Annotated in this window: 103 protein-coding genes and 1 pseudogene (2 of these 104 cut by a window edge); 68 read left to right on the top strand and 36 right to left on the bottom strand. The window is 65.0% G+C overall.

What is annotated here, in order from left to right; all coding sequences use genetic code 11:
• Positions 1-1,063: the 3' portion of a Fic family protein gene (locus tag GN330_RS02115; RefSeq protein ID WP_156710956.1), read on the top strand. It extends 119 nt beyond the left edge of the window; 1,063 of the gene's 1,182 nt are visible here — the last part of the coding sequence; its start codon lies beyond the left edge, outside the window; its stop codon occupies positions 1,061-1,063.
• 930 nt (positions 1,064-1,993) lie between these two features.
• On the opposite strand, the pseudogene GN330_RS23635 reads toward GN330_RS02115, so the two are convergent.
• From GN330_RS23635 to GN330_RS02075, 7 genes and pseudogenes are all read right to left on the bottom strand, one after another.
• A pseudogene (locus GN330_RS23635) lies at positions 1,994-2,343 on the bottom strand (transposase); the annotation flags it as partial.
• Between the two features lie 246 nt (positions 2,344-2,589).
• Complete coding sequence (locus GN330_RS02100; RefSeq protein ID WP_156710951.1) at positions 2,590-4,200, bottom strand: FGGY-family carbohydrate kinase; 1,611 nt, start codon at positions 4,198-4,200, stop codon at positions 2,590-2,592.
• 292 nt (positions 4,201-4,492) lie between these two features.
• On the bottom strand, positions 4,493-5,221 hold the full coding sequence (locus GN330_RS02095) for an SDR family oxidoreductase (protein WP_156710949.1): 729 nt from the start codon (positions 5,219-5,221) through the stop codon (positions 4,493-4,495).
• A 27-nt stretch (positions 5,222-5,248) separates the two neighbouring features.
• Complete coding sequence (locus GN330_RS02090; RefSeq protein ID WP_156710947.1) at positions 5,249-6,514, bottom strand: sugar ABC transporter permease; 1,266 nt, start codon at positions 6,512-6,514, stop codon at positions 5,249-5,251.
• A complete protein-coding gene (locus GN330_RS02085) occupies positions 6,511-7,329 on the bottom strand; it encodes an ATP-binding cassette domain-containing protein (RefSeq protein ID WP_156711898.1) in 819 nt (272 codons plus the stop codon). Before GN330_RS02085 ends, GN330_RS02090 begins: the two co-directional genes overlap by 4 nt.
• Before the next feature lie 76 nt (positions 7,330-7,405).
• Positions 7,406-8,461, bottom strand: a complete 1,056-nt coding sequence (locus tag GN330_RS02080; RefSeq protein WP_156710945.1) for an ABC transporter substrate-binding protein — start codon at positions 8,459-8,461, stop codon at positions 7,406-7,408.
• 314 nt (positions 8,462-8,775) lie between these two features.
• Entirely contained in the window at positions 8,776-9,873 is a 1,098-nt protein-coding gene (locus tag GN330_RS02075) for a LacI family DNA-binding transcriptional regulator (protein ID WP_156710943.1), read from the bottom strand.
• A 574-nt stretch (positions 9,874-10,447) separates the two neighbouring features.
• Here GN330_RS02075 and GN330_RS02070 point away from each other — a divergent pair.
• From GN330_RS02070 to GN330_RS01995, 16 genes are all read left to right on the top strand, one after another.
• Positions 10,448-11,641, top strand: a complete 1,194-nt coding sequence (locus GN330_RS02070) for an MFS transporter (protein ID WP_197434999.1) — start codon at positions 10,448-10,450, stop codon at positions 11,639-11,641.
• Positions 11,638-12,801: a thiolase family protein gene (locus tag GN330_RS02065; protein WP_156710938.1), complete on the top strand. Its 1,164-nt coding sequence runs from the start codon at positions 11,638-11,640 to the stop codon at positions 12,799-12,801. Before GN330_RS02070 ends, GN330_RS02065 begins: the two co-directional genes overlap by 4 nt.
• Entirely contained in the window at positions 12,798-13,181 is a 384-nt protein-coding gene (locus GN330_RS02060; protein WP_156710937.1) for a Zn-ribbon domain-containing OB-fold protein, read from the top strand. The genes GN330_RS02065 and GN330_RS02060 overlap by 4 nt, the downstream gene beginning before the upstream one ends.
• Positions 13,174-14,823, top strand: a complete 1,650-nt coding sequence (locus GN330_RS02055; protein ID WP_156710935.1) for an acetate--CoA ligase — start codon at positions 13,174-13,176, stop codon at positions 14,821-14,823. The genes GN330_RS02060 and GN330_RS02055 overlap by 8 nt, the downstream gene beginning before the upstream one ends.
• 57 nt (positions 14,824-14,880) lie before the next feature.
• Entirely contained in the window at positions 14,881-15,717 is an 837-nt protein-coding gene (locus GN330_RS02050) for a sugar phosphate isomerase/epimerase family protein (protein WP_156710932.1), read from the top strand.
• Positions 15,714-16,262, top strand: coding sequence for a DAK2 domain-containing protein (locus tag GN330_RS02045; RefSeq protein WP_156710930.1), 549 nt, complete (start codon positions 15,714-15,716; stop codon positions 16,260-16,262). Before GN330_RS02050 ends, GN330_RS02045 begins: the two co-directional genes overlap by 4 nt.
• On the top strand, positions 16,259-17,278 hold the full coding sequence (locus tag GN330_RS02040) for a dihydroxyacetone kinase subunit DhaK (protein WP_156710928.1): 1,020 nt from the start codon (positions 16,259-16,261) through the stop codon (positions 17,276-17,278). The genes GN330_RS02045 and GN330_RS02040 overlap by 4 nt, the downstream gene beginning before the upstream one ends.
• The gene (locus GN330_RS02035) at positions 17,275-18,195 is read left to right on the top strand and encodes a tagatose 1,6-diphosphate aldolase (RefSeq protein ID WP_156710927.1); all 921 of its coding nucleotides are present in this window, start codon (positions 17,275-17,277) and stop codon (positions 18,193-18,195) included. The genes GN330_RS02040 and GN330_RS02035 overlap by 4 nt, the downstream gene beginning before the upstream one ends.
• Positions 18,192-19,670 carry an aldehyde dehydrogenase family protein gene (locus GN330_RS02030; RefSeq protein WP_156710925.1) on the top strand — a complete coding sequence of 493 codons (1,479 nt, stop codon included), beginning with the start codon at positions 18,192-18,194 and terminating at the stop codon, positions 19,668-19,670. Before GN330_RS02035 ends, GN330_RS02030 begins: the two co-directional genes overlap by 4 nt.
• 44 nt (positions 19,671-19,714) lie before the next feature.
• Positions 19,715-20,452: a GntR family transcriptional regulator gene (locus tag GN330_RS02025; RefSeq protein ID WP_197434998.1), complete on the top strand. Its 738-nt coding sequence runs from the start codon at positions 19,715-19,717 to the stop codon at positions 20,450-20,452.
• Positions 20,453-20,568: 116 nt separating this feature from the next.
• On the top strand, positions 20,569-21,987 hold the full coding sequence (locus tag GN330_RS02020) for an L-fucose/L-arabinose isomerase family protein (RefSeq protein ID WP_156710921.1): 1,419 nt from the start codon (positions 20,569-20,571) through the stop codon (positions 21,985-21,987).
• 128 nt (positions 21,988-22,115) lie between these two features.
• Complete coding sequence (locus GN330_RS02015; RefSeq protein ID WP_343040348.1) at positions 22,116-23,156, top strand: ABC transporter ATP-binding protein; 1,041 nt, start codon at positions 22,116-22,118, stop codon at positions 23,154-23,156.
• A 42-nt stretch (positions 23,157-23,198) separates the two neighbouring features.
• Positions 23,199-24,545, top strand: a complete 1,347-nt coding sequence (locus GN330_RS02010) for an ABC transporter substrate-binding protein (RefSeq protein WP_156710918.1) — start codon at positions 23,199-23,201, stop codon at positions 24,543-24,545.
• 55 nt (positions 24,546-24,600) lie between these two features.
• A complete protein-coding gene (locus GN330_RS02005; protein ID WP_197434997.1) occupies positions 24,601-25,503 on the top strand; it encodes an ABC transporter permease subunit in 903 nt (300 codons plus the stop codon).
• A gap of 1 nt (position 25,504) precedes the next feature.
• Complete coding sequence (locus GN330_RS02000; RefSeq protein ID WP_197434996.1) at positions 25,505-26,365, top strand: ABC transporter permease; 861 nt, start codon at positions 25,505-25,507, stop codon at positions 26,363-26,365.
• A 13-nt stretch (positions 26,366-26,378) separates the two neighbouring features.
• Positions 26,379-27,494: a nucleoside hydrolase gene (locus GN330_RS01995; protein WP_156710916.1), complete on the top strand. Its 1,116-nt coding sequence runs from the start codon at positions 26,379-26,381 to the stop codon at positions 27,492-27,494.
• Positions 27,495-27,813: 319 nt separating this feature from the next.
• On the opposite strand, the gene GN330_RS01990 is transcribed toward GN330_RS01995, so the two are convergent.
• On the bottom strand, positions 27,814-28,821 hold the full coding sequence (locus GN330_RS01990) for a LacI family DNA-binding transcriptional regulator (protein WP_156710914.1): 1,008 nt from the start codon (positions 28,819-28,821) through the stop codon (positions 27,814-27,816).
• A 292-nt stretch (positions 28,822-29,113) separates the two neighbouring features.
• On the opposite strand from GN330_RS01990, the gene GN330_RS01985 reads away from it, so the two are divergent.
• The 10 genes from GN330_RS01985 (at position 29,114) to GN330_RS01940 (ending at position 40,462) form a co-directional block, all read left to right on the top strand.
• Positions 29,114-30,232 (top strand): sugar ABC transporter substrate-binding protein, encoded by a 1,119-nt coding sequence (locus GN330_RS01985; protein WP_197434995.1) that lies wholly within the window; start codon positions 29,114-29,116, stop codon positions 30,230-30,232.
• A gap of 115 nt (positions 30,233-30,347) precedes the next feature.
• Positions 30,348-31,826 (top strand): sugar ABC transporter ATP-binding protein, encoded by a 1,479-nt coding sequence (locus GN330_RS01980; RefSeq protein ID WP_197434994.1) that lies wholly within the window; start codon positions 30,348-30,350, stop codon positions 31,824-31,826.
• Entirely contained in the window at positions 31,819-32,799 is a 981-nt protein-coding gene (locus GN330_RS01975; RefSeq protein WP_197434993.1) for an ABC transporter permease, read from the top strand. The genes GN330_RS01980 and GN330_RS01975 overlap by 8 nt, the downstream gene beginning before the upstream one ends.
• Positions 32,796-33,800: an ABC transporter permease gene (locus GN330_RS01970; RefSeq protein ID WP_197434992.1), complete on the top strand. Its 1,005-nt coding sequence runs from the start codon at positions 32,796-32,798 to the stop codon at positions 33,798-33,800. Before GN330_RS01975 ends, GN330_RS01970 begins: the two co-directional genes overlap by 4 nt.
• Before the next feature lie 5 nt (positions 33,801-33,805).
• Entirely contained in the window at positions 33,806-34,591 is a 786-nt protein-coding gene (locus GN330_RS01965) for an SDR family NAD(P)-dependent oxidoreductase (RefSeq protein WP_156710903.1), read from the top strand.
• A complete protein-coding gene (locus GN330_RS01960) occupies positions 34,588-35,361 on the top strand; it encodes an SDR family NAD(P)-dependent oxidoreductase (protein WP_156710901.1) in 774 nt (257 codons plus the stop codon). The genes GN330_RS01965 and GN330_RS01960 overlap by 4 nt, the downstream gene beginning before the upstream one ends.
• Before the next feature lie 68 nt (positions 35,362-35,429).
• Positions 35,430-37,391: an alpha-ketoacid dehydrogenase subunit alpha/beta gene (locus GN330_RS23920; RefSeq protein WP_343040166.1), complete on the top strand. Its 1,962-nt coding sequence runs from the start codon at positions 35,430-35,432 to the stop codon at positions 37,389-37,391.
• The gene (locus GN330_RS01950; RefSeq protein WP_343040165.1) at positions 37,312-38,373 is read left to right on the top strand and encodes an alpha/beta hydrolase; all 1,062 of its coding nucleotides are present in this window, start codon (positions 37,312-37,314) and stop codon (positions 38,371-38,373) included. The genes GN330_RS23920 and GN330_RS01950 overlap by 80 nt, the downstream gene beginning before the upstream one ends.
• 86 nt (positions 38,374-38,459) lie before the next feature.
• On the top strand, positions 38,460-39,242 hold the full coding sequence (locus GN330_RS01945; RefSeq protein WP_156710897.1) for an SDR family NAD(P)-dependent oxidoreductase: 783 nt from the start codon (positions 38,460-38,462) through the stop codon (positions 39,240-39,242).
• Between the two features lie 11 nt (positions 39,243-39,253).
• Entirely contained in the window at positions 39,254-40,462 is a 1,209-nt protein-coding gene (locus GN330_RS01940) for an acyl-CoA dehydrogenase family protein (protein ID WP_156710895.1), read from the top strand.
• Positions 40,463-40,655: 193 nt separating this feature from the next.
• On the opposite strand, the gene GN330_RS01935 is transcribed toward GN330_RS01940, so the two are convergent.
• From GN330_RS01935 to GN330_RS01910, 6 genes are all read right to left on the bottom strand, one after another.
• Positions 40,656-41,972 carry a TRAP transporter large permease gene (locus GN330_RS01935; RefSeq protein WP_156710893.1) on the bottom strand — a complete coding sequence of 439 codons (1,317 nt, stop codon included), beginning with the start codon at positions 41,970-41,972 and terminating at the stop codon, positions 40,656-40,658.
• Positions 41,969-42,541 (bottom strand): TRAP transporter small permease subunit, encoded by a 573-nt coding sequence (locus GN330_RS01930; RefSeq protein ID WP_156710892.1) that lies wholly within the window; start codon positions 42,539-42,541, stop codon positions 41,969-41,971. Before GN330_RS01930 ends, GN330_RS01935 begins: the two co-directional genes overlap by 4 nt.
• 6 nt (positions 42,542-42,547) lie before the next feature.
• Positions 42,548-43,624 (bottom strand): C4-dicarboxylate TRAP transporter substrate-binding protein, encoded by a 1,077-nt coding sequence (locus GN330_RS01925; protein ID WP_156710890.1) that lies wholly within the window; start codon positions 43,622-43,624, stop codon positions 42,548-42,550.
• Positions 43,625-43,814: 190 nt separating this feature from the next.
• Positions 43,815-44,402, bottom strand: coding sequence for a carboxymuconolactone decarboxylase family protein (locus GN330_RS01920; RefSeq protein WP_156710888.1), 588 nt, complete (start codon positions 44,400-44,402; stop codon positions 43,815-43,817).
• Between the two features lie 29 nt (positions 44,403-44,431).
• Positions 44,432-44,923, bottom strand: a complete 492-nt coding sequence (locus GN330_RS01915; RefSeq protein WP_197434991.1) for an OsmC family protein — start codon at positions 44,921-44,923, stop codon at positions 44,432-44,434.
• Between the two features lie 26 nt (positions 44,924-44,949).
• On the bottom strand, positions 44,950-46,113 hold the full coding sequence (locus GN330_RS01910; RefSeq protein ID WP_156710885.1) for an acyl-CoA dehydrogenase family protein: 1,164 nt from the start codon (positions 46,111-46,113) through the stop codon (positions 44,950-44,952).
• A gap of 193 nt (positions 46,114-46,306) precedes the next feature.
• Here GN330_RS01910 and GN330_RS01905 point away from each other — a divergent pair, with 193 nt between their 5' ends.
• The 8 genes from GN330_RS01905 (at position 46,307) to GN330_RS01870 (ending at position 54,764) form a co-directional block, all read left to right on the top strand.
• Entirely contained in the window at positions 46,307-47,995 is a 1,689-nt protein-coding gene (locus GN330_RS01905) for an AMP-binding protein (protein WP_156710884.1), read from the top strand.
• On the top strand, positions 47,961-49,265 hold the full coding sequence (locus tag GN330_RS01900) for a TetR/AcrR family transcriptional regulator (protein WP_197434990.1): 1,305 nt from the start codon (positions 47,961-47,963) through the stop codon (positions 49,263-49,265). Before GN330_RS01905 ends, GN330_RS01900 begins: the two co-directional genes overlap by 35 nt.
• Before the next feature lie 126 nt (positions 49,266-49,391).
• A complete protein-coding gene (locus GN330_RS01895) occupies positions 49,392-50,306 on the top strand; it encodes an alpha/beta hydrolase (protein WP_197434989.1) in 915 nt (304 codons plus the stop codon).
• Positions 50,307-50,369: 63 nt separating this feature from the next.
• Entirely contained in the window at positions 50,370-51,350 is a 981-nt protein-coding gene (locus GN330_RS01890; RefSeq protein ID WP_156710881.1) for a thiamine pyrophosphate-dependent dehydrogenase E1 component subunit alpha, read from the top strand.
• Positions 51,347-52,327 (top strand): alpha-ketoacid dehydrogenase subunit beta, encoded by a 981-nt coding sequence (locus GN330_RS01885; RefSeq protein WP_156710880.1) that lies wholly within the window; start codon positions 51,347-51,349, stop codon positions 52,325-52,327. Before GN330_RS01890 ends, GN330_RS01885 begins: the two co-directional genes overlap by 4 nt.
• The gene (locus GN330_RS01880) at positions 52,324-52,563 is read left to right on the top strand and encodes a lipoyl domain-containing protein (protein WP_156710879.1); all 240 of its coding nucleotides are present in this window, start codon (positions 52,324-52,326) and stop codon (positions 52,561-52,563) included. Before GN330_RS01885 ends, GN330_RS01880 begins: the two co-directional genes overlap by 4 nt.
• 43 nt (positions 52,564-52,606) lie before the next feature.
• The gene (locus tag GN330_RS01875; RefSeq protein ID WP_156710878.1) at positions 52,607-53,404 is read left to right on the top strand and encodes an enoyl-CoA hydratase/isomerase family protein; all 798 of its coding nucleotides are present in this window, start codon (positions 52,607-52,609) and stop codon (positions 53,402-53,404) included.
• A gap of 313 nt (positions 53,405-53,717) precedes the next feature.
• Positions 53,718-54,764, top strand: a complete 1,047-nt coding sequence (locus GN330_RS01870; RefSeq protein ID WP_156710877.1) for a permease — start codon at positions 53,718-53,720, stop codon at positions 54,762-54,764.
• 152 nt (positions 54,765-54,916) lie between these two features.
• Here the strand turns inward: GN330_RS01870 and GN330_RS01865 are convergent, their stop codons facing one another.
• The 5 genes from GN330_RS01865 to GN330_RS01845 all read right to left on the bottom strand — a co-directional run bounded on the left by GN330_RS01865 (position 54,917) and on the right by GN330_RS01845 (position 59,977).
• Positions 54,917-55,459, bottom strand: coding sequence for a hypothetical protein (locus GN330_RS01865; protein WP_156710876.1), 543 nt, complete (start codon positions 55,457-55,459; stop codon positions 54,917-54,919).
• A gap of 59 nt (positions 55,460-55,518) precedes the next feature.
• The gene (locus GN330_RS01860) at positions 55,519-56,316 is read right to left on the bottom strand and encodes an SH3 domain-containing protein (RefSeq protein WP_156710875.1); all 798 of its coding nucleotides are present in this window, start codon (positions 56,314-56,316) and stop codon (positions 55,519-55,521) included.
• 207 nt (positions 56,317-56,523) lie between these two features.
• Complete coding sequence (locus tag GN330_RS01855) at positions 56,524-57,504, bottom strand: helix-turn-helix transcriptional regulator (protein WP_156710874.1); 981 nt, start codon at positions 57,502-57,504, stop codon at positions 56,524-56,526.
• A gap of 177 nt (positions 57,505-57,681) precedes the next feature.
• Positions 57,682-59,202 (bottom strand): UxaA family hydrolase, encoded by a 1,521-nt coding sequence (locus GN330_RS01850; RefSeq protein ID WP_156710873.1) that lies wholly within the window; start codon positions 59,200-59,202, stop codon positions 57,682-57,684.
• A 136-nt stretch (positions 59,203-59,338) separates the two neighbouring features.
• Positions 59,339-59,977, bottom strand: coding sequence for a GntR family transcriptional regulator (locus GN330_RS01845; protein ID WP_197434988.1), 639 nt, complete (start codon positions 59,975-59,977; stop codon positions 59,339-59,341).
• Between the two features lie 129 nt (positions 59,978-60,106).
• On the opposite strand from GN330_RS01845, the gene GN330_RS01840 reads away from it, so the two are divergent.
• From GN330_RS01840 to GN330_RS01815, 6 genes are all read left to right on the top strand, one after another.
• Positions 60,107-61,015, top strand: coding sequence for a dihydrodipicolinate synthase family protein (locus tag GN330_RS01840; protein ID WP_156710871.1), 909 nt, complete (start codon positions 60,107-60,109; stop codon positions 61,013-61,015).
• A 327-nt stretch (positions 61,016-61,342) separates the two neighbouring features.
• Positions 61,343-62,314, top strand: coding sequence for a substrate-binding domain-containing protein (locus tag GN330_RS01835; protein WP_156710870.1), 972 nt, complete (start codon positions 61,343-61,345; stop codon positions 62,312-62,314).
• 33 nt (positions 62,315-62,347) lie between these two features.
• Entirely contained in the window at positions 62,348-63,907 is a 1,560-nt protein-coding gene (locus tag GN330_RS01830) for a sugar ABC transporter ATP-binding protein (RefSeq protein ID WP_156710869.1), read from the top strand.
• Complete coding sequence (locus GN330_RS01825) at positions 63,904-64,893, top strand: ABC transporter permease (protein ID WP_156710868.1); 990 nt, start codon at positions 63,904-63,906, stop codon at positions 64,891-64,893. Before GN330_RS01830 ends, GN330_RS01825 begins: the two co-directional genes overlap by 4 nt.
• A gap of 73 nt (positions 64,894-64,966) precedes the next feature.
• Positions 64,967-67,015 (top strand): hydantoinase/oxoprolinase family protein, encoded by a 2,049-nt coding sequence (locus tag GN330_RS01820; RefSeq protein WP_156710867.1) that lies wholly within the window; start codon positions 64,967-64,969, stop codon positions 67,013-67,015.
• Positions 67,016-67,017: 2 nt separating this feature from the next.
• Entirely contained in the window at positions 67,018-68,943 is a 1,926-nt protein-coding gene (locus tag GN330_RS01815) for a hydantoinase B/oxoprolinase family protein (protein ID WP_156710866.1), read from the top strand.
• Positions 68,944-68,953: 10 nt separating this feature from the next.
• Here the strand turns inward: GN330_RS01815 and GN330_RS01810 are convergent, their stop codons facing one another.
• The 3 genes from GN330_RS01810 to dsbD are packed head-to-tail and all read right to left on the bottom strand — an operon-like array spanning position 68,954 to position 72,200.
• A complete protein-coding gene (locus GN330_RS01810) occupies positions 68,954-69,562 on the bottom strand; it encodes a DsbA family protein (protein ID WP_156710865.1) in 609 nt (202 codons plus the stop codon).
• A 30-nt stretch (positions 69,563-69,592) separates the two neighbouring features.
• Entirely contained in the window at positions 69,593-70,393 is an 801-nt protein-coding gene (locus GN330_RS01805) for a TlpA disulfide reductase family protein (RefSeq protein ID WP_156710864.1), read from the bottom strand.
• Position 70,394: 1 nt separating this feature from the next.
• Positions 70,395-72,200, bottom strand: a complete 1,806-nt coding sequence (dsbD, locus tag GN330_RS01800; RefSeq protein WP_156710863.1) for a protein-disulfide reductase DsbD — start codon at positions 72,198-72,200, stop codon at positions 70,395-70,397.
• A gap of 209 nt (positions 72,201-72,409) precedes the next feature.
• On the opposite strand from dsbD, the gene GN330_RS01795 reads away from it, so the two are divergent.
• From GN330_RS01795 to GN330_RS01765, 7 genes are all read left to right on the top strand, one after another.
• A complete protein-coding gene (locus tag GN330_RS01795; RefSeq protein WP_246188530.1) occupies positions 72,410-73,096 on the top strand; it encodes a L,D-transpeptidase in 687 nt (228 codons plus the stop codon).
• 54 nt (positions 73,097-73,150) lie between these two features.
• Positions 73,151-73,816 carry a response regulator gene (locus tag GN330_RS01790; RefSeq protein WP_156710861.1) on the top strand — a complete coding sequence of 222 codons (666 nt, stop codon included), beginning with the start codon at positions 73,151-73,153 and terminating at the stop codon, positions 73,814-73,816.
• Positions 73,813-75,180, top strand: coding sequence for an ATP-binding protein (locus GN330_RS01785; protein WP_156710860.1), 1,368 nt, complete (start codon positions 73,813-73,815; stop codon positions 75,178-75,180). The genes GN330_RS01790 and GN330_RS01785 overlap by 4 nt, the downstream gene beginning before the upstream one ends.
• Complete coding sequence (locus GN330_RS01780) at positions 75,180-75,788, top strand: DsbA family protein (RefSeq protein WP_156710859.1); 609 nt, start codon at positions 75,180-75,182, stop codon at positions 75,786-75,788. The genes GN330_RS01785 and GN330_RS01780 overlap by 1 nt, the downstream gene beginning before the upstream one ends.
• Positions 75,789-75,961: 173 nt before the next feature.
• Positions 75,962-76,969 (top strand): TRAP transporter substrate-binding protein, encoded by a 1,008-nt coding sequence (locus GN330_RS01775; RefSeq protein ID WP_156710858.1) that lies wholly within the window; start codon positions 75,962-75,964, stop codon positions 76,967-76,969.
• A 63-nt stretch (positions 76,970-77,032) separates the two neighbouring features.
• Positions 77,033-77,557 carry a TRAP transporter small permease gene (locus GN330_RS01770; protein WP_156710857.1) on the top strand — a complete coding sequence of 175 codons (525 nt, stop codon included), beginning with the start codon at positions 77,033-77,035 and terminating at the stop codon, positions 77,555-77,557.
• Entirely contained in the window at positions 77,554-78,825 is a 1,272-nt protein-coding gene (locus GN330_RS01765) for a TRAP transporter large permease (RefSeq protein WP_156710856.1), read from the top strand. The genes GN330_RS01770 and GN330_RS01765 overlap by 4 nt, the downstream gene beginning before the upstream one ends.
• 121 nt (positions 78,826-78,946) lie before the next feature.
• On the opposite strand, the gene GN330_RS01760 is transcribed toward GN330_RS01765, so the two are convergent.
• From GN330_RS01760 to GN330_RS01725, 8 genes are read right to left on the bottom strand one after another with little or no spacing between them, the layout of a single operon-like run.
• Complete coding sequence (locus GN330_RS01760; protein WP_156710855.1) at positions 78,947-79,699, bottom strand: fumarylacetoacetate hydrolase family protein; 753 nt, start codon at positions 79,697-79,699, stop codon at positions 78,947-78,949.
• A gap of 24 nt (positions 79,700-79,723) precedes the next feature.
• Positions 79,724-80,539: a sugar phosphate isomerase/epimerase family protein gene (locus tag GN330_RS01755; protein WP_156710854.1), complete on the bottom strand. Its 816-nt coding sequence runs from the start codon at positions 80,537-80,539 to the stop codon at positions 79,724-79,726.
• Positions 80,536-81,747 (bottom strand): UxaA family hydrolase, encoded by a 1,212-nt coding sequence (locus tag GN330_RS01750; protein ID WP_197434987.1) that lies wholly within the window; start codon positions 81,745-81,747, stop codon positions 80,536-80,538. The genes GN330_RS01755 and GN330_RS01750 overlap by 4 nt, the downstream gene beginning before the upstream one ends.
• Position 81,748: 1 nt before the next feature.
• Entirely contained in the window at positions 81,749-82,063 is a 315-nt protein-coding gene (locus tag GN330_RS01745; protein WP_197434986.1) for a UxaA family hydrolase, read from the bottom strand.
• A 33-nt stretch (positions 82,064-82,096) separates the two neighbouring features.
• Positions 82,097-83,368: a TRAP transporter large permease gene (locus GN330_RS01740; protein WP_156710851.1), complete on the bottom strand. Its 1,272-nt coding sequence runs from the start codon at positions 83,366-83,368 to the stop codon at positions 82,097-82,099.
• Entirely contained in the window at positions 83,365-83,874 is a 510-nt protein-coding gene (locus GN330_RS01735) for a TRAP transporter small permease (RefSeq protein ID WP_156710850.1), read from the bottom strand. Before GN330_RS01735 ends, GN330_RS01740 begins: the two co-directional genes overlap by 4 nt.
• A gap of 54 nt (positions 83,875-83,928) precedes the next feature.
• Positions 83,929-84,921: a TRAP transporter substrate-binding protein gene (locus tag GN330_RS01730; RefSeq protein WP_156710849.1), complete on the bottom strand. Its 993-nt coding sequence runs from the start codon at positions 84,919-84,921 to the stop codon at positions 83,929-83,931.
• A gap of 18 nt (positions 84,922-84,939) precedes the next feature.
• Positions 84,940-86,112 (bottom strand): ArgE/DapE family deacylase, encoded by a 1,173-nt coding sequence (locus GN330_RS01725; protein ID WP_197434985.1) that lies wholly within the window; start codon positions 86,110-86,112, stop codon positions 84,940-84,942.
• Positions 86,113-86,276: 164 nt separating this feature from the next.
• Here GN330_RS01725 and GN330_RS01720 point away from each other — a divergent pair, with 164 nt between their 5' ends.
• The 7 genes from GN330_RS01720 to GN330_RS01690 all read left to right on the top strand — a co-directional run bounded on the left by GN330_RS01720 (position 86,277) and on the right by GN330_RS01690 (position 93,441).
• Positions 86,277-87,881, top strand: coding sequence for a PucR family transcriptional regulator (locus GN330_RS01720; RefSeq protein WP_197434984.1), 1,605 nt, complete (start codon positions 86,277-86,279; stop codon positions 87,879-87,881).
• Between the two features lie 283 nt (positions 87,882-88,164).
• Complete coding sequence (locus GN330_RS01715) at positions 88,165-88,653, top strand: 2'-5' RNA ligase family protein (RefSeq protein WP_197434983.1); 489 nt, start codon at positions 88,165-88,167, stop codon at positions 88,651-88,653.
• Between the two features lie 296 nt (positions 88,654-88,949).
• Positions 88,950-89,777 (top strand): cytochrome c oxidase subunit II, encoded by an 828-nt coding sequence (gene coxB, locus GN330_RS01710; RefSeq protein WP_156710845.1) that lies wholly within the window; start codon positions 88,950-88,952, stop codon positions 89,775-89,777.
• 76 nt (positions 89,778-89,853) lie between these two features.
• Entirely contained in the window at positions 89,854-91,632 is a 1,779-nt protein-coding gene (locus GN330_RS01705; protein ID WP_156710844.1) for a cbb3-type cytochrome c oxidase subunit I, read from the top strand.
• A complete protein-coding gene (locus GN330_RS01700) occupies positions 91,629-92,333 on the top strand; it encodes a cytochrome c oxidase subunit 3 (protein ID WP_156710843.1) in 705 nt (234 codons plus the stop codon). The genes GN330_RS01705 and GN330_RS01700 overlap by 4 nt, the downstream gene beginning before the upstream one ends.
• 10 nt (positions 92,334-92,343) lie before the next feature.
• Complete coding sequence (locus GN330_RS01695; RefSeq protein ID WP_156710842.1) at positions 92,344-93,054, top strand: heme-copper oxidase subunit III family protein; 711 nt, start codon at positions 92,344-92,346, stop codon at positions 93,052-93,054.
• 9 nt (positions 93,055-93,063) lie between these two features.
• Positions 93,064-93,441 (top strand): cytochrome C oxidase subunit IV family protein, encoded by a 378-nt coding sequence (locus GN330_RS01690; RefSeq protein WP_156710841.1) that lies wholly within the window; start codon positions 93,064-93,066, stop codon positions 93,439-93,441.
• A gap of 178 nt (positions 93,442-93,619) precedes the next feature.
• Here GN330_RS01690 and GN330_RS01685 read toward each other — a convergent pair whose 3' ends face one another.
• Positions 93,620-94,450 carry a DUF2189 domain-containing protein gene (locus GN330_RS01685; RefSeq protein ID WP_156710840.1) on the bottom strand — a complete coding sequence of 277 codons (831 nt, stop codon included), beginning with the start codon at positions 94,448-94,450 and terminating at the stop codon, positions 93,620-93,622.
• A gap of 483 nt (positions 94,451-94,933) precedes the next feature.
• Between GN330_RS01685 and GN330_RS01680 the strand changes: the two genes are divergently transcribed.
• Entirely contained in the window at positions 94,934-95,281 is a 348-nt protein-coding gene (locus GN330_RS01680) for a c-type cytochrome (protein ID WP_197435070.1), read from the top strand.
• Positions 95,282-95,362: 81 nt separating this feature from the next.
• Here the strand turns inward: GN330_RS01680 and GN330_RS01675 are convergent, their stop codons facing one another.
• Together GN330_RS01675 and GN330_RS01670 are read right to left on the bottom strand one after the other, a co-directional pair.
• Positions 95,363-96,298, bottom strand: a complete 936-nt coding sequence (locus GN330_RS01675) for a heme o synthase (protein WP_156710838.1) — start codon at positions 96,296-96,298, stop codon at positions 95,363-95,365.
• A gap of 92 nt (positions 96,299-96,390) precedes the next feature.
• On the bottom strand, positions 96,391-97,044 hold the full coding sequence (locus tag GN330_RS01670; RefSeq protein WP_156710837.1) for a phosphoribosyltransferase: 654 nt from the start codon (positions 97,042-97,044) through the stop codon (positions 96,391-96,393).
• 408 nt (positions 97,045-97,452) lie between these two features.
• Here GN330_RS01670 and GN330_RS01665 point away from each other — a divergent pair, with 408 nt between their 5' ends.
• The 3 genes from GN330_RS01665 (at position 97,453) to xylB (ending at position 101,033) form a co-directional block, all read left to right on the top strand.
• A complete protein-coding gene (locus GN330_RS01665) occupies positions 97,453-98,076 on the top strand; it encodes a LysE family translocator (protein ID WP_343040157.1) in 624 nt (207 codons plus the stop codon).
• A 10-nt stretch (positions 98,077-98,086) separates the two neighbouring features.
• Positions 98,087-99,418 carry a tetratricopeptide repeat protein gene (locus GN330_RS01660; RefSeq protein WP_156710836.1) on the top strand — a complete coding sequence of 444 codons (1,332 nt, stop codon included), beginning with the start codon at positions 98,087-98,089 and terminating at the stop codon, positions 99,416-99,418.
• A gap of 163 nt (positions 99,419-99,581) precedes the next feature.
• Positions 99,582-101,033: a xylulokinase gene (xylB, locus tag GN330_RS01655; protein WP_156710834.1), complete on the top strand. Its 1,452-nt coding sequence runs from the start codon at positions 99,582-99,584 to the stop codon at positions 101,031-101,033.
• Between the two features lie 23 nt (positions 101,034-101,056).
• Here the strand turns inward: xylB and GN330_RS01650 are convergent, their stop codons facing one another.
• On the bottom strand, positions 101,057-101,419 hold the full coding sequence (locus tag GN330_RS01650) for a nuclear transport factor 2 family protein (RefSeq protein WP_156710832.1): 363 nt from the start codon (positions 101,417-101,419) through the stop codon (positions 101,057-101,059).
• Positions 101,420-101,559: 140 nt separating this feature from the next.
• Here GN330_RS01650 and xylA point away from each other — a divergent pair, with 140 nt between their 5' ends.
• Positions 101,560-102,873: a xylose isomerase gene (gene xylA / locus GN330_RS01645; protein ID WP_156710830.1), complete on the top strand. Its 1,314-nt coding sequence runs from the start codon at positions 101,560-101,562 to the stop codon at positions 102,871-102,873.
• Positions 102,874-102,897: 24 nt separating this feature from the next.
• On the opposite strand, the gene GN330_RS01640 is transcribed toward xylA, so the two are convergent.
• Positions 102,898-104,004, bottom strand: a complete 1,107-nt coding sequence (locus GN330_RS01640) for a DNA alkylation repair protein (protein ID WP_156710828.1) — start codon at positions 104,002-104,004, stop codon at positions 102,898-102,900.
• Positions 104,005-104,164: 160 nt separating this feature from the next.
• Here GN330_RS01640 and uxuA point away from each other — a divergent pair, with 160 nt between their 5' ends.
• From uxuA to GN330_RS01600, 8 genes are all read left to right on the top strand, one after another.
• Positions 104,165-105,376, top strand: a complete 1,212-nt coding sequence (uxuA, locus tag GN330_RS01635; protein WP_343040155.1) for a mannonate dehydratase — start codon at positions 104,165-104,167, stop codon at positions 105,374-105,376.
• Complete coding sequence (locus GN330_RS01630) at positions 105,373-106,854, top strand: mannitol dehydrogenase family protein (protein WP_156710827.1); 1,482 nt, start codon at positions 105,373-105,375, stop codon at positions 106,852-106,854. Before uxuA ends, GN330_RS01630 begins: the two co-directional genes overlap by 4 nt.
• A complete protein-coding gene (locus GN330_RS01625; RefSeq protein WP_156710825.1) occupies positions 106,842-107,534 on the top strand; it encodes an FCD domain-containing protein in 693 nt (230 codons plus the stop codon). Before GN330_RS01630 ends, GN330_RS01625 begins: the two co-directional genes overlap by 13 nt.
• Before the next feature lie 121 nt (positions 107,535-107,655).
• Entirely contained in the window at positions 107,656-108,927 is a 1,272-nt protein-coding gene (locus tag GN330_RS01620) for an ABC transporter substrate-binding protein (RefSeq protein ID WP_156710823.1), read from the top strand.
• A gap of 127 nt (positions 108,928-109,054) precedes the next feature.
• Positions 109,055-110,047 carry a carbohydrate ABC transporter permease gene (locus GN330_RS01615; RefSeq protein WP_425487148.1) on the top strand — a complete coding sequence of 331 codons (993 nt, stop codon included), beginning with the start codon at positions 109,055-109,057 and terminating at the stop codon, positions 110,045-110,047.
• A gap of 3 nt (positions 110,048-110,050) precedes the next feature.
• Entirely contained in the window at positions 110,051-111,097 is a 1,047-nt protein-coding gene (locus tag GN330_RS01610) for a carbohydrate ABC transporter permease (protein ID WP_156710822.1), read from the top strand.
• A gap of 29 nt (positions 111,098-111,126) precedes the next feature.
• Entirely contained in the window at positions 111,127-112,230 is a 1,104-nt protein-coding gene (locus tag GN330_RS01605) for an ABC transporter ATP-binding protein (RefSeq protein ID WP_156710821.1), read from the top strand.
• A gap of 133 nt (positions 112,231-112,363) precedes the next feature.
• Positions 112,364-114,709: a glycoside hydrolase family 31 protein gene (locus tag GN330_RS01600; protein ID WP_156710820.1), complete on the top strand. Its 2,346-nt coding sequence runs from the start codon at positions 112,364-112,366 to the stop codon at positions 114,707-114,709.
• A 22-nt stretch (positions 114,710-114,731) separates the two neighbouring features.
• Here GN330_RS01600 and GN330_RS01595 read toward each other — a convergent pair whose 3' ends face one another.
• Positions 114,732-114,814, bottom strand: partial view of an IclR family transcriptional regulator domain-containing protein gene (locus GN330_RS01595; RefSeq protein ID WP_156710819.1) — the final stretch only. Its footprint extends 691 nt past the window's final position; 83 of the gene's 774 nt are visible here — the last part of the coding sequence; the start codon falls outside the window, past its right edge — the gene reads right to left on this strand; it ends in the stop codon at positions 114,732-114,734.

Here is a 114,814-nt window from a genome sequence, read left to right as displayed (position 1 = left end):
GGCTCTTCTGGATCGACTGAGCCTCGCCGAGCGCGCGCTCGGGCGACTGGATGGCATTACCATGCTGCTGCCGCGCCAGGAACTCTTCCTCTATATGTATGTGCGCAAGGAGGCGGTGCTTTCGTCCCAGATCGAGGGGACGCAATCCACACTGACCGATCTTCTGCGCTTCGAGAATCAGGCTCAGACCGGGGAGCCGATCGACGACATCCGCGAAGTGTCGAACTATGTGGATGCGATGATGTATGGGCTGGAGCGGCTAGAAGAGCTGCCGCTGTCCTTGCGCCTGATCCGCGAGATGCATGCTCGGCTGCTGCAAAGCGGACGCGGTGACACCAAAAGCCCGGGCGAGTTCCGCCGTTCGCAGAACTGGATCGGCGGTTCGCGCCCCGGCAATGCGCTCTATGTGCCGCCGCCCGTCACCGAACTCGATGCCTGCCTCGATGCGCTTGAGCGTTTCATTCACGAAGACGGATCGCAATTGCCGGCACTGATCAAGGCCGGACTGCTGCATGTCCAGTTCGAGACCATCCACCCGTTCCTCGATGGCAATGGCCGCATCGGTCGCCTTTTGGTGACACTGTATCTTTGCGTCAACGGGGTGCTCCGCAAGCCGCTGCTCTATCTCAGCCTCTATTTGAAGGCGCATCGTGCCGACTACTATCGTCTGCTCCAGGAGGTGCGGGAGCATGGCAACTGGGAGGCCTGGCTCGATTTCTTCTTGGCGGGTGTAGCCGAAACGGCGAATCAGGCTTTCGAGGCGGCCACCCGGATTGTTGACCTCTTCAAGGAGGATCGCGAGCGGATCACGAACGAAAGCGACCGCGCGGGCTCGGCGCTGCGCATCCACGATCTTTTCCAGCAGAACCCGGTCCTGACCTCCAACCAGCTTGTCGAGCAGACGGGCCTGTCGGCGCCGACAGTCAATGCGGCCTTGGTCGATCTGGAGAAGATGGGCCTCGTCGGGGAGATTACCGGGCGTAAGCGGGGGAGGGTGTTCAGCTACCAGCGCTATCTTGCGATCCTCAGTGAGGGGACCGATCCTTTGCCTGCCGGCAGCTGAAATTTTCCGTTCGCTGCTCAACCTCAGTCGACAACTATTGCGTCGGCAGATGAATCACGGCGACAAGCGCCAACTCAACGTGGGGTCGCTGGGTCTGTTTCCTACGCTGCTGTGCGAAATATCTCCTCAAGGAGTGCTGTGTCCATCTGGAGCATCATGGGGAGAAGAGGAGAGGGCGGTCGCAAGTAATGATGATTGCAGGCGCCCGCAACCAAATTTAACCCGCTATTCCAATGGGTTGGCGGCTTTTTGATTCTTAGGCCCCTTTCATGAAGTCCTCTGTGGGATCATATCGGAATCACGTCCAAATGACGTGCCCGCCGTTTCGACCGGACGTTCGGCGTAAGCAGAAAGGCTCAAGTTGGCCTATGAATGGGGTACATTCAGGACGCGGGTCATTGCCATGCCAGACTTTGATCGCAGCAAACCGACGGACGTTGCCAGCAATCTCCGACGGTTTGGTGCTTTTCGCGGACCTCTGAACCAGTTCTGCGCCGTCCGGATGGCGATAGGAGGAGATCGCCAAAGAGGAGCGCGCTGATCGGGAACTGTGGGCTTGCCGGGGAGGCAGATGCCAACCCGGAGTTCTGCAAAATGCCCCGATGTTGGATCGACACGAAAACCTGATGGTGGTACGTCCGAAAAACCTAAGAGCCGTCCGGCGCTAAAACCTACCGGCCGCGCGACGCAATGACCGAACGGCGGCACAGGGCTGAAGGCGGCTCTCTCCGGGAAACGGGCTGAATCGCTGGAAGCGCTCAAAGCGCTGCAGGATGCCGGCGCGGTTGCGATCCGTTCGACGGCCGGTCGCAATTCGACCTGCCGGCCCGCGAACGCTCTGCCTATACCGGACGCATCCGACCGATGTGGCAAGCGATGCGCGCAGATAGCGCGGATAACTTTCCGCCCGCGCTCGGCTAAGCGAGATCGATTTTTTCGACCGTGACTTGTCCAGGACCTCGCGCAGGATCTCGGGTTCGAGCGTCTTGCGGCCGAGCAGGCGTTCGAGCTTTCGCAGGCGATGCTCGAACTGGCGAACGACTTTGTTGCCGGTGACATCGTCATCTTCGAACACCGCGACACTGCCTCCCTGCGAGCATGAGCCGGCGCCAACGATACAACAGGTCCAGCACAGCGCCATTGCGGCGCGCGACGTCCGAGATGCTGGCCTGATCGTCCACCGTCTTCGACTATCCGCAGCTTCTTCGCAGCGCTCCAGCGGCGGCGGCCACTATCGGCAATGATTTTTCGATCCCAGACATAGGCACGTGCCCGGGGATATCCCTAAGCCTCGATGGTCATGCCCGAGTGTCCGGTGAAACGGGAACAGTTCAATACATCGCTTCGGAACCCCCCGCCTTGCGGCATGCCTCGCCGATCGCAGTGCCGTCTTCAGCCTGCTTCAGCACGGACGCCATCTGCGGCTGTAAAAAACTTCGACGCTTACAACGGATTTTCCATCTCCCGGCCGCGGGATCAGAAACGGAAAATCCCAGACGAAAACGGTCCGAAATGGCGGGAGCGCGTCAGCGTAATTTGCGCCCGGTTGCCTGGAGCAATTGAAACGCCTCGTAACGACGCGCGTGAAAATCGGCCAGGCGGCCTCGCGCCGGCGCATAGACATCGCCCATGAGCGACATCGACGACATCGCGGCGGGGATGTCGGGCCATCGCCCGGCCGCCACTGCGCCGATCATCGCGGAGCCGAGCAGGACAGGTTCTTCCGTCCCCGGCGCGGCGACGTTCAAGCCGGTCGTATCGGCCAGCAATTGGCGAACCAGGGGGTTTTGTCCCGCGCCGCCGCTGACGACGATCGTGTCGATCGAGATGCCCTTTTCGCTTTGGGCTTGGCTGATCTGGCGCGCACCGTAACCAAGACCACAAACGCCCGCGACATAGAGCCGGATCAAACCGTCGAGCGACCGATCCATGTCGAGGCCGGCAATGAGCGCCCGCGCGTCGGGATCGGCAAACGGGGCGCGATTGCCGAGAAATTCGGGCACAACGTGAAGGCCGTCCGCCAGCAGCGCAACGTTCGACGCATCGCCGGCTTTTTCGAGTGCCCGGCGTGCCAGCCAGGCGGCCAGTCCCTGGTCCGCCTGCCTGGCGTGGCCGTTTGCTTCGGCGGCGGCCGGATGGAAGGTGAGCAGATGCTCGATGGCCGCGCCGGCGGCGGATTGCCCCGCCTCGTTGAGCCACAGACCGGGCACCATGGCGGAAAAATACGGTCCCCAGACCCCGGGCACGAAAACCGGTTCGACCGTTGACGTCATGGTGCAGGCCGATGTGCCAAAGACATAAGCCATGCGCGTTGTCACCGACCCATCGCCGGCCTCGCTTTTCGCACCGACGGTCCCGATGCCTCCCGCGTGCGCGTCGATCAGGCCGGCTGCAACCGGCGTTCCATGCGCAAGGCCAAGATCGGCCGCCGCCGCGGCGGTCAATCCGGCCCCCAACGCGGTGCCGGGGTCGACGATCTCGGTCCCGATCCGGCTGAAGCCCTCGTCGCACAGTTCGCCGAGGCCGATGGCCTGAAAGTAGCTGTCGTCCCAACGGCGTTCATGGCCAAGATAGGTCCATTTGCAAGTCGTCGTACAGGTCGAACGAGCAAGGCTGCCGCTCGCGCGCCAGGTCAGAAAGTCGGTCAGATCGAAAAAATGCCGGGCGGCGGCAAAGGTCTGAGGCCTGTTTTCCTTGAGCCACAGCAATTTAGGCGTTTCCATTTCCGGCGAAATTCGGTTTCCAACGTAACGCAGGACGTCATGCCCGATCGCGTTGATCCGCTCGGCCTGCGCGGTGGCGCGGTGATCCATCCAGACGATGATGTTGCGTTCGGGACGGTTCGGATCGCCGACCGCGATCGGTGTATCGTCCGCACCGATGACGACGAGCGAACAGGTTGCAGCAAAACCGATCCCGACGACAGCCGCCTTATCAATTCCCGCCGCGGCGACCGCCGAACGAACCGACAAGGAGACACCGCGCCAGATATCGTCCGACGATTGCTCGAAGAAATTGGCGCCGTCGTTGAAGAGAGCGATGTCGTGTCTGGCCGCGGCGAGGAGATTTCCGCGCAGGTCGAACACACCGGCGCGGGCGCTGCCGGTGCCAACGTCGATTCCGATGACGTATTCCATTCTAGAACCGTTCCTCTTTAAGTGGGGTCGTTTGGCCGCCGGGATTTCGTGCGCGACGCCGTGAGGCGCGTGAAAGGCCAAGGTCGGGCGATCGTGGTTTGACGGGCGATATCGAAACCATAAGGCGTTTTCCGGCTTGGACGGCTTTTCGCCCCGGCCCTTCGCGCAAGCCCGATAAACCAGACCTCACCGTCGAAGCCCTTGCCCGATATTGATATCGCGCTACGCGACTTCTCCTTGCCGGAGCGAAAATCCATTCCATCAAACCGGCTCCATTCAAAGAGGAACGGTTCTAGAGGTCCACACTGAGCGGCAGAATGACAAGATCGCGGACCGTTACCGTGCGTGGCCGGCTCAGCATGAACAAAACAGCTTCCGCGACTTCTTTCGGCTGCATCAGGCTGCCATTGGCGAGTGCCTCGTCCATTTTTGCCTTGGGCCAGTCGTCAAGCAGGGCCGTCACGACCGGTCCGGGGGCGATGGCCCCGATGCGGATATTGTGCTTGGCCACCTGACGCCTCACAGTATGAACGAAAGCCTGGACCGCGTGTTTCGAGGCGGTGTAGATCGGCTCCCACACCACCGGAACGAACCCGGCGATTGAACTGGTAACGATGACGTCGCCGCGCTTTTGCTGTACCATATGGGGCAGCACGGCATGGATGGAACGAAACACCGCGTTGATGTTGAGGTTCAGCATGCGATCCCAGGCATCGGGATCGCCGGTGATGACATCGCCGCCGATATACGACCCTGCGTTGGCATGGAAAATATCGAGCCCGCCAGCCCTCTTCACGATCTCGGGCAGCATCTGCGCGACGCTTGCCGGGTCGGTCAGGTCGACCACAAGCGGGATTGCCCGTGGCCCGAGTTCCAATGCCAGTTGGGTCAGTCTTTCCTCGGCACGGTCGATAAGCACGACCGTGGCGCCGGCCGCCAACAGTGTTTTGGCGCATTCGAGGCCGATACCGGATGCAGCTCCGGTGATCGCGGCAACCTTGCCATTTAGTTCATCGGTCATGTCAGACATCCTCTGGCTTATCGGGTGTCAGGCACGGCCGTGTGAGACACGGCTCTGGCGCGCAAGACTGTCGACGATGACAGCAATCGCCAGGACGCCGCCGGTGATCATGTAACGAAGGGAAGACGAGAGGTTAAGCAGCGTCAGCCCGTTGGCGATCGACTGGATCACGATAATGCCGAGAAGCGCCGACCAGGCGGAGCCGCGGCCACCGAACAGGCTGGTGCCGCCGATGACGGCGGCGGCGATGGCGTTGAGATTGACGTCACCGGTGCCGGCCTGCTGGCTTGCCGAAGCGAGCCGCGCCGACGACAACACGCCGCCGAGCGTCGCGAAGATCGAGCATAGAACGAACGCACTGAGGTAGATGCGCCTGACATTTATGCCGGCGCGACGCGCGGCCTCGGCATTGCCGCCAACCGCGGTCATCGACCGCCCCCATTTTGTCCGGGTGAGGGCGTAGTTCATTACAACGACGAGAAGGACAAACAGGCCGAACATCCACGGCACGCCGCGCCCTTGATTGAGATAGGCGACGATCGCTTCGAGAACGACAGTCGCCACGACAACCTTGAACACCAGTGCGCCGATCGAACCCGCCGAAAGGTTGACGGAGCGGCGTTGCGCCCTGGTGCGCAGACCCTTCGACAGGATCGCAAGACCGGGAAGCAACGGCAGCGTGTAGGAAACCCAGGCGGGCATAATCAAAAGCTGACCGAAATCGACGAAGCCCGACCCGTAGGGGAGGTTTATCGAGCCGGTGGAGCCAAGCAGGTAGAGTTGCAGGCCAAGCAGCGCGAGCAGACCGGCCAGCGTTGAGACGAAGCTGGGCATGCCGAGCCGTGTGCGCAAAAGTGCGTAGACCGAACCGATCACCGCGCCGAGCGTCAACGCACCGGTGATGGCCAGGATCAGCGGCACTCCCTGGTTGACCCACAGCACGCCGATGAGCGCCGATCCGACTCCGCTCATGGAGCCGACGGAAAGATCGATCTCGCCCAGCATCAAAACACAAACGATGCCGAGCGCGATGACGCCGACCGTCGAGCAGTCGAAAAGCAGGTTGACCAAATTGTTCGGTGACAGGAACACCGGGTTCAGGCCGGCAAACACGGTCCAGATGATCACCAGCCCCACAATAACCGGTAGGGATCCCAGGTCGCCGGCACGGACGCGGTCGAAAAATGCGCTGATCGCGCCTCCAACGCTGTTGGCATGAGCGACACGGCTGTCGCCTCGGTCGAGAAGCGTCGCCGGCGCGGCGGCGGCCTCGGTATTTGGTTCTCTGGTCATGTGCTGTTTTTCCCGGACGCCATATGCTCTGCAATCCGACCCGTGCGGCGCGACACGGCATTGTCGCTCGCGCCGGTGATCGCACCGACCAGCTCCTCGTTCGACGCATCAGGGCTGAAGACGCCGTTGTTGCGCCCGAGCCGTAGCACGACGATGCGGTCGGCCACCGCGCGCACGTCTTCCATGTTGTGCGAGATCATGATCACCCCGAGGCCCTTTTCCCGCACACGTTCGACCAGGTTGAGAACTTCCGCGGTTTGCGCCACGCCGAGCGCGGCCGTGGGCTCGTCGAGCATGATGATCTTCGGATCGAGAAGCAGCGAACGCGCAATAGCCACCGTCTGGCGCTGGCCGCCGGACAGCGACGCGACGACGTCGCGCACGCTAGGGATTCGCGCCGCCAACTCGTTCAGCAATGTCCAGGCCCGCACCTCCATCGCCACCTCGTCCAAATGCCAAGGATTGCGCTCCTGGCCGAGGAAGATGTTGGCAACGACATCGAGATTCTCGCATAGCGCAAGGTCCTGAAAAACGGTCGCGATACCGAGATCGAGCGCGTCGCTGGGTCCGTTCATCGTCACCGGTCGTCCCTGGAAGAAAATGCTGCCGGAGGTTGGCTGGTGCACACCCGCGAGCGCCTTTACCAGGGTCGACTTGCCCGCGCCGTTGTCGCCAACGAGAGCCACGACTTCCCCAGCGTGGATCTCCAGGTCGATGTCGGTCAGCGCCGATACCGCGCCAAAATTCTTGGAGACCTTGTGCAGGCTGAGGATGGGATCGGCTCGGCTTGCGGGCTCGGGAGAGATGGATGTCATGTCCGACTGCCTCCTCGCAGCAGGGTGCGCACACGCAGGCCGCCCGGCCATTCCGGTCCGGGCGGCCTGCTTGCGACTATTTGATACCGAGTTCGGCGCATCCTTCGGCGTAGCGGCCGGTGCAGAGTTCCGCCGCCGTGTTGATACCCTTGTCGATGATTTCGGCCTTGAGGTTCGCTCTGGTCACGACGGCCGGCACGAAGAGTTCGGACGGCGTATCGTATAGGGTCGTCTTGCCCTCGGGCGTTTCGCCGTTCAGCATCTTGACGGCGACATTGGCAGCCGCGGCGGCAACGATCTCGGACGGTTTCGAGATGGTGTTGTATTGGTCGCCGGCAATGATCAATTGCAGGGCCGCGATCGTTGCGTCATTGCCCGTGACCGGCGGAACGGGGTCTACGCCGGCGGCCTTGAAGGCGGCGATGGCGCCGCCGCCGGTGCCGTCATTGGCGGCGACCACCCCGATGATCTCGGCGCCAAAGCGCGTGATTTGACCACTGGTCCACTCCTGCGCTTTCGGCGGCGCCCAGTCCGGTGTGTCGAACTCGGCCAGCGTCTTGTATCCGCTGGCGGAGACGCCGGCATGGATGCCGTCCTTGATGAGGCCTGCCGCCGCATCCGTCGGCGAGCCGTTGATCTGCAGGATGCCGCCGGTGTCTGTCGGCAGCCCCTTCTCCTTCAGATGGTTCATCAGCGATTCCGCGATCGCCTGGCCGATACCCTCATTGTCGAAGGAGACGTAATAGTCGGCCTTCTTATCGGGGATCGGGCGGTCATAGGCGATCACCTTGATGCCCTGGCTCTGTGCAAGGCTCACCAGCGACGCCGCGGCGCTGGAATCGACGGGATCCAGCACAATCACCTTTGCGCCTTGGGTAATCACCGAATTGAACTGCTGCTGCTGACGCGCGACGTCGGCGTCGGCATTCTGATAGATAAGCGTGCATTGCGGGCAGAGCTTTTCCATCTCGGCCTTGAAACCAGGGAAATCATGCTGCTCATAACGCGTCGAAGCCTGGTCCGGCATCAGAAACGCGACCGTACCGGATGGCTGCGCCAAGGCGGCGGCGCTGGATGTCAATATCGCTGCGAGTGCGACGGCCCCGGCCTGCTTGAGTTTGTGTGCGGTCATTGCAATTCCTCCTTTTCAGATATCGGTGATTGGCGATTGCCCGGCCGCGGCCGCGTCCGGGAAAATGTCTGCTCCCTGAAACGTCCCAAAAAGCCTCGGACGTCCGCCACCGAGCCGCCAAGTCGGCCCGCCCAGTCGACCGGGTGCTTGGCTCCGTTGGTCGATTTGCGTGTGCGTTGTGCTTCGGGGCGCGTTCACCCGCGAGGCTCTGAAACCGTTCGCGCGTGTCCGTCTTGACTCATTGCTGCTCCTCCGGTCCTCCCTGTCAGCCAGTGTCCCGTGCGTTCCCGGATTTCCTCCAACCGGTTCCCGGGTCAGTGGATCTTCTTGACGTCCTCGCCGCGCCCCGGCGCGGCCTCTCCGGGCGGGCCGTCTTTGCCGAATTCGGCCGGTTCGCTCGGTGACAACTCCTTCACGGACGCGCGGATGACGAGGCTGGCGTTCAGCACCGTTGGCTCGGCGCGCCGCCTGGCGCCTTCTTCCATCCGCAGCGTCAGACGGTTCCACGCCATTGAGGCGATGTCATCCACGGGCTGGCGTACCGCCGTCAGCCCGGTGTTGCGGGCCGACATCCAGGCATAATCGTCGAATGCGATGACTGACGTTTTGCTTGGTATTTCGATCCGATGTTGCGCAAGCGCTGACAGAACACTCAGCGTCGTCACGTTGGTCAGGGCAATAACGGCGCCCGGCAGCGGGTTTCTCTCCAGCCAGTCCGAGAAAATCTTCGCTCCGGCCGCGACATTCGATCCCAGCTCCAACGCCCTTGGTCGGCGACCGACATAGGAGGCGACGACCTTCGATGCGCCTTCGACGCGTTCCGCGAGGGGCGGAAAACTGCTGTGCGAGACCGCCAGAACGATGTCTCGATGCCCTCGTTCCAGTAGGTGCCGCGCCGCGATTTCTCCCGCGTCGATATTGTCGATCGTCACGGTGTCGGCGATCGCGTTTCCAGTCGACACACGATCGACCAGAACCATCGGCAACCGGTCCTTGACGTCGAGCAGTTCAGCCGGAAGTACGTGCGAGCAGGGGACGATGACCAGTCCGGCCGGGCGCCACGAAAGCAAAGCCTTGAGGCGCGACGATTCGACCGACCGATTATCGTGGGAACTAGCGACGATTACATCGTAATCCTGTTCGAAGGCGAGTGTCTCCAGGCGTGACACGATCGTCGCAAAGAAGGTGTCGATGAGATCGGGCACCAGAACCGCGATGATCCTGTTGCGCCCCGAGCGCAGTTGGGAAGCGGCGCGGTCTATCTGGTATCCGAGCGCCTCCGCCGCCTTCCGCACATTTTCACGCAAATCGTCATTGACCGGCTTGCGGCCGCTGAAAACGTTCGAAACCGTTGCGGTCGAAACGCCAGCAAGTGCCGCAACGTCACGAATCGAAGGCTTTCGTCGACTCATTCCCCGGCGCCTTCCTCGTCTGTTAAACGATTAACTGTAAAACGTTTAACAGAATCTCGATGTGATGTGCAAGGGGTATTTCAATAGTTTGATGATCGACTGTCCCGGCTCTTGGCGATCATCGCAGGCGTGGTCGCATTGGCTGGCGGCTTTCGCGCGGGACTGCTTCTTCCGCAAGCCGCGTGCGGCGGTTGGCTCGCATATCCATGGACGGGGATTTTCGGCGTTTCGACAGTCCGGATTCGTAAGGACATCGGCCTGACCGCGACGGGCTACGACGAGCCGGAAATCCGCCGCTGCGCGATCATGTCAAATTGCCCCTTCGGCGCCGGCGCCGGCGGCGGACGGCGAAAGGCTGCTCGCCAACCATCGTGGCGAAGCGGTGAAATGGATCGTGCCGCCTCGTCCATCCTATACCCCTGCCTCAAGCTGTGGGTCTGCTGTCGTTCGCGCAAATCGGGGCGCGGAGTGTCCGCCCATTCGGGCTTTTTCCTACTATTCGGAGCACAGGGGTTGCTTCCCATCTAATTTGTAGTAACAAATTAATATGGATAGCAGCGCGACGGGAGGATTGATGGTGCGGGGTTGGGGCGAGCTGTCGCGAAGCGAGCGCGCCTATGTCCTGCGCCATGCCGTGGCGCAGCTTCTTTTGTGGTCGGCCTTTTTCTACCTGTTCGCGGCGCTGTTGCCTCAGATCGGGGCTGCCTTCGGCGAAACCCCGATCGTCATGTCGGCGGCGCTGACCGGCGGGCTCTTGGCATGGGCGCTGGCCGCCCCGTTCTGCGGGCGGCTGATCGACCGGGGCCATGGCCGGGCGCTGCTTGCCGGCGGGGCGCTTTGCGGCGCGGCGGCGCTGGTGCTGATCGCGGTGGCGCCAAGCTATCCGGTCTTCGTGGCGGGCATGCTCGTGCTCGGCCCGGCCATGGCCGCAACCCTCTACGATCCCTGTTTCGCGCTGGTCGTGCGCCGGTTTCCGAACCGCGCGCGCGCGCCGATCGCCGCCGTGACGCTGGTAGCGGGGCTGGCCTCGCTGGTGACCTTTCCGCTGGTCGCGGTGCTGGGCGAGACGCTGGACTGGCGCGGCATCGTGCTTGTCTTCGCGACCGGAGCCGTCCTTGCCGCCCTGGCGTTGCCGGGCGAGGTTGAGGGCGGCGTCGCGCGTGAACGCACGGCCGGCCCGCCGCTCGCCGCCGGCCTGCGCGCGCGCACCATTCTGATCGGGGCGAGCTTCGCGGCGCTGATCCTGTCGCACAGCATGCTCCTGTTTCATCTGCCCGGCGCGCTCGCCAGCCGGCCCGCCTTCGGCGCGTCTGCCCATCTGATCCTGGCGCTGATCGGCCCGGCGCAGATAGCCGGCCGGCTCGCGCTCGGCGCGATGCCGGGCGTGTCGAGCGCGCTTTTGTGCCGGGTCGTGTTCGTCTTCATGCTGGTGCCGCCGCTGCTTCTGCTGGCGGCGCCGCAATTTCCGGCGCTCGCGCTTGTCGCGGTGTTGCTACAAGGGGCGGGGTTCGGCATCCATACCGTGTTGCGCCCGGAGACGGCCGAACTCCATCTCGGCAGCCGCGCCATCGGCGGGGCGCTGGGGGTGATCGCGATGATCGGCCTGCTGATGATGGCGCTCGGCCCGGCGCTCGGCGCGCTGGCGCAGGCCCGCTTCGGCTTTTCCGGGCTGTTGTGGCTGGCGCTTGCCGTCAACGCGGTCGGCCTTGGTCTGCTGTTCAGGCTCGACCCGCCCGGCGCCGTGTTCACTATGGCGAGGCGATCATGAGCGGCGTGGTGGTCGCGGGCGGCGCGATGACGCCGTTCAACCGGCGCAAGGACGGCAGCGGGATGCGCGACTGGGCGCGTGCGGCCTTCTTCGACGCCGTGGCGGATGCGCGGCTTGAAGCGGGCGATATCGATGCGCTGGTGGTGGCTTCGGAAAGCGATTTCTTCACCCTGCAGCTCAATCCGGCCGCGCTGATCGCCGACGAGCTCGGACTTTTCGGCATCGCCGCGCAACGCGTCGAGGGCGGCGGCGCGTCGGGCCATCTGGCGGTTCACGCCGGCGCGGCCATGGTGATGGCGGGGCGCGCGCGTCGTGTCGCCGTGGTGGGCCTGGAGCCGTCGGCCTCGCATTTGCCGGGGGCCGCGGTCGGGGCGCTTTACGGCCTGTCCTTCGACGCCTGGACCGACGGTATGACCGGTATCGATTCGACCAGCCTCTATGCGCTGTCGGTGCAGGCCTTCATGGAGGAGACCGGCGCCGGACAGGATGATTTCGCTGCGATCGCAGTGCGCAATCGACAGAACGCGCGCGCCAATCCCAACGCCCATCTGCCGCTCGACATCGCGGCCGCCGACGTCGCCGCCTCGCCGGTGATCGCCCAGCCCTATCGCCGGCTCGACTGCTCGCCGCTCAGCGACGGCGCGGCCTGCGTGATCCTGGCCGGGGCGGCGGGGCTGCCGGATGGCGGGGCTGGACGGGCGCGGATTGCCGGCATGGGGGTCGCCAACGACCGGGTGCGGCTCGGCGAGCGGGCCCGGCCCGGGCGTTTCGAGGCCAAGGGCGTGGCGATGCGGCGCGCGCTCGCCGAAGCCGGCGCAACGGCGGCCGAGATCGGGCTTGCCGAGATCTATGACAGCTATTCCGGCGCGCAGCTTCAGGCGCTCGACGGTCTTGGACTGGCCGGGGACGTCGTCGGGGCCGAGCGCGAGGGCGTGTTTGCAGCCGACGGAGCGCTGCCGGTCAATCTGTCGGGCGGCCTGCTCGGCCAGGGCGCGCCGGTCGGCGCGACCGGCGTGGCGCAGGTGCTGGCCTGCGCGCTGCAGCTCGAGGGCCGTTATTTCGGGCGCCGTGTGGCAACGCCGCCGCGCTATGCGCTTGCCGACACGCATGGCGGCGTGGCGACGCTGAACGCGGTCAGCATTCTGGAGGCCGCGCGATGAAATATCGGCTGACCCTCGACTACACGGTGCCGGAAGGGACGCTGGCGCCCTATTTCGACGCGCTGCGGCAGGGGCAAGCGCTTGCCGCGCAGTGCACCTCCTGCGCAGCGACCAGCTTTCCGCCGCGGCCGATCTGCGGCGCGTGCGGCGGGCGCGAGATGAACTGGCGGGACTTGACGGGCCGGGCGGGCGTCGTGCGGCGCACCGACACTGAAAACGGCGCCTTCGCGCTGGTCCGTTTCGACGGGGCCGACGGGCTGGCGACGGTGGCGCTCGCCAACCCCGCCGAACGGCAAGCCGCCGGACGGCTGGCGGTGCCGCCCGACGCGCGGCCCGGTCTTTGGCTTCAACTGGAAAACGAGGACGACGATCATGCTTGACCAGTGGAGCGCCGAGGCGCTGGCCGGGATTGGCCTGAAGCGTCAGGCCGACGGGCTGGCGATCGACATTCCGGCCGACGCCAATATTTTTGCCATGACGGTCGGGCGCCATCTCGGCCCCGGCGCGCGTTCGCGCACGGCGATGGTGTTCGAACAGGCCGACGGCGAGACCGTCTCCTACAGTTTCGGCGACATCGACCGCGCGGCGACGGCGCTTGCTGCGTATCTGCGTACGCTCGGTTACGGGCGCGGCGACCTGATCGGCATCCATACCGGCATGCGGCCCGAGACCGCGATCGCGCATATGGCGGTCTGCAAGCTCGGCGGCACGGCGGTGACCCTGTCGCAGCTCTACGGTCCGGACGCGCTGGCGCATGCGCTCAACCATTGCGCGGCGCGCTGCCTGTTGACCACCGAGGCGGCCTGGGCGCCGTTGCGACAGGCGGCGGCGGAGCTGTTTCCGCATCTCAACGACGTGCTGGTCAGCGGCGCGGCCGGCGGCGAGCCGGATCTCGCCGCCATCCTGGCGGCGCCGGCGCCCGCGGATTTCGAACCCGCCTATACCGGCGCCGACGATCCGGCGCTGTTGATGTACACGTCCGGGTCGACCGGCATGCCGAAGGGCATTCTCCACGGCCACCGGGTGCTTGCCTCCTATCGGCCGTCGATCAATCTGTTCTTCGACCTGTCGCTGGACGACGAGGACGCCGTCTTCTGGTCGCCCTCGGACTGGGCCTGGGTCGGGGGGCTGCTCGACATGCTGTTTCCGGCCTGGCTCGCCGGCCGGCCGGTGGTCACGTCGGAGGCGCGGTTTTCGGCCGACTGGGCCTACCGGTTCATGGCGCGTCACAAGGTGACCCACACCTTCCTGGCGCCGACGGCGATCAAGCGCCTGGCGCAGACGGCCAAGCCGCGCGCCGAATACGATCTGGCGCTGCGGGTGATCTGCACCGGCGGCGAGGCGCTGGCGGCCGACACGCTCAACTGGGCCGAGACCCGGCTCGGCGTGGTCTGCAACGAGTTTTACGGCATGACCGAGGTCAATCATCTGATCGGCAATTGCGCGGCGCTTTACCCGCGCAAACCCGGCTCGATGGGCGTCGCCTATCCCGGCCATGTCGTGCGTCTCGTCGACGCGGAGGGTGGGGAGGTGCCCGATGGCGAGTCCGGCGAGATCGTCACGCCCGCAACCGCGCCGACCCGCTATCTCGGTTATCTGAACAACCCGGACAAGGAAGCCGAACTGCGGCTCGGCCCGTGGATGCGCACGCACGACCTCGCGGTGCGCGATGCGGACGGCTATTTCTGGTACAAGGGCCGCTCCGACGATTTGATCAAGTCGTCGGGTTTCCGCATCGGCCCGGCCGAGATCGAGGAATGCCTGCTTGCCCATCCGGCGGTCGCCGAGGCGGCGGTGATCGGCAAACCGGACGCCGAGCGCGGCGCGATCGTCAAGGCCTTCGTCAGGCTGGCGGCCGGTTATGCCGGCGATGCCGCACTCGGCGAGCATCTGCGCGCGCATGTGCGCCAACGCCTGGCGCCCTACAAGGCGCCGCGCGAGATCGTCTATGTGGACGCTTTCGAGATGACCTCGTCGGGCAAGATCAATCGCAAGGCGTTGCGCGCGGCCGAAGGCGGTTGACGTAACAAATTTGTTCATACTAATCTGTTCGTACATTTAGCCTCGGGGCACGTCGCAATGAAATTCGGAATCCACGCCGGACTTTGGATGCGGAGCTGGTCGGACGACCTGGCGCCGATCTTGGAGGCCGCGGCCGATATCGGCTTCGACGGCGTCGAGCTCTCGCTTCTGGGCATCGGGCTCGATCGGGCCGCGGATCTGCGGCGTCAGGCGCAGGCGCTCGGCCTCGAACTGACCTGCTCCACCGGTCTGGGCGCCGATGCCGATCCGACCTCCGACGATCCGGCCGTGCGCGCGCGGGCCGAGGCGGTTCTGGCCGAGGCGATCGCCACCACCCAGGCGCTCGGCGCGGCAAGCCTGGCCGGCGTGGTGGCGGCGCCGTGGGGCGTCTTCGAGCCGGCCCGCAAGGCCGACCGCGCCGCGCGCGCGGCCGAAACGCTCGGCCGTCTCGACGGCCGGCTGCGCGACAGCGGGGTGCGGCTCGGCATCGAGGCGATCAACCGCTTCGAGACCGACCTGACCAACACCGCCGCCGAGGCCGTCGCAATCGCCGAAGCGACCGGTTCGGCCCAGATCGGCGTGCTGCTCGACACGTTTCATATGAATATCGAGGAAAAGGATCCGGCCGCCGCGATCCAGGCGACCGGTGACCGGCTTTCTCACTTCCATGTCTCCGACAATGATCGCGGGGTGCCCGGATCGGGCCGCTACGATTTCGCCGCCAGCGCGGCGGCGCTGCGCGCCATCGGCTACCGGGGCTGGGTGACGGCGGAGATGTTCGTGGTGCCGGGCCACTCGACCAGCGCCGATCTCAACATCTGGCGGGCGATCGAGGCCGACCCGACAAAGGCCGCGCGCAACGCGCTTTCCTTCATGAAGCGGGTATTTTCATGAGCGCCGAGGCCTATTTCACCGCACTCGCCGCCCGTTTCGACGGGCTGGTCGAGCCGCTCAATACGCTCGACGCGGCGCTTGGCGACGGCGATCACGGCACGACGATGCGGCGCGGCCTGGTCAAGGCGGCTGCCGCCGGGTCCGGCTTGCGGGCCAAGGCGTTCATGCGCGCGTCCGGGGGCGCGTCCGGCACGCTGTTCGGGCTGATCCTGCACGAGATCGAACTGCATCTCGACACGGGCGCGCCGCTCGCCGACGGGCTGGCGCGGGCCGAGGCGCGCATTTGCGATCTCGGTCAGGTCACCGAGGGCGACAAGAGCATGGTCGACGCGCTGGCGCCGGCGGTGCGCGCGCTTGCCGATCGCGGTTCGCTGGCGCAGGCGGTGACTGCTGCGGCGGCCGGGCGCGAGGCCACGCGCGACCTCGCCGCGCGGCGCGGGCGGGCGCAATATGTCGAGGGCGGCGGCGTCGGCCATGTCGACCCCGGCGCGACCTCCGTCGTCCATCTGCTCGAGACGCTGGCCGAAACCGGAGAGGCGTCGTGAAAAAGCTCTTCAACAGCGCCGAGCGCATGGTCGACGACATGATCGACGGCTATGTCGCGGCCTATCCGCAGGTCCGGCGCGGCGCGCAGGATGCGCGGGTCGTGGTCCGGGCGCGGCAGGTCAAGGACCCCGCCCGCAAGGTGGTGCTGTTGATCGGCAACGGGTCGGGGCACGAGCCGATCGCGATGGGCTTCGTCGGCGCGGGACTGCTCGACGCCAACGTGGTCGGCGACGTCTTTGCGGCGCCCTCGGCCGACCTGATCCTCGACGGCATTCGCGAAGTCGCCGGGCCGGCCGGGGTCCTGCTTTTGATCTCGCAGCATTCGGGCGACATGATCAACGGCCGCGCGGCGGTGATGCTGGCTGAGGAAGAAGGGCTAAAGGTCCGCGCGCTGCCGATGTATGACGACATCTCTTCGGCGCCGCGCGACCGGCTGCACGACCGGCGCGGCGCGCCGGGCACGATGTTCGTCTACAAGATTCTGGGCGCGGCGGCCGAACAGGGCATGGACCTCGACGCGCTGGTCGCGCTCGGCGAAGCCGTTCGCGCGCGCACCACGACCCTGGCCGCGGCGGCCAGTCCGGGCATTTCGCCTTTAACCGGCAAGCCGATGTTTTGCCTGCCCGACGACGAGATCTATCTCGGCATGGGCGTGCACGGCGAGCCCGGCATCGGCCGGGTCAAGGTCGGGCCGGCGGGCGATCTCGTCGAGCGCATGGTCGCCGCGCTGCTTGCCGACCGGCCGATCGCCAGGGGCGCAAAGGCGGCGGTGATCGTCAACGGCATGGGCGGCACCACCTTGATGGAGCTTTTGACCGTCTACCGCGAGACCCGCGCCGCGCTCACCCGGCGCGGCATCGACGCGGTCGCGCCGATGATCGGCTCCTACGTCACCACCCAGGAAATGGCCGGGTTTTCGATCTCGCTGCTGGAGCCCGACAAGCGCATGCTCGACTTGTGGTGCGCGCCTTCCGACAGCCCCTTCTTTCCACGTATCGAGGACCACACCGCATGACCGCAAACGGATCTTTCCTGAAAAAGCCGATCTGCGGCGTGGCGGTCGACCAGGGCAGCGGGCTGGAGAAGGCGCTGCGCGAGGCGCGCGGGCCGGCGGCTGCGCCGGACGATCTGTTCCGCTTCAAGCGGCTCGTGGTCGAGGCGCTCAGCGGCCAGGCGACGACCTTGCTGGTCGACGCCGCCCATGGGCGCGAGTTGCTGCCGCATTTCGCGCCGGGCTGCGAGAAAATGCTGGCCTTCGAGGCCGACGTCTACCGGATCTCCAACGAGGACCGGATCACCGTGCTGCCGGACAATCTGAGCGTTTCCGACTATCCCGGTCTCGGCGTGCGGGTGTTGAAGTTCTTTCTCTATTTCGGGCCGCGCGACCCGGCCGAAATCAACGAGAGGAAATTCGCCCTCGTCGCCGATATCGGCCGGCAATGCAGCGCGGCCGGGGTGACGTTCCTGTTCGAGCCGATCGTCTATGACCGGGCGGTGCCGGATGGCGCATCGTTCGATTTTGCCGCCCTAAAACCTCAACTTGTGACCGAGGCGACACGTATTTTTGCCGATTCTCGCTTCGAAATCGACGTTTTGAAGGTCGAAGTGCCGGTAAATTTGAATTTTGTCGAGGGTTTCGGTGAGCCGGCGATGAGCCGGGAGGACGCCGAGGCCGCCTTTCGCCGCGCCGCAGACGCCGCCGGCGACATTCCGATCGTCTATCTGAGCGCCGGCGTCACGTTCGAGCAGTTCGAGGGCGCGCTCGGCCTGGCGCGGACGGCGGGCGTCGACATGGCCGGCTTCATGTGCGGGCGCGCGATCTGGAGCGACGCGATTGCCGTCTACGGCGCCGAGGGGCCGGAAGCGGCCGAAGCGTGGATGCGCGGACCGGGCCGCGAGCGGCTCGCGCGGCTGACCGCCGTCGTGTCATGAACGCAAGCCGTTCCCTGCTGCCACAGGTCGAGGCATTCCTGGCGACGCCGCAGGGGGCGCGGATCGGCGATACCCGTGTCGCGGGCGCGTCGCGGCTCGCAGTGGTCGACCCGTCGACGGAAGCGGTGATCGCGGAGGTTGCCGCCGGCGGTGCGGCCGAGATCGACGCCGCGGTCGAGGCCGCGCGCGCGGCGATGGCCGGGCCCTGGGGTCATATGACGCCGCATGATCGCGGTCAACTTCTGTGGCGGCTCGCCGAGGCGATCGAAGCGCGCAGGGACGTTTTCGGCCAGCTCGACGCACTCGACAACGGCAAGCCGTTTGCGGTGGCGCGCGACGTTGACGCGGTCTATTCGGCCCGGCATTTTCGCTATTTTGCCGGCTGGCCGTCGAAGATCGAGGGCGCGACGGTTCCGGTCTCGGTGCCGGATCGTTTCAACTATACGCGTGTCGAGCCGGTTGGCGTTTGCGGGCTGATTACGCCGTGGAACTATCCGCTGCTGATGGCGGCGTGGAAGCTGGCGCCGGCGCTCGCCGCCGGCAATGCGGTCGTCCTGAAACCGGCTGAGCAGACGCCGCTCAGCGTGCTCTACCTCGCCGACCTGGCGCTGGAAATCGGCTTCCCGCCGGGCGTGCTCAATGTCGTGCCCGGCCTCGGCCACGAGGCCGGCGCGGCGCTTGCCGCCCATCACGGCGTCGACAAGGTCGGCTTCACCGGCTCGACGGAAACCGGCCGGCGGATCGTCGAGGCCTCGGCCGGAAACCTGAAGAAGGTCTCGCTGGAACTCGGCGGCAAGGCGGCGAATATCCTGTTTGCCGATGCGGAGCTGGAACGCGCGATTCCCGGCGCCTTCTGGGCGCTGTTCGGCAATAACGGCCAGTCATGCACCGCCGGCGCCCGGCTTTATGTCCATCGCGACATTCACGACAGGGTCGTGGACGGCCTGACGAAGCTGGCGAATGCGCTGTCGGTCGGGCCCGGCATGGCGGAGCCGAGCCACGATCTTGGGCCGGTCATCTCGCGCAAGCAGATGGACACGGTGCTCTCTTATGTCGGGGACGGTATCGCGGCCGGGGCTGCGTGCGCGGCTGGCGGGACGCGGCTCGATCGCGCCGGCTATTTCGTCGCGCCGACCATTCTGACCGGGGTCGCCGACGACATGCGCGTGGCGCGCGAGGAAATCTTCGGCCCGGTGCTGTGCGTGCTGCCTTTTACCGACGAAGACGAGGTGCTGGCGCGCGCCAACGACACGATTTACGGGCTCGCCTCGGGGCTGTGGACGCGCGATCTCGGGCGCGCCAACCGGATGGCGGCAGGGCTGAAAGCCGGCACGATCTGGACCAATTGCTGGGGCGATACCGATCCAGCCTCGCCGTTTGGCGGCATGGGACAGAGCGGCTACGGCCGCGAGATGGGACGCGAGGCGATCGCGCTCTACAGCCAGACAAAGAGCGTTTGGCAATCCACACTATGATCAATAGAGTCGGACAAATTGATCTTATTGCGGGTGGTGACGCCATGAACGACAAGCCGGGTCCGAAATACAAACGCGTCTACGACACGCTGCGCAAGCGCTTGCAGGACGGCTATTATTCCGTCGGCACGCGCCTGCCGACCGAGGACGCGCTCGCCACCACGTTCGATGTCAGCCGGGTCACCGTGCGCCGCTCGCTCGACATGCTGGTGAGCGAAGGCTATCTGGTCGCGCGTCAGGGCAGCGGTTATCTGGTCGACACCTTGTCGCCGCCGTCGAGCACATGCCTGACCTCGTTCACGGATTCGGTGCTGAAAGAGGGGCGTGAACCCGGCGCCCGGCTGATCGACATCACCTTTTTCGACGGCGACGCGCCCGAGGCGATCGGCGACATGCTGGGCAAATCGGTGGTGTGCATCCGCAGGCTGCGCACGGTCGACGGCGAACCGAAGATGCTGGTCAATACCTGGCTACCTACCGCGAGGGTTACGGGCCTTTCAAAAGAGGACTTTCCCGAAACCGGGCAGGACCAGTCGATCCTGCGGGTCCTGTCCGGCCGGTTCGGCCTGGAGTGGAGCCGCGCCTGCGAGACGATCCGCTCCTGCGTCGCGTCCGACGAAATCGGCGCGTTCCTGCAGGTGCCGGTGCAGACGCCGCTCCTGGTCCAGGCCTGCACCGCCTTCGACGACGAACAAGGGACGGTGTTTTTCGAAGAGGTTTTTCGCAACACGCCGATCACCTTCAATCTCGGCGGCAGCCGGCGCCAGGAACAGCTCAGCTAACGCGGTTTTGATTTCATGGTTTCGGCGATGCCGCACACTCTGTTCGTCTTATCGCGATCCGGCCCGAAAGATCGGCGCGCGGTCTTGAGGCCGCCCCACAGGGAAGCTCGTTTGCAATGGCGATAACCATTGGTCTGATCCGGGCATCGCTGCCCAGCTATTTTCCGGACCGGCACGGCGTCTTCAGCGATGCGGTCGCCATGCTGGAGCCGTTTGTCGACGCGCTTGGCGCCCGCCTGGTCGTCGCGCCGGAAATCCCGATGGACGGCCGCGCCGCCCAGAAGGCGGTCGACCACTGCCTGGCGGAAGGGGCCGAGTTTCTGCTCCTGCTGCATGGCGGCTTTACGATGGGCGACGTCGCGCGCCAGATCGCCGTCGCGGGCGTGCCGATGGGCGTGTGGGCAACGCCGGAGCCGGGCCATGAAGGCGACATCCAGCTCAACAATTTCGTGTCGCTCAACATGAGCATGTCGATCGCGCGCGGGGTGCGCGACCTCGCCCGCGCTCCGGTGCAATGGTATTTCGGCGCGCCCGGCGATCCGGCCCTCCAGTCCCGGCTCGGCCAGACGATCAGGGCGCTGTCGGCACGCGCGGCGCTGCGGACGGCGCGCATCGGCGTCGTCGGCGGACTGGCGCCGACCTTCTACAATATGGACGTGTCCAGCAACGCTCTGAAAGCAGGGCTCGGGGTGGATGTCGACCATATCGACATCCACCGGATGACGGCCGGCATGGCCGCGGCCAACGACGACACCGTCGCCGAGGAAGTCGCGCGGATGGCGGCAGCGGCCGACATTCGCGGCGTGTCGGGCAAACAGATGGCGCTCACCGCGCGCGCCGCGCTGGCGCTGCGGGCGATCGCCCGCGACGGAGACTACGATGCGCTGGCAGTGTCGGACTGGCCGGCGCTGCAGGAGGAGCCGGGCATGCATCCGGGCGCGGCCTTCAGCTGGCTGGAGGAGGTCGACAATCTGCCGGTCGCGTCCGAGGGCGACGTGCTCGGCGCGGTGACCCAGCTCGCGGTTTCCGCCGTGACGGGGCGAGTCGGCTGCCTGCTCGACATGACCTCGCCCGATCTCGACGCCGACCGCATCCTGATGTGGCATGGCGGCGGCGGGCCGCTCTACATGGCCAAACAACGTCCGGCCTGGATCAACCATCCGATGATCGGGCGCGGCACCGAGGCGGGCCCGTGTTTCGGCGCGATCGCTGACTACCAGTTCACCGAGGGTCCGGCGACGATCCTGCGTGTCGCCCGTGACGGCCAGGCTCTGTTTGCGCTCGAGGCCGCCGTGCACGGCGCGCCGGAGAGCGGCTTTACCGGCTGCCGGGGATGGGTGGGCAGTTTCGCCGTGCCCGCGTCTGACAACCGGCTCACCGCGCGCGACGTGGTCACAACGGTCATGGAACACGGGCTCGAACATCATTTCGTGCTCGTTCCGGGACGTTGGGCGCGGGCGTTTGAGGAATTCGCCGCCTGGAGCGCGCTCGAGCGGCTCGGGCCGATCCGCGCGCATGACGGTTTGCCGGACTGAAAACGGGTGCTCAGCGGCCGCGGGAAATGCCCGGACCCGGTTGACACGGTCGCTTGATTAGAATTAATTTGTATTAACAAATTGGTTGGATACGATAGGCCAAGGGAGGAGACCGGCGCTTGACGAAGGTGCAGCTCAGCGGTGTGCGCAAGCTCTTTGGCACGTTTACCGCCATCGAGAATATCGATCTGACGATCGAGTCCGGTGAGCTGGTCGCCCTGCTGGGTCCCTCGGGCTGCGGCAAGACCACCACTTTGCGCATGGTCGCGGGGCTGGAGGCGCCGACCAGCGGCGAGATCATGTTCGACGATAAGGACGTGTCGCATCTGCCGGTTCAGGACCGCAATGTCGGCATGGTGTTTCAGCGCTATGCGCTGTTTCCGCACATGACGGTGGAAAAGAACGTCGCCTTCGGGCTGAGCGTGCGCAAGGTGCCCAAGGCCGAAATCGAGGAACGGCTCGCCGAGATCCTCGACGTCGTCCAGCTCAGCGGATTTCGACACCGGTTTCCCGCGCAGCTTTCCGGCGGCCAGATGCAGCGGGTGGCGATCGCGCGCACGCTGATCACCAAGCCGTCCGTTCTGATGATGGACGAGCCGCTGGCCAATCTCGACACCAAGCTCAGGGGCGAGATGCGGCGCTTCATCCGCAATCTCCAGCAGCGTTTCGGCATCACCACGATTTTCGTCACCCACGATCAGGTCGAGGCGATGGAACTGGCCGACCGGGTGGCGGTGATCTTCGACGGGCATCTGGCCCAGTACGACACGCCCGATACGCTTTACCGGCAGCCGCACTCGACCGACGTCGCCGATTTCATGGGAGCGGGCAATCTGTTTGCCGCCCGGCTTGCCGCGCCCGACCGTGCCGAAACCGCCTTCGGCACACTCAGGGTTGCGCCGCGCGAGGATTTGCGGACCGGCGAGGAGATCGACGTGGTGTTGCGCGAGGAGGCGATCGACATGCTCGACCGGCCCGACGCGGCGACCCACCAGGCGCTTTCCGGCGAGATCGTGGCGCGCGATTTTTTTGGCGCCAACGTCAACTACACGGTGGTGTGCGGCGACGCGCGCCTATCCGTCAGCGAGCAATCGCGCCGGCTTCTCGATGTCGGCAGCACCGTGTGGCTCGACATTCCGCCGGACCGAATCTGGCTGATGTCCAGGTGAACGATCCAAACCGCGATTTGACTGCACCAACGGGAGGAAACAATGCGATCGACCTCAAAATATCTCGCCGCCGCGCTCGTGATGTACGGCACCGCGGCCTTCGCCGATGAACAGGCCGAGCAGTTCCGCGACGCGTTCCTGGACGGATCGGCCGGCTGGGAGGACGTTCGGGCGCGGGCCAAGGACGAAGGAACCGTCAATCTCTATTATTGGGGCGGCAACGATGTCCTCAATGTGTGGATGGACCGCGTGGTCGCGCCGGCGATGGAGGCGGAAGGCGTCAAGCTCAATCCGGTGCGCATCACCGGCACCAAGGACGCCATCGACCTTGTTCTGGCGGAGAAGAACTCCGGCAAAGGCGTCGGCGACGGCAGCGTCGATGCGATCTGGCTGAACGGCGAGAATTTCGCCACCCTGAAACGCCAGGACGCGCTGTTCGGCAGCTTCGCGCAGTTGCTGCCGAATGCAGCAAACATCGAATGGGATCAGTCCGACAGCCGCTCCCTGCTCAATTTCCGGGATTTCGGCGTCGAGACCGAGGGCAAGGAAATGCCCTGGTCGGGCGAGCAATATGTCTGCGCGGTCAACGCCGCCCGGGTCGAGGCCGGTGACGTGCCGTCGACCTTCGAGGAACTGCGCGCCTATCTGGAGAAGAATCCGGGCAAGTTCACCTATATCAAGCCGCCGCATTATCTCGGCAACACGTTCGTCCAGGCCGCGATCTACGCGCATAATCCGGACGGCAACGGCGCGGAAGCCTTCCAGTCCTCGCTCGACGAGATCGGAGCGGCGGAACTCGCGCGCCTGATCACGCCGGGACTGGAATACCTCAAGGGGCTGGAGCCGCTGCTTCTGGACGCCAATGGCGGCAAGCCGCGCTATCCGGAAGACAATGCGGCGCTGGACGGGCTGTTCCTAAACGGCGAGGTGAATTTCAACTGCAAGTTCGGCCTCTACGCCGTGGCGACCGGCCTTGCGACCGGCACCTATCCGGAAAAAGCCCAGGAATTCATCTTTCCCAAGGGCAACATGATCAAGAACAAGAACTATCTGGCGATTCCGGCGAACGCGCCGAACCCGGCCGCCGCGCTCGTGCTCGTCGACTATATGACGTCGGTCGACGCGCAGGTGTCCAAGCTGAAGAATGTCGGCATGCCGGCCGGCATCGATCCCTGGAAATTGTCGGATGAAGATGCCGCCGCGCTCGCCGAGGCCTCACCCGGCCATACCGGCGTCAACCAGGCCGAACTCGACGCCAACACCGCCCCCGACACCAACGCCACGCTGGTCGATGTGATCGAGGCGACCTGGCTGGACTATATCGAGCGCGGCAGCGACGCGCCGATCGCCGATATCGTCGCGCGCGCGGCGGAAAACCTGAACAAGTAGCAACGTCGCCGCCGCCGCATCGCGCGGCGGCGGCTGTCCGCGCCCGGAGGTCACGGTGACACAGGCACGCCACGACATGAACCGCAGGCGGGAGCGGCTGCGCGTCATCCTGCAACTGACGCCGATCCTGGCGGTGTTGTTCGTGCTGTTCGGCGGGGCGCTGGTGCTGGCGGTTTTGCAGTCGCTCGGTTTCGCGCCATGGTTCGGCGTCAATACTTTTCCCGATTTTTCCTATTTCGGCGCGCTGTGGTCGTCGGCCTCGTTCTGGTGGTCGCTGGGGCTGACGCTCTACTACGCCACCGTGTCGACGGTGATCGCGCTGGTGCTGGCGGTGCTTCTGGCGCTGGCGCTGATCAAGGCGTTTCCCGGCAAGACCTTTTACAAATATCTCTACAAGCTGCCGCTGATGATTCCCTACACGGTCGGCATCGCGCTTGCCGTTTTGATGCTCAGCAATGGCGGCATGTTGTCGAGGCTCGCCGCCTTTGCCGGGCTGATCGACGATCCGGGGCAGTTTCCGCAAATCCTGAAGACCCATTATGGCTGGGGTATCATCGCCGTCTACGTATGGAAGCAGGTGCCCTTCATCACGCTCGCCGTTTATGCGGTGCTGTTGGGGATCGGGCGCGAGACGGAGGAAGCGGCCGCGATCCTGGGGGCCGACCGCAAGACGATCTTCTTCCGCGTGACCCTGCCGCAGATCCTGCCCGGCATCGTGTCCTCGACGCTGATCTGCTTCGCCTTCAATGTCGGCGCCTTCGAAGCGCCGTTCATCCTCGGCGGCGGCTTTCCCGACACACTGCCGGTGGTCGCGTGGCGCTATTTCAACGATGCCGACTACACGCTGCAGCTGCAGGGCATGGCGACGGTGGTGTCGATCGGCCTCGTCTCCGGGGTCATCCTTTTCGCCTATCTGGCCGCCTATCGGCGCTACGAGATGAATATGGGGCGGAACTGAGATGGCCTTCAAAAACGTGCAGAGCCTGTCGGAGCGCCTGTCGCCGTTTCAGAAATTCTATCTGATCGTGATCGCCGGCTTCATTCTGGGACCGTTCATTCCGCTGCTGATCCAGAGTTTCGCGTTCCGCTGGGCCTGGCCGGACCTGCTGCCGTCGACCTGGTGGCTGGAGCAGCGCGACAAGTCGATGCTGCCGCTCGCCTGGGACTATGTGTTCTCGCCCTATTCGCGGGTCTGGGAGGCGACGGTCAATACCGTTTTCATCGGCAGCGTCGTCACGGTGATCTGCCTGGCGATCTGCCTGCCCGCGGCCAGGGTTCTGGCGCGGGAGCGCTTTCGCGGCAAGAGCGCGTTCGAGTTCTTCCTGTCTTTGCCGCTGATCGTGCCGGAGGCCGCCATCGGCATCGCGCTGTTGATGATCTTCATCCGGCTCGGCCTGGCCGGCAGCTATGTCGGCATCATCATCGCCCATCTGATCCCAACCATTCCCTACATGGTGCGCATGCTGACGGCGGTCTATCAGGGCCTGGGCCGGGATTTCGAGGAACAGGCGATGATCCTGGGCGCCAACCGCCGGCAGATCCTGTGGCGCGTGACGCTGCCGATGCTGCTGCCGGGCGTGGTGGCCGGCGCGTTGTTCACCTTCCTGGTGTCGACCAACATCTTCCTTCTGACCTTCTTCCTCGGCCAGGGCCAGATCGTCACGCTGCCGACGCTGCTGTTTTCCAAGATCTCCGGCGGCACGCTCGATGCCTCGGCCGCCGGCATCACGCTGATCGTCACCCTGCCGGGGATCATCCTGCTCATCCTGTCGGAACGCTTCATCAAGGAAGAGGCGTTCGGCAAGGGTTTCGGAAATTGAGGACACGACCATCATGACGACACCGGCTTCGATCCTGGAGCGCTTCCCCATCCTGCCTGCCGAGTTGGTGAGTGAACGTCTGGGACGGCCCGCTGTCCTGCCGCGGGTGATCATCGACACCGACGCGGCCAACGAGATCGACGACCAATATGCGCTCGCCTGGGCGCTGCTTTGCCCCGAGCGGCTCGATCTGGAAGGTGTGACCGCGGTGCCGTTTTCCTTTGCGCATCATCGCGACGGGCTGATCCGCAGCGCCGAAATCGTGCGCGCCGGCGGGCCCAAGGACGCCGAGGAAGAACGCTTCATGGGCGGGCTCGGCGGCTGGGCCGAACGGGTGGTGGCGGCCGGGCGGCGGGCCGAGGACATCCGCTTCGTCGGGCCGGAGGAGGGCGCGGAGCTCTCCTATCAGGAAATTTTGCGCGTGTTCGACAAATGCCATTTGCCGGCCGCCGGCAAGGCGTTTCGCGGCTCGCCCGGCTATCTGACCAGCCTGGAGGAACCGCTCGACACGCCGGCGGCGCGGTTCATCATCGAGCGCGCGCGCGCCAAGGGCGACGGGCCGCTCTATGTCGCCGCGATGGGGGCGTTGACCAATGTCGCCTCGGCGCTGCTGATGGCGCCCGACATCATCGAAAACGTCGTCGTGGTGTGGACCTCGGGCTTTCCCTCCCACGCGCCGTTTTCCAACAAACCGTCGCTCAATCTGGTCCAGGACCGGCTGGCTTCGCGGCTGTTGTTCGATTGCGGCGTGCCGCATGTCTACCTGCCGGGCTACCATGTCGGCGCGCAGCTCAAGATATCGCTGCCGGAGATGGAGCGCTTCGTCAAAGGCCGCGGCGCCATCGGCGACTATCTGTTTTACCTCTACACGCACAATCCGCTGCACGAGATGTTCGCGATCACCGGCACGCAGACCAAGACCTGGGTGATCTGGGACGTGATCAACATCGCCTGGCTGTTCGATCCGCGTTACGTCGCCACCACGCTGACGACCTCCCCCGTCCTCGACGAAGAACTCTACTGGCGCCACCCCGGCGGGCGGCATGCGATGCTGGAAGCCTTCGACATCAACCGGGACGCGATCTTCGAGGATTTCTACGCCGTGCTCGAACGCCAGCCGCCGCGCTGAGGCGTAAAGCCGGCGCCGTTTCGTTCCAGCCGGTCCCTGACGCGTGGACGCCGTTCGTTTTCCTTTCGAGCGGTTGCTTCGTCATGATCACGACACGCCCCAAATGGGCCTATACGCTGCCGTCGATCCTGCTGCTTCGCTCGCAGGCGAAGGTCCTTGACAGTCATCGGCGACCCTTTCGATGTCCTGCTCGCGCCTCGCGCCTCGCGCCTCGCGCACGCGGTTGCCGGACGGGCCTGCAACGGGAAATCGCCGGATCGCGTTGGAGATAGAACGGTTCCTGCCGGCGGTTGCCGGTTCGGCCCTTGGGCGCGACAGGTCATGTCGTGCGGCGGATCACCAGTTCCGGCGCGAAGGACCGGCTTTCGGCGTGGCTATCGCCCGCGATCAGCCTTTTCACCAGTACGCCGGCGTAATCGCCTACGGCTGCGACAGGATAAGCGACGGTGGTCAGCGGGGTGGCGAGGACCTGTGCGATCCGTATGTCGTTGAACCCAACCAGCGCCATGTCCTCGGGGATGCGCAGGCCATGCAACCGTATCGCCTCGATCAGGCCGAGAGCGATGGCGTCGTTATGCGCGAAAATGGCGGTCGGGCGCGGCGACGCGGCAAGCACGGCGTCGAACGCCTTTCTGCCGGCCGAAGACGTCGCCTGCCCGGTATAGATGGCCTGCGAAATCTCGTGCATGCCCTTTTCGGCGCAGACGCGCGTGAACCCGGTTGCGCGATTGTTGAACGTCGTCGCCAGGGCCGGGCCCTGAACCTGGCAGACCACCTTGTGGCCTCGTTCGGCGAAATGACCGGCGACGATCGCCCCGCCGATATGATCGTCGCAAAGCGCGGACGGCAGCGACAGGGCGGCGAGGCTTCTGATGGCCAAAACGACGGGAACGTCGCGGGCTGCGTCTTCCAGGATGGACTTATCCGCCTCGGTGGAGGCGAGCGAGATGATTGCGTCGACCCGGTGCGAAAGAAACGTCTCGATCAACTGGCCGGCGGCACCCGGCTGGTCCAGCGTTTCGGCAATCAGCGGTGTCGCTGGCTTGCTCTGGCCCGCGTTGAGCGAAGCCATGAAGGCCCGGATCACATTGATGAAGGTCTCGTTTTCAAGATCGGGCACAAGCACGCCGACGGTCTGCGAGCGGCCGCGCCGCAACGCAGCGGCCGTGAGGTCGGGACGATACCCTTCGCTCATCGCGATCTCGCGGATGCGGTCGCGTGTTTCGGGCGCGACGAGATGGCCCTTGTCCTCGCTCAGCGCGCGCGAGATCGTGGACCGGTCCACTCCGAGCCGAAGCGCGAGTTCCTTCATGCTGGGCCGTCTCATCGGTGCGTCGTCCTTCCTCTTTTCACGCGCCGTTGCGGGTTTTCGATCGGTCCCGTCCGGTGTTCGTTTGCTCGCATTGGTGTGTTTTTAGTTCTCTTTGCCGGGAAAGTTAATGACGGTTCTGCTCCCGGTGCCGACCTTGCCCGTTAGAGCGTGCTGCTGGACGCCAAACAGGCCAATATCATCATAGAAACAGCTAAAACGTGATTGCAATCGATTGTTTTTGTGATTGCAATCGATTGACATGAAAATTTCAAGAGATTATGGCTCGATCAGAAACAGGGAGGAAATCATGAACAAGAGACGTTTTTTAGCGTTGGCGATGTCGCTGGCGGCGGTGCTGCCGGTTGCCGCCGTCGCGCAGGAGCCCGATGGCAAGCTCGATGGCGGGGGCAAGGAAATCGTCGTTTTGATGCCCAGCCGCAGCAATGCCTATCTGGCGCAATGGATACGCGGGGCTGAAAAGAGCGCCACCGAAGCCAACTACAAGCTGACCGTCATCGAAAACAATTTCGATCAGACCGAGCAGGACGCGCAGACCCAGCAGCGCATCAGCGCGGCGAACCAGCCGGCGGCCTATGTGTGGTGGCCGGCCGACAACCAGGCCGGCCTGGCCACGCTGCGCAGGCTGAGCCGCACCGGCGTGCCGGTTTTCCAGGTCAACCAGGCCCTGCGCCCCGAGGCCAAGGATATGGTCGTGGCCTATGCGGGCGTGGATGATTTCTTCAATGGCCAGGTCGGCGGCAAGAACGCGCTGGCCGCGCGCGAGGCGTTCGTCGCGGCGGGCAACACGCTGTCGAGCGAAGGCGGCAATCTCGTCATCCTGAAGTTCATTCCCGGCTATTCGGCCGGCGACGATCGCGAAAGGGGTTTTCTGGACGCAACCAAGGACGCTCCGTTCAACGTGATCGCGTCGGAATATGCCGGCTTCGACAATGCCAGCGGCTACAAGGCGATGAGCCAGCTCATTCCGAGCATCCGCGGCAAGGGCATCGATTTCGTCTATGGTGGTTCGGACGGGCCGGTGACCGGCGCGATCCAGGCGCTGGAGGAAGTCGGCCTGAAGCCGGGCAAGGACGTATTTTTGGTCAGCGCGACCTGCATCGCCGATATTTCAGCGGCCGAGACGGCCAAGGAATTCGCCACCGGTGTCCAGTCGGCCGGGCTCGAGGGCTGGTTTTCCATCAATGTCGTCGCCCGCTATTTCGAATATGGCGAGACCGTAACGGACGGCACTTACATCGCGCCCGACGATGCCGAGGCGCGGCCGGACTTCAATTTCGCGCCGAGCAAATACAACGTCATCCCCAATCCGCAGGTGGTCGTCGGTACCGATCCGACCGGTGCCAAGGAGGCGCTCGGCACGTTCAAATTGTGGGGTGAAACCTTCGCCGACCATTGCGTCTATTGATGCGGTAACGGGGCAGGGCGGGCGGCGACGCTCCGCCCGTCTCGGCCGGGTCCGGCCGGCGGCGGCTTATCGGGCCGTGCGCGGCCCATCCCATCTCGTGGCTGGCAAAGCGACAATGCTGGAAATCAACAACCTATCGAAATCCTACGGTCCGGTGAACGCGCTAAGCGATGTGAGCTTTACGGCGCGGCGCGGCAAGGTCACGGCGCTGCTCGGCGAAAACGGGGCCGGCAAGTCGACGCTGGTCAAGGCGCTTTCCGGTCTGATCGCGCCCTCGTCCGGCGCGGTTCTTCTGGATGGCCGGCCGGTCGATCTGTCGAGCCCGGAAAAGGCGGCGCGATCGGGCCTGGCCGTCGTCCAGCAGGAAATCAGCGTTCTTTCCAATCTTACCGTCGCCGAGAACTTCATGCTCGCCAGCCCGTCCGGCGTGTTGCGCCGGCGCCAGGCCGGGGCGCGGTGCAGGCCGTATCTGGACAGGCTGGGGCTCGGTCATGTCCCGGCCGACGCTCCGGTCGCCGAACTGACAATCGGCGAGCGCCAACTCGTGGAAATCGCCCGGATGCTCGCCCAGGACGCCAACGTGCTGGTGCTGGACGAGCCGACGGCGGCGCTGGCCGATCACGATATCGACCTCGTGCACGAGGCAGTGCGCCGGCTGGCGTCGGAGAACAAGGTCATTCTCTACATCACCCATCGCCTGAACGAGCTGAACGAGATCTGCGACGATGTCGTGGTGCTGCGGAACGGCCGACTGGCCGACCGGTTCGAAACCCGCCACGCAAGCATCAACCGGGTCGTTCAGGCAATGATCGGCCGCGAACTGGAAGAGCTCTACCCGCCGCGCCCGGAAGCCGGCGGGATGGCCGCGGCATCTGTCGTGGAACTGGACAAGGTGACCACCGACGACCTCGCCGAACCGTTCAGCATGGCCTTGCGGCCCGGCGAGATCGTGGCGACCTGCGGGCAGTTGGGAAGCGGCCTCGTCGAGCCGCTGCGCGCCATATCCGGGATCGTCGCGGCCCGGCAGGGCACGATCCGCTTCGGCGCGGCCGGGAGCGGAACGGCATCGGAGGGCGCGCGCATCGCCTATTGCTCGGAAGATCGCCAGCATGACGGGTTCTTCAACAATCGGGCGGTGTGGGAAAGCCTGAGCGCGCCGGCGCTCGCCGCATCGGGCCTGTGGGGTTTTGCGAGCCCGATGCGTCTGCGCCGATCGGTCGACCGTATCGCCGAGCGCATGACGATCCTGCCGGCCTATCGCGAGCGACAGGTCAGCGCGCTGTCGGGAGGCAACGCGCAAAAGGTATCGATCGGCAAATGGCTGTCGAACAACCCGCGGATCCTGCTGCTGGAGGAGCCAACGCGCGGCGTCGACGTCGGTGCGCGCGCCGAAATCTACGCTTTTTTGCGCAAACTCGCCGACGAGGGCATGGCGGTGCTGTTCGCCAGTTCGGATCTCGATGAGGTGCTCGGCTTCGGCGAGCGGGTCGCGATCTTTCACGCAAACCGGATGGTGCACCAGGCGCCGACGGACGGCCTCTCCCGCGACGCGCTCGCGACGTGGATTACGCATGGGGGACTGGAGATTGACTGATCCCGCCGCATACGAGCCCGCGCCGGCCAATGCCGTGACGCGGGAACGCAAATGGCTGAAGGATCTGGGACCGTTCGTTCCGATCGTCGCGCTCGGCGGCATCGCCGCCCTGACGGTCGACGGCTTCGGCACCACGCCGAACCTGATCGCGATCATCCAGGCCTCGGCGATCACCGGCATCGCGGCGATCGGAACGGCCGCGATCACGATATCCGGCAAGTTCGTCAGCCTTTCCATCGAGCAGCAGGCCGTGACCTCGGCCTATGTGTTCGCCGCCCTCTACACCGCCGGGGCGCCGGTTCTGGTGGCCGTGCTCGCCGCGTTCCTGGTCGCCGCCCTGCTCGGCCTTGTCCAGGGCTATCTGGTGTCGCGCGGGCTGAACCCGATCGTCACCACGCTGGCCTTCGGCTCGGTCCTGTTCGGCACGGTCGTGCTTCTGGCCGATAATCGCACGATCACGCTGAGCCCCAATCCGATCGCCGAACTCGGCGGCGGCACGACTTTCGGCGTGCCGAACCAGGCGATCATCTTCGTCATCCTGCTGGCGGCCGGGTCGTTCCTGCTCGCACGCACCAAATTCGGGCGTCAGTTGGTGCTCACCGGCGCCAATCCCGAGGCGGCCAAGATCATCGGCATACCGACGCGGCGGATCATCATGATCGCCTTCGTCGTGGCGGCGCTGGCCGCGGCCGTCGTCGGCATCTTGGTTGTCGGTCAGGTTTCGCAGGCAAAGAGCGACATGTTTCGCGGCCTGACCATCGACGTGGTCGCGGCCGTGCTGGTCGGCGGCATCGCCATTCAGGGCGGCGAGGGGCAGCTATGGCGCGCCGGCTACGGGGCGATCGTGCTGACCATGCTCGGCAACATCATGCTGCTTGTGGGCATAGATGCCGGCACCCGCGAATTGCTGAAGGGTCTTTTGGCCGGCGCGGTGCTGATTTCCATGACGGTCCTGAAAGCGCGCAACCGATGAAGGGCTTCTTGCGGATGAACACCGGCTTCCAGGTGCGTATCGCCATTTTGGTAACGCTGCTCATCGGACTGTCCTCGTCGATCCCGGGCTTCCTGTCGCTCGCCAACGCCTCGTCGGTGATCGAGAATGTCGGCCTGATCGGCCTGGTGGGAACCGGGATCATGCTGACGATGATCGTCGGCCAGCTCGATCTCGCGGTGGCCTCGGTCGCCGCCGTCGCCGCCATCATGGCGCTGTCGTTGGCCGGCGACTCGCTGCCCCTCGGCATCGTGGTCGCGTTGGTGATGGCCGGTCTCTACGGCGCGGTGATCGGCTATGTGATCGACCGGACCGGGGTGAATTCGCTCGTGCTGACGGTCTGCATGCTGATCGCGCTGCGCGGGCTCGCGCTGGTGATGACCCCGGATCGTCCCGCCATCCTGCCGTTCGAGATGTTCTGGGTATCCGACGGCCTGGTGGCGCAATGGGGCCCTCTTACCCTGATGGGCATCATCTGCCTGGTGGCGATCGGCTGTGTCGGTCTGGCCTTGCGCCATACCAAGCTGGGCCTGTCGATGTACGCCGTCGGCGGCAATCCCGAACGCGCGCGGGGATCGGGCGTTTCCACCGCGCGGGTCTATATGGCCGCCTTCGCCGGCTCGGCGATGCTGGGCGCGGCGGCCGGCATTCTGGCCGCGCTGCGGTCCGGTTCGGCCTCCGGCCTCGGTTTCGAAAGCTTCCTGCTTGCCGGCATCACCGTGGCGGTGGTTGGCGGTATTCCGCTCGAGGGCGGGCGGGGAACGGTCGTCAACGTTCTTCTCGGGGCGCTGATCATCCGGCTTATTTCTTCAGCGGTCGCGCTCGGCGGCATTCCAGGATCGTTCGAGAGCATCGCGGTCGGGGGCATCCTGCTCGCCATGCTGCTGCTCGACTACGGTCTCGGGCGGCGGCGGCAGTCGGGGGCGGCCAGGTCGCGCGCCGCCGCCCTTCAAAACCCATCCACCCATACCAACGGAGGTTGATACCCATGAGCGACAGCAAAGGAGGCGCCGTCGTGACCGGCGCGGCGCGAGGCATCGGACGCGAACTCGCGAAAGGCCTGCTGGAGGACGGTTTCGGCGTGGTCATCGCGGATGTCGACCCCGAGGTGGGCGCCCGCACCGTCGAAGAACTGGCCAAGGAACACGGCGATCGCGTGGCGTTCGCCAGGACCGATGTCACCAAGCGCGCCGACGTGGCCGCCGCGGTCGCCACCTGCCGCAAGCATTTCGGATCGATCAACGTGATGATCAACAATGCCGGTTTCAACAAGCCCGAGCCTTTCCTGGAGGCCAGCGAGGAAACCTGGAACGCCATCCTCAACGTCAATTCGCTCGGCGTGCTGATCGGCACGCAGGAGGCGGCCAAGGCGATGATCGAGGACGGCGTCAAAGGCAAGATCATCAACACCGCCTCGATCGCCGGCCGGACCGGTTTTCCCGATTTCGCGCCCTATTCGGCCAGCAAGGCCGCGGTGATCAGCCTGACGCAGGCGGGAGCGCGCGCGCTCGCCGGCAAGGGCATTACCGTCAACGCGTTCGGTCCGGGCGTGGTCGACACGCCGCTATGGGAAAAGCTCGACGCGGACCTTCTCGCGATGGGCGCGAGCTCCGCGCCGGGCGAGGCCATGGGCGCGCTTGCCGACCAGATCCTGCTGGGTCGCGTGGCCAAGCCGTCCGACGTGGTCGGCACCGTGCGCTTCCTGTGGTCTGCGCAATCGGACTACATGACCGGACAGGTGGTGCTGATCGATGGCGGGATGGTGCTGCAATGAGCGCGCGCACGGGTGTTCTGACCGGCGCGGCCGGAGGCATTGGTCGCGCCACCGCCGAGCGCCTGGTGAAGGAGGGCTGGTCGCTGGTGCTGGTGGATCGCGAGCCGTCGATCCGCAACCTGGCCGCCTCGATGGAGGTCGGTTCCGGACAGCGCGTCCTCGGCGTTGCCGCCGACATCACCGATCCGGCCACCTATGGCGGGATCGATGCCGCGGTGGCCGAAATCGGCGCGCCGCTCAAGCTGCTCGCCCTGGTTGCCGGCGTCCTGCAGGAGGTCGGGGCGATCGAGACGCTCGCGATCGCCGAATGGGACCGCGTCTTCAACGTCAATCTGCGCGCCAACATGCTTTTGATGAAAAATTTCATACCGGCGCTCAAAGCCGCCGACGGCGCGGCGATCGTCACCGTGTCGAGCTGGTACGGCAAGAGCGGGCATGGGTTCTTCGGCGCCTATTGCGCGTCCAAGGCGGGCCTGATCTCGCTGACCCATACGGCGGCCGACGAACTGGCCAAGGACAAGATCCGCGTCAACACCGTCGCGCCGGGCAACGTCGCCACCAGCATGCACCTCGATGCGCTGACCGAGGAGGCGCAAAAGCGCGACATCAGCTTCGAGGCGATGAAAAAGATCGAGTGGGACAAGATCCCGCTGGGTCGCGCCGCCGATCCGTCCGAAATCGCCGATGCGATCAATTTCCTGGCCGGCCCGGACAGCAAATACATCACCGGAGCGACGATCGACGTGAATGGCGGCTGCCTGTTCTCATGACCCTGGACACGCGTCGACATGGCGATGGCGCGTCGCAGCTTCCGCCGCTTCCGGCCCCGGATACGGCGGTGCTGCGGCGCTGCTACGCCGACATGGTGCGCATACGCGGATTCGAGGAGCGCGCCGAGGCGCTTTTCGAATCCGGCGACATCAAGGGTACGGCGCATTCCTGCGTGGGGCAGGAGGCCATCGCCGTCGGCGCCTGCGCGGTGCTTGAGCCCGATGATTACGTCGTGTCGCATCATCGGGGCCATGGACACTGCATCGCCAAGGGGGCGGACACCGAACGGATGATGGCCGAACTTTTGGGGCGTGCGACCGGGTACGGTCACGGGCTCGGCGGGTCGATGCATATCGCCGCCATCGACCGGGGCATCCTTGGCGCCAACGGCATCGTCGGGGCGGGGATCGGCATCGGCACCGGGGCCGGTCTGTCGGCGCGGATACGCGGAACCAGGCAGGTCTGCGTCGCCTTTTTCGGCGACGGCGCGGCCAATGAGGGTATTTTCCACGAAGCGCTCAATCTGGCCGCTTTGTGGAAGCTGCCGGTGATCTTTTTGTGCGAGAACAATCAGTATGGGCTGTCGCTGGGTGTCGGCGACGCGTCGTCGGTTGCGCAGATATCGGCGCGCGCGGCCGCCTACGGCATGCCCGGCGAGACGATCGACGGCAACGACGTGACAGCTGTCATGGATTCAGTGGGGGCCGCCGTCTTGCGCGCGCGCGATGGTCAGGGCCCGAGCCTGATCGAGGGCATGACCTATCGCTGGGGCGATCATTCCATGCGCTCCAACCTTCCCTCATATCGCTCCGGCGCGGAGGAAGAGGCCTGGCGGCGCGACCGCGATCCGGTTGTCCACGCCGCCGGGCTCCTCGCGCAGAGGCAGGTGGGCGAGGCAGCGCTCGCCCGGATTCGCGCCGCGGCCGACGAAGAACTCGACCAGGCGGTGTCGAAGGCACTTGGTGCGCCAGAACCCACCCGGGAGATCCTGTGGCCAGCAGTGCAGATGCCCGCCTTGGCGGTCGTCGAACCGGCGGACCCGGCTGCCCGGCCGCTCAGCTATGTCGAGGCGATCCGCGAAGCGATGCATCAATCGATGGAGCTGGACGATCGCGTCATCCTGCTCGGCGAGGATGTCGGCCGGATCGGCGGCCTGTTCCAGTGCTCGGCGGGGCTGCTCGAAACGTTCGGCCCGAAACGGGTACGCGACACGCCGATTTCGGAGAACGCGATCATCAATGCCGCCGTCGGCGCCGCGCTCACCGGCTTGCGCCCGGTGGTCGAGGTCCAGTTCTTCGATTTCATCACCCATATGATGGATGCGATCGTCAATCAGGCGGCGAAACTGCGCTTCATGCTCGGCGGCGAGATCGGCGTCCCGCTGGTGGTGCGTGGTCCCCAGGGTGGCGGCATCCGGCTGGCGGCGCAGCACTCGCAATCGTTGGAAAGCTGGTTCGCCCATATTCCCGGACTGACGGTGATCGCGCCATCGGATCCATACGATGCCAAGGGCCTGCTCGCGGCCGCGATCCGCGACAACAATCCGGTCGTCTTCATCGAACACAAGCTGCTTTACCAGCGCAGCAATGGCGAGGTGCCGGAAGCCTATTACACGCTGCCGATCGGCAAGGCCGATATCAAGCGCGTCGGCGCCGACGTAACCGTGGTGGCGACAATGGCGATGGTCTCCGCCGCCCTGTCGGCGGCGCGTACGCTGGAACGGGAAGGCATCGGGGCCGAAGTGATCGATCCGCGCACGCTGCGCCCGCTCGACATGGACACGATCATCGCCTCGGTGCGCAAGACCAACCGATGCGTCGTCGTGCACGAGGGATGGAAATCATATGGCAGCGGCGCGGAAATCTCGGCCCAGATCATGGAACAGGCGTTCGACTATCTGGATGCGCCGGTGGCCCGGATCGGCATGGACGAGGTGCCGATGCCGTACAATGCGGCACTGGAGCGCGAACTCATTCCCAATGCCGCGCGGATCGCCGAAGCCGCCCGCGCGGTCTGTTACCGAACATAACGCGTCCGTCGCTGCGGTGGGCGATCATCCGCAATCGAGTGAAAATCAACGTAGGAGAGGAAGAATGGTCAAGCGGCTCGATGTCGAGTTTCAGTCCGAGGGCGAAACCGTCCGCGGCTGGTTGTATGTCGGCGATGAAAACCGGCGCTCGCCCGCCGTCGTGCTGGCCGGGGGCTGGTGCTACGTGCGCGAGATCGTGATGCCGGTCTACGCGCAGGCTTTCGCCAGTGCGGGCATCAACGCGCTGGTGTTCGACTACCGCAATCTCGGTGTCAGCGACGGCGACGACCGCCAGCATCTGGATCCGTGGGCGCAGATTCGCGACTACCAGAACGCGCTGAGCTTCCTCGAGCGCCACGAACTCGTCGACCCGGACCGGCTCGGCGTATGGGGTATTTCCTATTCGGGCGGGCATGCGCTCATTCTCGCGGCGACCGATCCGCGGGTGCGCGCCATCGTCAGCCAGATCCCCGTCGTCGACGGTTACGAGAACATGCGGCGTGTTCACGGAACGATGGAGTATCGGGCGTTGTGGGATCTGATCTTGAAGGACCGCACGCTGCGCTATGAAAAGCCCGGCGAGCGGCTCTATCTCCCACACGCCACCGAAAACTCCGCCGAGGAGATTTCGTCATGGCCTTTCCCGGAGACCGTGCGGACCTTCATGGCGATCAAGGAAAACGAGGCGCCGCTCTACCAGAACAGCAGCACGGTTGAATCGGTCGACCTGCTGTTGAACTATGATGTCGGACCGTTTGTGAAACGCATCTACAATACGCCGACGCTGATGATCGTGGCGGAAGGCGACGACCTGACGCTGTGGGACCTGGAGATCGATGCCTTCAATCGGATTCCAACAAACAGGAAGAAGCTCGAAGTGCTTCCCCACACGTCGCATATGACGCTCTACTCCGACAAATCGAAGGTCGAGAAGGCCGCCGAGATGGCGACCGAATGGTTCGTCGAGACCTTGCAGCCGTGATGAACGACGGCCGGTCGCGCGCTTGCGCGGCCGGCCGGGCAATTGGCGAGGAGGCCAACAATGAACGGTGGACATAGTGGCTCCGGATGCGACCATTCCTGCGGAGCGGGGCCGTGCTGAGCGCCGATCTGTCCGGCAGGCATGCCATCGTCACCGGGGCGTCGTCGGGGCTGGGGCGGCATTTCGCGGTCGTGCTCGCGCGCGCCGGGGCGCGCGTGACGCTGGCCGCGCGGCGGCTTCCGGCACTTGAGGAGACGGCCTCGATGATCGCCGGCGCGGGCGGCAGCGTCGATGTCGTGCTGCTGGACGTCACCGATGCGGGGTCGGTCGCAGCCGCGTTTTCCTGTGAGAGCCCCCCGTTCGATATCGTGATCAACAATGCGGGCATCGCTCACAACGCCCCGGCATTGCAAACCTCCGCTGCCGATTGGCAAGGTGTCATCGACACGAATCTGTCGGGCGTCTTCAGGGTCGCCCAGGCCGCGGCCGGTCGGATGATCGCGGCCGGCATCGGCGGCAGCATCGTCAATGTCGCGTCGATCCTGGGATTGCGGGTGGCCGGCAACGTGGCCGCCTATTCGGCCGCCAAGGCCGGCGTCATGCACATGACGAGATCGTTGGCGCTGGAATGGTCGCGCTACGGCATTCGCGTCAATGCACTGTGCCCGGGTTATATCGAGACCGACCTCAATCGGGATTTCTTCGCCACCGATGCCGGGCGGGCCCTGGTCCGCCGGGTGCCGCAGCGCAGGCTGGGCAAGTTCGAGGATCTTGATGGTCCATTATTGCTGCTTGCCTCCGAGGCAAGCAGCTTCATGACGGGAACCGAGATCGTGGTCGATGGCGGCCATCTCGTCTCGTCCCTTTAGGGACAGCATATATGGATTTCACCATTTCGCCCCGCGTGGATACGCTTCGCGCCAACATCGCCCGTTTCGTGGAAAGCGAGATACTCCCGGTGGAGGCCGATCGGGCCGCCTACGATGCGCATGGCAATATCCGGCTCGACCGTCTCGAGCCGCTGCGCGCCAAGGCCCGTTCGGAAGGCCTGTGGTGCCTGCAATTGCGGCCCGAAACCGGCGGCGCCGGACTGGACAAGGTCGGTATGGCCGTCTGCTACGAGGAGATGAACCGCTCGATTTTCGGGCCGGTCGTGTTCAATTCGGCGGCGCCCGACGATGGCAATATGATGGTGCTCGAACAGGCGGCGACGGAACGGCAGAAGGAGCGCTGGCTGCAGCCGATCATGGAGGGCAAGGTCCGTTCCGCCTTCGCGATGACCGAGCCGCATCCCGGCAGCGGCTCCGATCCTTCGATGATGCTGACCGAGGCCAGGCGCACGGGCGACCGATACGTGGTGCGCGGCCGCAAATGGTTCATCACCGGTGCGGCGGATGCCCAGCATTTCATCCTGATCGCGCGCACTTCGGACGATCCGCGCCGGGGGCTGACAGCGTTTCTTTTCGATAAGGACCAGCCGGGCTGGCGGATCGAGCGACGCATCCCGATCATGGGACCGGAGGAACATGGCGGCCATTGCGAGATGGTGTTCGATGATCTGGAGATTCCCGCCGAGAACGTCCTGCTTGAAGAAGGCGACGGGCTGAAACTGACCCAGATGCGTCTCGGTCCGGCGCGGCTGACCCATTGCATGCGCTGGCTCGGCCTTGCAAAGCGGTCGGTCGAGATCGCCCGCACCTACGCGGCGGAGCGTTTCGCGTTCGGCGAACGCCTGTCTCGGCGCGAGAGCATCAGGCTGATGCTGGGCGACCTTGCCATGCAGATCGAGGTCGGGCGGCTTTTGGTCATGAAGGCCGCGTGGGAGCTCGATCGCGGAAACTTCGCGCGCAAGGAGGTTTCGATGGCGAAGGTGCATGTGGCCAACCTGCTCCACAAGGCCGCCGACACCGCGATCCAGATCAACGGCGCGCGCGGCTATTCGGCCGATACGCCGCTGGAATGGATCTACCGCTATGCACGCCAGGCGCGGCTGGTGGACGGGGCGGACGAGGTCCACAAAATGGTGCTCGAGCGCAATCTCGACAAGGAAGGGCGCGACTTCTGGCAATGGGACGTTGCCGGCGACTGAGACGTCGCTGCCCGAACCGCGATCTTGAAAGGGCAGCCGCTTCGGGGGTGAGCGGTTCCAAGCGACCAGGCGCCACGCACCTCCGGCCGCGCCATCAAGCCATCAGGCGCGGCGCCCGTGCGTGGCCGGAGCGGGCGCGCGCACCCCTGGCAACCAGCAGCGCCCGGCCGGGTCTGTGCATCGCGACGGCTGGTCAGACGAAGACCAGCACGATCTGCGGGAAGACGATCAGCAGGGCGGTCACCAGCAGCATCACCAGCGCGAAGGGAAACGCGCCGAGGAAGACATCCTCCAGCGTCACGTCGTAATTGGTGAGCGTACTTCGCACCACATAACATGACATGCCGAAGGGAGGCGTCAGCAACCCGATCTCGATCGCCATGATGGCGACGATGCCGAACCACACCAGGCTGATGTCGTAAGGCTGCAGCAGCGGGATGAAGAGCGGTACCGTGATCAGCAGGATCGACACTGAATCGATTATCGTGCCCAGCACGAGCGCGATACCGACAAAGATCAAAAGCACGACGAAGTAACTTGCGTCGAGCCCGGAAACCAGCGTGCTGATCTGGGTGGGAAGTCCGGAAATGCCCAGCATACGCGAATACATCGTCGCCGAGATCACCATGAACAGGATCGAGGAGCTGATATAGCCGGTCTCGATCAGGATATCCCAGAGGATGCGCCAATTCAGCTTGCGCCGCAGCAGTGCGGCGGCCAGCGCGAGCGCCGCGCCGACGGCTCCGGCCTCGGTCGGCGTGAAGATGCCGCCATAGATCCCGCCGAGAACGGCGATGACCAGCACCAGAGTGGGTCCCATCTTTTCCAGGAATTCGCGGAGGGTGAGGTCGTCCTCGTCAGCGGGGTCGGGTGCCGTGCCGCCACCGCCGACCGCCTTGGGAAAGAGCAAGGCAGTGACGAATATCCCCAGCGAGAAAAACACGGCAAGCAGCAGGCCGGGCCCGATGCCGGCCAAAAACATGTCCCCCACCGATTGCTCGGCGACGATCGCATAGACGATGAGCAGGATGCTCGGCGGGATCAGCATGCCGAGGACCGAGCTTCCCGCGACCGTGCCGACGGCAAAGCGCCGGTCGTAGCCGAAGCGGAGCATCTCCGGCACGGCGATGCGCGAGAACACCGCCGCCGAGGCGATCGTGACGCCCGTGATGGAGGCAAAAACGGTGTTGGCCGCGACCGTCGCGACCCCAAGCCCGCCGGGCAGTTTGCGCAGCAGACGATTGGCGACGTAGTAGCTGTCGCGCCCCAGATCCGCCGCGCTGACGAGCATGCCCATCAGCACAAACAGCGGAATGACAGCAAAAATATAGTCAGAGATGCTCTGTGCCGCGGCTTGCGACAGCATGTAGACAGCGACCTGAAAATTGTCGCGGATCAGCCACACGCCGACAAAGGATGTCATTGCCAGGACAAACGGGACATGAATGCCGAGATAGATCAGAACCAGCATCACGCTGACCGAGGCGATTCCGATTTCGATCGGCGTCATGGTGTCCCCCGGGACGCGGTCCCCCACATTACCCTCACGGCTCGTACGGCGATCGCCATGAGTTGAACAGCGGCCAAGCTCGCGCCCAATGCGATGGCCGCCTTGATCGGCCAGGACGGGAAGGTGAAAAGCCCGACCGTGCCGATGTAATAACCGTTGCGATAGTCGTTGATGATGCCGGGAATGGTGCCGTAGTCGATCAGCAGCATCAGCGCGACACCGCACAGCGCGGCGAAAGCGTCGATGAAACCGGCTATCCTCGGGCGTTTGTTGCGAAGGATATTCACAACGATGTCGGCCCGGGGCATGCGGTCCCGGGCCAATGTGTCGGCGAGCTGGAAAAAGACGATCGCCACGATCGAGATCTCGGCGATCTCGGTGACGCCCATGATCGGCGCGCCGAAGAAATAGCGTCCCGCCACATCGAGGCAAATCAGGCACATCAGCAAAAAAATGCCGATGGAGCCGATGGCGTTGAGCGCCGAGGCAGCGTAGCCGAGGGGCCCGGACGGGGACGAAACGCGTTGCGAACGCGTTTCGTCGGGTGTGTGCGGGGGCGCGCCGGTCATGCCAGCCTATTCGCTGTCCCAGTTTCGCGAAACGGGCTCGCCGTTCGCGCGCAGCGCGTCCATGTAGACCTTCAGAACCTTGTGTGCCGGCTTGCCCTGGGCCTCGGTTTCGTCGGCCCATTCCTTGGCGATGTTGGGCAGGGATTTCGCCCACTCTTCACGCTGTTGTTGTGAGTACTCGATGATCGTGCCGCCGTTCTGTTTGAATGTCTCGAGTGCCGCGCTGCTGGCGTTCACAACGTAATCGGCGAGCTTTTGCCCATATTCCTGCGAGGTCGTGCGCAGCACATCCTGCACCGATTCGGGCAGGCCGTCCCAGAACTGCTTGTTGGCGGTGAGGGCGAACGAGGTCGTGGCGCCCTGGTCGGCCTTGATGAGGTAGGGCGCCACTTCATAAAGCTTGAAGCCTGCCGTTGCTTCGGCCCAAACCGAGGCGCATTCGGCGACGCCGGTCTGCAACTGATTATAGTAGTCGCCCAGATTGCTGCTGATGCCGATGGCGCCGACGCCCTGGAAATAACGCAGGTTGATGCCGGCGCCGACAACCTTGACGCCCTCGAAATCGGCGACCGTCTCCTTGGCGGACTTGCAGACGGCCTGGTAGTTGTCGACCGTTCCCGAACTGCCGAGATAGACCTGGTTGAGTGCGTCGAACTCCTGCGCCATCTCGGGGATGTCCTGGGCGAGCTGGGAGATCGTCTTCGTCACGAGATGAAGATCGCCGGTCGAAAACGGTGTCACGAAGGAGACGTTGAACAGGGGCAGCTTGTCGACATGAAACGGCGGCACGACGATGCCCATGTCACCGATACCGGTGCCCACGGCTTCCAGCTCGCCGCGCGGCTTGACGATGGTGCCGGAAAATCCCTTGTTCCAGTTGATCTTGTATTCGTTCTTCTCAGCCAGCTTGCTGTCGACCGTGGGGATGAAAAATTCCTCGAACACCCGGACCCAGGACGCGGTCGGCGGGTAGCCCGAGACCACGGTGACGTTGACTGCTTCTTGAGCATAGGCAGCCGAGGCGCCGGCGAGGCTGGTGGCCACCATAGCCAGTTTGACGAGACTGCGTGTCGGTGTCTTCATTGTTACCTCCCTTTGTTACTCTATGGCGCACCGCGCGTCGTATCGGCAACTCACTCCCGCTCGGACGCCGTTCCCTGTCATTCGCATGACAGGGCCTCCTATTCCTCATGGTAACGAATATTGAACCAATATTCTAGAAAATTCCTCAGCCACTCACATCAATTAGTCATCGGCTCGCGGATTCTTGCCGCTAAGGTCGCGAAGCCCGCTCGGTTTCGCGCTGCAGGTTGGGATTGATCTCGCAGGCCTCGTCCCAGCTCAGCACCTGAAGCGAGCGGGCGAACTTGCCGACCCCGTCGACCTCGGCGCAGAACAGGCCGAGCTCGATGATCTCCTCGTCGTCGAAGTGACGGCGCAAACGGGCAAACACCGCGTCGTCGTCGATGGCGCCGTCGCTTTGTTTGAACAGGTCCGCGTACCAAAGCGCGGTCTTCTCGCGCTCGGTGATGCCGGTCGCGGTTTCGTAGTCGAACGTCTCCCACAAGAGCTGCTCGGTCAGCCCTTCCTCGCGGGCCAGGTTGGACCGCACTGTCGAGCAATAGCCGCATCGATGCGCGACCGACATCCGGATGCGGCACAGCTCTTTCAGTCTGTGCGGCAGGACACCCTCGTACAAAAGGGCGTTCCAGTAGCGTGCCCATGCCCGGCCGCTCCGTTTGCTGCGGACGAAGATGCTCATAATCCGCGGATCGGGGGCTCCCTTGCGTTCCGCGTCCGCGACCAGGTCGCGGGCTTCCGGATCGGATTGATCGTCGGCGATGGGGTCGATTCTGGGCATGGCGTCCTCCCTGACAGGCCTGTGGTCGATCAGCAGTCAATCCATCCGTCGGGCGTCTTGAGGCGGTGAACGACCTTCATGCGCTCGGAGATGACCGCCTCGACAAAGCAACCTTGCTTGGCGGCGTTGATCAGTTCGATAATCCTGTTTTGACCCGCGTCGCTCGCGATCTGGATATCGAGGCGGATGCCCACCGGCTGCGCGCGGTACGGCTTGCCGGGCTCGGTCAGGCCCTTCCACTGGAACTCCGCGTCCACCTCGAGCGTGTCGAGCGCGATCCTGAAGCGTTTCGCGAAGGCGCGGATCTGCGTCATCAGACAGGTGACGAACCCGCCGACGAAATAGGTCAATGGCGGCGGCGCCGACCCGTCGCCGCCGTGAAACGGGCCTTCGTCGGAGGCTATCTCGTGACTTTCGACAAACGGCTCGACGATGTCGACCCTGGCCTCGTTGCGCATTTTTCCCACCGCCTTGCCGTTGCAGCGGATGACGACGTCGAATGTGTTGGAGGAAGCGGACATGGCTGTGTGTTTCTCCGGTGTGACGGTCATCGGGCAAGGCCGAGCCAGTTGGCGATGTTGTTGCGCTGCACGGCGGACGATCCTCCGATGATCGGCATCAGCAGGACGTCGCGCACATAACGTTCGAGATCGAAATCCCTGACGTAGCCGTAGGCGCCCAGAATGGTCTGCGCGTCGAGCACGACCTTTCTGGCCGTCTCGGTGACGAAGAGCTTGGTCATCGAGGTCTCGACCCGGTCGGGCCGGTCGGCATCGGCGCGATGGGCGGCGTGATAGGTGACCAGCCGTGCCGCGTGAAGCTGCGTTCGCATGTCGGCCAGCTGGTGGCGCAGAGACTGAAACGTGCTGATGGTCCTGCCGAACTGGGTCCGCTGCTGGCTGTAGTCCCAGGCGTCGTCGCAAGCCGCTTCGGCGATGCCGAGCGCGATTGCGGCAACCTCAAGCTTTTCGACGTCGAGGCCGGCGGAAGTGAGCATGCTCCAGCCACGGTTGATGCCGCTTGCCTCGCCGACGATCATCTCGACCGGAACCTTGACGTCGATGAAAGTCACGTCGGTCGTGCGAGCGCCTTTCATGCCCATCGAATCGATCGGTCGTATCTCGACGCCGGGCAGCTTCGGCGAAATCAGCACGACCGACAGGTTCTCGTAGCGCGCCGCCTGATCGCCGGTTCGAACGAGCGCGTAGATATAGTCGCAGATCTCCGCTCCCGAGCAGAACCGTTTGGCGCCGTTGATCACGATATGGTCGCCGGCGATCGTGCCTTTGGTCTTGACGCTGGCCAGATCGGCTCCGGTATCGGCCTCGGTCCAGCCATAGGCAAAAAGCATCTTGCCCGCCGCGACCAGCGGAAGAAGCTCCGCCTTCTGGCGGGGCGATCCGCATTCAAGCACGTTCATTCCGGCATAACATGCGGCCATGATATAGGGGACCGATACCGCGAGGCTTCGTTTCGACAGTTCCTCGATGGTCACCAGGGTCGCGAGAATGTCACGGCCGCTGCCGCCATATTCCTCGGGAATGGTACTGCCCATGACGCCAAGGGCGCTGAGCTTGTCGAATACGTCTCGGGGAAAGGTGTTTTCCTTGTCCCAGCGCGCGGCTTCCTCGCGCGGCATGTGTTCGTCGACGAATCTGCGCAGACTGCTTCGCAACTGATCGATATGCGACGGGAGTTTGATATTCACCATCTCGACCTTTTTCGCAGCGGGTGTTGCAACGTCAAACCAGAAACCCCGGACGGCAAGCGGAAGATGCGTGCCAATCCGGTGGCGGGCTACGATAAGCTTGTCGACAAACGCACTTTCAGTCAATAAAATTATGAATCAAAATTCGGAACCGCGAAAATGACTGACAGCGCGCTTGCGGGTACAAGGAGGAAGCATGTCTGGAACTGGCAAATGGACCCCGCGCCTGCATGCGCTTCCCGTCGAGGACTGGAAGGCCGACGGGTCTTGGCAGGGGATGACGATCGCCGATCGCCTCGATTCCTTGTGCGAACGCACGCCGGACATGGCGCTCACGGTCGACGGCGACCGGATCTTGACAGCCAACGAGATGCGTCGCCGCGCTCTCGGGCTTCGTGCCGGGCTCGTCGGGATGGGGCTTGGCGTCGACGATGTGGTGAGCTTCCAGCTTCCGAACTGGCACGAGGCCGCGTTGATTGACCTCGCCTGTTCTTATGGCGGCTTCGTATGCAACCCGATCGTGCCGATCTACCGCGAGGCGGAAGTCGGCCATATCATCGCGGATGCCGGATCCCGTGTTTTCGTGATCCCAGAGACGTTTCGCGGCTATGACTATTCCGCGATGGCCAGGCGGATTTCGGACCGATCCAACCAGCGTTTCGAAACGCTGGTTGTCCGCGCCGGGCCGGACACTCCGCAGAAGCGGTTCGAGGACATGATCAGGCCGGATGAGGGCGAAACCGTCGCGCCCATCCGCGCGGATGGCGCGCGCGCCGACGCGATCAAGCTGTTGATGTACACCTCCGGCACGACCGGGCGCGCCAAGGGCGTCCTGCACAGTCACAACACGATCGGCGCGGAGATCAGCAACTTCATCGATTATCTTGGCATTTCCGGCAAGGACGTGGTCCTGATGCCGTCACCGCTCGGTCATGTCACCGGGTATCTCTATGGCGTCCAGCTTCCGGTCACGGCGGGATGCAAGGTTGTTTTGATGGATAGCTGGGACGTTGCTGCGGCGGCGGACCTGATCGACCAGCACGGCGTGACCTTTACCATCGGCGCGACGCCCTTCCTCCAGGAATTGTCGGCGTTCGCCGCTGGGAGTGGGCGTTCCCTGCCGAGCCTGCGCTATTTCGCCAGCGGGGGCGCCCCGGTTCCGCCGGAGGTGGTGCATCGCGCCAATGCCGCCTTCGAGAACTGTTCGGTCTTCCGCCTTTATGGCAGTACCGAGGCGCCCACGGTGACGCTCGGCGTGCCGGAACGGGAGCGGGCGAACCTGGCTGCGTCGACCGAGGGGTTCGTCGTCGGACACGATATGCGGCTGGTCGACCTCGACGGCAGCGAGGTCGCGCCGGGCGAGGAAGGGGAGATCGTGACGAGAGGTCCCGAAGTGTGCCTCGGCTATTCCGATCCGTCCCAGAATGCCGACGTCTTCGACGCGGACGGCTTTTTCCACACCGGTGATCTCGGGCGTCTGACGCCGGAGGGTTGCCTGGTGATTACCGGGCGCAAGAAGGACCTGATCATCCGTGGCGGAGAGAATCTCGGGCCGAAGGAGATCGAAGATGAGATATACAAGATCGCGGCAGTAAAGGACGCGGCGGTGGTGGCAATGCCGCATGCAAGGCTTGGCGAAACCGCGTGCGCGTTTGTCGTTCTGCACGACGGCAATGTGCTGGATTTACCGTCTCTGGTCGCATTTCTGGAGGAATCCGGGTTGGCGCGCCAAAAATTCCCTGAGAGATTGGAGGTCGTTCCTGATCTGCCGTATACGGCTGCGGGGAAAGTGCGCAAGGATTTGCTCCGTAAACGAGCGGCAGAATTTGCGCCGATTGGCAGGGCCCGTGATGAAGACAGCACCGAAGAAAAAATCACGCGCTGACCTGCGGCGCGAGCGACGCGAAGCGCTGATAAGCGCGGGGTTGCACATCGTATCGCGAAGCGGCTACGCGAATGCGTCGGTGTCGCGGGTGACCGACGAGGCTGGCCTGTCGCAGGGGACGCTATACTCCTATTTCGACAACCATCAGGCCTTTCTCGACGAGTTGTTGGAAGTCGAGGGATATCGTTTTTTCCGATTCCTGGACCGTCACACGGTGCGAAGCGACAGCTTCTTCGAAACCGAGCGCTCGTCCTTTATGGCCTATTCCCGCTACGTAAAGCGCCATCGCTATTTTCCGCGTGTACTGACGGACGCCGAGAGCGCGGCGCCGACGAGTTACGCCAATCATATGGACAGGGTCGAGGCGCGCTATCTCAAGGCGCTCATGCGCGGCGAGGCGGCCGGCGAATTGCGCCCCCAATCGGAAGCGGCGCTGCGCGTGATCGCCGAGGTGCTCGCCGGTTCCTACGGCCATATGAGCATCGGCGCGCAGGTGCGCCCCTACGGCAAGGTGGGCCGCGACGCCGTCTTTCCAGACTGGGTGGCGGACACCTATATCCGCTTCATCAGGTCCGGTCTCGGCGAGACGGTGTCGGCGTTGCCGGTGCCGACAGTGGCGCGCGGAGTCGATAGCCCGGCACATACCACACGCGAGGTCCTGCTTGAGGCGGCGGCGCGGGTTGTGTGGCGCACTGGCTTCGATGGCGCGACGATCAAGGCGATCGTCGACGAGGCGGGCCTGGCCGTCGGCACGTTCTACAGCCATTTCGAGAGCCAGCAGGAGATATTCGACGAGCTGCTCGCCTATATCCGCGTCAAGATGCTCGCCCATGTCCGCTCCTTCATCGACGGGAAGGCGCGGTTTGTCGATCGCGAATATGCCGGCTTTGTCGGGTTCTTCGACTATCTGCGCGATCACCCCTGGTACATACGCATCGAATCGGCGGCGGCCGTCTACGCCACCGACACGTACCGCAAGCATTTTCTCGACCTGACCGATTCCTATGTCCGGACGCTGAATCGGGCGAAGCAGAACGGCGAACTCGGTCAGTTCGAGGAGCATGAGCTGCCCGTCCTGGCGCATATGTTCATGGCCACGAGACACTATATTGCCGCCCGCTATCTTCCGCCGACGTCGGAAAATCGCACGCTGCCCGGCCATGTGTTCGACACCTATCGGCAATTCATCGAGAGTGGCCTCGCGGTTTCACGCACCGCAAGCGATCCGGTCGAGGCCGTTTCCTCCTTCCGGTCCGTACCGCTTTCCTGACCGCCCGCCATGCCGCGCCGGTTTGATCGGGAAACCTGAAATCGAGCCGAATATTGGTTCAAAATTATATTGACAGGAAAGCCCGCCTTGCCCATCATCGGGTCGAAGTTGCCGATGGAGGTTCGGATGGAAAACGTGGAATTCAAAAGCCAGGGCGAAACATTGAAGGGCGTGCTGACGCGCCCTGCGAAAGCGTCCGGCGATGTGCCGCTGGTCGTGATGGCCGGGGGGTGGTGCTACACCAAGGAAGTGGTGATGCCGCACTATGCCAAATACTTCAACGATATCGGCTGCGCGACGCTGCACTTCGACTATCGTAATTTCGGGGAAAGTACGGGCGAGCGGCGCCAGCATCTTGATCCGTGGGAGCAGATTGAGGACTACCTGAACGCGTTCTCCTTTGCCGAAACCCTGGACGGGATCGATATTGCGCGTTCGGGATATTGGGGGATTTCCTATGCCGGCGGGCATGCCATCATCCTGGCCGCCATCGATCCACGCGCGGCCTTCTCGATCTCGACGGTGCCGGTGGTCGACGGGTTCCAGACGATGCGCCGCTGCCATGGCGAGCCTCGCTTCGCCGCACTCAACAAGCTGATCGCCGAAGACCGCAAGAAGCGCTTCCGAGGCGAGGCCGGCGACACGATGGCGATGTCGCCGAAATCCGATCCGTCTCAAGAAATGAGCGCCTGGCCGTTCCCGCACGTCTATGCGGGTTTCATGGGCATCAAGGCGAATGAGGCGCCGCTGCACGAGCACTGGAATACGGTGGAATCGGTCGAGCTTTTGTTGCGCTATGTGGTCAAACCCTACGCTCAGCGGATCATCGAAACGCCGACGATGGTGGCTCTGGCCAAGGCCGACAACATCACCTCGGCCGATCTCGAAATCGAGACCTTCAACGCGATCCCCTGCACCGACAAGGAACTGGCCGTCGTACGGGGGGTCGACCATATGAGCCTTTACACCAATTACGAGCATCTCGGTAAGATCGCCAAGGTGCAGGCCGATTGGCTCGAGAAAACGCTGAAGCGTATCTGATGCGCGGCGCGGGCGGTTCGTCGCCACGTTCCGCCCGCGCGCCCTTTGAAACGGTACCGCCCCATGATTCCCAACGATCCGGCAACGCGACCGATCGACTTCCTGCGCGGCATGCTCATCATCCGCAAGGCGGAGGAGCGGCTGGCGCGCGATTTCAAATCCGGCTCATTGCCGGGGCCGGTCCATCTTTACATCGGCCAGGAGGCCGTGGCGGTGGGGGTGTGCTCCCAGCTCGGCGCGCGCGACTGGATCACGAGCACACATCGCGGCCATGGGCATTTTCTCGCCAAGGGCGGTGATCCCGCGGCGATGTTCGCCGAAGTCTACGGACGCCGGAGCGGCATATGCGGAGGGTTTGGCGGCTCGATGCATGTCGCGGATGTTTCGAAGGGAATTCTCGGCGCAAACGGTATCGTGGGCGGCGGCATCGGGCTGGCCACGGGGGCCGCGCTCGCGGCCCAGCTCGACGGCTCCGGCCAGGTCGGTGTCTGCTTCTTCGGTGACGGCGCTGCGGCGCAGGGCGTGCTCGGCGAGGCACTCAACCTCGCCGCCCTGTGGAAACTACCTCTCATCCTGATCTGCGAAAATAACGGATTTTCCGAGTTTTCCCCCACCGGGCGTGTCATTGCCGGTGCGATCTTCGAGCGCGCCCAGCCGTTCGGTGTGCCGGCGCGCCGGGTTGACGGCAACGATGTCGAGGCTGTCGCGGCGGCTACGGCCGATGCCGTGACACGCGCCCGCGAAGGCGGCGGCGCGACGCTAATCGAGGCTATCACCTACCGGCTTCACGGCCACGTCGAAGGCGAAAGCGCGTTCTTGAAAACACAATACCGAACCGGTGACGAGATCGAGCACTGGCGACGGGATGATCCGATCGGCCGGTTCGCGGCGCTGCTGGAGGCGCGCGGCGAGCTCGATCCCGAGGGGTTCGAGTTGTTGGAGCAAGAGGTAAAAAAGATCATCGAGGCGGCGGCGGACAGCGCCGGCAACGATCCCTATCCCGATGTCGACAGTCTCGATGCGCATTTGTTGGGGGCGGCATGACGCGCAAGCGCATGATCCACGCCATCAACGACGCGCTCGCCGAAGAGATGGAGCGCGACGAGCGGGTGATCCTGATCGGCGAGGATGTCGGTGCCTCGATTTTCGGCGACACGCGCGGGTTGCTCGACCGATTCGGACCCGCGCGGGTGCGCGACACGCCGATATCCGAGGCCTTGCTCGGCGGCATGGCCGTCGGGGCGGCGGCGGCGGGATACCGTGTCGTATGTCATTTGATGTACGCCAATTTCGTCTATACCGCGTTCGACGCGATCGCCAACCAGGCCGCCCGGCTGCGGCTGATGACCAACGGCCAGATACGCCTGCCGGTGACCTTTATCGCGTCAGGCGGCGGCGGGCGCTCGAATGCCGGCCAGCATTCGGACTATCCGCACACCACCGTTGCCGGGCTCGGCGGCATTTATGTGGCCACGCCAGCGACGGCGAGCGACGCCAAGGGACTGCTGAAAACCGCTATCCGCACCGACGATCCGGTGTTCTTCCTGCAGCCGACCAGCCGCGGCGGCGAGATGGGTGAGGTTCCCGACGGCGACCATACGGTCCCGCTCGGCAAGGCGCGGATCGTGCGCGAGGGCGGCTCCGTGACCATCGTGGCGATCGGCGCCATGCTGCGGGCGGCCAACAAGGCGGCCGAGGCGCTTTCGGAAGAGGGGATCGACGTCGAGATCGTCGATCCGCGCACCTGTTTTCCGCTCGACGAAAACCTGATCCTGGACTCGGTCCGCAAGACCGGCCGGCTGGTCGTGGTCGACGAGGCGCGGCGGGCGGGCAGCATGGCCGGGCCGATCGCGGCTTTGGTGGCGGAAAAGGTGTTCGACAGCCTGAAGGCGCCGATCGTTCCCGTGACCACGCGCGATCTGGCGATCGCTTATGCGCCGCCGCTCGAGCAAGCCATGATTCCCGGCCCGACGGATATCATTGAGGCAGTGCGCCGCATCAGTAAGGAAAGCGTGACATGAAGGCCGTGCTGAAGCTGCCCAAGCTGTCGATGAACATGGAAGAGGCGACCCTGACGGAGTGGCATAAAACCGTGGGCGATTCTTTTCGCCTCGGCGACATGCTCTATTCGGTAGAAACCGAGAAGGTGGTCACAGAAGTGGAGGCGCCCTGCGATGGGGTGTTGTTGTCGATCATCGCTGCGGCCGGCAGCGAGTTGGAGGTCGGCGCGCCGGTGTGTCGCATCGAACAAAACTGACGCGACCGTCCGACGGCGGCGTGGAGCACAACAGGGGGACGGTATGGACTGGACAGACCGGTATGAAACGATCGCCTTCCAGCGCAAGGGCAGGATACTCACCGCGACGCTCAATCTGCCCGATGCGCTCAACGCGGTGAACGCGAAACTTCATTCCGAGTTGTCGCGCGTTTTCGTCGACCTCAATGACGATCCGGATTCCGACGTCGTCGTGTTGACCGGTGCCGGCAGGGCGTTCTGCGCGGGCGGCGATATCGGCTGGATGCAGGACGCGATCGACGACCCGTCGCTGTTCGAGACCACCGCCTACGAGGCCAAGCGCATCATCTTTTCGCAGCTCGATCTCGAAAAGCCGCTGATTTGCAGGATGAACGGTCATGCGATCGGTCTTGGCGCGACGATCGCGCTTGGATGCGATGTCGTGATCGCCGACGAGCGGGCCAAGATCGGCGATCCGCATGTGTCGGTGGGGCTTGTGGCCGGCGACGGCGGGGCCGTGCTGTGGCCGCAGCTCATCGGCTTTCTGCGCGCCAAGGAATATCTGCTTACCGGAGACTTGATTCCCGCACCGGAGGCGGCCCGCATGGGCCTGATCAATCGCGCCGTCGCGTCGGACCGTCTCGACGCGGATGTCGAGGCACTGGCGCAGCGTTTGGTGTCGGGCGCCCGCAAGGCAATCCGCTGGACCAAGGTGGTTTCGAACCTCGCGTTGAAGCAGGTCGCCCACGGCCTGATGGATCCGAGCATCGCCTACGAATCGCTCTCCAATATGTCGCAGGATCATCGCGAGGCAGTGGCGGCGTTTCGCGAAAAGCGTCCGCCGAAATTCACCGGCTTGTAATTCTCGCCGATCCCGTTCGGGCGCGCACGCCGTTCCCGCAGGGTGGGCGCGTCGGCCTTTGCCATTTTTTTGTGCGGCGATCGAGCAGGCTGTGCGCCCGCCGCCGCCCAAACCGCAACGCGCCGGATCGTCGTTCCGGGTCTGATAACGCTTGAATAAACTAAAAAACTGGTTATATAGTTTATTGCAACCGACCGGGCACACCGGGAGATGGCGGATGGCCATGGCTGCGCGCGGGCGGTTTATCGGTATCATGACGCAGCGAGGCAGGGCATGTGTTTTGCGCGACAAACCAAGAGACGGATATGACGACATGACGGAAGCTTTGTTGCGGATCGGACATCGGGGAACGGGGCTTTTCCGCGAGGTGTGGCGCGGCGGCGGCGTTTGGCTCGTCACCGCCCTGATCCTGGCCCTGCTCGCCGTCCTGGCGCCGGCCCAGGCGCGGCTCAGCCTGGGGTTCGTGATTGGCTCGCTGATCGGGACGGCGCCTTATCTCGTGCTTTCGATCGCGGTTGCGGCCTATGCGACGGCGAGCGGGGCCGACAATTTGATCGCCCGTGTCTTTGCCGGATCGCCGCTGGTCATGATCGCGGTCGCCGCTGCCTTTGGCGGCCTGTCGCCGTTCTGCTCGTGCGGGGTCATCCCGCTGATCGCGGCGCTTCTGACCATGGGGGTTCCGCTGTCCGGCGTGATGGCGTTCTGGCTCGCCTCGCCGGTGATCGACCCGTCAATGTTCGTCCTGACATCCGGGCTGCTCGGGTTCGAATTCGCGCTCGCCAAGACGTTGGCGGCGGTGGGGCTCGGCCTGTTCGGCGGCTACGCGACCCATGCGTTGATGCGGATCGGGTTTCTTGGCGAGCCGCTGCGACCGGGCGTGGGCAATGGCGGCTGCGGCGCATCTGCAATCCGTACGCCAAGCGCGGTCGCCTGGGCGTTCTGGTCCGAGCCCGAGCGGCGGGCCCGCTTTGCGCGCGCAGCCGGCTCGGCGACGCTGTTTCTTGTCAAATGGCTCAGCCTCGCCTTCCTGCTGGAAAGCCTGATGCTGGCCTATGTTCCGCAGGAGTGGATCGCCCTGGCGCTCGGCGGTTCTGGGCTCGTGCCGATCGTCACCGCGACGCTGGTCGGCGTTCCGGCCTATCTCAACGGCTATGCGGCGCTGCCGCTCGTGTCCGGCCTGATCGAGCAGGGCATGGCGCCGGGGGCCGGGCTTGCCTTTCTCGTGGCCGGCGGCGTGACGTCGCTGCCCGCGGCGATCGCGGTCTTCGCCCTCGTGCGTCGCCCGGTGTTTGCCCTCTATATCGTCCTGGCTCTGGCCGGATCGCTGGCGAGCGGATTTCTCTACCAGGCATGGCTATGACGGCTCGATAGCTCCGGGGTCGTAGCGTGGCCCGGGGAGCAAAGACCGGCTTCGCCGCCGCCCGGCCGCCCGACCTGTCGACCGGTCAAGCCGGCTGCGGACGCGGCCCAGGCAATTTCCTCGCCGACACGCCGGAGCCGTTTGGTGCCGGCCTACTCCTTGACCAAGATCGTCTCGAACGTGCCGTTCGCGTCGATACAAGCCTCGGCAACCGGCTTTGAAAACATATCTTGCTTGCGGCAGAGCCGTGCGACGAAGGCACCGGATATCTCGGGATCGCCGCCGAGCGTCAGGGCGTCGAGGGTCATCTCGACCGAGCCGCCCTCGTCGCCGGCAACATAAAACGGCGCGCCCATGCCTTCGGGCCACCAGGACAGGTTCAGATCGGAAACCGGCGCGTCCGGGCCGGCTCCCATCACGGAGAATTCCAGGACCAGGACGTTCGTCATCCGGCTCTTGCCGCCCACGGCGTGTGCCTGAACGGAGACGCGGCTGAGCGGGCCGAAATCACGCAGCGTCGCCGTCGCCGAGCCCTCGCTGGGAACGCGCAGCGTTTCGCCCTGATAGGCTTGAGCGTCGATGACCGCGGTGACGGTCCCCAGCGGGGTGGTTTCCATCGCGATGGACTTTCCCGCGGACAGGACCACGGCGGTTGTCAGCGTCAGTGCGGCGATGCGGCGAACGGAACTGTGCATGATCCAGGTTTCCTCGTGCGGTGGCGATGGGGACGTAGCGGCGCAGGGCGCGGGAGACATCAGGGGAAGGACCAGCCGTCATGATCGATACGGAAAATCCGTACAGGCGCTCCCGCCTGATCGGGATCGGCCCGCAGGCTGAAGGTCGCGCGTTGCGGCCGGCCGAAATTGACGCAGTCGACATGGACGGTGATCATGCCGCGAAACATTGGCCTGTCGGCGTCCCGACGCGGCTCCTCGCAACGACCGTCAAAATCCTGCGCGCCATAGATCGGATCGGCGCCGGCCTGGCCCGACACGAACGCCCTGGCGACCTCCAGATGGAAATAGCGTTTTGCACCCTGAAGACGGTAGAGCCCGGTGTTGCCGCCCGAATTCTCGATCGAGCGCATCTCGTAAAGGGTTCTGACCAGTTCCTCCGCCGCGACGATGAGATCGTCGCCCAGTTCGTGCCCGACGTCGCCGCCGGCAGGCCCGCCATGATCGGGGTCGAGATAGGCGGCGTTGACCCAGCCGGTCCTGGCCAGGTCCGCGCTGCGCATCAGGCACCAGCGTGGCGGCAGGGCGGAAAATTCGGCCCGCGACATCGCGGCGCGAGGGGCGGGTGTGTAATAGGGTACGCAGGTGACCTGCCGCATGCCGCGCTCGTCAGGGGAAAACCGCGTTAAGACCGGATAGGCCGTTCCCGGCCCCATGCGGGCATTAAGCATGTCGCGCGCGGCGACGCCGGTCACCCGCCAGGCGTCGGGGCCATGGCCGTCGATCTCCGCGCGCGCCGGCATGGAACCGGCGGCGAGCGCAGCCGCGATCACCCATCCCATCAGGAGTTTCCTGCCGCCGTCGCGTCCCTGTCTCATTTCTTCATCCTCCGCCATGCGCGATTTAGCCCGGGCGTGATCGTAGCCGCAGTACAGATTGCCGTCGCGAGCGATCCGCTAGCGGCGCGTCAAAGGGCAATATCAAACACGCACCCTCGGCGTGAATGGGCCAAATGCCCCACCGCTGACTGTGTGAGATGAAAGCAAGTGCCGTGGGGCTGAGACAAAGAGGTGCATAGGCGCGCGTCAGCCGGATTGCGGCGCACCGGCGCGCGACGCGGCGCCCGTTTCCTGGCGATGGAGTTGCGCCAGTTCGATCTTGCTGGCGATCTCGAGCTTTGCGTAGAGATTGAAGATGTGGTTGCGGACCGTCGACGGGGCGATGCCGAGTGTGCCGGCTATTTCGCGATAGGTCAGGCCGTGGACGTAATGTCGAGCGATCTCGCGCTCCCGGGCGGACAGACGGGCCAGCGGTCCGAGACGGCGCACACGCAGCAAAAAGTGTTCGCCGAGCTTTTCCGCGGTCGCGGCGATCGTCCGGCCCTGCCAGGGCAACCCGCGCGGCAGGGCGGCGCGCAGCGCGGACGGCAGCCTGTCCGGCCGGTCGCACTCGCCGCCCAGCAATTCGGCAAACGCCCCGTGCGAGGCCAGCACCCAGCCGTCGCGATCGATCAGGCCGACGGCCTCGTCGCGGTCGGCGTGACGGTAGAGCGTCGTTTGCCGGTTGATGCGCAGTGCCGCCGATAGATGCGGCATCAGCGCGTGTTTGAGCCCGCGCGCGGTATCGGAAAAGATCGCGGTTTCGGTGTCGGCGCAGAGCCCGACGAAGCTGACATACCCGTCCTGCGGTTCGGCCGCGATGGTGGCCATCATCTGCCGGGCGCCAAAACGCTTCCAGTGCTCGTTGTAGGCGGGGGTGCCGCGATAGTTCTCGACGTCGTCGAAACGCGCGGTCTGCCCGAGCCGGTTCAGCGTGATGTCGCAAAAGGCATCCGTGTCGGCCACCGCCGACCAGTCATCGAGCACGCGCGGCGTTTGACCGAGCGCGGTCAGGTCGCTCACCCGTCTGTCGTCGGCTCGGCCGCCGCCCCAGAGCGCGAAGTCGAACGCGATCAGCCCGCCCAGCCGCCGCAGGGTTTGGCGGCGAAATTCGTCCGGGGACGATTCGGCGGCGTGGGCGTAAAGGCCGAGAAGAAATTCCGAAATATGCTCAGCTTTTTCCCGCATCGGCCGCTTGGTCTTTATCCCGGTGCCGCTTCAACACCACACATCGATCGTCGTCGCTTCGAGACCGCCGCGTCCTGTAAACGGACGCGACACGCCGATGGCAGCACAATCGGCGGCACTGTCAAGCCCGCGCTTGCGGTTTGCGTCGCTGTGGCGGCCGCCGTGTCGGGGCCGGTCTCAGACCCAGGCGTTGACGTGCCAGGGCAGGAACTCGTGCTCGCCGTAGCCGAGCAGCTCGCTTTTTGTCGGCGCGCCGGAGGCGGTGCGCACCATTGCCTCGAAGATCGCCTGGCCGGCTTCCTCCAGCGAGGCCTCGCCGTCGAGCACGGTGCCGCAATTGACATCCATGTCGTCCTGCATGCGCCGATACATGGCGCTGTTGGTCGCGATCTTGAGCGAGGGGGACGGCCGGCAGCCGAAACAGGAGCCGCGCCCGGTGGTGAAGCAGATCAGATTGGCGCCGCCGGCGATCTGGCCGGTGACCGAGATCGGGTCGTAGCCGGGCGAATCCATGAACACCAGGCCGCGCTTGTGCACGGCTTCGGCATAGGGGTAGACCTCCATCAGCGTTGTCGAACCGCCCTTGGACAGGGCACCCAGGGATTTTTCCAGGATTGTCGTCAAGCCGCCGGCGCGGTTGCCGGGGGAGGGGTTGTTGTCGAAACCCTTGGGCTCGTGCGCGGTGTAGTCCTTCCACCAGTCGAGCAGTTCGATCAGCCGGCGGCCGACATCCTCGCTCGCGACCCGCTGCAGGAGCAGGTTCTCCGCGCCGTAGATCTCCGGCGTTTCGGACAGGATCGCGGTTCCGCCGTAACCGATCAGGATGTCGGCGGCGACACCGAGCGCCGGGTTGGCGCTGATGCCGGAAAAACTGTCGGAGCCGCCGCATTGCAGGCCGACACAGAGCTCCGAAACCGGAAAGGGCTCGCGGCCCTGGTTGCCGGCCTCGGCCATGATCTCGCGCACGATCGCGGCGCCAGCATCGGCCGTCGCGCGGGTGCCGCCGACTTCCTGGATGGTGAGACTGCGCACGGCGCCGCCGAGCTCAAGCCCTTCCTGTTCGCACAAAAGCTCGATCAGATTGTCCTCGCAGCCGAGGCCGACGATCAGCACGCCGGCGAAATTGGGATGGCGGGCATACCCGGCGAGCACCCGGCGCAGCATGTCCATCGAGGGGCTGCCGTCGGAGACGCTGCAGCCGCTGCCGTGGCTCAGCGCCACCACGCCGTCGATGTGGGGATGGTCGTTGCGCCAGGCCGGGTCGGCAAAGCGATTGGCGATCAGATGGGCGACCCCGGCAGCGCAGTTCACCGTCGTCAGGACGCCGATATAGTTGCGCGTGCCGACCCGGCCATCGTCGCGGCGATAGCCGAGAAAGGTCGGCGGCTCCCGGTTGGTCAAAGCCGGCGGCGGCGTCACGGTGATGGTGTGGCCGGCGAGCGAACCCGGATAGTCGAGATTGTGCATGTGGACATGCTCGCCCACCGCGATCAGCCTGGCGGCGATGCCGATCGGCTGGCCGAGGCGCAGAACCTGCTCGCCCGCCCCGACCGGACGCAGCGCCACCTTGTGCCCGGCCGGCACCGGGTCGCGAACCGTGGCGTCTGAAAAGGGCGACATCGCCTCGCCGGGTTCCAGTGCCGTCAGCGCGACGGCGACGTGGTCGTTCGGTGATAGCCGCAGCAAACGGTCGGGCATCTCTCGCTCCTCAAAATGTCGACATTATGCATTTTGAGCACATTTAGACGCCGCCGTCGAGGGGCGATGCGCATACGGCGCGCGGGCGTCCGCCGTCGGTCCCTGCATCGGCGCGCAAAGTCCCGCGGGCGCGGGCCTAGCTCACGCCGCGCGAGGAGCGCGCCGCAGCCAGGATGTGGCTGCGCAGCATTGCCGTGGCCAGTTCCGTGTCACGATCACGGCAGGCTTGCAGGATCGCCTGATGTTCCTCATGCGCCTTTTCGCGGCCGTCGGTCAGGGTCACCTGAACGCGCAGATAGCGGTCGATCGTCTGGTGGATGCGTTCGAGCTTGCCAAGCGTCGTCGGTCGCTGGGCGGGCTGGTAGAGCTGCAAGTGAAGCTGCCAGTTCAGCTTGCTCCATTGCGACATATCGGCGTTTTTCATCTCAGAGATGGTCTTTTCGGCCGCTTCGAAGTCCGATTCGGTGCTGGCGGGGATCGCCAGGGCGAGAAGATGCGGCTCGATCAGCAGCCTGAGCTCGAAGAGTTCGGTGATCTCCTCGGCGAGAATCGGCGCGACCTTGGCGCCCTTTTGCGAGGTGAGCGTAACCAGCCCCTCGGCCTCGAGCTGGCGCAGCGCCTCACGCACCGGGCTCCGGCTGATGCCGAGTTCGGCGGCGATCTCTTCCTGCCGCAGCCGCATGCCGCTTTCGTACTCGCCGGCAACGATGCGGCGCCTGAGCTCGACGCAGACCTGGTCGGCAACCGTGTTCTTTTCGATCAGGGGCTTGTTCATGGAATGGGAATCCATCTGGCGACAAATATTGCTATGCGTTTCGTTTCCCTCTTGCAAGGTCGAATGAAGAATGTATACATTCGGCAAATAGCCGGTGGCGACCGGTCTGCAGAATGAGAGGGACGACCAATGATCAACTGGACCGGAGTGTTCCCAGCCGTAACGACGAAACTCAAGGCGGATGGGAGCCTGGATCTCGACGCCACGCGCAGAAGCGTCGACCGGCTGGTGGTCAATGGGGTTTCGGCGGTGATCATGCTGCCGATGCTGGGTGAAAACGCGTCGCTGCGCGCCGATGAACGGGAAGCCGTCATCGAGGCGGCGCGCGACGTCGTGGCGGGCCGCGTGCCGGTCCTGACTGGTCTGGCCGATCTTTCCGAGGACGCCGCGGCGGCGGCTGCGCGCGACTATCGCCGCATGGGCGTCGACGGGCTGATGGTGTTTCCCAGCCTCGCCTATCGCACCGACCCGCGCGAGACGGTCGCATGGTATCGCGCCGTCGGCGCGGCGAGCGATCTGCCGATCATGATCTACAACAATCCGCTCGCCTACCGGGTTGATGTCGGGCCCGACGAGCTGGAAGCGCTCGCCGACGTCGACACAATCATGTGCGTCAAGGAAGAGTGCGGCGACCCGCGCCGCATCACCGACATCTACAATCGGGTCGGGGATCGCTACGCGGTTTTCTGCGGCATCGACGATCTGATCGTGGAGAGCGTCGCCGTCGGTGCCGTGGGCTGGGTATCGGGCATGACCAATGTGTGGCCGGCCGAGTGCGTCGCCCTGTTCGAGATGTGCAAGGCCGACCGCTATGCCGAGGCGCGTGCGCTCTATCGGCTGCTGATGCCGGCCTTCCATCTGGATACCAGCGTCAAGCTCGTCCAGTACATCAAATTCGCCGAGCACCTCGTCTATGGGGCGCCCGAACATGTCCGTCGCCCGCGCCTCGATCTCGTGGGTGAGGAGCGGGCCGAGGTCGAGGCTGTAGTCACGGCGACGATCGACGCGCTGAAGCAGCGGGCCGCGAAGGCAGCCTGAAGCGATCGGTCTTTGACTGGAAACGGTTGGACGACTGGTTCCCCGTTTCGTCAGGGGACGCGTCGCGTGACGAAGAGGAATGATAAGGGCGCGTTTACCGCAGTCCTGCATGAACCAGTCGCCTGGCGCCGGGCGGGAGGAGATCCGTTCGCGCGGCGATGATTGATCCGGTCGGTCCCGACATCGCGTCAGCCCGCGCCGGACTCAGGGTTCGGACGCAGCAACGCGACCGGGCCGAGCGAACGAAAGGCGGTCGCGGTTCCACCCGGAAGCGGGACATGTCCGAAAGCCTGGTCATGGGGCCGGGCAACAAAGGGAGAGAGGACCATGCTGAAAACCAGAAGCCTGATCGCGGCGGCGATCATCGGACTTGCGGCTCACGCCGCAACGCCGACGACTGCTGCCGCAGAAGGCACGATCCCGGTGATCGTGAAGAACACCTCGACCTATTATTGGCGCGTGCTTCTGGCGGGCGCCCGCAAGGCCGGCGACGAACTCGGCATCGAGATCGCCGAACTCGGTCCCCAGACCGATTCCGACATTAACGGACAGATATCAGTGCTCGAAAACGCCGTGGCCAACAATCCGCTCGCGGTCGTGATCGCCGCGTCGCAATACGAGGCGCTCGGCAAGCCGATCGACGAGGCGGCAACCAAGACCATCGTGGTGGGTGTCGATTCAGGCGCCAACAGCGATGCCTACGCCTCCTTCGTCACCACCAACAATGTCGAAGGCGGCCGCGCGGCTGGCGAGGCGCTGGCCGCGGCGATCGCAAAGGCGCATGGCGATGCCGAGGGTGACGTCATGCTCATCACCTCGGTGCCGGGCGCGGAATCGCTCGATCAGCGGGCGGAGGGTTTCAAAGCCGTTCTGGCCGACAAATACCCCAAAATCCGCATTGTGGCCGACAAGGTCGCGGACGGCCAGATCGTGACCGGGCTCAACATCGCCAACGATGTCATCCTGGCCAATCCCAAGCTGCGTGGCATCTTCGCGAGCAGCGAAAAGATGGCGGTCGCCGTCAGCCAGGCCGTGGCGGAGAACAATCTTCAGGACCAGATCAAGATCGTGGCTTTCGACAGCAACGAGCAGCTGGTTCAGCACCTTGCCGACGGCATCGTCGCCGCGCTCATCATCCAGGATCCGATGCGGATGGGTTATGACGGGGTGAAGATTGCCTATGCAGCCTCGAAGGGCGAAAAGGTGCCCGAAATGGTCGATACCGGGGTCAACGTGATCACCCAGGAGAATATGGGCAGCGAGCGTTCGCAGGAACTGCTCAACCCGAAAATCGACTGAGAGTCCGCGCGAGAACCAACCCGGTGGGAGATGATGACCTTACTTGATCAACCACGCGGAACCGCTGAAACCAGCCAGCAAGGGCGGTTTCTCGTCGAACTCAAGGACGTTCATAAGCGCTTTCCGGGAACGCACGCGCTCAAGGGCGTGGATCTCGCCATGCGACACGGCGAGATCCACGCCATCATCGGCGAGAACGGGGCCGGCAAATCGACCCTGATCAAGATCCTGACCGGCGCTCACAAGCGCAGTTCGGGAAGCATTCTGTGGCAGGGGCGGGAGGTTGCGCTCGCCACCCCGCAGGAAGCGCTCGATCTCGGCATCAACGCCGTGCATCAGGAAGTGGTTCTGTGCGAACACCTGACGGTGGCCGCCAATATGTTCCTGGGAATGGAACAGCGGCGGCTCGGCCTGCTCAACGAGCGCGCCATGGCGCGGCGCTCGCAAGAAATTCTCGACGACCTCGGATTCCGCCTGTCGGCGGCCGCGCGGCTGTCAGCGCTGACCATCGGCCAGCAGCAGCTGGTCGCCACCGCCAGGGCGGCAATCCGCGGCACCAAGCTTCTGATCCTCGACGAGCCGACGGCCTATCTCACACGGGCCGAGACGGACCAGCTCTTCGCGCTGGTCAGGCGGCTGCACAGCCAAGGCGTGACCATCGCCTATATCAGCCACAGGATGGAAGAGATTTTCGAACTGGCCGACCGCGTTTCCGTCCTCAGGGACGGAGAACTGGTCGCCAGTCGGGTGGTCGCCGAAACGACGCCGGAACAATTGATCCGCGACATGGTCGCCCGTTCCCTCGGCGAGATCCATCATAAGGAAGACATCCCCTTCGGCGAGACGCTTTTGAGCGTCGAGGGCCTGTCCGGCCCCGGGTTTTCGGACGTCTCGCTGTCGGTGCGACGCGGCGAGATCGTCGGGCTCTACGGGCTGATCGGCGCCGGCCGCAGCGAATTCGTCGAGTGCGTGTTCGGCAGGCGCCGCCGCACGGCGGGCCAGGTGACGATCGGCGGCCGCGCGTTGAAGGGTGTCAACGAGGCCGAGGCGATCGCGGCCGGAATCGTGTTGTTGCCGGAAAGCCGGCGCGATCAGGGCCTGTGCCTCAATCTCGACGTCGGTTTCAACCTGACGCTGCCGATCTTCCGTCGTCTCAGTCCGCGCGGCCTGATCGATCGACGGCGCGAGGCCGAGGCGATCGGCACTCAGATGCGTGCGCTCGACATTTCCGCAGCCGGCCGGCAGGCGCCGACCTGGACGCTGTCAGGCGGCAACCAGCAGAAGATCGTTCTGGGAAAATGGCTTAATCACGGAGCCGATTTGTTCATCGTCGACGAGCCGACGGTGGGCGTGGATGTCGGCACCAAGCTTCAAATCTATCGTCTCTTCGCCGAATTGCTGCGCAAGGGCGCCGGCATCATCATGATCTCCTCCTACCTTCCGGAGGTCTACGATCTGTCTGACACGCTGCATGTCTTCCGCCAGGGGCGGCAAGTCAGAAGCTATGGCGCGCGCGGCGTCGATCACGAGACCATTCTGGCCGACGCGATGGGGACGGCCAAGAAGATTTCCAACGGGGGAAAAGCCGCATGAAAGACGCCGCACCGGAAACGCAGGATGCCGGGCTGTCCAAAGCCGAACAGCGCCAATCGCGTTTCGCGTTCGTCAGAAGCCTGACCCTTCTGGGGCTGGTGCTGCTCGTCTGGCTCGTGCTGAGCGTGATGACGGAAAGCTTCATGACCTCGGCGAACCTGTCCAATCTGGCGCGGCAGGCGTCGCTGTGGGCGATTATCGCCGTCGGCCAGACCTTCGTCATCATCACCGGCGGCATCGACCTTTCGGTGGGTGCGATCGTCGGCCTGTCGAGCACCGTCGTTGCGGTGCTGCTGAAAGCGGGCCTGCCGATCTGGCTGGCGGTCTTCATCACCATGGGCATCGGCCCGGTGGTGGGCGCATTCCACGCCTTCGGCATCCTCAGGATGGGTCTGCCGCCGTTCATCATGACGCTGGCGACCATGACCGGTCTGCGCGGTATCGGCCTCTTGCTCACCGACGGCCAGACGATCGCCGGCCTGCCCAACGCCTTTACCGCCTTCTCGCGGCAGAGCTTTCTCGGCATCCCGTCGCTGGCGTGGATGGTGGTGCTGGTCGCCGTTCCGGCCTATGTGCTTCTCAGCCACAGCCGCTGGGGACGCCACCTCTTTGCCGTCGGCAGCAACTCGGAGGCGGCGCGGTTGTCTGGCATCAGCATCTCGCGCACCATCTATCTGGCCTATATCCTGTCGGCCAGCTGCGCGGCCTTCGTCGGCATTCTGACGGCCAGCCGCATCTCGATCGGGGTGGCGACCACGGGCGAGGCCTGGGAGCTGCAATCGATCGCGGCGGCGGTGATCGGCGGGGCCAGCCTGTTCGGCGCGGTGGGCAGTGTGCCTGGACCCCTGCTCGGCTCGCTGCTTTTGACCACCATCAACAACGGCGCCAATCTCTTGAATGTGAACCCGTTCTGGCAGCGGATCATCACCGGCGCCCTGATCATCGTGATCGTCTGGCTCGATCAATTGCGGCGCGCCAAGCGCTGACAACGTCGCGCCTCTCCGTCCCAAACCGTGACGCGCCGACCGGCGCGCACAAGCATTGTCGCGGGAAAACCGAATGAGTCTGCACCTTGGAATCGACACCGGTGGCACGTTCACCGACTTCATGCTCTACGACGAGGATCAGCGCAGCCTGAAGGCCTGGAAGGTTCTGTCGACGCCGGGCGATCCGACCGCCGCTGTCATCACCGGATTGCAGCAGGTGGCCGATCCGGGGCAGATCAGCTCGGTGCGTCTCGGCACCACGGTGGCCACCAACGCGCTTCTGGAACGCCGCGGGGCGCGCGTCGCCTATCTTGCGACACGCGGCTTTCGCGACGTGCCCTTTATCCAGCGCGGCAACCGGCGCTCGCATTACGACCTGTCGTGGGTGAAGCCGAAACCGTTCTGCCTGCGTCGCCACGCCTTCGAGGTGACCGAGCGCGTCGACCACACCGGCGCGGTGATCGTGCCGCTCGACGTTAAGGCCGTGCGCCGGCTCGCCCGCCATCTGGCGGAGACCGGCGAGGTCGAGGCGGTCGCCGTCAACTTGTTGTTTTCCTTCCTGCGGCCCGACCACGAGCTGGCAATCCGCGATATTTTCGCCGAGGAGGCGCCCGACCTGCCGGTGTCGCTGTCCTACGAGATCGATCCGCGCTGGAAAGAGGATCAAAGGGCGATGACGACGCTGGCGGATGCGTATGTAAAGCCGCTGGTCGGCCAGCAGGTTCGCAGCTTCCGCGCGCGGGTGGTGGAGGCCGGCGTCACCGGCCGGATCGCGCTGATGAAATCCAACGGCAGCGAGATGTCGACGGAGGCCGCAGAGGCGCAGCCGGTCAACCTGGCCGTGTCCGGGCCCACGGGCGGGGTGACGGCGGCCAAGCATCTCGCCGCGGTCAAGTCCATCGACAATCTGGTCACGCTCGATATTGGCGGAACCTCGACCGATGTCTCCGTGGTGGTCGAGGGACGGGAACGCTTCACCGACGATTATGAGCTTGAATTCGGCATTCCGCTGCGCGTTCCCATGATCGACATCCGCACGATCGGAGCCGGCGGCGGCTCGATCGCATGGATCGACAAGGTGGGCGGCCTGCATGTCGGTCCCGAGAGCGCCGGCGCCAATCCGGGGCCGGCCTGCTACGGTTTCGGCGGCACACGGCCGACGGTCACGGACGCCAATCTCGTTCTGGGCCGGATCGATCCGCAGTCGTTTCTGGGCGGCAAGATGACGCTGGACGCGGCGGCCGCGCGCGCGGCGATCGAAACCGTGGCGGCGCCGCATGGCTGGAGCGTGGAGCAGGCGGCGCTGGCGATCCTGCGCATCATGAACAACAACATGGTGGGCGCCCTGCGGGCGGTGCTGATCGAGCAGGGGTTCGACCCGCGCCAGTTCACGCTGATGACGTTTGGCGGCGCCGGGTCGCTGCATGTGTGCGATCTCATGCATGAGGCAAATATCCCGCTCGGCATCGTGCCCAACCATCCCGGCCAGTTCTCCGCCTACGGGTTCACGATGGCGGATGCGCGCAGCGACCGGCGCCGCTCGACGCTGCTGTCGTCGCGGGATTTCGACCTGGCGCGCGCCAACGCGGTTCTAGCCGATCTTTCGCGCGAGGTGCTGGAGGACCTGCACAAGCAGGGCCATGACAGCGGCATCGAACTGCGGCGCTCGATGCAGATGCGCTATCTCGGCCAGAACTACGAGCTCGAGGTGCCGCTGACGGTCGATCGTTTCACGGCCGAGGGAATGGATGCGATCTGGCGCGATTTTCACGACCGGTTCGAGGAGCGCTACCGTTTCCACCTGCCGGACGAGCCGATCGAGATGGTGGACATGGGCTGTACCGCGATCGCCCATATGCCGAAGCCGGAACTTCCCCGGCTGCCCGTCGCCGCCGGGCCGGCCGAGCCCGATGCGACGCGGATGGTGACGTTCGAGGAGGGGTGCCTGCCGACGCCGGTGTTCAAACGCCACGCGCTGGCCGCGGGCCATGGTTTCGACGGCCCCGCGCTGGTGGAGGAGGACGTTTCGGTGACGGTGGTGCGGCCGGGATTCCGGCTGGAGGTCGACGTGTACGGCAATCTGGTGATCTCCGCCGGCAAGACAGCGAACAAGGGGGCCTGACCATGCGTTTTGCAGCCAACGGGTTTTATGTCGAATCCTACGACAAATGCTGCAATTGCGGCGTTCTGTTGTATCGACGGGACGCGGCGATCGAGCGCGACAAGGGCGGTCTCGTGTGCGGCGAATGGTGCCTGCAATGGACCGAAAACGGCGCGCAGGACGTTGCCGCGTCGTCCGGCGCTGCCGATCGCGCCAGCTATCGCGGCAAGACGGACGTCGTCGACCTGAAGATCCTGGACGGCAATCTGGCCTCGATCTGCCGCGACATGGGCGTCACCGTCATGCGCACCGCCTATTCTCCGATCTTCAGCGAATCGCTCGACTTCACCTGCGGCCTGTTCGACGCCTCCGGCGCGATGATCGCGGTCGGCGATTTCTGCCCCTCGATGATCGGCGGCATGCCGCTGATCGTCCAGGCGATCGTCGACGAATATCCCGTCGAGACGCTGGAAGAGGGCGACGTGATCGTCCACAACGACCCGTATCGGGGCGGCATGCACACGCCTGAGCACACATTCTTGAAACCGATTTTCCGCCAGGGCGCGCTGGTTGGCTTTGCCGGCGCGATCGGCCATATCGGCGAGATCGGCGGCATGGTGCCGGGCAGTTTCTTCGCCGAGGCGACGGAGGCGTTTTCCGAGGGGCTGCGGATCCCGCCGGTGCGCATCAAGCGGGCCGGGCAGGACTGTCCCGACGTGTGGAAGATGATGCTGGCCAATGTGCGCACGCCGCGCGCCAATTACGGTGACTACCGGGCGCTGATCGCCGCCGTCGATCTCGGCGAACGACGGCTTCTGGAACTCGTCGCGCGCTACGGCGCAACCGGTTTCGCGGGTGCCGCGGCCGATCTGCTGGACTATTCGGAGGCGCGCATGCGCGCCGAGATCGCGGACATCCCGGACGGCCGCTACGCGTTCGAGGACATGATGGAGGATGACGGGGTTGAGGCGCGCGCGCTGCCGATAAGAACTGCCGTTCATGTCGGCGGCAACGAGGCGGTGGTCGATTTCAACGGCACCGCACCGCAGGCGCGCGGGCCGATGAACACGCCGCTCAGCGTGCCGCAGGCGGCGGCCTTCAACGCCTTCCTGCAGATCACCGACTTCACCATTCCCAAGAATGCCGGCTGCTTCCGGCCGATCCGCGTGCTGGTTCCGCCTGGCTGTCTGCTCAATGTGGAGTTTCCCGCCCCGTCGGTCGGCGGCAATACGGAGTGTCATCCGCGGATTGTCTATACGGTGCTGGGAGCGCTGGCGCAGGCTGTGCCGGACAGGGTGCCGGCCGCCGATGGCGGCACCTGGTCGAACTTCCTGTTCGGCGGGACCGATCCGCGTACCGGCGAATATTACACCTCCTACGATCTGCACACGGTGGGCTGGGGCGGCCGCAACGGTGCCGACGGCAACGACGCGGTCTCCAGCATGAACGGCAATTGCCGCACCATCCCCGTCGAGGTTTACGAGACGCGCTATCCGTGGCTGGTCGAGGACTGGTCGCTGGTGCCCGATTCGGCCGGGGCGGGCGAGTTTCGCGGTGGGCTCGGCATGCAAAAGACCATCTTGTGCCGTGCCGAGGAGGTCGTCGTCAGCCATGTCGGCGACCGCCAGCAGGTGGCGCCGTGGGGGCTCAATGGCGGCGGCGAGGCCGCGCTGGCGGCGACCCGGTTCAAACTGGCCGGGCGCGAGGACTGGAACGACGCCCGTGAAACCTACGGCAAGGTCTCGCCGAGCAAGTTCGCCAATGTCGTCGTGCGCGCGGGCGACCGGGTTCACATCGCCATGCCCGGCGGCGGCGGCTGGGGCGATCCCGCGCGACGGCCGCCCGAAACGGTCGTCGACGACGTGCTCGACGGTTATCTGTCGCGCGAGGCCGCGCAGAGCGCCTATGGCGTGGCGGTGCCCGTTCCCGAAAAACCCGGTTCGGCCTGAAACGGGGCCGTTAGCCAGAACGCGCCTGCGCGATCGCGTCGACGATCGCCTGTCGGCTCATGGCGCCGTACTGGATGGCGGTGTTGAACAGGAAGGACGGCGTGCCGCGGAAGCCGAAGGCGTTGGCCTGGTCCATGTTGCGGGCCAAAATGCCGTCGATGCGCGCCGCATCCTGCCTTGACCGGGCGAGCAGGCGTTCGGGATCGTGGCCGGCGTTTTGGAGCGTGCGGTCGATCTCTTCTTTGCTCAGCCGGGCTTTTGTCGCCATCAAGGCCATGTGGGCGCTTTCATAGGCCTCGCCGGCGGCCAGAACGAGACTGGCGGCGTGGACGGAGGGCGCGCCGAAGATCGGCCAGTCCTTCATCACCAGCCGCACCTTTGTGTCCGCCCGCACCACCTCGACGAGATCGGGATGGCCGCGTTTGCAATAGGGGCATTGATAGTCGAAGAATTCGACGATGGTCACGTCGCCCTTCGGGTTGCCGATCACCGGGATCTCCGGATCGAAAAGCACCTCCTCCAAAGAGGGGTAGTTTTGCGCCTTTGCCGCGCCTGCCGGCAGGACGAGAGCGGTGGCGGCGGCCGCGCCCGCCACGAGCACGCTTCGACGGTCGATCATTTCGGAGTTCTCCTGTTTTGATGATTTGCCTCAGCGGGTCGCCAGGCGTTCGATATTGGACTGGAGCACCTCGCGCGAAATCTCGCCGAGATGGGCGTGGCGAAGAATGCCCTCAGCGTCGATGAACAGGGTGGCCGGCAATCCCGGCGCGCCGTAAAAGCGCGACAGTTCGCTGAACGGATCGATCAGGATGGTTTCCAGCGACAGGCCGGCGGACGCCAGATAGCGCCGGACGGCCTGCTTGCCTTCGCCCTGGTTGGCGAAGACGAACGCCACACCCTCGGTGTCGGCGGCGAGTTCGGCCATCATCGGCATTTCGCGGCGACAGGGCGGGCACCATGTCGCCCACAGATTGACGACGCGCGGGATGCCGTCGCGTTCGCCGAGCCGGTAGGAGGCGCCGGCCAGCGTCTCGAAGGCGCGTTCGGGCACGGCGAGCGGCCGTGTGCCGCCGGTGAGCTGCCAGCTCGTGTTCCAGACGATGACGGCGAGCGCCAGCGGCAGCAGCGCCCACAGGCGCTGTCGGGCGCCGGTGAGGACGAGGAACAGGCTGACCACGACGGCGGCAGCACCGGTCGGCCAGTAGAATCCGCCCTGCCAGAGGGCGAAGACGCGCAGCGGCTCGGCCTGGAAGCTTTGCAGATGCAGGAGAACGTGGCCGAGGCGGGCGGCGGCGAGGCCGCCGAGAAACGCCCACCACGACCAGACATTGAAGCGCGGATCGACGCGCCGGCTCATGATGCCGGTGACGATCATGAACACGAACAGGCCGAGCACGACGGCGAAGCGGTCGGCCGCAAGCACGAGCGGCCCGAGCGAGACGGCGTTCATGTCACGGCTCCCGCGCCGCGGCGGCGGAGCGGGTCAGGCTGTCGACGGTGACGGAACCGATCAGGCGGGTCTTGGCGACCTCGCGTCCTTCGGCGTTGAAAAACACCATGGTCGGCGGCCCGGCGACGCGCATCGCCCGCATCAGAGCCGCGTTGTCGTCGTCGAAATCGGACAGGTCCGCCTTGACGAGCTGAAGGTTTGCGAGTCCTTCGGTCACGGCCGGGTCGGGAAGGACCGAGCGCTCGATAACGCGGCAGGTCACACACCAGTCGGCGGTGAAATAAACCAGGGTGGGACGGCCGCCGGCGGCGGCCAGCCTGGTTTTGAGTTCGGGCGCGGAACCGATCCTGGCGAAGACGAGCTCCCGGCCGGGCCCGGCCTGCGTGGACCGCTGGGCGAGCTGCGCCAGTGGCCTGAGCGGATCGGTGCCGCCGGACGCGGCGCCCAGCATCAAGATGATGCCTGAAACAAGCGCGACGGCGCCGAGCGCGCGCGCGGCGGCAAGCGGCGTCGGGGCGGGCAGCCTGGCGCTGAAGGCGAAGCTGGCAATCGTTATCAGCAGCGCCGCCCACAGCACCAGGTCGAGGCCGGCCGGCAGAAGCGGGGTCGCGGTCCAGATCGCGGTGGCCAGGAAACCGAAGCCGAAGACGCGCTTGACGCTGTCCATCCACGCGCCGGCGCGCGGCAGCGCCCGCCCGCCCAGCGTGCCGAGCACGATCAGCGGCAGGCCCTTGCCGATGCCGAGGCCGAACAGCGCCGCCGCGCCGAGCGCGACGTCGGCGGTCTGGGCGATGTAGAGCAGCGCGCCGGCAAGCGGAACCGTCACGCAGGGCCCGACGATCAGCACCGAGGAAAAGCCGAGCAGCGCGGCCGAGCGTTTCGACCCGCCGAGACCGCCGGTGCGGCGGGCGATCCAGCGTGTCAGCGCGCCGGGCAGTTGCAACTCGTAAAGCCCGAACATCGACAGCGCCAGCACGGCGAACAGGAGCGCCAGCAGGCCGATGGTGACGGGCGACTGCAGCACGAGCTGCAGGTTCTGCCCCGACCAGCCCGCCGCCGCGCCCAGAAACGCGAAGGCCAGGGCGAGCGACAGGACGTAGATCGTCGACAGGACGAAGCCGCGCCGTGCGGTGAGCTTGTCGCCTTCGCGCGCCAGAGCGCCGGCGAGGATGGGATACATGGGAAAGACGCACGGGGTGAAGGCGAGCAGGAGGCCGAACAGCGGGAAGCTCAGAACCACGAGCAGGACGCCACCTTTTCCAAGCAGCGTGTCGATCAGCCCGTCATCGGCGGCGAGCGCGAAACCGGCCCCGTCCGGCAGCCCGCCATCGCCTGTACTCGCCTCTTCCGTCAGCCAGGCCACGTCCGCGCCCGGCATTGCGCGCGGCGGCGCGGACACGGCGAGCGTCAGCGCGTCGACCCGGCGTTTTTCCGGCGCATAGCAGATGCCGCCGTCCTGGCAGCCTTGATAGGTGACCTCGATCGTGCCGAAAACCGGCTCGGCGAGGCGGGCGGTCGCCTGGCGGTAATAGACCTCGGAGGGACCGAAAGTAGGGTCGTTTTTGCGGGTCCCGGGTGCGGTGTCGACGGCGACGGGCTGGCCGGCGGCGCTGACGGCGATCTGCTCGCGATAAAGATAATAGCCCGGCGCGATTTCCCATTTGAGGGTCAGCCGGCTGTCCGGTTCCCGTGTCACGTCGAGGCCGAACGCCGCGTCGACCGGCAGCGGCGTGCCGGGCTGGGCTGATGCGGGTGCGGGCATGGCCGCCGTGAACATTGCCAGCAAGGCGAAAACGATCGTCTTCATTGCGCGCGGATCCTTTGCGTCCGCCAATGCGGCGGGCCCGTTCTCGGGCCGAGGTGTCGGGTCCAACTTAAGGCAGCCTTAAGCTGGGTGCGGTTGTGGGCCGTCATCGAGACAGAAGGAGTTTCACGATGGCGCACGGGCGCATGGGTAAACGCGTCGCAGCGGCGGCGAGCGACGACGGGGCGCGGCCCCGCACGGTCACGGGCCCGATGGGGCGGCGGGCCTTCCTCGCCGGTCTGAGCGGGCTGGTCGTTTCGGGCTGTGTCAGCACGCCCGAGCCGGCGGCGCCGAAACGCGTCGAGGCGGCGCCGAAGCCGACCGTGCCGCCGATGTACCACGCCATGCCCGACGAGCGGTTTCCAATTCCCGAGGTGGATATCACCCAGCTCGAGCGCCGCTTCTGGCGCCAGGAAGTGGATTATCCGAGCGACGAGAGGCCCGGCACGCTGGTCGTCGATACGCCGCGAAAATTTCTCTATCACGTCAAGGCGGGCAATCGCGCCATGCGCTACGGGATCGGGGTCGGCCGCGACGGGTTCTCCTGGGCCGGTCGCGCCATCATGGCCTATCGTCGCGAATGGCCGCGCTGGACCCCACCCGACGAGATGGTGGTGCGCAAGCCGTCGCTCGAGCCCTACAGCATCGCCAATGGCGGCATGCCTCCCGGCCTGCTCAACCCGCTCGGCGCCCGCGCGCTCTATATTCACCTGAACGGCAAGGACACGTTATACAGGATTCACGGCACGCCCGAGACGTGGAGCATCGGCAAGGCGGTGTCGTCGGGCTGCATCCGCCTGATCAACCAGGATGTCATCCATCTTCACGATCAGGTAAGGGACGGCAGTCCGATCGTCGTCATTCCCGATCCTAAAATGAAACATCTTTTGGTGGCTTAAGGCCGAAAACGGACCGCGCCGCAAAGCGGTCCGCGGACAATATGGACGAAGGCGATGCGCATTCTGGTGGTTGAGGACGATCCGCTGCTGCTCGACGGGTTGACGGTGGGGCTGGGGCTCGCCGGTTTCACGGTCGACGCCGTGGGCACGCGCGAGGATGCCTGCGCGGCCGTCAGAACGCAGCGTTACGACTGCGTCGTGCTCGACCTGATGCTGCCGGACGGGTCTGGGCTCGACGTGCTGGCCGATCTGCGCCGGCGCGACGACGCCACGCCGGTGGTGCTGCTGACGGCGCGCGACCAGGTCGCGGACCGGATCGCCGGACTCGATGCCGGCGCCGACGACTATGTCGGCAAGCCGTTCGATCTCGACGAACTGGCCGCGCGGGTGCGCGCGGCGGTGCGCCGCGGCAAGGGGCGGCCCAGTCCGACCCTGAACTGGTGCGGGGTGGTGCTCGACCCCGCCAGCCGCACCGCACATCGCGACGGCACGCCGGTGAGCCTGACCAGACGCGAATTCGCGGTGCTGGAGGCGCTGATGGAGCGGCCGGAAAGCATCCTGTCCAAATCGGCCCTGGAGGAGACGATCTATGGCTGGCAGGAGGAGCTCGAAAGCAACGCGGTGGAGGTGCATGTCCACAAATTGCGCGCCAAGCTGGGCGCGGATTTCATCAAGACGGTTCGTGGCGTCGGCTACCGGCTGACGGAGCGCGCGGCATGAACTCCATCCGCGCGCGGCTGATCGCGGTTCTGATCGGGTCGACCGGGCTGGTCTGGCTTTTGGCGGTGGGCTGGATCTATCTGAGCACCCAGGCCGAGGTCGAGCGGGTGCTGGACGCGCGGCTGATGGAGGCCGCGCGGATGGTGAATTCGCTGTTGTCCGACCACCGGATCGAAGCGGGGCTGGACAAGGCGGCCGCAAGCCAGGCCCTGGGCGCGTTCGAAGTGGATCACAGCTCCTATGAGCGCCAGCTTTCGTGCCAGATCTGGTCGCTGGAAGGCACGCTTGTCGGCCGGTCGCAAAATGCGCCCGACACGCGCTTGACCGGGGCCAGAGCGGGCTTTTCGGACGCCGAGGTGGGCGGGGAGCAATGGCGGGTGTTCACGGTCGAAAACCAGGCGCTCGGCGTGCGCGTGATGGTCGGCGACAGCCTGCAGATCCGCAACCGGCTGGTCGGCGACGTCATCAAGGGGCTGGTCGTGCCGGCTCTCCTGATCCTGCCCTTCCTGGCTGGGGTGATCCTGATCAGCGTCAGGCGCGGCCTGTCGCCGCTGAGCGACATGGCGCAAACCTTGTCGGCGCGGCCGGCGAACGATTTGCGGCCGCTGTCGAGCGTCGACCTGCCACGCGAGATCGCACCCGCGCTCGGCGCGCTGAACGGGCTGTTTCGGCGCGTGCAGGAGGCACGCGAGCGCGAGCGCAGCTTCACCGCCTTTGCCGCGCACGAACTGAAGACCCCGCTTGCCGGGGTGAAAACCCAGGCGCAGATCGCGCTGGCGAGCGACGACCCGGCCGTGCACGCCAACGCTCTCAGACAGATCACCCTGGGCGTCGACCGCACCGCCCGGCTGGTGAAGCAGCTTCTGGACCTTGCCGCGCTCGAAGCCAACGACGCCGAACCGGCGCTGGCGGAGGTGCGCGCGGCCGATCTGCTGGAGGGGGCGGTGGCCGAATTGTCGCTGCCCGCCGACGGCGGCCCGGTGGTCGTGGACGCCGGTGCCGGGGCGGAGCGGACGGTGCGCGTGGAGCCGCAATTCCTGTCGCTGGCGCTCAGAAACCTGATCGAGAACGCGCTCAACCATGCGCCCGCCGACACGCCGGTGACCTGCCGGATCGAGGCGGGCGGCGATCGGGTGGTGTGTTTTGTCGTTGAAGATGAGGGGCCGGGCATTCCGAAAGCGGAGATGGCGCTGGTGGTGCAGAAATTCGTACGCGGGCGTACCCGGTCGGCCACCGGCAGCGGCCTCGGGCTGGCGATCGCGCAGGCGGCGATGGCGCGGATCGACGGTACGTTGACTCTTGAAAACCGGGACGAGGGCGGTTTGCGGGCGAGCCTGTCCGTGCCGGGCGTTGAGGCGCCGTGATGATCTCGCGGCGAAGCCTGCTTGGCGGCGCGGCGGCCGCATTCATGTGGCCGGTTCAGCGAAGCCGCGCGGCACCGACCCTCGACGAGGTGGTGTTCGATCCGGCCCTGCCGGTGCTCGGCAATCAAGCGGGCGACGTCACGATCGCCGAGTTCTTCGACTATCTATGCCCGTCCTGCAAGGCGCTTCATCCGCAGTTGAAGGAGATCGTACAGAGCGACGGCGCCATCCGGTTGGTGATGAAGGACTGGCCGATCAATGGCGACATCGCCTGGTACGCCTCACGCATGGTGCACGCCTCGGCGGCGCTCGGTGCCTACCCGGCCGTGCATGATGCGGTGATGGCGCTCGACGGCCCGCTGACGCATGGCCGTATCGACGATGCACTGCGCAGCGCCGGCGCCGATGCCGGCGCGGTGCGCGACATGCTCGACCAGCGCCTGGGGGCGATCGACGCGCTGATCGCCCGCAACCGCACGCATGCGGAGGCTTTCGCGCTCGCCGGAACGCCGGCCTTCCTGATCGGCAGGCGGCTTTATCGTCGCGCGCTTGGCGCCGACGAGATCGTCGCGGCGGTGGCGCTGGCACGCAAGGACCAGGCAGGCTGAGCGTGGCCAGCGGACCAGACTTGTATCAGCAACACAACAACCGCGCCGGCATTTCATTCCGCTGGTCAATAGTTTTCGGGCGCCCTTTGCATAGGATCGAGCACGACAAGGCCGGATAGGGAGCTTTCCGGCCAGTTGGTTCTCACGAAAAATTCTCAATCCGGGAGGGGTAGATGATCTGGAAAAAAACGTTCCACGCCTGTGTGGCCGCGGCGGCGCTGCTGTTGGCGACCGGCGCGCAAGCCGAGACCGTGCTGCGGTTCGGCCATCCCAACGTTGTTGGCGAAATGTCGAGCAAGCTCTATGACGAGTTCGTCGCGCGGATTGCCGAACGCACGAATGGCGAGGTGACGATCCAGGTCTTCCCGGGCGAGCAGCTCGGCAAGGAAACCGAGATGGTGCAGCAGCTGCGCGACGGCGTGCTCGACATGACCGCCGCCTCGATGGCCGCCACTAGCACGCTGGTGCCGGCGATGGAAATCCCGAGCGCGCCGTTCCTGTGGCAGAATTGGCTCGAGGCCGAGGCGGTGATTTCCGGCGCCGCGATGCAGCCGGCCTTCGACGAGCTGGAGGAAAAGCACAATATCGTCCCGCTGACCAAGATCTGGTATTGGGGCTGGCGCAATTTCACGCTGTCGGAAAAGCCGGTGCGCACGCCCGACGACATGGCGGGCCTCAAGATCCGGGTGCCGGAATCGCCGGTCTGGGTCGAGATGATCCGCGGTATCGGCGCGGCGCCGACGCCGATCCCGTTCAGCGACGTCTATACGGCGCTGCAGCAGGGCACGGTCGACGGTCAGGAGAATCCGATCCCGACGATCTATGCCCGCAAGTTCTACGAGGTTCAGGGTTACATTGTGATGTCGCGGCACATGCTGCAGAACAATATGATCCTGATGAACAAGGACTCCATGGCTCGCCTCGATCCGCGCCATCAGCGCATCATCCTGGAAGAAGTCGGCGCGGCGTCGGCGAAGATGACGTTGCTTCAGCAGCGGGCCGAGGAAAACATGCTCAAGGAGATTGCCGCCACGACCGAGATCACCATCATCGACGATCCCGACAGGGCCGCCTTCGCCGAAAGGTCGACGGAGGCCGTTTTTACCGCGCTCGCCGAACGGTGGGGCGAAGACCGGATCGCCGCTGTGCGCGAAACCATCGAGACGATCCGCGGGCAATAAGCCGCCTTCGGCGCCGGACCGCATGCGCGGTCTGGCATTCATCGCCTATCCGCGGAGGTCCGGTTGAAAACGCTGGTTCTGTGGCTCGACGACCGGGTCAGGGAGATCGAGTACCATGCGCTGTGGCTGCTGCTGGCCGCGATCTTCGTCATCCTGACCGCCACCGTCTTCTTCCGCTACGTGCTCGGTGCGCCGATCACCTGGACGGAAGAATTCCTGACGATGCTGTTTACCTGGATGGTCTTCATCGGGGCCAGTTCGGCGCTGTCGACCCACCAGCATATCCGCATCGACATCGTGCTGCGCCTGTTGCCGCCGCGCTACGCGCTGGTCGCGTCGATCGTGGCGGTTCTCACCTGCCTGGCCGTGTTTTGGGTGACCATTCATTACGGTCTCAAATATGCGCGCACGACCTGGGGCGACCTGACGCCGATGATGGGCGTTACTTTCGGTTTCTATACGCTCGCCCTGCCCGTCACCAGCATATGCGCGGCGTTGCACGTGATCCGCGCCTGCGTGGACGACGGGGTGCGCACGGCTTTGATGAGCACCATCGAGGCCCAGGCCGGCGAGGGGGATGAGGCATGATCGCGACATTGCTGCTGCTGCTTCTGCTGCTCCTGCTGGTCGGCGTGCCGACGGCCTATGCGCTGGCCGCCTCGGCGATCGCGGTGATCTGGCTGGAAGGGATTCCGCTGACGATCGCCGTGCAGCGCATGACGGCCGGCGTCCAGTCCTTCCCGCTGCTCGCCATTCCGCTGTTCATCCTCGCCGGAACGCTGATGAACGCGTCGGGCATTTCGGAGCGCCTGTTCGCGCTGACCGGCGCGCTGGTCGGCCATATTCGCGGCGGCATGGCCTATGTGAACGTGCTGACCAACGTCTTCATGTCGGGGATATCCGGATCGTCGCTCGCCGACTGCGCCGCCACCACCCGGGTGTTCGTGCCGCAGATGATCAAGCACGGCTACGACAAGGGGTTCAGCGTCGGGCTGACGGCGTCGGCGGCCGTGCTGGCGCCGATCATCCCGCCGTCGATCCTGCTGGTCATCTATGGCTGGCAGGCCAATGTGTCGATCGGCGACCTGTTCGTCGCCGGCATCGTGCCGGGGCTGGTGATCGCGATCGCGCTGGTCGTGACCGTGGCCGTGATGACACGGCTGCGCGGGTTCGGGCGCGGCGCGGCCTTTTCGGCCGGCAAGCTGCGTGACGCCTTTTTCGACGCGTCGTGGGCGCTGCTGATGCCGGTGATCATCATCGTCGGCTTCCGTATGGGCATTTTTACCGCGACCGAGGTCGCGGCGATCGCCGCCGCCTACGCGTTCCTGGTGGGTGTGTTCGTCTATCGCACGCTGAAGGTTCTGGAACTGCCACGCGTGTTCACCAGCGCGGCCCGCGACACGTCGTCGATCCTGGTGATTGCGGCCACGGCGGCGCCGTTCGGCTGGATCCTGTCGATCGGCCAGGCGCCGCAGCAGCTCCTGTCGTTCCTGTCGGGCTTTTCGGACAATCCGATGCTCATCCTGCTTCTGATCAACATCATCCTGCTCGTGCTCGGCACGTTCATGGAGACGCTGGTGCTGATCATCATCCTGGTGCCGATCCTGCTGCCGCTGATCGAGACCCTGGGCATCGATCCCGTCCATTTCGGCATCGTGATGATCATCAACCTGGTCATCGGCCAGTTGACGCCGCCGCTGGGGGTGCTGATGTATGTGACCTGCGGCATATCGGGAACCAGCATCGGCCAGTTCATGCGCTCGATAAAACCGTTTCTGGTCGCGTTGATCATCGCGCTGCTGGCGATCACCTACATTCCCGCGCTCGCGCTCTACCCTACCGCCTTGCTGCGATAGGCCGGGTGCCGGCGGCTCGTGGCCGCGAACAAAAACGCCCCGCCGATGGCGGGGCGTCGAGGTTGGTTCTTCAGGCCTGAGGCGCGGGAAGCGCGACACGCCCGGCGCTTATGACGCCTGTTCAGGCGACGGTGTTGCGCAGCCGGCCGATCTTGTCGATTTCGACGACGATCTCGTCGCCGGACGCCATCGGCCCGACGCCGGAGGGTGTGCCGGTGATGATCAGGTCGCCCGGGAACAGGGTCATGATGCCCGCCACGAATTCGAAGATCCGCCCGATCGGGAAAATCATGTCGTTGGTGTTGGACGACTGGCGCAATTCGCCGTTCTGCCACAGCTTGATGTCGACATTGTCCGGGTCGAGATCGGTTTCAATGCAGGGGCCGACCGGCTTGTAGGTGTCGAAGGACTTGGCGCGCGTGAACTGGCCGTCCTTCTTCTGCAGGACGCGGTTCGACACGTCGTTGGCGCAGGTATAGCCGAGAATATGCTTGGCGGCGTCGCCGGCCGCGACGTTGCGGGCCGTCGTGCCGACGACGATGCCGATCTCGGCCTCGAAATCGATCCGGTCGCTGGCATTGTCGAGCCGGATTTCCTCGCCGTCGGCGATGATCGCGGACGGCGCGCACATGAACAGCATCGGTTCTTCGGGAACCGGCACGCCGGATTCCTCGGCGTGCAGCGTGTAATTGAGGCCGACGCAGACGAGCTTGCTCGGCGTCACCGGCGCCAGCAGGCGCACCGCTTCGAGCGGCAGCACCTGGCCGGTCCTGTCGATGCCGTCGAAGGGCGGTTTCGACAGGACGGCGACGGCGTCGCCTTCGAGCAACCCGTAGGACGCGCTGCCCTGGTGGGAAAAACGAACGATCTTCATGAAGTCACCTCTTTAAGGGTCGCGTCAGGCGCGAGCGGGAAAATAAGGGCGCATCGCCTCGAAGCTGGCCGCGATCGCGTGCGCGGCATCGGGCACCTGGAAGGTCTCGACCGTCACGTAGCCGTCGAAGCCGCTGTCGATCACGGCCCGCATCGCGGCCTCGATGTCATAGGCGCCGTCGCCGACCGGGAGCCGGTCGGAATCGGTGATGTGGAAATGCCGGAACAGGGCGCCCGCCTCGCGGATCGCGTCGGCCACCGTTTCCCGCTCGGTCAGGATATGGGCGGTGTCGAGCATGACGGCGAGGCTCGGCACGCCAAGCGCGCGGACGAAGTCGCAGGTCTCGCGCGTGGTCAGCAGGCAATTGGCATAGTGGCGGTTCACCGGCTCCAGAACGATCGGCACGTCGGCGAAAGCGCCGGCGCATTGTTCGATTGCGTTGCCGATCCATTCCAGGGTCTGCCCCGGCTCTACGCGGTCCGTGTAGCGCCCGCGCAGCCGGCCGACATTGACCATGGCGCCATATTCGGCGGCAAGATCCATCGACGCTTTCATACGCTCGATCGCCTCCCGGCGACGGGCCGGGTCGGGGTCGGCGAAGGAGAGACCGTCCTGGCCGTAGACCTCGCCGGTGCATACGGCCGGCATGTCGAGACCGGCGGCGCGGATCGCGCCGGCGAGCGCGCGCCGGTCGATCCGGCCGGGATCGCACACCAAAAGCTCGACGCCGCTGTAACCGGCCGCGGCGATGGTGTGCATCGTCGCCTCGACCGGGCCCTGGACGGCGGTCACTTTGGCGGGCGCCACGTCGGGCGTGGCGTACATGTAGGCGAGCTTCATGGCTGCTGGAACCGGAAGTCGTTCTGCTCGGCCAGCTTCTGGTGGATCACTTCCTTGCGCACCACGCTGACATTGGGGATGGCGAATTCCTGAATGTTGAAATACTCAGCCTTCGCCTCCTTGCCGTTGGCGACGTCGAGCACCAGCTCGACGATTTCCTCGCCGACCTGCTTGAGCGATTTGGTGCCTTCGAGCACGTCGCCGGCGCTCAGGTCGATGTCCTCGCGCATCGCCTTGTAGGTGTCGTTGTTGGAGCTGATCTTGAGCACCGGTGCGATGCACGAGCCGGTCGGCGTGCCCTTGCCGGTGGTGAACAGCACCATATGGGCGCCGCCGGCGACCTTGCCGGTCACCGAGGCGATGTCGAAACCGGGCGTGTCCATGATCACCACGCCCTTTTCGGTCGGCCGCTCGCCATATTTGACGATCTGGACGATCGGCTGGGTACCGGCTTTGTAGATGCAGCCGAGCGATTTTTCCTCGATCGTGGTCAGGCCACCCTCGATATTTCCCGGCGAGATGAAAACGCCGCTGTCGTCCTGCGTGGTCATCGACAGCTCGATCTCGTATTCCTTGATCAGCGTCATCAGGTCCTGTTTGATCCTGTCGGTCTTGCCGCGTCGCCACAGGACCCGTTCGGCGCCGACCATCTCGGTGATTTCCGACAGCACCACCGTGCCGCCGGCGCCGACCAGGATGTCGGCGGCCTCGCCGACGGCCGGGTTGGCCGTCAGCCCGGAAAACGCGTCCGAGGAGCCGCATTCAAGCGCCACGATCAACTCGCTGACGTCGCCCTCGTCGCGGGGCTCGGCGGCGATTTCGCCCTTAAGGCGCTCGACGATCTCGATGCCGGCGTCGCGCGTCGAGCGCGCGCCGCCCTGCTTCTGGACGATCAGCATCTCGACCGGCTTGCCGGTCGGCGCGATCGTGTCGGCGATGCGCCGGGCCGAGGCGGTTTCGCAGCCGAGGCTGACCACCAGCACGGCGCCGACATTCTGGTGGCGGCCATGGCCGATGAAGGTATCCTCGGTGGTGGTGTTTTCCTCCGCGTCGAAGGTGCAGCCATAGGGATGCATGAAGGTCACCGCTCCGGTCTTGGAGGCGATGTCGAGCGCGACCCGGTTGACGCAGGAGACGGTCGGGATGACGAGAATATGATTGCGGATGCCGATCGAGCCGTCGGCGCGGCGATAGCCCTTGAATTTCATGTCAGTCACCTTGCTGTTGTGCATGGGATGCGTCGAAGCGGCGGCCTTTGGCGCCGCGGCAATTGTGTACATGCACCCAATGGCCGGCGGAGATCGGCTTTGTGGCGATGCCGATCACCTCGCCGTATTTGTGGATTTCCTCCTGGGCGGCGATATCGCGCAGCGCGATCTTGTGGCCGCGCGGAATGCGCTCCTCCACCTTCAGCGGCCGGCCGTTGCCGATGCCCGACACGATCACCGTCTCGGACGGCAAAAGCTCGACCGTGGCGGTCGCGACATGGTCGCTTTCCTTGATCTGGATGGCTGTCTTTTCCAACATCACACTCCTGGATGGCTCGCCGGGCCCGACCTAGAGGAAGAGGCTCGGCAAGAAGGTCGACAATTGCGGGAACAGGATCGTCAGGATCAGTACCACGATCATCGCCGCAAGGAACGGGAGCACGGCGCGCGAGGCCTCGGCGAAGCGGACTTCGGCGATCTTGGCCGCCGTCATCAGCGTGACACCCAGCGGCGGCGTGTTGGCGCCGATGCACAGATTGACCACGAACATGACGCCGAAATGCAGCGGGTCGATGCCGTATTGCTGGACCACCGGCATCAGAATCGGAATCAGGATGATGATCAACGCGTTGCTTTCCATGAACGTGCCCAGCAGCAAAAGCAGGAAGTTGAGCATGATCAGGAAGGTGAGCGGATCGGGCGCGACCGCGGCAAAGAACGCGGTCAATTGCTGGGGGATCTGCTCCGTGGTCACGATCCAGGCGAACAGATGCGAAATCGCGACGATGAGCTGCACCGGCACCGCGATGCGCAGCACCTGCATGCTGATTTCGGGCAGGTCGGTGAGCTTGACCTCGCGATAGATCACCGCCGACAGGAAAAAGGCGTAGACGACGGCAAGTACGGCGGCCTCGGTGACGGTGACGATGCCGCCCAATATGCCGCCGAGTATGATCACCGGCAAAAGCAGCGGCAGGACGGAGTCCGAAACGGCGGCAACGAATTCGCGCCAGGTGGCGCGTTCGCCCTTGCCGTAGCCGCGGCGGCGGCTGATGAGCAGCGAGACCATGATCAGCAGAAACGCCATCAGCAGCCCGGGAACCAGCCCGCCGATCAGCAGGCCGGCGATCGAGATATTGCCGGTCGCGCCGAGAATGACCATAGTCAGGCTTGGCGGAATGAGCGAGGCGAGCACGCCGCTGCAGCCCTGAAGCGCGGCGGCGAATCCGGCCGCGTAGCGCTTGGCCTTCATGGCTGGGATCATGATCGAGCCGATCGCGGCTGTGTCGCCGATCGCCGAGCCGGAGAGGGCGCCGAACAGCGCGCTGCCGGCGACCGTGACCGCCGCGAGCCCGCCCGAAATATGTCCGATGACGGCGTTGGCGAGTCGCATCATGCGCTGAGTGATGCCGCCATGCTCCATCAGCACACCGGCGAAGACGAACATGGGGAGCGCCAGGAATGGATAGGAGTAGATTCCGGTCGCCGAGCGTTGCGCGACCAGGGCGATGTTGATGTCCTTGAACAGGACATAGGTCAGGCAGGCAAAGCCGATCGCAAACGCGATCGGGACGTTGATGACGATCAGTCCCAGCAGAAGGATGAACAGGACGATGCTCATGACTGCTTCTCCCGCGCTTGGGTGCCGCGCACCGCCCGTACCAGGGCCTCGATGGAAACCAGAACCAGCAGCCCGCCGCCGATCAGAACGCCGATATATTGCCAGGCGCCGGAAATCTTCAGGCCGGGCATGATCGATTCGCGCGCGGTCTCGGCGATCACGAACGCGCCGTAGGTCAGGGCGCAATTGAACGCGAGCATCACGAGTGCGCCCGCGACCTCCGCCAGGCGGTTCAGGGCCGGCGGCAGCCATTCAACGAACAAGTCGATTGCGACATGCTCCTTGCGCTCCAGCATCAGCGCCGAGCCTAGGAACGTCATCCAGACCATCAACAGCAGTGCGAGTTCCTCGGACCAGACCAGCGGCGACTGCAGAAGGTAGCGCCAGATGACCTGGGCGAACATCACGCCGGTCATCGTCAGCAGCATCAGCATCAGCAGCCAATGCACGAGCTTGAGGACGACTTGCTTGAGAGCATTCAAAGGCTGACCCATCGCCAATCCCATCCGCGACACCGTGGGCCGACCCCGTAAGCAGGACCGGCCCGTCGGCGTGCTCACTTAGTTCGAGTATTTACGAACGATTGCGAGGAGGTCTTCGCCGAAGACGCTCTCATACTTGTCCCAAACGGGCTGGACCATTTCCTGGAACGCGGCGGGGTCCGGCCGCGTGACCTTCATGCCTTCGGCTTCGAGCTTGGCGAGCACTTCCTCGTCGCTCTTGCGGATCATCTCGCGTTCCTTCTCCTTCCAGATTTCCGCCTTCTCGCGCAGGATGGTCTTCTGCTCGTCGGTGAGCTTGTCCCAGGCCTGCTTGGAAATCGTCAGGATCGCCGAGCCCCAGATATGGCCCGACAGCGCCAGGTTTTCCTGCACTTCGTAGAATTTCGAGGCGTAGATCGTCGCCAGCGGGTTTTCCTGGCCGTCGACGACGTTCTGCTGCAGGGAGGTGAACACCTCGGAAAACGCCATCGGCGTCGGCAGCGCGCCGAGTTCGCGGAAGGTGTCGAGGCGCAGCTCGGCCTCGGGCACGCGCAGCTTGATGCCCTTCAGGTCCGCCGGCGTTTCGATCGGGCGGGCCGAGTTGGTGATGTGGCGATAGCCGCTTTCCCACCAGCTGAGCGTATTGATGTTCTTGGTCGCCAGAATCTCGGCCAGCGCTTCGCCCAGCTCGCCGTCGACGGCGGCGTAGGCCTTCTCGCGGGTCGGCCAGGCATAGGGCAGTTCCTCGATGATCAGCCGCTTGTCGAGCACCTGTAACGCGCCGGTGCCGAACAACCCCATCTCGACGGTACCGAGCTGAAGCCCTTCGGCGACTTCACGGTCGCCGCCGAGCTGCGAACTCGGATAGACCTGGATGACGACTTCGCCGTCGGTTGCCGCGGCCACGTCCCTGGACAGGCCCTCGAGCGCGATCTGCCAGGGGTGGTCGGCGGCGAAAACGTGCCCCACCTTCAAAGTCGTTTCGGCGTGGGCGATCCCGGCCCCGAGCATGGTTCCGGCGCTCAGCAATGCCGCGGCGAGTGCGGCCTTGGTCTTTGCAATACAGGTCATGGTCTCCCTTTCCTCCTGTTAACGCTTGCTCAAAAACCGCCCGATGATCCGGCGGTAGATCTCGATCGCGCCGAAATAGGCGTCGATGGCGAGGTGTTCGTCGGTCTGGTGCGCCTGTTCCGGTTCGCCGGGACCGAGGATGACGATGTCGCCGCCATGGGCGGCGAATGCGGAGGCATCGGTGAAATATTGCGCGCCGCGTACGGCGTCCGCGCCCCGTTCGGCCAGGACCGACCGACAGTCGGCGACGATCCTGGACGTTTCGTCGGTCAGCAGGCCGGGCAGGTCGAGCGTGGATTCGATTGCGAAACGCGCATCGGGATCCTCCGCGGCGAGCGCGGCGGCCATCGCCTCGATGCGGGCGACGATGGCGCGGTGGTCCTGTCCCGGCACGGTGCGGATGTCGATCGTCATCCGGCACAGGTCGGGAATGACATTGGTGTTGCTGCCGCCGTTGAAAGTGGTGACGGCAAAGGTCGGATCCGACAGAAGCGGCGTCGTGGAGACGCCGAGTTCCAGTGATTTCAGGCGCTCGTAGAACAGATGCAGCTTGTCGACGGCATTGGTGCCGGCCGCCGGCATCGAGCCGTGCGCCGTCCTGCCGAAGCTGGTCACGCGCAGCCACAGAACGCCCTTATGCGCGATCACCAGCCCGTTGCTTGTCGGCTCGGCGATGATCATTGCGTCGAATTCGGGGATCTGCCGCTCGCGCACCATGGTTGCCGCGCCGAGTGCGCCGACCTCTTCTGCATAGGTGGCGGCGAAGACCAGTTCGCCGCGCCACCGGTCGGGCGCGATGTCCTTTTGCTGCATGAAGGCGTAAAGCAGCGCCAGCAGGCCGCCTTTCATGTCGGCCGTACCGCGGCCGTAGACGCGACCGTCCTCGACCGTCGCGGAAAAGGGATCGTGTTTCCAGGCCGCGTCGCCGATCGGCACCGTGTCGAGATGTCCGCTGAGGACAAGGCGCGGCCCGGGGGCGCCGCCCTTCAGCGTCGCGACCAGGTTCGCCTGGTGTTCGTTCTGCTGGAAAATCCGGGCGGGAATGCCCGCTTCGGCCAGCCGCGCCTCGATGATACGGGCCAGCACGATCTCGTTGCCGGGCGGCGAAACGGTGTTGCAGCCAACGACCTGCTGAAGAAAGGAAAGCGCATCACACGGCGCCTCCGCCACCGCGAGGTCGTTGTTCTTCACCAGTTCGTTCTCCCTAAAACCGACGGGAACCCTATCGGCTCGCGGGCGAAAAACTATTGACCACGGGCATGAATCGACTGCTAATTTTTTTGTATCTAAAATACAAATTTGAGTCGATAAGATCGGCCCCGCCGAGGCGAGGATATCGAAAGGGAGCGGACATAATGGCGTTGACCGTCGGGCAGGTTCTGACGTTGCCCGCGATGCAGGACGGGTCGTTGCTCGCCGGCAAGAAGGGGCTCGATCGCGTCGTCGAAACCGCGACGGTGCTCGACGCGCCCGACGCCGTTCGGTGGCTGCGCGGCCAGGAATTGGCCCTGACGTCGACCTATCCGCTGCTTCAATTGCGCCACAGGCTCGACCAGTTCGTTCACGAACTGGTCGAGCACGGCGCGTCGGGACTCGGGCTCAAGCTGAACCGCTATATGAAGCGTGTGCCGCAGAAGATGATCGACTGCGCCGATGCGCTCGACTTTCCCATTATCGTGGTTCCCGAGGGTGTGGCATGGGTCGAGATTATCACGCCGGTCATGTCGAAATTCTTCGAGGCGAAGGCCGGGAAGGTGGTCCAGCCCGAGCTGTTCGGCGGCCGCCTCAGCCAAGCGATGCTGGCGGATTCGGCGCTCCAGGATCTGCTCGGCGACCTCAACGCGCTGCTGGCCAATCCGGTGATGGTGATCAGCCCGATGGACGGTCTGGCGCTGAGCGCGCCGACCAATCTCGAGCCGGACATGCAGGATGCGCTCGCGCTTTTGGAGGAGGAGGGCTGGGCCAGCGAGACGATCGACGTCAAGAACGCGCTCACCCGCCGGACAGGCCGGCGTACCAGCATCGTCTTCACACCCTACGAACATGCGAACGGCATGATCGGCACGCTCGTCGTTGTGGAGAGGAACCGCAAACTGACCGATGAGGAACTGGACCATCTGAGCTACGCGAAAGTTCTGATATCGCTGAAGGTCCGGCAGATTCGGGCCGATCAGAGCGTCATCTTCGAGCGGCAGAACGAATTCGTCCTGTCGCTGATCGACCGCAGCATGGGCAGCCAGACCCGCGCGACGCTGGCGGCCCGCTACAGTGCGATGGGCAAGCGCCTGCATGCGCGTTATGTCGGTGTCGTGATCGCTTTTCACGACATTGGCACCGATCGCTTCCGCGCGCTTTCCAACGCCTTGCGGGTGCATTTTTCGAAACATGGCGAGACAATCACCGGTGTCATACACAACAACCGCGTCGTCATTCTGATTCCGGAGGACGACGAGCGATTGTGCCAGCCGGAGACATTCAAGGAGCAGGTCGATACCAGGCTCATGAAGATCGGCGCGCAGGAGGTGGTCTGGTCGGCGGGCGTCAGCCAGGTCACGGCGGTGGAGCATTTTTATCGCGCCTACGAACAGGCAGAGCAGGCGCTCGAACATGGCCGCAACACAAGCAGCGCCGGCGGCGTGCATCTTTATGACGAGACCGGCTTCTACCGCTTGTTTTCCAAAAGCGCGATGCAGCCGGACGTACATCGCTTCGTTCACGAATGGCTGGGCACGCTGATCGATCATGACGAGACGCACAGGGTCGACCTGATCGAGACCTTCCGGGTCTTTCTGGATTGCAACGGCAATTACCGCGAGACGGCGAGACTGCTCCACATCCACCACAATACGGTGCGCTACCGCATCTCCCAGATCACCGAGATGACCGGCGAGAAGGCTCTGCAACCGAAATTGCGGCTGCACTATCACCTGGCGTTGAAATTACTGCCCCTGGTTTCGTGAGCCGGGGCCCGGGGCAATCACACTCACGGGCGGCGCCGATGCGGACGGTCGATGAAAAGTGACTGGCGGCCTTGTGTTTGTTCTTTATATGTTCTAGTTCGTTGCGAGTGGCGAAGGGGCCGTGCCCGCGCGAGGGTTCACGCGGTTCGGGAATAAGATCGGGCGGGACGTGGAGGCAATGCCCGTGTCGTCGGCCCCTGTTCAATGCGCGTTCGACTTCGTTCAAGATTTTCCCGCCAGGCCGAAACGGCCGGAGCGGCTTTTCTTCGCGATCTTTCCAGATATGCAAACGGCCGCCGTGGCTAGGCGCCTGGCAAGCCGGTTCGTCGAGGAAGCCCGGCTGCCGGAGAAACCGCTACGCGCGGAACGCCTGCACATCTCCTTGCATCATGTCGGCGATTACCGGCGCTTGCGCGAGAAGTTCGTTTATGCCGCACGGCAGGCAGGACAAGCCGTCACGATGCCTCCGTTCGACGTCACCTTGCGCGCCGCCGCCAGCCTTGACGGCCCACCCCGCCGGCCATTTGTGCTGCTCGGCGAAGATGGTCCCGTGTTTACGCTCCATGAAAGGCTGGGTATCGCGATGAGCGGAAACGGCTTGCGTGCGGCCCGCCGCTTCATGCCGCATATGACGCTGTTTTATGGCGCCAAGCCGATGTCGACCGGGGAGATCGAGCCGATCCGGTTCACCGTGCGCGCTTTTTCCCTCATTCATAGTAAGTTGTGGCTTACCGAGTACGAGACGATCGGATGTTGGCGGTTGGGCGACTGAGGCGATCCCGGGGCTGTCCGCGTAAGCGCAGTTCGGCTCGGAGGAATGTCCACAGGGATGACATTTTGACGCAGGTCCAATTGCCGCGCGTCAGCCACTTCCGGGTTCGTCATTGTCAATCAATGACTTGACGTTACGTCGCCGGGCGCTTGCCGGCGACCGGAAAGGCCTTGCGGACCCCGCCGGACGAGCCGCGCCCCGCGATAATGTGGTGTCGGCGTGGAATATTAGGTTATGGTGAGGTGACATCCGGGTTCGGCGCGTCAGCGGCGAAGGGATGCCGGGAGGAACGGTGAATGGCGGTCGCGCTTGTACTCGTTCTTATAGTCGCCGGCTCGGTTCTGTTTCACATCCTGAGCCCGTGGTGGTGGACGCCTATTGCCTCGAACTGGGGCTATATCGACACCACGCTCGTCATCACCTTCTGGATAACCGGCGCGGTGTTCGCGGCCGTTGTGCTGTTCATGGCCTATTGCGTGTTCAAGTTCCGCCACAAGGAAGGCCGGAAGGCGGCTTACGAGCCGGAAAGCAAGAAACTGGAGACCTGGCTGACGGTCGTCACCGCCTTGGGCGTCGCGGTCATGCTCGCACCCGGCCTGTTCGTCTGGTACCAATTCGTCACGGTGCCCGACGACGCCGTCGAGGTCGAGGTCGTCGGCCAGCAATGGCAGTGGAGTTACCGCCTGCCCGGCGCCGACGGCAGGCTGGGTACGTCCAACAGCCGTCTCATCAGTTTCGAGAACCCGCTCGGCGTCAATCCCGACGACCCGAACGGACAAGACGACGTCGTGGTCGAGGCGGGGGATCTGCACCTGCCGATCGGCAAACCGGTCAAGATGCTGTTGCGTTCGATCGACGTGCTGCACGATTTCTACGTGCCGGAGTTCCGCGCCAAGATGGATATGGTGCCGGGCACGATCACCTATTTCTGGTTCACGCCGACACGCACGGGAACGTTCGAGGTGCTTTGCGCGGAACTGTGCGGCACCGGCCACGGCTATATGCGTGGCATCGTCATGGTCGACACGGAGGAAGACTATCGGGCCTGGCTGCAGGACCAGTCGACCTTCGCGCAACTGACGGCGCCGGAAAAGGTCAGCGCCGCCGGGGATGTGCGGCCGTGAGCGGGGAGGCGGCTGCATAGGATTTTGCGTCGGTCCCGCCGGAAACGGGCGCGCCGCACTGACGGGAGGTGGATGAATGGTCGATATCACGCCCCATGCCGACAATACCGTTCCGGCCGCGGAAGTCGCCGATGTCGAACTCTACCATCCGAAAAGCTGGTGGACGACCTATGTCTTTTCGCAGGACGCCAAGGTCATCGCCATCCAGTATTCCGGCACCGCGATCGCGATCGGCATGGTCGCACTCGTGCTGTCGTGGCTGATGCGCCTGCAGCTCGGTTTTCCCGGCACCTTCGATTTCATCACCCCGGAAGCCTATTACCAGTTCATCACCATGCACGGCATGATCATGGTGATCTACCTGTTGACGGCGCTGTTTCTCGGCGGGTTCGGCAATTACTTAATCCCGCTGATGGTGGGCGCGCGCGACATGGTGTTTCCCTATGCCAACATGCTGTCCTACTGGATCTACCTGTTGGCCGTGCTCGTTCTGGTTGTGAGCTTTTTCGCGCCGGGCGGGCCGACAGGCGCCGGCTGGACGCTCTATCCGCCGCAGGCGATTCTTTCGGGCACGCCGGGTGGCCAGGCCTGGGGCATCATCTTGATGCTGGTCTCGCTGATCCTGTTCATCATCGGCTTCACCATGGGCGGGCTGAACTATGTCGTCACCGTGCTGCAGGGGCGTGCGCGCGGTATGACGCTGATGCGCATGCCGCTGACGGTGTGGGGCATCTTTACCGCGACCGTGATGGCGCTTCTGGCCTTTCCGGCCCTGTTCGTGGCCTGCGTGATGATGCTGTTCGACCGGCTTTTGGGTACCAGCTTCTTCATGCCGGCGCTGGTCGAGCTCGGCCAGCAGCTCGAATATGGCGGCGGCAGCCCGATCCTGTTCCAGCATCTGTTCTGGTTCTTTGGCCATCCGGAGGTCTATATCGTCGCGCTGCCTGCCTTCGGCATCGTCTCCGACCTGATCAGTACCCATGCCCGCAAGAATATCTTCGGCTACCGGATGATGGTGTGGGCGATCGTCATCATCGGCGCCTTGTCTTTCGTCGTGTGGGCACACCACATGTATGTATCGGGCATGCATCCCTGGTTCGGTTTCTTCTTCGCCACCACCACGCTGATCATCGCCGTTCCGACCGCGCTCAAGGTCTATAACTGGGTGCTGACATTGTGGCGCGGCGACATCCATCTCACCCTTCCGATGCTGTTTGCGCTCGCCTTCATCGTCACCTTCGTCAATGGCGGGCTGACCGGTCTGTTCCTCGGCAATGTTGTCGTCGACGTGCCCTTGTCCGATACGATGTTTGTGGTCGCGCATTTCCATATGGTCATGGGCGTGGCGCCGATCCTGGTGATTTTTGGCGCGATCTATCACTGGTACCCGAAGATCACCGGTCGCATGCTCAACGAGGCGATGGGCCAGTTCCATTTCTGGGTCACGTTTCTGGGCGCCTACGCGATCTTCTTTCCGATGCATTATGTCGGGCTGGTCGGCGTGCCGCGGCGCTATCCCGATATTAGCGGCACCGCCTTCATCCCCGAATCCGTGCATACGCTGAACGCGTTCATCACCATTGCCGCGCTGGTCGTCGGCTTTGCCCAGCTCGTTTTCCTGTTCAATTTGTTCTGGAGCCTGAAATTCGGCCGCGACGCCGGCGGCAATCCCTGGCGGGCGACATCGCTGGAATGGCAGACGCCGACCACGCCGCCGCCGCACGGCAATTGGGGCGATACGCTGCCGGTGGTCTATCGTTGGGCCTATGATTATTCCGTGCCAGGCGCGCCGGAGGACTTCATCGCCCAGAACGATCCCGGGCCGCGTACGGCGCAAGCGGCGGGGCCGGCATGAGCGTCATCCTGGTCTTCCTGCTCGTGGTTCTCGGCGTCGCCGGCTGGTGGCTGTCGCATCAGCGGCTGATGTCGAAACCCTGGCTGGAACAGGGCGTGCCGGCGGCGTTTCCCGACACCGACGTGACCGGCATGCCGACGGCGAAGATCGCGCTCGGCATCTTCCTGGCCGTGGTCGGCGCGCTGTTCGCGCTGTTTGCCAGCGCCTATTTCATGCGCATGGACTATGCCGACTGGCAGGCCACGCCGCTGCCTTCGGTTCTGTGGCTCAACACCGCGATCCTCGTCATGGCCAGCATCGCGCTGCAAATCGCCGTCGCGGCGTCGCGCCAGGGTCATGGCACCACGGTGCGACTGGCGCTGGTCACGGCCGCGCTGACCACAGTCGCCTTTCTGGCCGGACAGTTGATGGCCTGGCGCGACCTGACGGCGGACGGCTATCTGCTCGACGGCAATCCCGCCAGCAGCTTTTTCTACCTGATCACCGGCATGCACGGGCTGCATATCGTCGCCGGCATCGTCGGCCTTGCGCGCGTCAGCGCGCGCAGCATGCGGGGCAGCAACGATGAAAACACGCGCCTGGGCATCGAACTTTGCGCCATGTACTGGCACTTCCTGCTTCTGATCTGGCTGGGCGTGTTCGTGCTGCTCGCCGGCTGGGCGAACGATTTCATCGCAGTGTGCCGTCAGTTTCTGATTTGAGGGGTGGATAATGGCCGATACCGCACATACCGCACCCGACCGGCCCGATGGCCTCAAGGGCATCGCCTCGGACTGGGCATCCGACCAGCGCGCTTTCAAGACTGCGAGCTGGGGCAAGTCGATGATGTGGATATTTCTGTTGTCCGACACGTTCGTGTTCGGCTGTTTCCTGTTGTCTTATATGACGGCGCGGATGTCGACGACGGTGCCCTGGCCGAACTCGAGCGAGGTATTCGCCCTGCATATGTTCGGCGCCGATATTCCGCTGATCCTGATCGCGATCATGACCTTCGTGCTGATCTCGTCGAGCGGTACGATGGCGATGGCCGTCAATTTCGCCTACCGCCGCAACCGGCGCATGACGGTGATCTTGATGCTGTTCACCGCGCTGATGGGCGCGACCTTCGTCGGCATGCAGGCGTTTGAATGGACCAAGCTGATCCAGGAAGGCGTTCGGCCGTGGGGCAATCCATGGGGCGCGGCGCAGTTCGGCTCGTCGTTTTTCATGATCACCGGCTTTCACGGCACCCATGTCACGATCGGCGTCATCTTCCTGCTGATCGTCGCCAGAAAGGTCTGGCGCGGCGATTACGATCGCGGCGAGCGCGGCTTCTTCACCAGTCGGCGCGGCGATTACGAGCAGGTCGAGATCATGGGCCTGTACTGGCACTTCGTCGATCTGGTCTGGGTTTTCATTTTCGCATTCTTCTATCTTTGGTGAGGGACGCTCATGTCTTCGTCATCCGCGCATGCACATGAAACGCAACCGGGCGAGGCCGCCGTCGCCGGCCATGGCGATGGCCAGCAGCATCCGATCCGCCTCTATCTGCTCGTCTGGGGCTGGCTGTTCGTCTTGAGCGCCTGTTCCTATATGGTCGACTATATCCACCTCGAAGGCCTGTTGCGCTGGGGCCTGATCCTGCTTTTCATGGTTCTCAAGGCGGGGCTGATCATGGCGGTTTTCATGCATATGATATGGGAACGGGCGGCGCTTTCCTGGGCGATCATCCTGCCGCCGATCGCCGTGCTGGTGTTCGTGGCCATCATGGTGATCGAGTCCGATCATACGGTTTTCACCAGAATGACCTTCTTTTCCGGCGGTGGATAGCGCGCGCAAAAACTCCGAGAACGCAACAGTATGAAACCCGGCCGTCGCGGTTGGGCGGGACAGTGCGATCTCGGCAGAGGCGCGACGCGGCCCCTGGAGCGGCCCAACCTTGCGACCAAGCGAATGTCGGCTGCCAGATCTGTTTCGGGCAGCCGACGGGAGAGAGGCGTCTGCGGTCTTACTTCGCTGCCGAGGATGAGGCCCGACGCGTTCCTGCAGGCACGATCGCCTTGCGGTAGATGTGCCAGGTGGCGTGGCCGAGCACGGGAATGGTAACCGCAAGGCCGGCGAGAAGCGGCAGCGAGCCGGCGAGCAGCCCGATCGCCACGATCAGACCCCACAGCATCATGGGGACCGGATTGGCCAGCACCGCGCGCGCGGAAGTTTCGATCGCCGCATAGGCTCCGACATCACGTTCGAGCAGGAGCGGGAAGGCGATTACCGTGGTGCTCAGCACCACAAGCGCGAACAGGAAGCCGACGAGATTGCCGACGATGATCAGCGCCCAACCTTGCTGGGTGGTCAAAAGACCGGTCAGGAAGGCCGGGACCGAGACGGGCTCGGCCGTGCCGAACAGCCAGACATACAGCGACTGCGCGGTATAGAGCCAGGTCAGGAACAGAACCACGAGAAGGGCGCCGACCGCGATGATGGCCGGTATGGCGGGCGATTTGCGCACTTCCAGCGCATGCGACCACGACGTGTCGAGCCCAAGCTCGCGGCGACGGCTGATTTCATAAAGCCCGATCGCCGCGAAGGGGCCCAGAAGCGCGAAACCGGACATCAGCGGAAACAGCAATTGCAGCGCGTTGCCGCCCGAAGCCCAAGTCAGCAGGATGATGCCGGTGACGGGATAGATCAGGCACAGAAAGACGTAATGCGACGGCTTTTCCCAAAAATCCTCAAAACCGAGCCGCAGGGCGTCGAACACGTCTCCGACGCTCATATGCCGCACCTTGGGATGCGCTATCGTTTTCTGGGATCCTGCAAAGACGTGAAAACTCGCCATGACCACTCCTCTTGGATCGTGTCCCGGGGGTGCGGTTCGTGGTGCCGTCTTCTGACGGTTCTGGTCACACGAAATCCGCGACCTGACTCAGCCAGCATAACCGCAAGTGGGCATTTTGTCGCGGCCTTTTGTTTGGCCGGGGGCGCGGTTGCGCTGGCGCGCATCGCCGATCTTGGCTAACCTTGCACGATGCGATGACGGCTCTGGAGGTCGGCGATGGACCGCAGACTGCTGCTGTTGATCGGGATCAGCCTAGCAATCCTTCTCCTGATCGGATTCGGCATGGGGGGATTGTGAGCCGCTTGCCAGAAATCGCTTGGCACCTCCGCGCCGTTGCGCGGACTTGGCCGAAGACGATCGTGTCGGACGGCATCGACCACCGGTTAACCCGTCGTTTCGGCCGAACTGACAATCAACTGAGGAGGAATGCCCGCCATGACCTTGAAGATCTTGCTTGCCGGGACTTGTTTCGGCCTTGTGGTGATGATGTCGCCGGCGGCGATCGCGGCCGACGCGGCGGCCGGAAAGAAAGTGTTCAACAAGTGCAGGGCCTGCCACGATGCGGAGAACGAGAAGAACAAGGTGGGCCCGCATCTGGTCGGAGCCGTGGGCCGCACTGCCGGTTCGCTGGAGGACTTCCAGCCGCGCTATTCGGCCAACATGAAGGAAGCCGGCGCCGGCGGCCTGGTCTGGGACGAGGAAAATCTCGCCGCTTATTTGCGCAACCCGAAAGACGTCATCCCCAAGGGCAAAATGGCTTTTCCCGGTTTGAAGGATGACGAGGATATCGCCAACGTCATCGCTTATCTCCAGGCCGACCCGAAACCCTGAACGATATTCCCCCGAGAACCTTGCGCCCGAGCGTCTCAGCGCGGCCGGGTTTTGCGGATGGCGCCCGCGCGCCCGTTCGGCTCAGCCGGCGAACAGAGCGCGGATGACGAGCGTATCCGCGAGCAGCAATGCGAACAAGGCGAACAGGTAGAGGATCGAGTAGGCAAACAACCGGCGTTCGGGCCGCGTCGCGCCCGATGCCTGGCGGGGCTGGAGCGTAAGCCATGCCTGACGGACGAAGCCGGCGCCGAGCACGGCCGCGCCCAGCCCGAACGCGGGGCCGGCAAAGCCGAGTGGCCAGGGGAGCACACCGACCAGTGCGGTGGCGACCGCATAGGCAAAAATTTGCCGGCGGGTGGATGCCGATCCCGCCACGTTCGGCATCATCGGTATGCCGGCCCGCGCGTAATCATGCTCGCGCAGCAGGGCTAATGCCCAGAAATGCGGCGGGGTCCACAAGAAGATAATCATGAACAGCACAACCGCGTCTGCGCCGACCGAACCGGTGGCGGCGGCCCAGCCGATCACCGGCGGCAGTGCCCCGGCCGCGCCGCCGATGACGATATTCTGCGGCGTTCGGCGCTTGAGCCAGATTGTGTAGACGACGGCATAGAAAAAGATCGTGAAGGCGAGCAGCATCGCTGCGAGCCCGTTGGCGGCCGCGGCCAGAAGCAAGGTTCCGCAGACGGATAGAAACAGGCCGAGCGCGAGTGCGGCCGCCGGTGCGATCCGTCCGCGTGGAACGGGGCGCTGGCTGGTGCGCGCCATGGCCGCGTCGATGTCGGCGTCGTACCACATGTTGAGCGCGCCGGCGCCGCCGGCGCCGATGGCGATGGCGCAGATCGCAACGACCACCTGAACGGGGGGCAGCGCGCCCGGTGCGACGAGAAGTCCGACAAGGGCTGTGAAGACCGCAAGCGCCATGACGCGCGGCTTGATCAGCGCCAACAGATCTTTCAGCGTCGCTCGCCCGAACAGGAGGCGTTCGTCGCCGAGGGGTTCGTGGCTCACCGGCATGCGCGACGCCTTCCATGGACAAGCCAGCGTAGCCATCTCCGGTTGCAATTGCAACGAAGATGCCGACAGCGGATGCGACGTTTCGCAAAGCTCTAACGCACTGTATCCGCCGGCCCGGCCTCGGCCAGAATCTCCAGGACCTCGCGGTCGGAAAGCTGCGGGAAATCGCGATAATGCAGGCTTAAGGCCCGGAACGGAACGGGCCGTAGCGGACACACGATCGTGCCGGCTTCGCGGGCCAGCACAGCGATCACGTCCGGCGGGGCGACGGGAACTGCCAGGATCACACGCGCCGGGCGGCGGCGGGCCAGGGCGCGGAGCGCGGCTTTTACCGTGGTGCCGGTGGCGATACCGTCATCGACGAGGATCACCGTGCGGCCGGCGACGTCGAGCGGTTCGCGCGTGCCGCGATAGGTCTGCCGCCGACGCTCGAGTTCCGGCCGTTCGCGTCGGGCAAGCGCTTCGAGCTCGGCGGGGTCGAGCCCGTAGGCCGCGACGGTTTCGTCATTGGCCACCAGATCGGGAGGGTCGCCGTCGACCAGCGCGGCCAGCGCCAGTTCCGGATTGTCGGGAGCGCCGACCTTGCGAACGACGAGAATGTCGAGCGCGGCGTTCAGGACCCTGGCGATTTCCGCCGCGACTGGAACGCCGCCGCGCGGCAGGGCCAGCACTACCGGCCGATCCGGTGCCATCGTCGAGATTTCGGCGGCGAGCAGACGGCCCGCCTCCCGCCTATTCCGCAACATTGTCGATCCCTCCCGTGATCGCCATGAAAAGTGCGGGAAATGATGCGGGCTGCCAACCCCTCCCGTCGGGGCGTGCATGACCGTTGCAGGGGACGCGGTCTCGGGCGGACAAAAAAGGCCGGATCTTGCGATCCGGCCCGAAGCATGGAAGCGCCCTTTGGGCGAAACCTCCAGAGGGGAACGCTCATAGGTCCGAAACGGGAGGTGAAGACCCGATGAGCATTTTCTAATATGTTTGGGGCGCGCTCGGTCCACAAGTGCCGAAACCCGAAATTGACTGGTCCAGGCGAGGGTGCATGTCCGGGTATTCGCGGGCCCGCCGCCGGGTGGGTGGCGGCAAAGCGGCGCACGGCTCTTTACAGCCGTTCCAAGCCGTGAATTGCTATCGTACCTGGACAGGAGCAAACAGTGATCTTCGAAACATGGCTTGCCTTCGCGGCCGCTTCGGCGGTTTTGCTCATCATTCCCGGACCCACCATCCTGCTGGTGGTGTCCTACGCGCTCGGCCAGGGGTGGCGTGCGGCGCTGCCGATGGCGTTCGGCGTGGCGCTCGGCGATTTCACGGCGATGACGCTGTCGATGCTGGGCATCGGCGCATTGCTAATGGCGTCAGCCACCATCTTCACGATCGTGAAATGGGCCGGCGCGGCCTATCTGGTCTATCTCGGCGTCAAGCTGTTTCGCGCCGGGGCAGTTCTCGATGCGCAGCCGCGCCGCGATGCGACGGCGGCGGGCAAGATGCTCGGCCATGCCTGGCTGGTGACGGCGCTCAACCCCAAAAGCATCACCTTCTTCGTCGCCTTCCTGCCGCAGTTCCTCGACCGGCAGGGGGATTTCTGGCTGCAGATGGCGATCTTCGAGACAACGTTCCTGGCACTGGCCTTCGCCAATGCGCTTGGCTATGCGCTGGCCGCCTCGCGGGCGCGTGCCGTGGTCGGCAACCCGCGCATCGTGTCGATCTTCAACCGGACCGGCGGCACGCTGCTGGTCGGGGCCGGCATCGCCACGGCGGTGTCGCGGTCAGGCCAGTAGGGCGCCGGCGATGACCATCCACGACCGGCTCGGCTTCGCGCTGTCGGGTGCGAGCGCCGACAGCGCCGAGGATTACGAGACGGGACTTGCGGCACTGCAGCGTTTCGCCGGCGATCCGATCGGCGCGGTCGAGCGTGCGCTTGCCGCCAGTCCGGGTTTCGTCATGGCGCATGTGCTGAAGGGCTGGCTCTACGGTCTTGCCACCGAGCCGGACGCCACCAGGATCGCACGACGCTGTTACGAGACAGCTGGCGCGCTGCCGATGACGGCGCGCGAGGCCGGCCATGTCGCCGCGCTTGGCGCTTTGTCGGAGGGCCGATGGCACCGGGCGGGACTCCTGCTGGAGGACCTGACCATCGATCTGCCGCGCGACGCGCTCGCGCTCCAGGCCGGCCATCAGATCGACTTCTTCACCGGAAACGCGCGCATGCTGCGCGACCGTGTCGCCCGCGCTTTGCCCGTCTGGGACGCGGCGATGCCCGGTTATCATGCCATTCTGAGCGCACACGCCTTCGGGCTGGAGGAGACCGGTGATTACGCGCGCGCGGAGGCGAGCGGTCGCCGGGCGGTGGAGTTGGAGCCGCGCGACGGCTGGGGCCAGCACGCGGTGGCGCATGTCATGGAGATGCAGAGCCGTCAGGCCGACGGGATCGCCTGGATGCGGGCCAATCCCGATAATTGGACGGCGGAGAGTTTTTTCCAGGTGCATAATTGGTGGCATCTAGCATTGTTTCATTTCGATCTTGGCGACATCGACGAAGTGCTCGCGCTCTATGACGGGCCGATCAATGGCGGGGTGAGCGCCGTCGCGCTCAACATGGTCGACGCCTCGGCGATTCTGTGGAGGCTTCACCTGCGCGGCATCGAAACCGGCGGGCGATGGACGCGTCTGGCGGAACTGTGGGCGCCTTTTGCCGACGCTGCCAACTACGCTTTCAACGACGTGCATGCGATGATGGCCTTCGCCGGCGCCGGGCGCGGCGATCTCGCCGCAAGTCTGGTTGCGGCGCAACGCGCGGCGATCGAAAGCGGCGGCGACAACGCTGCCTTCACGCGCGACGTCGGCCATCCCGCCAGCCTGGCGATCAGGGCCTTCGCCGATGGCGACTACCCGACGGCGATCGGGCTCCTGAAACCGATCCGCGCGATTGCGCACCGTTTCGGCGGCAGCCACGCCCAGCGCGACGTGCTCGACCTGACGCTGGTGGAGGCGGCTCTGCGCGGCGGGGAGCGCGCGCTTGCTAGCGCCCTGGCGGTGGAACGACATGCGCTCCGGCCGCAAAGCCCGTTTTCCGATCTTCTGCTGCGTCGCGCCCAGGCTTTGCCGGCAGCGGGCCCTTGATTTTTTCCGAGACACGAAAAAAATAGCGCGAATCGACGTTTGACCAGTTTTCATCGCTGGCAGATTTGCTATGACTGTGCGGGGCGCAACTGGTCGGACCAGATAGGCGCGCGAAAACGACGTTGCTGCCTTTGGGGCACGGCGTCGGCGGGAGGACGGACGCATGTATCTCGGGCTCGACCTCGGCACGTCGGGGGTCAAGGCGCTGCTGATCGACGAGACCCAGGCGATCGTTGCATCGGCGAGTGGGGCGCTTACGGTGTCGCGGCCACACCCGGGCTGGTCGGAGCAGGATGCGGACTGGTGGATCGCGGCGACGCGAGAGGCGCTGGACAGGCTGAAATCGGACCACGCAACCGCGCTTGCCGCCGTGCGCGGCATCGGCCTTTCGGGCCAGATGCATGGGGCGACCGTGCTCGGCGCGGACGACCGGCCGCTAAGGCCCGCGATCCTGTGGAACGACACGCGCAGCCATCGGCAGGCGGCGCTACTCGACGCCGATCCGCGATTTCGCAAGATCACCGGCAACATCGTCTTTCCCGGTTTCACTGCGCCGAAACTCGCCTGGCTGCGGGACCACGAGCCAGGATTGTTCGAGCGCGTGCGCAAGGTGCTTTTACCGAAGGACTATTTGCGTCTGTGGCTCACCGGCGCGCATTTTTCCGAGATGTCGGACGCGGCCGGCACCGCCTGGCTCGATGTCGAAAACCGGCGCTGGTCGGACGATTTGCTGGCCGCCACCGGGCTTGACGCCGCTCACATGCCGGCGCTGGTCGAGGGCACCGAACGCTGCGGAACGCTGCGCGCGGGATTGGCGGCGGAATGGGGCATGGGCGCGGACGTGATCGTTGCCGGCGGGGCGGGCGACAACGCCGCCTCGGCCTGCGGCATGGGCGCGGTGCGGGTGGGTGACGCCTTCGTCTCGCTGGGCACGTCGGGCGTCCTGTTCGCGGCCAATGAGCGGTATCTACCCAATCCCGAAAGCGCGGTCCACACGTTCTGCCATGCGCTGCCGGCCGCCTGGCACCAGATGGGCGTGATCCTGTCGGCGACGGATTCGCTCAACTGGCTGGCCGGCATAACCGGCCGGCCGGCGGGCGATCTGAGCGCCGAACTCGGCGATGCGCTGCAGGCGCCGGGCAGCGTATCCTTTCTGCCCTATCTGTCGGGCGAGCGCACGCCGCACAACGATGCCGCGATTCGCGGCGCCTTTTGCGGCCTCGGCCATGAGAGCGACCGTACGGCGCTGACGCGGGCCGTAATGGAAGGCGTGGCGTTCGCGTTGCGCGACAATCTGGAGGCGCTGAAGGAAGCCGGTACGCGCCTGGAGCGGGTGACGGCGATCGGCGGCGGATCGCGCTCTATCTACTGGCTGAAGGCGATCGCGACAGCCCTCGGCCTTCCCGTCGACCTGCCCGCCGACGGAGATTTCGGCGCCGCCTTCGGTGCCGCCCGGCTTGGCCTGATCGCGGCCGAGGGGGCCGACCCGCTCGCTGTCTGCACGGCGCCGGCGACGGCGGCGACCGTCGAACCCGACGCGGCGCTCGCCGGCGCCTACGCGGATGGCTATGCCCGCTACCGGGCGCTCTACCCGGCGATCGGGGGCGTGCGATGACGCGGGCTCGCGCCTCTGCGGGCCTATTGCGCCGGCACCTTGTCGAGGAAGCCGGTCACGCGGGCAAGGCGCCCGTCGTCGATTTCGCAGATATCTGTCCCTTCGACGAGGGGTTCCGCGCCATCGGGGCCGAGGCCCCAGGAGAAGCGGATTGTATCGGCGAAGCCATCTGGTTCGCCCCTGAGCGCGAAGCGGTAGCCGGCAAACCGGTCCTGCACGCCGGCGATCAGCGCGGCAATACCGTCATGACCTTCGCCAGCCATCAGCGGGTCGCGATAGCTGACTGTCTCGGTAAAGGCGGCCGCGATGCGCGTTGCTCGGTTGGTGGCGTCGGTCGCGTTCCAGGCGGCGATATAGGCGTCGGCAATTTTCTTCAGTTCGGTCATCGGTCAGTTCCTTACGTTGCGAGGTTGACGCGTAACGGTTTGGACCGGACCGCGAATGAAACCAATTACCCGGCAGGTCATAACGGGGCGGTTCAGCAGCTGCGTCGCGCTGCCGCTGCGGGTTCAAGAGGAGCGACGAGATGAGCACCGGATTTTTCGGCGATATCGGCAAGGTGAAATTCGAGGGACCGGACAGCACCAATCCGCTCGCCTATCGCTTCTACGATCCCGACCGGGTGGTGATGGGCAAGCGGCTGGAGGACCATCTGCGCTTCGCGGTCTGCTACTGGCATAATTTCGTCTGGCCGGGCAACGACCCGTTCGGCGGCGATACCTTCGAGCGGCCCTGGTTCCCGGCCGACTCGATGAACCAGGCGCGGCTCAAGGCCGATGTCGCCTTCGAGATGTTCTCGATTCTCGGCGCGCCCTATTTCTGCTTCCACGATCACGACGTGCGGCCGGAAGGCGCCACGCTTGGCGAAAGCGTGGCGCGGCTCGACGAGATCACCGACTACCTGGCCGGCAAGATGGACGAGACCGGGGTGAAGCTGCTCTGGGGGACGGCCAATCTGTTTTCCAACCGGCGCTACATGGCCGGCGCGGCCACCAATCCCGATCCGGACGTGTTCGCCTATGCGGCGGCGACGGTGAAGGCGTGTATCGACGCGACCTTCAAGCTCGGCGGGGAAAACTACGTGCTGTGGGGCGGGCGCGAGGGCTACGAGACGCTGCTCAACACCGACATGCGGCGCGAGCTCGACCAGCTCGGCCGTTTTTTGTCGATGGTGGTCGACTACAAGCACCGGATTGGTTTCAAGGGCGCGATCTTGATCGAGCCGAAGCCGCAGGAGCCGACCAAGCATCAATACGACTACGATGTCGCGACCGTCTACGGGTTCCTGAAACGCTACGGGCTGGAGAACGAGGTCAAGGTCAATATCGAGCAGGGCCACGCCATCCTGGCCGGCCATTCCTTCGAACACGAGCTGGCGCTCGCCAACGCGCTCGGCATTTTCGGCTCGATCGACATGAACCGCAACGACTACCAGTCGGGGTGGGATACCGACCAGTTCCCCAACAATGTGCCGGAAATGGCGCTTGCCTATTACCAGATCCTGCGCGGCGGCGGGTTTGCCAGCGGCGGCACCAATTTCGACGCCAAGCTCCGGCGTCAGTCGCTCGACCCCGCCGACCTGCTGCATGCACATATTGGCGGGATGGATTGCTGCGCGCGCGGGCTTATGGCGGCGGCTGCGATGATCGAGGACGAGGCGCTCGCCGGGCCCCTGGAAGAGCGTTATGCCGGCTGGAACCAGGCCGAGGCGCGCGCGATGCTTGCCGGTGAGCGCACGCTGGAGGCGATCGCCGACCGGGTGGTGAAGGACAGCATTGAGCCGGCCCCGCATTCCGGACGCCAGGAATATCTGGAGAATGTCGTCAACCGCTACGTGTGAGCGCGGGCGCAGCGATGTCGCAGTTCAGCCGGCTGTCAGCGCGAGGTCGAATACCGTCTCGGCGAGCGACCGGCCATTGACCAGAAGCTCGACCCGGTGGCGGCCGGCATGGTGTTTGCGGGTGGTGAAGTCGCGCACCATCCGGACGGCTGCCATCTCGGCGCGGTCGCCGGGCGCGAGTTCGACTTGTTTGAGCTTGAAGACTTTTCGGGACGTTGCGCCACTCTTTTTGACGTAGTGGATCGCATAGTCGACGACGAGGCGCTGGCCGGTGTCGGCGCGCGACACCAGCCGAGCTTCGATCGTGACGGGCGCGCCGAGGACGATCGCGGCCGGCGTGACGGCGAAGCGTTCGACATCGACCACTGGCGCGGCGCCGGCGCCGATCAGGGCGAGGGCGCGATTATTGCCTTGCTTGATCAGCGTGCGCAGGCCGTGCCTGACGATCCAGGCCGTGCGGGGGTCGTCGCGCGGCCATGTCTGGAGCAGATCCAGCACCCAGTCGGGATGGTCCTTGGCGATGTCGTTCAAATGGTTGGCGACGGATTTGCGCACATAGAGGCTCGGATCGGCCTTCAGTGTGTCGAGGATCGCGGCGACGGGCGCCGGATCGGCGATCAGCGCCTTGATCTGGAAAGACCAGGGAAGGCGCGGCCGGCAGCCCTCGCTGGCGAGGCGACGCACATGCTCGTTTGGATCGTGCGCCCATTGCGCCATCACCGCCAGCGTCCGGTGCAAATCGCGGTCGAGAAACGGCCGGACGGCATATTCAGATGAGCCGTAGCGGGTCAGTTCCTTCAGAGCGGTCACCGACGACTCGAAGCGGTCGGCGCCATGGAGCGCGACATAGTCCGACAGGGCGATCGCGACGAACGGATGGCCGGCGTCGGGCGCGAAGGCCTGGAGAAGCCGAACGTTCTCCTCGAAGCCGCCTGGCAGGGCAGCATGCAGGCTGGTGGCGATTCGGCGCACACGCTGCATGATGCCGAGCGCGTCGAGCCCGTCTGTGACGTGGGCGATGAAGCTGTCGGCGGCGAAGTCCGGGCACAACGCCGCCATGCGTTGCGCGATCCCGTGCATGCGCTCGCGGTCGAGAATGTCCTTGAGCAGTGGCGGGCTGGGTTCCGTCATCGGTGTCGGCATGTCCTTGGAGGTGGTTTTCGGTCTCTCTTAGCATGAACACCCGACAGGTTCTGTCAGGAGAGGCCGAGCCTATGCAATGCGGCCGAATCGCGGCTTGATCCGTAGGCGATAAACTGGGATACTAGTGTACCAAAAAGGAGGCAGGCGCGTGCGTCAAGCGTGGCGCTGGTTCGGTCCACACGACAAGGTTTCGCTGGCGGATGTCCGTCAGGCGGGGGCGGCCTGCGTCGTGACGGCGCTGCACCACATTCCGGCCGGGGCGGTCTGGCACGCCGAGGAGATCGAGGCGCGCCAGCGCGAGGTGGCGTTCCATCCCGACGGAAGCATGACCCATCTCGCCTGGGAGGTGGTGGAAAGCCTGCCGGTTTCGGAGGCGATCAAGACGCAGACGGGCGACTGGCGCGCCGATCTCGTTCACTACAAGCGCAGCCTGGAAAACCTGGCCCGGGCCGGCATCTCGACGATCTGCTACAATTTCATGCCGGTGCTCGACTGGACCCGCACCGAACTTGCCTGGCCGCTCGAAAATGGCGGCACGACGATGCGGTTCGACCTTGCCGATTTCGCGGCGTTCGACATCAATGTGCTGAAGCGCCGGGGTGCTGCCGTCGACTATGATGCCCAGACCGTGGAGACCGCGAAGGCGCGGTTCGGCGCGCTCGACGAGGCCGGTGCGGAGCGTCTGGCCGCCAACATCACCGCCGGACTACCTGGCGCGGTCGAGCACTGGTCGCTGGAGGAGCTTTCGCATCAGCTCACGCTTTATACCGGGATCGACGCCGCGCGGCTGCGGCAGAACCTGATCGATTTTCTGTCGGAGGTGGCGCCGCTGGCGCAGCGGCTCGGGCTACGGCTGTGCTGTCATCCCGACGACCCGCCGTTCCCGTTGCTCGGCCTGCCGCGGGTGATGTCGACCGAGGCGGATTACCGCGTCGTTCTCGATGCGGTCGACCTGCCCGCCAACGGCGTGACCTTCTGCGCGGGGTCGCTGGGCGCGCGGCCCGACAACAACCTGCCTGCGATGGCGGCCCGGCTCGGTCCGCGCATCCATTTCACCCATCTGCGCAACGTGCGGCGCGACGCCGAGACGGTGCCGTGCTCCTTCCTCGAGGACGGACACCTCGCCGGCCAGACCGATATGGTGGCGGTCGTCGCGGCGCTGCTTGCCGAGGAGAGCCGACGTCGCAAGGAGGGGCGGGCGGACGCCGAGATCCCGATGCGGCCCGATCACGGCCAGGAAATCCTCGACGACCTTACGCGCGGCGCGCAGCCGGGCTATCCGGCGATCGGGCGTCTCAAAGGGCTGGCGGAACTCCGTGGTGTGATGGCCGCCCTCGACTGGGACCAGGGTGGCGCATGAGCGCGCGGCTGACCACACTTGACGATCTTCCGGCCACGGTCCGCATGCCGGGCTTCGAGCGCCGGGAGCGCGGCGCGGGCATCGTCCATCTCGGCGTCGGGGCCTTCCACCGCGCCCACCAGGCGGTCTATACCGACGACGCGCTGGCCCGCTCGGGCGGTGAGTGGATGATTACCGGCGTCAGCCTGCGTTCGTGCGATGTCGCCGATTCGATCAATCCGCAATCGGGTCTTTATACCGTGCTGGTGCGCGCGGGCGAGGGGATTTCGGCGCGTGTCGTCGGGTCGATCGCCACGGTGCTGGCCGCGCCGCGCGAACCCGCCCAGGTGCTCGACGCGTTGGCCGCGCCGTCGACCCGCATCGTCAGCCTAACCGTCACCGAAAAGGGTTATGGCTTCGATCCCGCGAGCGGAGGGCTCGACCGCACCCGGCCGGAGATTATCGCCGATCTTGCCACGCCAGCACGGCCAACCAGCGTCGTCGGCTATCTGGTCGCCGGGCTCGTCCGGCGGCGGGCGCGCGGCGCGCCGGGCCTGACCGTGCTGTCCTGCGACAACCTGCCGGACAATGGCGGTCTGGTACGGCGGCTGGTGCTCGAGTTCGTGCGGGAGCTGGACCGGGACCTGGCCGACTGGATCGCCGAGACGGTGCGGTTTCCCTCGACCATGGTCGACCGCATCACGCCGGCCACGAGCGACGAAACCCTGGCCGAGGCGGAGCGGGCGACGGGGCGCGTGGACAAGGCCGCGGTGGAGACCGAACCATTTTCGCAATGGGTGATCGAGGACGATTTCGCTGCCGGTCGTCCCGATTGGGAAGCCGGCGGGGCTTTGTTCGTGGCATCGGTCGCGCCCTACGAAAAGATGAAGTTGCGCATGCTCAACGGCGCGCATTCGATGATCGCCTATGCCGGTTTTCTCGCCGGCCACGTGCATGTGCGCGACGCGATGGCGCACGGTGCGATGCGAGTGCTGGTCGAACGGCATTTGCGCGATGCCGCGCGCACGCTGGAGCCGGTTCCCGGGATCGTGTTGCCCGACTATGCCGCGCGGCTGATGGAACGCTTCGCCAATCCCGCGATCGCGCACCGCACGGAGCAGATTGCCATGGACGGCACGCAGAAACTGCCGCAGCGTATTTTCGAGCCGGCGCTCGCGGCGTATGAGGCGGGCTGGCCGCTCGACAGTTTTGCCTTCGCCACGGCGATGTGGCTCCGCTTCGTTCTCGGCCGCACCGAAGATGGCCGGGCCTATGCGCTGCGCGACCCGCGCGCGGCGGCGCTGGCGGCGGCGACCGACGGCAAAAGCGGCGATGCCGGCGGGCTCGTCGATGCCGTCTTCGAGCTCGACGGGCTCATGCCGGGGCGGCTGGCGCAGGCCCGCCCCTTTCGCGACGCGGTCGAGACCAGGCTGGTGCGCATCCTCGAAAAAGGAGTCGACGCGGCGATCGCGCGGGAGGCGATGCCGTGCCGCGTGTGAAACATGTCCCGCACGGCTTCGATCTCGCCGCGGCGCTGGCCGGCATCGAGATCGATCGCGCGCAGCCGATCGCAAGGCAGCTCTATCTGGCCCTGCGCCAGCGCATCGTCGACAGCCGGCTTCCCGCCGGAACGCCGATCCACGAGAGCGATATCGCAGCCTTGTGTCTGGTCTCGCGCACACCCTTGCGCGCCGCCCTGCAGCAACTCGCCAGCGAGGGGCTGGTCGTGACCCGTCCGCAGGTCGGCTCGATCGTGGCCGAGCGCGACCGCACCCGGTTTCTGGAGGCGCTTTTCATCCGCGCGGCGATCGAAGGCCGGATCGCGCGGCGGCTGGCGCAGACCGGCGTGGACGAAAAACGACTGGCGCCGGTCCTGGCGCGCCAGGAAGCGGCGGCCCGCGTCGACGACTACGTCTCTTTTTTCGAGGCCGACGAACTGTTTCACGAAGTGCTGGCCGACATGGCGGGGGTGCCCGGCGCCTGGCAGCTTGCCCAGACGGTCAAGGCGCATGTCGATCGCGAGCGCTTCATCTTGATGTCATCCATCCACGGCCGCTCACAGCGCGCCTTCGACGATCATATGCGTATACTGGCGGCGATCCGCTCCCGGGATGCCGATCGAGCGGAGGCCGAAATGGTCGGCCATATCGAGACGGTCCTGAACGCGTCGGGACCTTGACAGCGGCACGGGGTAGGTGCTCAGATTGTATCTTATATAAGATATAAGAGTACAATCTCGACGCATCGCGGCATGCGACCCCGACCGTCCAACTCAGCGTGCATCGATCAGGGAGGAAGTCATGAAATCGAGACATCTGCTTTCCGGAATTGCCTTCGCGGCGCTTGTCGCGGCGTCGTCCGCCTCGGCGGCCGAACTGCGCTTCGCCTGCTATCAGGACGGCGTGGAATGCGACGCCTGGGCCGAACAGTTCAAGGCGTTCGAGGCCGAAAATCCCGGCACGACCGTCGCCGTCGACGTTGTGCCCTACAAGTCGATCGTGGAGAGCCTGCCGCTGCAACTCGCCTCGGGCGAAGGCCCGGATCTCGCCCGCGTGACCGATCTCGGCGGACTGGCCAAATATATGCTCGACGTGACGCCCTATGTGGCCGACGCCGCCAAGCTGGAAGAGCAATACGGCAAGACGCTCGCCTGGACCCGGGTCAACGGGCCGGACGACAAGGGCATCTACGCCATCATGGACCAGCAGACCGCGACCGGCCCCTTCGTCAACAAGACGCTGTTCGATCAGGCCGGCGTCGACATGCCGGGCGAGGGCGCGACCTATGAGGAGTGGGCGGCGGCGGCCAAAAAGGTGGCCGAGGCGACCCAGACCCCCTATCCGATGGCGCTCGACCGCTCGGGCCACCGCTACGCCGGACCGGCGATCTCCTACGGGGCGGCGCTGTTCGACGAAAATGGCGATCCGATCACGGTCGATGACGGGTTCCGCGCCTTTTCCGAGCAGTTCGTTGCCTGGAATGAGGACGGCACCGTGGCCAAGGAAGTGTGGGCCGGCGCAGGCGGCGCGACCTATCAGGATGCCGCCAAGGAGTTTACCAACGGTTCGCTGGTGATGTATCTGTCCGGCTCCTGGCAGATCGGCCGTTTCGGCCGCGATATCGGTGACGCCTTCGACTGGCTGGCCGTGCCGGCGCCGTGCGGTCCGGGCGGTTGCACAGGCATTCCCGGTGGGGCGGCGATCGCCGCCTTCAAGCATACCAAGGCGCCGGAGGAACTCGGCAAGCTGCTCGATTTCATCGCGCGCGAGGACGTGCAGGCCAAGGTGCTGGCCAAGACCAAGAACATTCCCGCCAACCAGGCGCTGCAGGTCAAGGGCATCGACTACGAAAACGCCACCGATGCCGAAAAGGCGGCCCTGACCGCGTTCGGCAACGCGCTTGCCGGTTTCTCGCCGGTCGCCTTCCAGTTCCAGGGTTACAAGAACAACCGCGCGATCATGAACGCCACGGTGACCCGCATCACCCAGGCGATCGTCGGTGAACTGTCCTTGGACGAAGCGCTGGACCGTATCGACGCCGACGTGAAGGAAGCGGTCGCGGCTGCCCAGTAACCCGATCGCACGGCCCGTTCGCCGACCTTTGCCCCGTCTTGGGTGAGGCCGGCGACGGAACGCCCTGTCCGCCCGGAAAAACGGGCGGGCGGCGGCGCCCAAGAACCCATGCCACGAGGCGTACGCGATGCTCGCACCTGTGACGACGGCAGCATCCTACCTCTACCGGGCAGCCTTCGAGCTGTTCGAACGACCGATGCTGGCCATTCAAAAGATGACCGGCGCGCAGAAGATCGCGTGGGTGTTCCTGCTGCCCAATCTCCTGATTTTCGGCCTGTTCACTTTTCTGCCGATCTTCCTGAACTTCTTCTACGCCACCTCCGGCAGCGACCGCATCCTCTTGTCCGAGCGGCCTTATGTCGGGCTGGAGAATTTTTCCTCGCTGCTTGCCTGCGAAAACTATCTCGACCCCAATAGCTGCCAGCGCGACATCTTCTGGCGCGCCGTGCACAATACGAGCTGGTTTGTGGTGCTGCAGGTCGGGTTCATGATCCTGTTTTCGCTGGTCACGGCGCTGATCTTGAACCGCAACATTCCGCTGCGCGGCTTTTTCCGCAGCGTGTTCTTCTATCCGGTGCTGTTGTCGCCCGTCGTGGTGGCGCTGATCTGGAAATGGGTGCTGCAGCGCTATGGCGTGCTCAATGCCGGGCTTGAGGCGCAAGGCCTGCCGATCGTCAACTGGCTGGTCGAGGCCGACTGGGCGTTTTTCTGGATCGTGTTCGTCTCGATCTGGGCGCATATGGGCTTTTACACGCTGATCCTGCTTGCCGGGCTGCAGGCGATACCGGCCGATGTCTACGAGGCGGCGGAAATGGATGGCGCGTCGAAATGGCGGGTGTTTTCGAAGATCACCATGCCGCTTCTGATGCCGACCATGGTGGTGGTGCTGGTGCTGTCGCTGATCCGCGCCGTGCAGGCCTTCGACGAGATCTTCGTTCTGACCGGCGGCGGCCCCGGCTCGGCGACGCTGTTGCTTTTGCAGTTCATCTACGAGACCGGCTTCGCCTTCCGGCCGCAGCTTTACGGTCTGGCGGCTGCGGCCTCGCTGCTGATGGCGGCGGTACTGATGGTGCTGACGCTGTTGCAATTGCGCGCCGCGCGCGGCCGCGGGGAGGACTAGGCGATGTTGCGCTCCTTCCTGACACGCACGCGCGGCCGCGGCCGGCTCGACCTCACCGACTGGCTGACCTTCGGCTATCTGGCGCTCGCCGTCGTCCTGATGTTCGGGCCGGTCGCCTGGATGGCGCTGTCGTCGTTCAAGACCGAATCCGCGTTGCAGGAATATCCGCCCTCGCTGCTGCCGCTGGCGCCGATCCATGTCGAGGTCGAGGGTTACGACGAGCCGTTGCAGCTTTTTCGGGTGACGGGCGGCGAGCACGAAGGCAAGCTTCTGGCGCAGGTGCGTCGCATCGGGCTGATGAGCCAGATGGTCGACCCGCAAAATCCGGGCGAGCGGTTGCAGGTCAACATCAACGACCGCGTGCCGGAGCGCGAGTTCGCGCTGGCGGTGGAAAACTATTCCGCCCTGTTCGAGCGGTTCAATTTCGCGCTCTATTTCTGGAACTCGGTCTTCATCACCGTGATCGCAACGGTCATCACCATCCTGTTCAATTCGATGGCGGCGTTCGCGCTGTCGAAATACCGGTTCCGGGGGCGGACCTTCGTCTTCATCCTGATCATCGCCACGCTGATGATCCCGCCGACGATCAATCTCGTGCCGATCTATCTCGTGGTTTCGGAACTGGGCATGGTCAATTCGCCGTGGGGGGTGATCTGGCCGGCAGTGGCGACGCCGACCGGGGTCTTTCTGCTGCGCCAATATATGCTGACTATCCCCGACGATCTGCTGGATGCCGCGCGCATGGACCATGCGTCCGAATGGCGGGTTTATTGGCGCATCGTGCTGCCGCTATCGGCGCCGGCGCTCGCCGTTCTGGTGATCTTTTCGGTGATGTGGCGCTGGAACGATTTTCTGTGGCCGCTGATCGTGCTGACCCGATCCGAGCAGTTCACGCTGCAGCTTGCACTGAATTCCTTCCAGGGCGACCTGCAGACCAGCTGGTCGAACTTGCTGGCGATGACGGTGCTGACCCTGCTGCCGATCACGATCGTGTTTGCCTTCCTGCAGAAATACATCACCACCGGCATCGCCCAGTCCGGGGTGAAATGATGCCGACGGCCGGGAAAGAGGTGTGAACGATGGCGGTTCTCCAACTTGACGGGCTGATCAAGGATTACGGCGACGTCCGCGCCATTCACGGCGTCGATCTGACGATCGACAATGGCGAATTCTGCGTCTTCGTCGGCCCGTCAGGATGCGGGAAATCCACGCTGCTGCGCATGATCGCCGGGCTGGAAGAGATTTCCGGCGGCGAGTTGCGCATCGACGGGGAACGCGTCAACGAGCAGCGGGCGTCGGAACGCGGTCTGGCGATGGTGTTTCAGACTTATGCGCTCTACCCGCATATGACAGTGCGCCAGAACCTGGCCTTCGGGCTGGAGAATATTCGCACGCCCAAACCGGAGATCGCGCGTCGCGTCGAGGCGGCGGCGACCATGCTGCAGATCGGCCCCTATCTCGAGCGGCGCCCAAAACAACTTTCGGGCGGGCAACGGCAACGCGTCGCGATCGGGCGGGCGGTGGTGCGCGAGCCGCGCGTGTTCCTGTTCGACGAGCCGCTGTCCAATCTCGACGCCGAATTGCGGGTCACCATGCGCGGCGAGATCGCCGGGCTGCATCGCCGGCTCGGCAACACGATGATCTATGTCACCCACGACCAGGTCGAGGCGATGACGATGGCCGACAAGATCGTGGTTTTGCGCGACGGGCGCATCGAACAGGCCGGCACGCCGCTGGAGCTCTACAACCAGCCGGCCAACAGCTTCGTCGCCGGCTTCATCGGCTCGCCGCGGATGAATTTCGTCGACGTCACCGTGCGCGAGATCCGCGCTGACGGGGTGATGGTGTCGGACGCGGCCGGCAACGACTACCGGGCCGCGGTGAACGCCGACGGGCTGAAGCCGGGCGATGCGGCCGAGCTCGGCATCCGGCCCGATCATCTGATTGTCGGCGATGCGGCCGGCCATGCGGTCACCGTGCAGTCGGTCGAGCAGCTCGGCGGCGAGTCCTATCTTTATTGCGAGACCGGCGCGGGAACGCCGCTGACCGTGCATCTGGCCGGCCAGACCGGGATCCGGCGCGGCGAGACCACCCATGTCGTGTTCAGGCCGGACTATACCCACCTGTTTCGCAAGTCGGACGGCCTCGGCATGAAACGGCTGGTGGTCGGAGAAGCGGTGTGATGGGCAGCGTTGCGCCCTGTCGCGCAGGCGGGGCGATGCCTGCGCGCCGCCAAAGCGGAGAGGCCGGCAAGCACCGTCGCCGCCGCCCGTAGCGCCCGTTCGGGCTTTCCTTCACCCAGGATATGTTTGCGCCATGAGTTTTCTCACCACGACCGGGCCCGCCCTTGCGACCGCCTCGGGTCTCGTCGCTCCGCTCGATGCCGGGTTTTCGCTGCGCGTGGAGGCCTTGTCGGACTGGCTGCTGCGGATCGCCGTCATTCCCGAGAACGGGTTTGCCGTCGACCGCACCTGGATGATCGCGCCCGGCGGCGACGTGCCCTGGCCGGGGCGAAACCGACTGTCCGTCGAAGGCTTCGCGCCGCTCGAAGCGCGTCATGAGGCGCAAAGCGAAACGACGTATTTCGGGCGGGACTGGCGTGTCGTCGTCCAGCCGGCACCGCTTGCGCTGACGGTCGAACGGCGCGTGGCCGAGGAATGGCAGCGCGTCGTTGCCGATCGCCCGACCGGCGCCTATCAATGGTTTGCCGGGCGCGGCGTCTTTCGCCATGTCCAGACGCGGTCTCCCGACGAAAGCCATTACGGTCTCGGCGACAAGACCGGCCCGCTCGACCGGACCGGGCGCCGGCTCAGATGCCTGCAGACGGATTCGCTCGGCTACAATGCCGAGACCTCCGACCCGCTCTACAAACATGTTCCATTCGTGATCGCCGAGAAGCCGGGCGGCGCGGCGGCGGGACTGCTCTACGATACGCTCGCCGAGGCGACCTTCGACCTGGGTGCCGAACATTCAAACTACCACCCGCACTACCGGCATGTGGATCTGCAGGAGAAGGGCATGGTGGTGTACGTCGTCGCCGGCCCGAAAGTGCGCGACATCGTTCCCAGGCTGATGGCGCTGACCGGCCAGCCACATTTTCCGCCGCGCTGGTCGATGGGCTTCGCCTTCACCACCATGCATCACGCCGACGCGCCCGACGCGCAGGCCGTCATCACCGGGTTCGCCGAACGCTGCCGCGCGGATGCTATCCCAATCAGCGCCATCCATTGCGGCTCGGGCTACACGACGCGCGCTGACGGACGGCGCTACGTCTTCACCTGGAACGCGCAGAAATTTCCCGACCGCGACGGCTTCTTCGCAAGTCTCGGCGCGCTGGGGTTCCGCACGGCGGCCAATGTGAAGCCGGTATTGCTGACCGAACACCCGGCCTATCCGAGGGCGGCGGGCGAGGGCTGGTTCGTGCGGCGCAGCGACGGCCAGCCCGCCGTCGAGATGTTCTGGGGCGGCGACGGCTCGAGCCTCGACTTCACCAACCCCGCGACCGTCGCGTGGTGGAAGGCCGGCATCACCGCGCAGGTTCTGGACGCCGGCTTCGGCGCCGGCTGGAACGACAACAACGAGTGCGAATTGTGGGACGAGACCGCCACTGTCGACGGATTCGGGCATCGCCTGCCGGCGATCGACATGCGGCCGGTGCATGCGCTGTTGATGACACGCGCAACCTTCGAGGCGACGCGCGAGCACCGGCCGGTCGAACGCCCCTACACGATCAGCCGGGCCGGGCCGATCGGGATCGCGCGTTACGGCGAAACCTGGACCGGCGACAATCGCACGAGCTGGCATACGCTTAAATGGAACCTGCGCCAGGGCCTGTCGATGAGCCTGTCGGGCATGCCGTTCACCGGCCACGATATTGGCGGTTTCGACGGGCCGCGGCCCGGTCCCGAGCTTCTGGTGCGTTTCGTGGAGATGATGTCGCTGCATCCGCGCGCGGTGATGAATTCATGGAAGCCGCAGCTCGACGATCCGGCGACGCTGCCGTGGATGCACGCCGAGGCGACGGACGCGGTGCGCCAGGCGCTGAGGTTGCGCTACCGGTTCCTGCCTTATCTCTACCACCTCGCCCACGCCGCCCACCGCGACGGCACGCCGTTGATAACACCCCTGTTTTATCATTTCGACGAGCTGGAATGCAGGGCCGAGGCGGACTCATTCATGCTCGGGCCGGACGTCCTGGTCGCGCCGGTGGTCGAGGAAGGCGCGCGGGCGGTGGATGTCTATCTGCCGAGGGTCGAGGGCGGCTGGCACGAATTGCACCGCGAGACGGTTCATGCCGGTGGGCGGCGAGTCTCTATCGATGCGCCGCTCGGCCGGCTGCCGGTGCTGGTGCGCTCGGGCGCGATCCTGCCGCTTGCAATCGACTGGCCGGACCACGCGCCGCACGATTTCGCCCGGGTCGATCTGACCCTGTTCGCCGGTTCCGGCGAGGGTGCTACGGAACGGGCGCTGTTCTTCGACGACGGGCTCGGCTGGGGCTATCGCGACCGCGACGCCTCGCTGTTGTCGTGCCGGGGCACCTGGGATCGCGACCATGTCCGCGTGGCAGTCGAGGAAAAATGGAGCGGCAGGGGCCGGCCGGAACTCGGCTTTGTCGGGCGCGGATTGGACGGGCGGCGCCTGGAGGTCGAGACCGCGCTCTGAACGCCGATGTGCGGCAAGCGGCCTACTGAACCGCAAAAAAGTCGCGGATCTTGGTCGTCGCGTCGTTGAGCGCGGGCAGAACTTCGCTTTTCAGCTCGGCGACCG

This window comes from Nitratireductor arenosus (assembly GCF_009742725.1).
Taxonomy (GTDB): domain Bacteria; phylum Pseudomonadota; class Alphaproteobacteria; order Rhizobiales; family Rhizobiaceae; genus Mangrovimarina; species Mangrovimarina arenosa.
Note: the sequence above shows the minus strand (reverse complement) of the source record. Positions and strands in the feature narration are given on the sequence as shown.

Coding starts and splice junctions, on each gene's coding strand:
- GN330_RS02100 (WP_156710951.1), bottom strand. CDS start 4,200: ATGGAATACGTCATCGGAATCGACGTTGGCACCGGCAGCGCCCGCGCC.
- GN330_RS02095 (WP_156710949.1), bottom strand. CDS start 5,221: ATGACCGATGAACTAAATGGCAAGGTTGCCGCGATCACCGGAGCTGCA.
- GN330_RS02090 (WP_156710947.1), bottom strand. CDS start 6,514: ATGACCAGAGAACCAAATACCGAGGCCGCCGCCGCGCCGGCGACGCTT.
- GN330_RS02085 (WP_156711898.1), bottom strand. CDS start 7,329: ATGACATCCATCTCTCCCGAGCCCGCAAGCCGAGCCGATCCCATCCTC.
- GN330_RS02080 (WP_156710945.1), bottom strand. CDS start 8,461: ATGACCGCACACAAACTCAAGCAGGCCGGGGCCGTCGCACTCGCAGCG.
- GN330_RS02075 (WP_156710943.1), bottom strand. CDS start 9,873: ATGAGTCGACGAAAGCCTTCGATTCGTGACGTTGCGGCACTTGCTGGC.
- GN330_RS02070 (WP_197434999.1), top strand. CDS start 10,448: ATGGTGCGGGGTTGGGGCGAGCTGTCGCGAAGCGAGCGCGCCTATGTC.
- GN330_RS02065 (WP_156710938.1), top strand. CDS start 11,638: ATGAGCGGCGTGGTGGTCGCGGGCGGCGCGATGACGCCGTTCAACCGG.
- GN330_RS02060 (WP_156710937.1), top strand. CDS start 12,798: ATGAAATATCGGCTGACCCTCGACTACACGGTGCCGGAAGGGACGCTG.
- GN330_RS02055 (WP_156710935.1), top strand. CDS start 13,174: ATGCTTGACCAGTGGAGCGCCGAGGCGCTGGCCGGGATTGGCCTGAAG.
- GN330_RS02050 (WP_156710932.1), top strand. CDS start 14,881: ATGAAATTCGGAATCCACGCCGGACTTTGGATGCGGAGCTGGTCGGAC.
- GN330_RS02045 (WP_156710930.1), top strand. CDS start 15,714: ATGAGCGCCGAGGCCTATTTCACCGCACTCGCCGCCCGTTTCGACGGG.
- GN330_RS02035 (WP_156710927.1), top strand. CDS start 17,275: ATGACCGCAAACGGATCTTTCCTGAAAAAGCCGATCTGCGGCGTGGCG.
- GN330_RS02030 (WP_156710925.1), top strand. CDS start 18,192: ATGAACGCAAGCCGTTCCCTGCTGCCACAGGTCGAGGCATTCCTGGCG.
- GN330_RS02025 (WP_197434998.1), top strand. CDS start 19,715: ATGAACGACAAGCCGGGTCCGAAATACAAACGCGTCTACGACACGCTG.
- GN330_RS02020 (WP_156710921.1), top strand. CDS start 20,569: ATGGCGATAACCATTGGTCTGATCCGGGCATCGCTGCCCAGCTATTTT.
- GN330_RS02010 (WP_156710918.1), top strand. CDS start 23,199: ATGCGATCGACCTCAAAATATCTCGCCGCCGCGCTCGTGATGTACGGC.
- GN330_RS02000 (WP_197434996.1), top strand. CDS start 25,505: ATGGCCTTCAAAAACGTGCAGAGCCTGTCGGAGCGCCTGTCGCCGTTT.
- GN330_RS01995 (WP_156710916.1), top strand. CDS start 26,379: ATGACGACACCGGCTTCGATCCTGGAGCGCTTCCCCATCCTGCCTGCC.
- GN330_RS01990 (WP_156710914.1), bottom strand. CDS start 28,821: ATGAGACGGCCCAGCATGAAGGAACTCGCGCTTCGGCTCGGAGTGGAC.
- GN330_RS01985 (WP_197434995.1), top strand. CDS start 29,114: ATGAACAAGAGACGTTTTTTAGCGTTGGCGATGTCGCTGGCGGCGGTG.
- GN330_RS01980 (WP_197434994.1), top strand. CDS start 30,348: ATGCTGGAAATCAACAACCTATCGAAATCCTACGGTCCGGTGAACGCG.
- GN330_RS01970 (WP_197434992.1), top strand. CDS start 32,796: ATGAAGGGCTTCTTGCGGATGAACACCGGCTTCCAGGTGCGTATCGCC.
- GN330_RS01965 (WP_156710903.1), top strand. CDS start 33,806: ATGAGCGACAGCAAAGGAGGCGCCGTCGTGACCGGCGCGGCGCGAGGC.
- GN330_RS01960 (WP_156710901.1), top strand. CDS start 34,588: ATGAGCGCGCGCACGGGTGTTCTGACCGGCGCGGCCGGAGGCATTGGT.
- GN330_RS01950 (WP_343040165.1), top strand. CDS start 37,312: ATGCGGCACTGGAGCGCGAACTCATTCCCAATGCCGCGCGGATCGCCG.
- GN330_RS01945 (WP_156710897.1), top strand. CDS start 38,460: ATGCGACCATTCCTGCGGAGCGGGGCCGTGCTGAGCGCCGATCTGTCC.
- GN330_RS01940 (WP_156710895.1), top strand. CDS start 39,254: ATGGATTTCACCATTTCGCCCCGCGTGGATACGCTTCGCGCCAACATC.
- GN330_RS01935 (WP_156710893.1), bottom strand. CDS start 41,972: ATGACGCCGATCGAAATCGGAATCGCCTCGGTCAGCGTGATGCTGGTT.
- GN330_RS01930 (WP_156710892.1), bottom strand. CDS start 42,541: ATGACCGGCGCGCCCCCGCACACACCCGACGAAACGCGTTCGCAACGC.
- GN330_RS01925 (WP_156710890.1), bottom strand. CDS start 43,624: ATGAAGACACCGACACGCAGTCTCGTCAAACTGGCTATGGTGGCCACC.
- GN330_RS01920 (WP_156710888.1), bottom strand. CDS start 44,402: ATGCCCAGAATCGACCCCATCGCCGACGATCAATCCGATCCGGAAGCC.
- GN330_RS01915 (WP_197434991.1), bottom strand. CDS start 44,923: ATGTCCGCTTCCTCCAACACATTCGACGTCGTCATCCGCTGCAACGGC.
- GN330_RS01910 (WP_156710885.1), bottom strand. CDS start 46,113: ATGGTGAATATCAAACTCCCGTCGCATATCGATCAGTTGCGAAGCAGT.
- GN330_RS01905 (WP_156710884.1), top strand. CDS start 46,307: ATGTCTGGAACTGGCAAATGGACCCCGCGCCTGCATGCGCTTCCCGTC.
- GN330_RS01900 (WP_197434990.1), top strand. CDS start 47,961: ATGAAGACAGCACCGAAGAAAAAATCACGCGCTGACCTGCGGCGCGAG.
- GN330_RS01895 (WP_197434989.1), top strand. CDS start 49,392: ATGGAAAACGTGGAATTCAAAAGCCAGGGCGAAACATTGAAGGGCGTG.
- GN330_RS01890 (WP_156710881.1), top strand. CDS start 50,370: ATGATTCCCAACGATCCGGCAACGCGACCGATCGACTTCCTGCGCGGC.
- GN330_RS01885 (WP_156710880.1), top strand. CDS start 51,347: ATGACGCGCAAGCGCATGATCCACGCCATCAACGACGCGCTCGCCGAA.
- GN330_RS01880 (WP_156710879.1), top strand. CDS start 52,324: ATGAAGGCCGTGCTGAAGCTGCCCAAGCTGTCGATGAACATGGAAGAG.
- GN330_RS01875 (WP_156710878.1), top strand. CDS start 52,607: ATGGACTGGACAGACCGGTATGAAACGATCGCCTTCCAGCGCAAGGGC.
- GN330_RS01870 (WP_156710877.1), top strand. CDS start 53,718: ATGACGGAAGCTTTGTTGCGGATCGGACATCGGGGAACGGGGCTTTTC.
- GN330_RS01865 (WP_156710876.1), bottom strand. CDS start 55,459: ATGCACAGTTCCGTTCGCCGCATCGCCGCACTGACGCTGACAACCGCC.
- GN330_RS01860 (WP_156710875.1), bottom strand. CDS start 56,316: ATGAGACAGGGACGCGACGGCGGCAGGAAACTCCTGATGGGATGGGTG.
- GN330_RS01855 (WP_156710874.1), bottom strand. CDS start 57,504: ATGCGGGAAAAAGCTGAGCATATTTCGGAATTTCTTCTCGGCCTTTAC.
- GN330_RS01850 (WP_156710873.1), bottom strand. CDS start 59,202: ATGCCCGACCGTTTGCTGCGGCTATCACCGAACGACCACGTCGCCGTC.
- GN330_RS01845 (WP_197434988.1), bottom strand. CDS start 59,977: ATGAACAAGCCCCTGATCGAAAAGAACACGGTTGCCGACCAGGTCTGC.
- GN330_RS01840 (WP_156710871.1), top strand. CDS start 60,107: ATGATCAACTGGACCGGAGTGTTCCCAGCCGTAACGACGAAACTCAAG.
- GN330_RS01835 (WP_156710870.1), top strand. CDS start 61,343: ATGCTGAAAACCAGAAGCCTGATCGCGGCGGCGATCATCGGACTTGCG.
- GN330_RS01830 (WP_156710869.1), top strand. CDS start 62,348: ATGACCTTACTTGATCAACCACGCGGAACCGCTGAAACCAGCCAGCAA.
- GN330_RS01825 (WP_156710868.1), top strand. CDS start 63,904: ATGAAAGACGCCGCACCGGAAACGCAGGATGCCGGGCTGTCCAAAGCC.
- GN330_RS01820 (WP_156710867.1), top strand. CDS start 64,967: ATGAGTCTGCACCTTGGAATCGACACCGGTGGCACGTTCACCGACTTC.
- GN330_RS01815 (WP_156710866.1), top strand. CDS start 67,018: ATGCGTTTTGCAGCCAACGGGTTTTATGTCGAATCCTACGACAAATGC.
- GN330_RS01810 (WP_156710865.1), bottom strand. CDS start 69,562: ATGATCGACCGTCGAAGCGTGCTCGTGGCGGGCGCGGCCGCCGCCACC.
- GN330_RS01805 (WP_156710864.1), bottom strand. CDS start 70,393: ATGAACGCCGTCTCGCTCGGGCCGCTCGTGCTTGCGGCCGACCGCTTC.
- dsbD (WP_156710863.1), bottom strand. CDS start 72,200: ATGAAGACGATCGTTTTCGCCTTGCTGGCAATGTTCACGGCGGCCATG.
- GN330_RS01795 (WP_246188530.1), top strand. CDS start 72,410: ATGGGGCGGCGGGCCTTCCTCGCCGGTCTGAGCGGGCTGGTCGTTTCG.
- GN330_RS01790 (WP_156710861.1), top strand. CDS start 73,151: ATGCGCATTCTGGTGGTTGAGGACGATCCGCTGCTGCTCGACGGGTTG.
- GN330_RS01785 (WP_156710860.1), top strand. CDS start 73,813: ATGAACTCCATCCGCGCGCGGCTGATCGCGGTTCTGATCGGGTCGACC.
- GN330_RS01780 (WP_156710859.1), top strand. CDS start 75,180: ATGATCTCGCGGCGAAGCCTGCTTGGCGGCGCGGCGGCCGCATTCATG.
- GN330_RS01775 (WP_156710858.1), top strand. CDS start 75,962: ATGATCTGGAAAAAAACGTTCCACGCCTGTGTGGCCGCGGCGGCGCTG.
- GN330_RS01765 (WP_156710856.1), top strand. CDS start 77,554: ATGATCGCGACATTGCTGCTGCTGCTTCTGCTGCTCCTGCTGGTCGGC.
- GN330_RS01760 (WP_156710855.1), bottom strand. CDS start 79,699: ATGAAGATCGTTCGTTTTTCCCACCAGGGCAGCGCGTCCTACGGGTTG.
- GN330_RS01755 (WP_156710854.1), bottom strand. CDS start 80,539: ATGAAGCTCGCCTACATGTACGCCACGCCCGACGTGGCGCCCGCCAAA.
- GN330_RS01750 (WP_197434987.1), bottom strand. CDS start 81,747: ATGAAATTCAAGGGCTATCGCCGCGCCGACGGCTCGATCGGCATCCGC.
- GN330_RS01740 (WP_156710851.1), bottom strand. CDS start 83,368: ATGAGCATCGTCCTGTTCATCCTTCTGCTGGGACTGATCGTCATCAAC.
- GN330_RS01735 (WP_156710850.1), bottom strand. CDS start 83,874: ATGGGATTGGCGATGGGTCAGCCTTTGAATGCTCTCAAGCAAGTCGTC.
- GN330_RS01730 (WP_156710849.1), bottom strand. CDS start 84,921: ATGACCTGTATTGCAAAGACCAAGGCCGCACTCGCCGCGGCATTGCTG.
- GN330_RS01720 (WP_197434984.1), top strand. CDS start 86,277: ATGGCGTTGACCGTCGGGCAGGTTCTGACGTTGCCCGCGATGCAGGAC.
- GN330_RS01715 (WP_197434983.1), top strand. CDS start 88,165: ATGCAAACGGCCGCCGTGGCTAGGCGCCTGGCAAGCCGGTTCGTCGAG.
- coxB (WP_156710845.1), top strand. CDS start 88,950: ATGGCGGTCGCGCTTGTACTCGTTCTTATAGTCGCCGGCTCGGTTCTG.
- GN330_RS01705 (WP_156710844.1), top strand. CDS start 89,854: ATGGTCGATATCACGCCCCATGCCGACAATACCGTTCCGGCCGCGGAA.
- GN330_RS01700 (WP_156710843.1), top strand. CDS start 91,629: ATGAGCGTCATCCTGGTCTTCCTGCTCGTGGTTCTCGGCGTCGCCGGC.
- GN330_RS01695 (WP_156710842.1), top strand. CDS start 92,344: ATGGCCGATACCGCACATACCGCACCCGACCGGCCCGATGGCCTCAAG.
- GN330_RS01690 (WP_156710841.1), top strand. CDS start 93,064: ATGTCTTCGTCATCCGCGCATGCACATGAAACGCAACCGGGCGAGGCC.
- GN330_RS01685 (WP_156710840.1), bottom strand. CDS start 94,450: ATGGCGAGTTTTCACGTCTTTGCAGGATCCCAGAAAACGATAGCGCAT.
- GN330_RS01680 (WP_197435070.1), top strand. CDS start 94,934: ATGATGTCGCCGGCGGCGATCGCGGCCGACGCGGCGGCCGGAAAGAAA.
- GN330_RS01675 (WP_156710838.1), bottom strand. CDS start 96,298: ATGCCGGTGAGCCACGAACCCCTCGGCGACGAACGCCTCCTGTTCGGG.
- GN330_RS01670 (WP_156710837.1), bottom strand. CDS start 97,044: ATGTTGCGGAATAGGCGGGAGGCGGGCCGTCTGCTCGCCGCCGAAATC.
- GN330_RS01660 (WP_156710836.1), top strand. CDS start 98,087: ATGACCATCCACGACCGGCTCGGCTTCGCGCTGTCGGGTGCGAGCGCC.
- xylB (WP_156710834.1), top strand. CDS start 99,582: ATGTATCTCGGGCTCGACCTCGGCACGTCGGGGGTCAAGGCGCTGCTG.
- GN330_RS01650 (WP_156710832.1), bottom strand. CDS start 101,419: ATGACCGAACTGAAGAAAATTGCCGACGCCTATATCGCCGCCTGGAAC.
- xylA (WP_156710830.1), top strand. CDS start 101,560: ATGAGCACCGGATTTTTCGGCGATATCGGCAAGGTGAAATTCGAGGGA.
- GN330_RS01640 (WP_156710828.1), bottom strand. CDS start 104,004: ATGACGGAACCCAGCCCGCCACTGCTCAAGGACATTCTCGACCGCGAG.
- GN330_RS01630 (WP_156710827.1), top strand. CDS start 105,373: ATGAGCGCGCGGCTGACCACACTTGACGATCTTCCGGCCACGGTCCGC.
- GN330_RS01620 (WP_156710823.1), top strand. CDS start 107,656: ATGAAATCGAGACATCTGCTTTCCGGAATTGCCTTCGCGGCGCTTGTC.
- GN330_RS01615 (WP_425487148.1), top strand. CDS start 109,055: ATGCTCGCACCTGTGACGACGGCAGCATCCTACCTCTACCGGGCAGCC.
- GN330_RS01610 (WP_156710822.1), top strand. CDS start 110,051: ATGTTGCGCTCCTTCCTGACACGCACGCGCGGCCGCGGCCGGCTCGAC.
- GN330_RS01605 (WP_156710821.1), top strand. CDS start 111,127: ATGGCGGTTCTCCAACTTGACGGGCTGATCAAGGATTACGGCGACGTC.
- GN330_RS01600 (WP_156710820.1), top strand. CDS start 112,364: ATGAGTTTTCTCACCACGACCGGGCCCGCCCTTGCGACCGCCTCGGGT.